This is a genomic window from Microbacterium sp. Clip185 (assembly GCF_028743715.1).
Taxonomy (GTDB): domain Bacteria; phylum Actinomycetota; class Actinomycetes; order Actinomycetales; family Microbacteriaceae; genus Microbacterium.
Genome location: NZ_CP117996.1, coordinates 166845 through 278201 on the forward strand (window position 1 = coordinate 166845; position 111357 = coordinate 278201).

At 70.1% G+C, this 111357-nt stretch carries 113 protein-coding genes (2 of these 113 running past the window's edge); 53 read left to right on the forward strand and 60 right to left on the reverse strand.

Features of this window, described 5'->3' with window-relative positions; genetic code table 11:
- On the forward strand, positions 1-276 hold the 3' end of the coding sequence (locus tag PQV94_RS00855) for an ATP-dependent Clp protease ATP-binding subunit (protein WP_243226415.1). Its footprint begins 1932 nt before the window's first position; the window shows 276 of its 2208 coding nt (coding positions 1933-2208); its start codon lies beyond the left edge, outside the window; its stop codon occupies positions 274-276.
- Between the two features lie 50 nt (positions 277-326).
- On the opposite strand, the gene PQV94_RS00860 is transcribed toward PQV94_RS00855, so the two are convergent.
- A complete protein-coding gene (locus PQV94_RS00860; protein ID WP_243226416.1) occupies positions 327-833 on the reverse strand; it encodes a small multidrug efflux protein in 507 nt (168 codons plus the stop codon).
- Between the two features lie 150 nt (positions 834-983).
- Between PQV94_RS00860 and PQV94_RS00865 the strand changes: the two genes are divergently transcribed.
- From PQV94_RS00865 to PQV94_RS00885, 5 genes are all read left to right on the forward strand, one after another.
- Positions 984-2156, forward strand: a complete 1173-nt coding sequence (locus PQV94_RS00865; protein WP_274286925.1) for a sensor histidine kinase — start codon at positions 984-986, stop codon at positions 2154-2156.
- The gene (locus tag PQV94_RS00870) at positions 2153-2755 is read left to right on the forward strand and encodes a response regulator transcription factor (protein ID WP_274286926.1); all 603 of its coding nucleotides are present in this window, start codon (positions 2153-2155) and stop codon (positions 2753-2755) included. The genes PQV94_RS00865 and PQV94_RS00870 overlap by 4 nt, the downstream gene beginning before the upstream one ends.
- A gap of 72 nt (positions 2756-2827) precedes the next feature.
- Positions 2828-3430: a class I SAM-dependent DNA methyltransferase gene (locus tag PQV94_RS00875; RefSeq protein ID WP_274286927.1), complete on the forward strand. Its 603-nt coding sequence runs from the start codon at positions 2828-2830 to the stop codon at positions 3428-3430.
- A gap of 9 nt (positions 3431-3439) precedes the next feature.
- Positions 3440-3973: a putative immunity protein gene (locus PQV94_RS00880; RefSeq protein WP_274286928.1), complete on the forward strand. Its 534-nt coding sequence runs from the start codon at positions 3440-3442 to the stop codon at positions 3971-3973.
- Between the two features lie 58 nt (positions 3974-4031).
- Positions 4032-4877: a UbiA family prenyltransferase gene (locus tag PQV94_RS00885; protein WP_274286929.1), complete on the forward strand. Its 846-nt coding sequence runs from the start codon at positions 4032-4034 to the stop codon at positions 4875-4877.
- Positions 4878-4883: 6 nt separating this feature from the next.
- Here PQV94_RS00885 and PQV94_RS00890 read toward each other — a convergent pair whose 3' ends face one another.
- The 5 genes from PQV94_RS00890 to PQV94_RS00910 form a co-directional block, all read right to left on the reverse strand.
- The gene (locus PQV94_RS00890; RefSeq protein ID WP_374208943.1) at positions 4884-5402 is read right to left on the reverse strand and encodes a hypothetical protein; all 519 of its coding nucleotides are present in this window, start codon (positions 5400-5402) and stop codon (positions 4884-4886) included.
- 57 nt (positions 5403-5459) lie between these two features.
- Positions 5460-6590, reverse strand: coding sequence for an FAD-dependent oxidoreductase (locus PQV94_RS00895; RefSeq protein ID WP_274286930.1), 1131 nt, complete (start codon positions 6588-6590; stop codon positions 5460-5462).
- Positions 6583-7275, reverse strand: coding sequence for a methyltransferase domain-containing protein (locus PQV94_RS00900; RefSeq protein WP_274286931.1), 693 nt, complete (start codon positions 7273-7275; stop codon positions 6583-6585). Before PQV94_RS00900 ends, PQV94_RS00895 begins: the two co-directional genes overlap by 8 nt.
- A complete protein-coding gene (locus PQV94_RS00905) occupies positions 7272-8354 on the reverse strand; it encodes a type III polyketide synthase (protein ID WP_274286932.1) in 1083 nt (360 codons plus the stop codon). The genes PQV94_RS00900 and PQV94_RS00905 overlap by 4 nt, the downstream gene beginning before the upstream one ends.
- A gap of 197 nt (positions 8355-8551) precedes the next feature.
- Positions 8552-9133, reverse strand: coding sequence for a nitroreductase family protein (locus tag PQV94_RS00910; RefSeq protein ID WP_243226427.1), 582 nt, complete (start codon positions 9131-9133; stop codon positions 8552-8554).
- Positions 9134-9298: 165 nt separating this feature from the next.
- Between PQV94_RS00910 and rraA the strand changes: the two genes are divergently transcribed.
- Both rraA and PQV94_RS00920 read left to right on the forward strand, forming a co-directional pair.
- On the forward strand, positions 9299-9766 hold the full coding sequence (gene rraA, locus PQV94_RS00915) for a ribonuclease E activity regulator RraA (RefSeq protein WP_274286933.1): 468 nt from the start codon (positions 9299-9301) through the stop codon (positions 9764-9766).
- A 69-nt stretch (positions 9767-9835) separates the two neighbouring features.
- Positions 9836-10219: a VOC family protein gene (locus PQV94_RS00920; RefSeq protein ID WP_274286934.1), complete on the forward strand. Its 384-nt coding sequence runs from the start codon at positions 9836-9838 to the stop codon at positions 10217-10219.
- Between the two features lie 6 nt (positions 10220-10225).
- Here the strand turns inward: PQV94_RS00920 and PQV94_RS00925 are convergent, their stop codons facing one another.
- Entirely contained in the window at positions 10226-11590 is a 1365-nt protein-coding gene (locus tag PQV94_RS00925; protein ID WP_274286935.1) for a glucose-6-phosphate dehydrogenase, read from the reverse strand.
- Positions 11591-11666: 76 nt separating this feature from the next.
- On the opposite strand from PQV94_RS00925, the gene PQV94_RS00930 reads away from it, so the two are divergent.
- Entirely contained in the window at positions 11667-13460 is a 1794-nt protein-coding gene (locus PQV94_RS00930) for a glycoside hydrolase family 15 protein (RefSeq protein ID WP_274286936.1), read from the forward strand.
- 104 nt (positions 13461-13564) lie between these two features.
- Here PQV94_RS00930 and PQV94_RS00935 read toward each other — a convergent pair whose 3' ends face one another.
- From PQV94_RS00935 to PQV94_RS00950, 4 genes are all read right to left on the reverse strand, one after another.
- Positions 13565-14686: an ABC transporter permease gene (locus PQV94_RS00935; protein ID WP_274286937.1), complete on the reverse strand. Its 1122-nt coding sequence runs from the start codon at positions 14684-14686 to the stop codon at positions 13565-13567.
- Complete coding sequence (locus PQV94_RS00940; RefSeq protein ID WP_274286938.1) at positions 14683-15564, reverse strand: ABC transporter ATP-binding protein; 882 nt, start codon at positions 15562-15564, stop codon at positions 14683-14685. The genes PQV94_RS00935 and PQV94_RS00940 overlap by 4 nt, the downstream gene beginning before the upstream one ends.
- A 480-nt stretch (positions 15565-16044) precedes the next feature.
- Entirely contained in the window at positions 16045-16707 is a 663-nt protein-coding gene (locus PQV94_RS00945; protein ID WP_274286939.1) for a response regulator, read from the reverse strand.
- Complete coding sequence (locus PQV94_RS00950) at positions 16704-17945, reverse strand: sensor histidine kinase (protein WP_274286940.1); 1242 nt, start codon at positions 17943-17945, stop codon at positions 16704-16706. The genes PQV94_RS00945 and PQV94_RS00950 overlap by 4 nt, the downstream gene beginning before the upstream one ends.
- 129 nt (positions 17946-18074) lie before the next feature.
- Between PQV94_RS00950 and PQV94_RS00955 the strand changes: the two genes are divergently transcribed.
- Positions 18075-18476: a VOC family protein gene (locus PQV94_RS00955; RefSeq protein ID WP_274286941.1), complete on the forward strand. Its 402-nt coding sequence runs from the start codon at positions 18075-18077 to the stop codon at positions 18474-18476.
- Between the two features lie 207 nt (positions 18477-18683).
- Here PQV94_RS00955 and PQV94_RS00960 read toward each other — a convergent pair whose 3' ends face one another.
- Positions 18684-19529, reverse strand: a complete 846-nt coding sequence (locus tag PQV94_RS00960) for an exodeoxyribonuclease III (protein ID WP_137418661.1) — start codon at positions 19527-19529, stop codon at positions 18684-18686.
- Positions 19530-19648: 119 nt separating this feature from the next.
- Here PQV94_RS00960 and PQV94_RS00965 point away from each other — a divergent pair, with 119 nt between their 5' ends.
- On the forward strand, positions 19649-20131 hold the full coding sequence (locus PQV94_RS00965) for a hypothetical protein (protein WP_274286942.1): 483 nt from the start codon (positions 19649-19651) through the stop codon (positions 20129-20131).
- Positions 20132-20188: 57 nt separating this feature from the next.
- Positions 20189-20533: a DUF4190 domain-containing protein gene (locus PQV94_RS00970; RefSeq protein ID WP_274286943.1), complete on the forward strand. Its 345-nt coding sequence runs from the start codon at positions 20189-20191 to the stop codon at positions 20531-20533.
- A 32-nt stretch (positions 20534-20565) separates the two neighbouring features.
- Here the strand turns inward: PQV94_RS00970 and PQV94_RS00975 are convergent, their stop codons facing one another.
- Complete coding sequence (locus PQV94_RS00975; RefSeq protein WP_274286944.1) at positions 20566-20946, reverse strand: GNAT family N-acetyltransferase; 381 nt, start codon at positions 20944-20946, stop codon at positions 20566-20568.
- Positions 20947-21036: 90 nt separating this feature from the next.
- Here PQV94_RS00975 and PQV94_RS00980 point away from each other — a divergent pair, with 90 nt between their 5' ends.
- From PQV94_RS00980 to PQV94_RS01000, 5 genes are all read left to right on the forward strand, one after another.
- Positions 21037-21462, forward strand: a complete 426-nt coding sequence (locus PQV94_RS00980; RefSeq protein ID WP_274286945.1) for a hypothetical protein — start codon at positions 21037-21039, stop codon at positions 21460-21462.
- 12 nt (positions 21463-21474) lie between these two features.
- Positions 21475-21963 (forward strand): hypothetical protein, encoded by a 489-nt coding sequence (locus PQV94_RS00985; protein WP_274286946.1) that lies wholly within the window; start codon positions 21475-21477, stop codon positions 21961-21963.
- Positions 21964-22013: 50 nt separating this feature from the next.
- Positions 22014-22592, forward strand: coding sequence for an orotate phosphoribosyltransferase (pyrE, locus tag PQV94_RS00990; protein WP_243226451.1), 579 nt, complete (start codon positions 22014-22016; stop codon positions 22590-22592).
- Between the two features lie 103 nt (positions 22593-22695).
- A complete protein-coding gene (locus tag PQV94_RS00995) occupies positions 22696-22836 on the forward strand; it encodes a hypothetical protein (RefSeq protein ID WP_274286947.1) in 141 nt (46 codons plus the stop codon).
- Positions 22837-22921: 85 nt separating this feature from the next.
- Positions 22922-23182 (forward strand): hypothetical protein, encoded by a 261-nt coding sequence (locus tag PQV94_RS01000; RefSeq protein ID WP_274286948.1) that lies wholly within the window; start codon positions 22922-22924, stop codon positions 23180-23182.
- Between the two features lie 59 nt (positions 23183-23241).
- Here PQV94_RS01000 and PQV94_RS01005 read toward each other — a convergent pair whose 3' ends face one another.
- The 5 genes from PQV94_RS01005 to PQV94_RS01025 all read right to left on the reverse strand — a co-directional run bounded on the left by PQV94_RS01005 (position 23242) and on the right by PQV94_RS01025 (position 28566).
- Positions 23242-24441 carry an SGNH/GDSL hydrolase family protein gene (locus PQV94_RS01005; RefSeq protein WP_274286949.1) on the reverse strand — a complete coding sequence of 400 codons (1200 nt, stop codon included), beginning with the start codon at positions 24439-24441 and terminating at the stop codon, positions 23242-23244.
- The gene (locus tag PQV94_RS01010) at positions 24438-25226 is read right to left on the reverse strand and encodes an alpha/beta hydrolase family protein (RefSeq protein ID WP_274288305.1); all 789 of its coding nucleotides are present in this window, start codon (positions 25224-25226) and stop codon (positions 24438-24440) included. Before PQV94_RS01010 ends, PQV94_RS01005 begins: the two co-directional genes overlap by 4 nt.
- A 24-nt stretch (positions 25227-25250) precedes the next feature.
- On the reverse strand, positions 25251-26561 hold the full coding sequence (locus PQV94_RS01015) for an MFS transporter (protein ID WP_274286950.1): 1311 nt from the start codon (positions 26559-26561) through the stop codon (positions 25251-25253).
- Between the two features lie 107 nt (positions 26562-26668).
- The gene (locus tag PQV94_RS01020) at positions 26669-27745 is read right to left on the reverse strand and encodes a LacI family DNA-binding transcriptional regulator (RefSeq protein WP_274286951.1); all 1077 of its coding nucleotides are present in this window, start codon (positions 27743-27745) and stop codon (positions 26669-26671) included.
- A gap of 11 nt (positions 27746-27756) precedes the next feature.
- Positions 27757-28566, reverse strand: coding sequence for an HAD-IIA family hydrolase (locus PQV94_RS01025; RefSeq protein WP_274286952.1), 810 nt, complete (start codon positions 28564-28566; stop codon positions 27757-27759).
- A 146-nt stretch (positions 28567-28712) separates the two neighbouring features.
- On the opposite strand from PQV94_RS01025, the gene PQV94_RS01030 reads away from it, so the two are divergent.
- Positions 28713-29666, forward strand: a complete 954-nt coding sequence (locus tag PQV94_RS01030; RefSeq protein WP_274286953.1) for an SDR family NAD(P)-dependent oxidoreductase — start codon at positions 28713-28715, stop codon at positions 29664-29666.
- Between the two features lie 27 nt (positions 29667-29693).
- Here the strand turns inward: PQV94_RS01030 and PQV94_RS01035 are convergent, their stop codons facing one another.
- Together PQV94_RS01035 and PQV94_RS01040 are read right to left on the reverse strand one after the other, a co-directional pair.
- Positions 29694-30341 carry a metal-dependent transcriptional regulator gene (locus tag PQV94_RS01035; protein ID WP_274286954.1) on the reverse strand — a complete coding sequence of 216 codons (648 nt, stop codon included), beginning with the start codon at positions 30339-30341 and terminating at the stop codon, positions 29694-29696.
- 9 nt (positions 30342-30350) lie between these two features.
- Complete coding sequence (locus tag PQV94_RS01040) at positions 30351-31604, reverse strand: Nramp family divalent metal transporter (protein ID WP_274286955.1); 1254 nt, start codon at positions 31602-31604, stop codon at positions 30351-30353.
- Positions 31605-31691: 87 nt separating this feature from the next.
- Between PQV94_RS01040 and PQV94_RS01045 the strand changes: the two genes are divergently transcribed.
- Positions 31692-32333: a TrmH family RNA methyltransferase gene (locus PQV94_RS01045; RefSeq protein ID WP_274286956.1), complete on the forward strand. Its 642-nt coding sequence runs from the start codon at positions 31692-31694 to the stop codon at positions 32331-32333.
- 62 nt (positions 32334-32395) lie between these two features.
- Positions 32396-32821 carry a VanZ family protein gene (locus PQV94_RS01050; protein WP_274286957.1) on the forward strand — a complete coding sequence of 142 codons (426 nt, stop codon included), beginning with the start codon at positions 32396-32398 and terminating at the stop codon, positions 32819-32821.
- Here the strand turns inward: PQV94_RS01050 and PQV94_RS01055 are convergent.
- Together PQV94_RS01055 and PQV94_RS01060 are read right to left on the reverse strand one after the other, a co-directional pair.
- The gene (locus PQV94_RS01055) at positions 32806-33879 is read right to left on the reverse strand and encodes a sensor histidine kinase (protein WP_274286958.1); all 1074 of its coding nucleotides are present in this window, start codon (positions 33877-33879) and stop codon (positions 32806-32808) included. The genes PQV94_RS01050 and PQV94_RS01055 overlap by 16 nt on opposite strands.
- Complete coding sequence (locus PQV94_RS01060; RefSeq protein ID WP_274286959.1) at positions 33876-34535, reverse strand: response regulator transcription factor; 660 nt, start codon at positions 34533-34535, stop codon at positions 33876-33878. Before PQV94_RS01060 ends, PQV94_RS01055 begins: the two co-directional genes overlap by 4 nt.
- An 86-nt stretch (positions 34536-34621) precedes the next feature.
- Between PQV94_RS01060 and PQV94_RS01065 the strand changes: the two genes are divergently transcribed.
- Together PQV94_RS01065 and PQV94_RS01070 are read left to right on the forward strand one after the other, a co-directional pair.
- Positions 34622-35215 carry a M15 family metallopeptidase gene (locus PQV94_RS01065; RefSeq protein ID WP_274286960.1) on the forward strand — a complete coding sequence of 198 codons (594 nt, stop codon included), beginning with the start codon at positions 34622-34624 and terminating at the stop codon, positions 35213-35215.
- Between the two features lie 213 nt (positions 35216-35428).
- Positions 35429-36358 (forward strand): G5 domain-containing protein, encoded by a 930-nt coding sequence (locus PQV94_RS01070; protein WP_274286961.1) that lies wholly within the window; start codon positions 35429-35431, stop codon positions 36356-36358.
- 338 nt (positions 36359-36696) lie between these two features.
- Here PQV94_RS01070 and PQV94_RS01075 read toward each other — a convergent pair whose 3' ends face one another.
- Entirely contained in the window at positions 36697-38013 is a 1317-nt protein-coding gene (locus PQV94_RS01075; RefSeq protein WP_274286962.1) for an MATE family efflux transporter, read from the reverse strand.
- A gap of 196 nt (positions 38014-38209) precedes the next feature.
- Between PQV94_RS01075 and PQV94_RS01080 the strand changes: the two genes are divergently transcribed.
- Both PQV94_RS01080 and PQV94_RS01085 read left to right on the forward strand, forming a co-directional pair.
- Positions 38210-40174 (forward strand): M13 family metallopeptidase, encoded by a 1965-nt coding sequence (locus PQV94_RS01080; RefSeq protein WP_274286963.1) that lies wholly within the window; start codon positions 38210-38212, stop codon positions 40172-40174.
- Between the two features lie 71 nt (positions 40175-40245).
- A complete protein-coding gene (locus tag PQV94_RS01085; RefSeq protein WP_274286964.1) occupies positions 40246-41166 on the forward strand; it encodes a serine hydrolase in 921 nt (306 codons plus the stop codon).
- A gap of 4 nt (positions 41167-41170) precedes the next feature.
- On the opposite strand, the gene PQV94_RS01090 is transcribed toward PQV94_RS01085, so the two are convergent.
- The 6 genes from PQV94_RS01090 to PQV94_RS01115 form a co-directional block, all read right to left on the reverse strand.
- Positions 41171-42250 carry a leucine-rich repeat protein gene (locus tag PQV94_RS01090; RefSeq protein ID WP_274286965.1) on the reverse strand — a complete coding sequence of 360 codons (1080 nt, stop codon included), beginning with the start codon at positions 42248-42250 and terminating at the stop codon, positions 41171-41173.
- Between the two features lie 66 nt (positions 42251-42316).
- Entirely contained in the window at positions 42317-43855 is a 1539-nt protein-coding gene (locus PQV94_RS01095; protein ID WP_274286966.1) for an inositol monophosphatase family protein, read from the reverse strand.
- Positions 43852-44874 carry an ABC transporter ATP-binding protein gene (locus PQV94_RS01100; protein ID WP_274286967.1) on the reverse strand — a complete coding sequence of 341 codons (1023 nt, stop codon included), beginning with the start codon at positions 44872-44874 and terminating at the stop codon, positions 43852-43854. The genes PQV94_RS01095 and PQV94_RS01100 overlap by 4 nt, the downstream gene beginning before the upstream one ends.
- Before the next feature lie 7 nt (positions 44875-44881).
- Positions 44882-45700 (reverse strand): ABC transporter permease, encoded by an 819-nt coding sequence (locus PQV94_RS01105; RefSeq protein ID WP_274286968.1) that lies wholly within the window; start codon positions 45698-45700, stop codon positions 44882-44884.
- Positions 45700-46641: an ABC transporter permease gene (locus tag PQV94_RS01110; protein WP_274286969.1), complete on the reverse strand. Its 942-nt coding sequence runs from the start codon at positions 46639-46641 to the stop codon at positions 45700-45702. Before PQV94_RS01110 ends, PQV94_RS01105 begins: the two co-directional genes overlap by 1 nt.
- The gene (locus PQV94_RS01115; RefSeq protein WP_274286970.1) at positions 46638-47789 is read right to left on the reverse strand and encodes an extracellular solute-binding protein; all 1152 of its coding nucleotides are present in this window, start codon (positions 47787-47789) and stop codon (positions 46638-46640) included. The genes PQV94_RS01110 and PQV94_RS01115 overlap by 4 nt, the downstream gene beginning before the upstream one ends.
- Before the next feature lie 164 nt (positions 47790-47953).
- On the opposite strand from PQV94_RS01115, the gene PQV94_RS01120 reads away from it, so the two are divergent.
- Positions 47954-49033 (forward strand): LacI family DNA-binding transcriptional regulator, encoded by a 1080-nt coding sequence (locus PQV94_RS01120; protein ID WP_274286971.1) that lies wholly within the window; start codon positions 47954-47956, stop codon positions 49031-49033.
- A 72-nt stretch (positions 49034-49105) separates the two neighbouring features.
- Positions 49106-50218, forward strand: a complete 1113-nt coding sequence (locus PQV94_RS01125; RefSeq protein ID WP_274286972.1) for a 5-methyltetrahydropteroyltriglutamate--homocysteine S-methyltransferase — start codon at positions 49106-49108, stop codon at positions 50216-50218.
- Between the two features lie 7 nt (positions 50219-50225).
- On the opposite strand, the gene PQV94_RS01130 is transcribed toward PQV94_RS01125, so the two are convergent.
- From PQV94_RS01130 to PQV94_RS01145, 4 genes are read right to left on the reverse strand one after another with little or no spacing between them, the layout of a single operon-like run.
- Positions 50226-51242 carry a VOC family protein gene (locus tag PQV94_RS01130; RefSeq protein WP_274286973.1) on the reverse strand — a complete coding sequence of 339 codons (1017 nt, stop codon included), beginning with the start codon at positions 51240-51242 and terminating at the stop codon, positions 50226-50228.
- Between the two features lie 19 nt (positions 51243-51261).
- Positions 51262-52335 (reverse strand): PrpF domain-containing protein, encoded by a 1074-nt coding sequence (locus tag PQV94_RS01135; protein ID WP_274286974.1) that lies wholly within the window; start codon positions 52333-52335, stop codon positions 51262-51264.
- The gene (locus PQV94_RS01140; protein ID WP_274286975.1) at positions 52322-53029 is read right to left on the reverse strand and encodes a 4-carboxy-4-hydroxy-2-oxoadipate aldolase/oxaloacetate decarboxylase; all 708 of its coding nucleotides are present in this window, start codon (positions 53027-53029) and stop codon (positions 52322-52324) included. The genes PQV94_RS01135 and PQV94_RS01140 overlap by 14 nt, the downstream gene beginning before the upstream one ends.
- Positions 53026-53781: a PIG-L deacetylase family protein gene (locus tag PQV94_RS01145; protein WP_274286976.1), complete on the reverse strand. Its 756-nt coding sequence runs from the start codon at positions 53779-53781 to the stop codon at positions 53026-53028. The genes PQV94_RS01140 and PQV94_RS01145 overlap by 4 nt, the downstream gene beginning before the upstream one ends.
- 210 nt (positions 53782-53991) lie before the next feature.
- Between PQV94_RS01145 and ligM (PQV94_RS01150) the strand changes: the two genes are divergently transcribed.
- Positions 53992-55395 (forward strand): vanillate/3-O-methylgallate O-demethylase, encoded by a 1404-nt coding sequence (ligM, locus tag PQV94_RS01150; RefSeq protein WP_243226474.1) that lies wholly within the window; start codon positions 53992-53994, stop codon positions 55393-55395.
- Between the two features lie 110 nt (positions 55396-55505).
- Here ligM (PQV94_RS01150) and PQV94_RS01155 read toward each other — a convergent pair whose 3' ends face one another.
- The gene (locus PQV94_RS01155) at positions 55506-56432 is read right to left on the reverse strand and encodes a LysR family transcriptional regulator (RefSeq protein WP_274286977.1); all 927 of its coding nucleotides are present in this window, start codon (positions 56430-56432) and stop codon (positions 55506-55508) included.
- A gap of 130 nt (positions 56433-56562) precedes the next feature.
- Here PQV94_RS01155 and PQV94_RS01160 point away from each other — a divergent pair, with 130 nt between their 5' ends.
- Positions 56563-57921: an aminomethyl transferase family protein gene (locus PQV94_RS01160; RefSeq protein ID WP_274286978.1), complete on the forward strand. Its 1359-nt coding sequence runs from the start codon at positions 56563-56565 to the stop codon at positions 57919-57921.
- A 242-nt stretch (positions 57922-58163) separates the two neighbouring features.
- Here PQV94_RS01160 and PQV94_RS01165 read toward each other — a convergent pair whose 3' ends face one another.
- The 4 genes from PQV94_RS01165 to PQV94_RS01180 all read right to left on the reverse strand — a co-directional run bounded on the left by PQV94_RS01165 (position 58164) and on the right by PQV94_RS01180 (position 61735).
- Positions 58164-58745: a hypothetical protein gene (locus PQV94_RS01165; RefSeq protein WP_274286979.1), complete on the reverse strand. Its 582-nt coding sequence runs from the start codon at positions 58743-58745 to the stop codon at positions 58164-58166.
- A gap of 319 nt (positions 58746-59064) precedes the next feature.
- Positions 59065-59376: a metal-sensitive transcriptional regulator gene (locus PQV94_RS01170; RefSeq protein ID WP_274286980.1), complete on the reverse strand. Its 312-nt coding sequence runs from the start codon at positions 59374-59376 to the stop codon at positions 59065-59067.
- 25 nt (positions 59377-59401) lie between these two features.
- A complete protein-coding gene (locus PQV94_RS01175) occupies positions 59402-61033 on the reverse strand; it encodes an FAD-dependent oxidoreductase (protein WP_274286981.1) in 1632 nt (543 codons plus the stop codon).
- Between the two features lie 258 nt (positions 61034-61291).
- Positions 61292-61735 carry a MarR family winged helix-turn-helix transcriptional regulator gene (locus PQV94_RS01180; RefSeq protein ID WP_274286982.1) on the reverse strand — a complete coding sequence of 148 codons (444 nt, stop codon included), beginning with the start codon at positions 61733-61735 and terminating at the stop codon, positions 61292-61294.
- A 133-nt stretch (positions 61736-61868) separates the two neighbouring features.
- Here PQV94_RS01180 and PQV94_RS01185 point away from each other — a divergent pair, with 133 nt between their 5' ends.
- From PQV94_RS01185 to PQV94_RS01205, 5 genes are all read left to right on the forward strand, one after another.
- A complete protein-coding gene (locus PQV94_RS01185) occupies positions 61869-62372 on the forward strand; it encodes a hypothetical protein (RefSeq protein WP_274286983.1) in 504 nt (167 codons plus the stop codon).
- Between the two features lie 148 nt (positions 62373-62520).
- Positions 62521-62985 (forward strand): MaoC family dehydratase, encoded by a 465-nt coding sequence (locus PQV94_RS01190; RefSeq protein ID WP_274286984.1) that lies wholly within the window; start codon positions 62521-62523, stop codon positions 62983-62985.
- Positions 62986-63059: 74 nt separating this feature from the next.
- Entirely contained in the window at positions 63060-64691 is a 1632-nt protein-coding gene (locus PQV94_RS01195) for an AMP-binding protein (RefSeq protein WP_274286985.1), read from the forward strand.
- 173 nt (positions 64692-64864) lie between these two features.
- Positions 64865-65389: a VOC family protein gene (locus tag PQV94_RS01200; RefSeq protein WP_274286986.1), complete on the forward strand. Its 525-nt coding sequence runs from the start codon at positions 64865-64867 to the stop codon at positions 65387-65389.
- The gene (locus tag PQV94_RS01205; protein WP_274286987.1) at positions 65382-66176 is read left to right on the forward strand and encodes a MerR family transcriptional regulator; all 795 of its coding nucleotides are present in this window, start codon (positions 65382-65384) and stop codon (positions 66174-66176) included. The genes PQV94_RS01200 and PQV94_RS01205 overlap by 8 nt, the downstream gene beginning before the upstream one ends.
- Before the next feature lie 160 nt (positions 66177-66336).
- On the opposite strand, the gene PQV94_RS01210 is transcribed toward PQV94_RS01205, so the two are convergent.
- The 4 genes from PQV94_RS01210 to PQV94_RS01225 form a co-directional block, all read right to left on the reverse strand.
- The gene (locus tag PQV94_RS01210; RefSeq protein WP_274286988.1) at positions 66337-66933 is read right to left on the reverse strand and encodes a YdcF family protein; all 597 of its coding nucleotides are present in this window, start codon (positions 66931-66933) and stop codon (positions 66337-66339) included.
- A gap of 134 nt (positions 66934-67067) precedes the next feature.
- The gene (locus PQV94_RS01215; RefSeq protein WP_274286989.1) at positions 67068-67841 is read right to left on the reverse strand and encodes an NAD(P)-dependent oxidoreductase; all 774 of its coding nucleotides are present in this window, start codon (positions 67839-67841) and stop codon (positions 67068-67070) included.
- Positions 67838-68719, reverse strand: a complete 882-nt coding sequence (locus tag PQV94_RS01220; RefSeq protein ID WP_274286990.1) for an IclR family transcriptional regulator — start codon at positions 68717-68719, stop codon at positions 67838-67840. Before PQV94_RS01220 ends, PQV94_RS01215 begins: the two co-directional genes overlap by 4 nt.
- A gap of 127 nt (positions 68720-68846) precedes the next feature.
- Entirely contained in the window at positions 68847-70211 is a 1365-nt protein-coding gene (locus PQV94_RS01225; RefSeq protein WP_274286991.1) for an aminomethyl transferase family protein, read from the reverse strand.
- 234 nt (positions 70212-70445) lie between these two features.
- On the opposite strand from PQV94_RS01225, the gene PQV94_RS01230 reads away from it, so the two are divergent.
- The 5 genes from PQV94_RS01230 to PQV94_RS01250 are packed head-to-tail and all read left to right on the forward strand — an operon-like array spanning position 70446 to position 75102.
- Complete coding sequence (locus PQV94_RS01230) at positions 70446-71228, forward strand: ABC transporter ATP-binding protein (protein WP_274286992.1); 783 nt, start codon at positions 70446-70448, stop codon at positions 71226-71228.
- Positions 71215-71925, forward strand: a complete 711-nt coding sequence (locus PQV94_RS01235; protein ID WP_274286993.1) for an ABC transporter ATP-binding protein — start codon at positions 71215-71217, stop codon at positions 71923-71925. Before PQV94_RS01230 ends, PQV94_RS01235 begins: the two co-directional genes overlap by 14 nt.
- A 2-nt stretch (positions 71926-71927) precedes the next feature.
- Positions 71928-72809, forward strand: a complete 882-nt coding sequence (locus PQV94_RS01240) for a branched-chain amino acid ABC transporter permease (RefSeq protein WP_274286994.1) — start codon at positions 71928-71930, stop codon at positions 72807-72809.
- Positions 72809-73849 carry a branched-chain amino acid ABC transporter permease gene (locus PQV94_RS01245; RefSeq protein ID WP_274286995.1) on the forward strand — a complete coding sequence of 347 codons (1041 nt, stop codon included), beginning with the start codon at positions 72809-72811 and terminating at the stop codon, positions 73847-73849. The genes PQV94_RS01240 and PQV94_RS01245 overlap by 1 nt, the downstream gene beginning before the upstream one ends.
- Positions 73846-75102, forward strand: a complete 1257-nt coding sequence (locus tag PQV94_RS01250; protein WP_274286996.1) for an ABC transporter substrate-binding protein — start codon at positions 73846-73848, stop codon at positions 75100-75102. The genes PQV94_RS01245 and PQV94_RS01250 overlap by 4 nt, the downstream gene beginning before the upstream one ends.
- A gap of 119 nt (positions 75103-75221) precedes the next feature.
- On the opposite strand, the gene PQV94_RS01255 is transcribed toward PQV94_RS01250, so the two are convergent.
- The 6 genes from PQV94_RS01255 to PQV94_RS01280 all read right to left on the reverse strand — a co-directional run bounded on the left by PQV94_RS01255 (position 75222) and on the right by PQV94_RS01280 (position 80431).
- A complete protein-coding gene (locus tag PQV94_RS01255) occupies positions 75222-75881 on the reverse strand; it encodes a GntR family transcriptional regulator (RefSeq protein WP_274286997.1) in 660 nt (219 codons plus the stop codon).
- Positions 75882-75949: 68 nt separating this feature from the next.
- Complete coding sequence (gene folE, locus PQV94_RS01260; protein WP_274286998.1) at positions 75950-76531, reverse strand: GTP cyclohydrolase I; 582 nt, start codon at positions 76529-76531, stop codon at positions 75950-75952.
- Positions 76528-77124: a PadR family transcriptional regulator gene (locus PQV94_RS01265; protein WP_274286999.1), complete on the reverse strand. Its 597-nt coding sequence runs from the start codon at positions 77122-77124 to the stop codon at positions 76528-76530. The genes folE and PQV94_RS01265 overlap by 4 nt, the downstream gene beginning before the upstream one ends.
- 92 nt (positions 77125-77216) lie before the next feature.
- Complete coding sequence (gene ligM, locus PQV94_RS01270; RefSeq protein ID WP_274287000.1) at positions 77217-78620, reverse strand: vanillate/3-O-methylgallate O-demethylase; 1404 nt, start codon at positions 78618-78620, stop codon at positions 77217-77219.
- 47 nt (positions 78621-78667) lie between these two features.
- Positions 78668-79543: a formyltetrahydrofolate deformylase gene (purU, locus tag PQV94_RS01275; RefSeq protein WP_137418715.1), complete on the reverse strand. Its 876-nt coding sequence runs from the start codon at positions 79541-79543 to the stop codon at positions 78668-78670.
- 12 nt (positions 79544-79555) lie between these two features.
- Entirely contained in the window at positions 79556-80431 is an 876-nt protein-coding gene (locus PQV94_RS01280; RefSeq protein WP_443192698.1) for a methylenetetrahydrofolate reductase, read from the reverse strand.
- Between the two features lie 255 nt (positions 80432-80686).
- Here PQV94_RS01280 and PQV94_RS01285 point away from each other — a divergent pair, with 255 nt between their 5' ends.
- Entirely contained in the window at positions 80687-81646 is a 960-nt protein-coding gene (locus tag PQV94_RS01285; protein ID WP_274287001.1) for a S41 family peptidase, read from the forward strand.
- 12 nt (positions 81647-81658) lie between these two features.
- Here PQV94_RS01285 and PQV94_RS01290 read toward each other — a convergent pair whose 3' ends face one another.
- A complete protein-coding gene (locus tag PQV94_RS01290; protein ID WP_274287002.1) occupies positions 81659-82180 on the reverse strand; it encodes a MarR family winged helix-turn-helix transcriptional regulator in 522 nt (173 codons plus the stop codon).
- Positions 82181-82296: 116 nt separating this feature from the next.
- Entirely contained in the window at positions 82297-83799 is a 1503-nt protein-coding gene (locus tag PQV94_RS01295; RefSeq protein ID WP_274287003.1) for an aldehyde dehydrogenase family protein, read from the reverse strand.
- Positions 83800-84014: 215 nt separating this feature from the next.
- Here PQV94_RS01295 and PQV94_RS01300 point away from each other — a divergent pair, with 215 nt between their 5' ends.
- The 9 genes from PQV94_RS01300 to PQV94_RS01340 all read left to right on the forward strand — a co-directional run bounded on the left by PQV94_RS01300 (position 84015) and on the right by PQV94_RS01340 (position 93844).
- A complete protein-coding gene (locus PQV94_RS01300) occupies positions 84015-84890 on the forward strand; it encodes a transketolase (RefSeq protein ID WP_274287004.1) in 876 nt (291 codons plus the stop codon).
- Positions 84890-85855, forward strand: a complete 966-nt coding sequence (locus PQV94_RS01305) for a transketolase family protein (protein ID WP_274287005.1) — start codon at positions 84890-84892, stop codon at positions 85853-85855. Before PQV94_RS01300 ends, PQV94_RS01305 begins: the two co-directional genes overlap by 1 nt.
- 8 nt (positions 85856-85863) lie before the next feature.
- Positions 85864-86934, forward strand: a complete 1071-nt coding sequence (locus PQV94_RS01310) for a zinc-dependent alcohol dehydrogenase (RefSeq protein WP_274287006.1) — start codon at positions 85864-85866, stop codon at positions 86932-86934.
- The gene (locus PQV94_RS01315; protein ID WP_274287007.1) at positions 86931-88460 is read left to right on the forward strand and encodes a sugar ABC transporter ATP-binding protein; all 1530 of its coding nucleotides are present in this window, start codon (positions 86931-86933) and stop codon (positions 88458-88460) included. Before PQV94_RS01310 ends, PQV94_RS01315 begins: the two co-directional genes overlap by 4 nt.
- 1 nt (position 88461) lies before the next feature.
- Positions 88462-89454 carry an ABC transporter permease gene (locus tag PQV94_RS01320; protein WP_274287008.1) on the forward strand — a complete coding sequence of 331 codons (993 nt, stop codon included), beginning with the start codon at positions 88462-88464 and terminating at the stop codon, positions 89452-89454.
- Positions 89455-89534: 80 nt separating this feature from the next.
- Entirely contained in the window at positions 89535-90515 is a 981-nt protein-coding gene (locus PQV94_RS01325) for a sugar ABC transporter substrate-binding protein (RefSeq protein ID WP_274287009.1), read from the forward strand.
- A gap of 61 nt (positions 90516-90576) precedes the next feature.
- Positions 90577-91359, forward strand: coding sequence for an SDR family NAD(P)-dependent oxidoreductase (locus tag PQV94_RS01330; RefSeq protein ID WP_274287010.1), 783 nt, complete (start codon positions 90577-90579; stop codon positions 91357-91359).
- Positions 91360-91367: 8 nt separating this feature from the next.
- On the forward strand, positions 91368-92264 hold the full coding sequence (locus PQV94_RS01335; protein WP_274287011.1) for a sugar phosphate isomerase/epimerase family protein: 897 nt from the start codon (positions 91368-91370) through the stop codon (positions 92262-92264).
- A gap of 92 nt (positions 92265-92356) precedes the next feature.
- Entirely contained in the window at positions 92357-93844 is a 1488-nt protein-coding gene (locus PQV94_RS01340) for a benzaldehyde dehydrogenase (RefSeq protein ID WP_274287012.1), read from the forward strand.
- A gap of 50 nt (positions 93845-93894) precedes the next feature.
- Here the strand turns inward: PQV94_RS01340 and PQV94_RS01345 are convergent, their stop codons facing one another.
- The 8 genes from PQV94_RS01345 to PQV94_RS01380 all read right to left on the reverse strand — a co-directional run bounded on the left by PQV94_RS01345 (position 93895) and on the right by PQV94_RS01380 (position 104467).
- Positions 93895-95082, reverse strand: a complete 1188-nt coding sequence (locus PQV94_RS01345) for a cytochrome P450 (RefSeq protein WP_274287013.1) — start codon at positions 95080-95082, stop codon at positions 93895-93897.
- The gene (locus tag PQV94_RS01350) at positions 95079-96218 is read right to left on the reverse strand and encodes an NAD(P)/FAD-dependent oxidoreductase (protein WP_274287014.1); all 1140 of its coding nucleotides are present in this window, start codon (positions 96216-96218) and stop codon (positions 95079-95081) included. Before PQV94_RS01350 ends, PQV94_RS01345 begins: the two co-directional genes overlap by 4 nt.
- On the reverse strand, positions 96215-96406 hold the full coding sequence (locus tag PQV94_RS01355; protein WP_274287015.1) for a ferredoxin: 192 nt from the start codon (positions 96404-96406) through the stop codon (positions 96215-96217). The genes PQV94_RS01350 and PQV94_RS01355 overlap by 4 nt, the downstream gene beginning before the upstream one ends.
- 73 nt (positions 96407-96479) lie before the next feature.
- On the reverse strand, positions 96480-98729 hold the full coding sequence (locus tag PQV94_RS01360) for a helix-turn-helix transcriptional regulator (RefSeq protein WP_274287016.1): 2250 nt from the start codon (positions 98727-98729) through the stop codon (positions 96480-96482).
- Between the two features lie 57 nt (positions 98730-98786).
- Complete coding sequence (locus tag PQV94_RS01365; protein WP_274287017.1) at positions 98787-99884, reverse strand: NAD(P)-dependent alcohol dehydrogenase; 1098 nt, start codon at positions 99882-99884, stop codon at positions 98787-98789.
- A complete protein-coding gene (locus PQV94_RS01370; protein WP_274287018.1) occupies positions 99881-101380 on the reverse strand; it encodes an aldehyde dehydrogenase family protein in 1500 nt (499 codons plus the stop codon). The genes PQV94_RS01365 and PQV94_RS01370 overlap by 4 nt, the downstream gene beginning before the upstream one ends.
- A gap of 24 nt (positions 101381-101404) precedes the next feature.
- On the reverse strand, positions 101405-102112 hold the full coding sequence (locus tag PQV94_RS01375) for an alpha/beta fold hydrolase (protein ID WP_274287019.1): 708 nt from the start codon (positions 102110-102112) through the stop codon (positions 101405-101407).
- A gap of 108 nt (positions 102113-102220) precedes the next feature.
- The gene (locus PQV94_RS01380) at positions 102221-104467 is read right to left on the reverse strand and encodes an ATP-binding protein (protein WP_274287020.1); all 2247 of its coding nucleotides are present in this window, start codon (positions 104465-104467) and stop codon (positions 102221-102223) included.
- Between the two features lie 183 nt (positions 104468-104650).
- Here PQV94_RS01380 and PQV94_RS01385 point away from each other — a divergent pair, with 183 nt between their 5' ends.
- From PQV94_RS01385 to PQV94_RS01405, 5 genes are read left to right on the forward strand one after another with little or no spacing between them, the layout of a single operon-like run.
- Positions 104651-105853: an ABC transporter substrate-binding protein gene (locus tag PQV94_RS01385; protein WP_274287021.1), complete on the forward strand. Its 1203-nt coding sequence runs from the start codon at positions 104651-104653 to the stop codon at positions 105851-105853.
- Between the two features lie 24 nt (positions 105854-105877).
- Entirely contained in the window at positions 105878-106639 is a 762-nt protein-coding gene (locus PQV94_RS01390) for an ABC transporter ATP-binding protein (protein ID WP_274287022.1), read from the forward strand.
- On the forward strand, positions 106636-107316 hold the full coding sequence (locus PQV94_RS01395) for an ABC transporter ATP-binding protein (RefSeq protein ID WP_274287023.1): 681 nt from the start codon (positions 106636-106638) through the stop codon (positions 107314-107316). The genes PQV94_RS01390 and PQV94_RS01395 overlap by 4 nt, the downstream gene beginning before the upstream one ends.
- Positions 107313-108164, forward strand: a complete 852-nt coding sequence (locus PQV94_RS01400; RefSeq protein WP_274287024.1) for a branched-chain amino acid ABC transporter permease — start codon at positions 107313-107315, stop codon at positions 108162-108164. The genes PQV94_RS01395 and PQV94_RS01400 overlap by 4 nt, the downstream gene beginning before the upstream one ends.
- Positions 108161-109189 carry a branched-chain amino acid ABC transporter permease gene (locus PQV94_RS01405; protein ID WP_274287025.1) on the forward strand — a complete coding sequence of 343 codons (1029 nt, stop codon included), beginning with the start codon at positions 108161-108163 and terminating at the stop codon, positions 109187-109189. The genes PQV94_RS01400 and PQV94_RS01405 overlap by 4 nt, the downstream gene beginning before the upstream one ends.
- Positions 109190-109204: 15 nt before the next feature.
- Here PQV94_RS01405 and PQV94_RS01410 read toward each other — a convergent pair whose 3' ends face one another.
- On the reverse strand, positions 109205-110785 hold the full coding sequence (locus PQV94_RS01410; protein ID WP_274287026.1) for an amidohydrolase: 1581 nt from the start codon (positions 110783-110785) through the stop codon (positions 109205-109207).
- Positions 110782-111357: the 3' end of an APC family permease gene (locus tag PQV94_RS01415; RefSeq protein WP_274287027.1), read on the reverse strand. It continues 885 nt past the right edge of the window; 576 of the gene's 1461 nt are visible here — the last part of the coding sequence; the start codon falls outside the window, past its right edge — the gene reads right to left on this strand; it ends in the stop codon at positions 110782-110784. The genes PQV94_RS01410 and PQV94_RS01415 overlap by 4 nt, the downstream gene beginning before the upstream one ends.

Consider the following 111357-nt stretch of genomic DNA (forward strand, 5'->3'; position numbering starts at 1 on the left):
ACGCTCGCGGTCACCCCGGATGCCCGCGCCTGGCTCGCCGAGCGCGGCTACGACCCGGTGTTCGGTGCCCGGCCGCTGCGCCGGCTCATCCAGTCCGAGATCCAGGACCGCCTCGCGATGGCGATCCTCTCGGGCGGCGTGCACGACGGCGACGTCGTGCGGGTGGATGTCGCCGCCGACGGCTCGCAGCTCGTGCTGACGAGCACCGGCGCGGCCGCATCCGAGTCCGCTTCCGACGATGACGATGTCATCGAGGCCGAGCTGCTGGACGACTGATCGACGAGAGGAGGCCCCGCATCCCGACGGATGCGGGGCCTCCTCCATGCTCAGAGGATGCCGGCAAAGGCCCACACGCCGGTGACGATGAGGGTCGCGATCGTGGTCCACATCGTGATGGCGATGGCCTGCCACACGAGGATGCGCCCCTTGGTGACCCCGGCGCCGGCGAGCATCGCGGACGTGAGCTGCGTCGGAAGCAGCAGCGGTCCGAGCAGGCTCACTCCCGGCACGCCGTAGCGCACGAAGGCCCGCTGGAACTTCTCGCGACGCGGCGAGGTCTCCGCCACCTGGCCGCTCGCGGCGGCCGTGCGACCGGAGGTCACGGCCGATCGGACGCCTGCGCCCACCAGCACCACGATCGCCACGCAGACGAAGTTGCCGACAGCGGCGGCCACGGCCGCGACGATCGGGTGGATGCCGCCGACGATGCCGATGACGGTCGCACCCTCGCCCTCGACGAACGGAACGGCGCCCGCGAGTGCGACGATGAGCGGCTGCACCAGCTCGGGGACCGTGGCGATGAGGTTCTGGAATCCTGCGATGAGATCGTGCATGTCGGCTCCGTCGTGGTGGGATGCGCGGTCGGGGGTACGTCTCCATCCCACCGGCGGTCGCCCTGCGTCGGCAGTGCCGCCGCGTCACCACCGGTGAGGAGGAAAGGGCGGGCCGGCCGTGACTTTTGTCATGCCCGTAGCCTGGTCGGCGTGAGTGCTTCATCACCCCTGGCCGCCGCCGAGCCCGCCGTCGGCCGTGGCGTGCGCGCGACGTGGTGGTATACGTTCTCGTCCGCCGTGTTCTTCGCCGTCGGCACGCTGACGGTGTGGGCCATCCCGACGTGGGTCACCGAGCCCGCCCCGGAGCTGGCCGTGTTCGCGGCCGCATCCCTCGCCTGGCTCGTGGCGTTCGTCATGACGGGCCTCGACTACTTCCGGGCGGATGCGGCCGGAAGTCGCCGATGGATGCGCCTCGCCGCTTTCGGCCTCGGCGCGTCAGCGGCTATCGCGATCGGGCTCGTGACCAGCAGCATCACGCTGCCGCTGGCGCTGGTGGGAGCGCTCGTGTGCACCCTGCCCTGGCCGCGCGGCGTCCGCGCCCGTGTCACGGGCCTGGTGACCGTCGTGCTCGCCGTCATCGCGGTGATCGAGTACCTGCGGGCGGTGGAGGGCGAGGCGACGCTGGTCTACGGCCCGATCTTCGTGCTGTTCATGTTCCCCGTCGCGTTGCCGATCACCGTCGTCAGCATGCTCTGGTGGTGGGACATCGTGCGCGAGCTCGACCGCGCCCGCCTCACCGAGGCGAACCTCGCGGCGACCCAGGAACGGCTGCGCCTCGCGAGCGATGTGCACGATCTGCAAGGCCACCATCTGCAGGTGGTCGCGCTGCAACTCGAGCTCGCCGAACGCCTGAGCGCGGACCCGCCCGCCGCTCTCGAGCACATCCGCGCCGCGCGCCGCGAGGTCGATGAGGCCCGTGTGGGCACGAGGGCGCTCGCCGCGCGCTTCCGCGGCGTTCCGCTGCCGGACGAGCTGGCCAACGCCGCCGACCTCCTGCGTGCGGCGGGGCTCAGTGTCGAGCTCGCCGTGAGCCCGGATGCCGCAGGCGCGCCAAGCGACGCGCTCGGGCCGGTCGTGCGGGAGAGCACCACCAACATCCTCAAGCACGGCGGCGGCCGCTTCGCCCGGCTCTCGCTGGAGCGCGACGGCGGCGGCTGGCGGTACCGCGCGGAGAACGACCGCGGCGGTGCGGCGGCAGGCGAGGGCGCGGGGATCGACGGCATGACAGCGCGTCTGGCCGAGGCAGGGGGATCGCTCGTGACCGAGCTCGACGACGATGTGTTCGTCCTGGACGCGCGCGTGCCGACGGGGGTGAGCGCATGATCCGGGTGCTCATCGCCGACGACGAGGACATGATCCGCACGGCGCTCGCCGCGCTGCTGCGGTTGGAGCCGGATATCGAGGTGGTCGGCGAGTGCGTCGACGGCGAACAGGCGGTGGCGGCAGCGCTGCGCCTGCATCCGGACGTCTGCCTCTTCGATGTCGAGATGCCGGGTCTGGACGGCATCGATGCGGCGGCGCGGGTGCGCAAGCAGACGCGTTCGCGCGTCGTCGCGGTGACGCGGCACGCGCGGCCGGGCGTGCTCCGGCGTGCACTGCAGGCGGGGGTCGACGGATTCCTGCCGAAGTCGCGGCCGGCGCAGGACGTCGCCGACGTCATCCGTCAGGTCGCCGCGGGACGCCGGTACGTCGATCCCGAGATCGCCGCCGACGCGCTCGCCGACGAGCGGAGCCCCCTCACCGACCGGGAGCTCGACGTGCTGCGTGCAGGTGCCGAGGGGCAGACCATCGCGACCATCGCCCGCACTCTGCATTTGTCGCCGGGCACGGTGCGCAACCATGTCTCGTCCATCCTCGGCAAGCTGCACCTCGAAACGCGGCAGCAGGCGCTGCTGCGCGCGGAGGAGCGCGGCTGGATCTGAGGCGATGGGGGACGGTGGGTCGAAACGCGGTGAGCTGGGGAGTGAGCGGCGGAGCCCGGATACGCTCGAAGCGTGACGGATGTGGCCGAGGCGTACGACCGGCGAGCCGCCGAGTACACGCAGGCACTGGGAACGATGTCCGCGGTGCACCCCTCCGACCGTCAGCTGATCGAGACGTGGGCCGACGGCATCCACGGCCGGGTCCTGGATGCCGGATGCGGGCCCGGGCACTGGAGCGCGCACCTCGCCGAGCGCGGCCTCGACGTGCGGGGGATCGACCTGACGGCGGAGTTCGTCGATACGGCCCGAGCGCGTCACCCCGGCATCCGGTTCGACGTCGGCACGATCGACGCGATCGACGAGCCGGACGCGGCGCTGGGTGGCATCCTGGCCTGGTTCTCGACGATCCACCACGCGCCGACGGCGATCGACGTGCCGTTCGCGGAGTTCGCGCGGGTGCTCTGCCCAGGCGGCTCGCTCGTGCTCGGATTCTTCGATGCGGACGCGCTCGAGCCGTTCGGTCACGCGGTCATCGGTGCGTGGCGCTGGCCCGCCGCGGAACTGGAACGACGCCTGGAGGGCGCGGGATTCGAGATCCTCGAGACGCACCGTCGCGCGGCCCGCGGCGAACGCCCCGTCGGTGCGATCGTGTGCCGTCGGACGGACGCGGTGTAGACAGGGGGGATGCCTTCTCCGCAGTCGCTCGACGACGCCGATCGCCGCCTGGTCGCGGCCTGGGCGGCGGAGTGCGCCGAGCGCGTGCTCGCCCTGTTCGAGGCGGAGGCCCCCGGCGACGACCGGCCTCGCGACGCCATCGCCCGAGCTCGTGCGTACGCGCGCGGAGAGCTGGATGCGGCAGGGGAGATCAAGCGGCGCTTCGTCGCGGGCCGGGCGGCGCACGCCGTGACGAGCGCTCCGGCGGTCGCCGCGGCCCGCTCCGCGGCACAGGCGGCCGGCGTCGCCCACATGGGCGCGCACGCGCTGGGTGCGGCGGCCTATGCGGCGGTCGCGGCGGATGCGGCGGCGCCCGGTGCGTTCGACGGCGAGATCGACGCGCAGCTCGCTCTTCTCACCCCAGACACGCGCGCGGCGCTGCGCCTGTTGCCGCCGGTCGGTCGCGACGCCTCGGGGCCGTTGGCCACAGGAGGCCTGCTCGCACGGGGTCGGCTGGGTGAGGCCATCACCCGCATCCAGACGCAGATCACCGCGACCGACTGAGCGGCGCGTCGCCGTCAACCCGCGAGGCAACACGGATGCTGCCGCTTACGGTCGGAGCATGACCCGAGCCCTGGCCACCGTGCGTGCGCTCTGGGCGTCGACGCATCCGGGGCCCGCCCTGGTCGTGACGGTGCTCACCCTGGCGCTCGGCGTCTCGGCCGGGCTCGCACCCTGGCGCATCGCGCTGCTGACGGCCGCCGTTTTCGCCGGGCAGGTGTCGATCGGTCTGTCGAACGATGCGATCGACGCCGGCCGGGATCGGGCAGTGGGCCGCACCGACAAGCCGCTCGCTCGCGGCGAGGTCGGCCTCCGTACCGCGTGGACGGTGGCCGCCGCATCCGTCGCCTGCGCGCTGCTGCTGTCGGCTCCGCTCGGGTGGGGATTGCTCGCCGCGCAGGCGGTGACGATCGCCTCCGCGTGGCTGTACAACGCACCGTTGAAGGCGACGCCGTTCTCGATCGTGCCGTTCCTCGTGAGCTTCGGTCTGCTGCCGTCGCTGGCCACGCTGTCGGCTGCGGCGCCTGCACTCGCGGCGCCGTGGGCGAGCGCTGCCGGCGCATCGCTGGGGGCGGCGGTGCACCTGGCCAACGTACTGCCGGATCTCGACGACGATCAGCGCACCGGCATCCGCGGTCTTCCGCATCGGATCGGAGCGCGCTGGTCGGGTGCGCTGGCGGGGGTCGGGATCATCGGCGGCGCGGCGGCGGTGCGGCTGGGTCCCGCGAGGGATGCGGCGCCGATCGTCTCGTGGCTCTTCTTCGCCGCTGTCGTCGGCGTGGCGGTCGTCGCCGTGGGATGCGCGTGGGCGCGCCGCCCCGGACGCATCGTGTTCCGTCTCGTGATGGGCGCGGCGCTCCTGCTCGCCGTCCAGCTCGTGGCGACGGGTGGATCGCTCAGCTCCTGAGCGGTTCTACCCGGCGCACTCGCGCGATTCGTCCGTGATGATCCACGACGACGCGTCGCGGTGCATGACGACGGTGCCGCAATCGCCCGATGCCCCATAGGTGACGAACAGTGTGGCGTCCGTGGCCGTCTCCGACTGCACCTGCACGTCGACGTCGGCGCTCTGCCCGGTGGCGCGGTAGAGCTCCGAGGTCGCCTGGATCATCTCCTCGCAGGTCGTGAGGGCGAGACCGTTCTGATTGAGCTCGGCGAGCATCCGCTCCGCCAGAGCGGGAGAGAGCGCCGCGCACGCCGCGGCGGGGTCGGGCGTCCGGGTGGCCTGGAACCAGGCGCGGAAACTCTCGACGGGGCCGCCGGCGGCATCATCGGATGCGGCGGGAGTGGGCGGGGTGGACGGTGCCGGCGTGGTGATCGCGCTCGGCGATTCCGCCGGCTCGGGCGGGTCGCTCGGTGCCGCGGTGCAGGCTGTCAACACCAGCGCCGCCGCGGCCAGGGTCAGCGTGCCGAGGATTCCGAACCGTCGCATACTCACGGATGAATGCTGTCAGATCGGCTGGCCCGCCGCCGGTGCCTGTGGGCAACCTCAGCCGGCGTCGGCGTCGAAACCCATCGCATAGGCGCGCGTGAGCACGGCCCCGACCGGACTGTGCAGCAGCATCCCGAGCGTCCCGCCGCGGATGCGGTGGGCCACCGCACCGGCCGGGCGTCCGAGCGCGGTGTTCACGCTCGCCATCGCGGCCGCGATCCGCGCGGAGCGCACGCGGCGCCGCTCCCAGCGAGCGAGATCTGCGGAGGCGGGAGTTCCGGTGCGGATCCCCTCGGCGACGATCGGGGCGAGTGTCGCCGCGTCCAGCAGGCCGAGGTTCATGCCCTGACCGCCGATCGGGCTCACCTCGTGCGCCGCGTCGCCGACGACGATCAGGCCGCCCCGCCGGAGGCGCGGTGCGACGAGACGTCGAACCCGGAAGGCCGTGACGACCTCCATCCGGTCGGCGGCCTCATCCTCGCCGCGCTCGCGCAGGGCGCGCCGCATCCGCTCATAACGAGCGTCGGGCTCGTCCGGGCCCCCTTCCGCGTCGTGCAGCACGAAACGGCGGCCGGAGCCGGGGAGCGGGAAGGACTCCATGACGCCGGCGGCGTCGAGTCGGATCACCGCCACCGGGTCGGAGGCGCTGAGCGTCGTGTCGGTCATGAGGTAGCGGTCGCGGTACTCGTGCACCCGCAGCGCGGCGGAGCGGTACGCGAGCGACCGGCCGCCCCAGCCGCTGGCGACGATGACGAGCCGCGCGGCGAGATCGCGTCCGTCGGCCGTACGCACCCGCATCCGGTCGCCGTCGTGGTGCACGGTGGTCACCGTGATCCCGCGCTCGACGGGCCCGGCGAGATCGGCCAGCACGCCTTCGGTCATGCGCTGGGGCAGGGTTGCGACGAAGGGGAAGCGCGCGGACAGGCGGCGAAAGTCCACTGCGCCCAGCAGCCGTCCGCCGGTGCGTGCCTCACCGCGTTCGACGCGCACGGCGTCCTCGAGCAGCCGCGCCGTCGCGCCGGAGGCCTCGAGTGCTGCGAGCGTCGGCGGATGAATGCCGATCGCCCGTGTGCCGTCGCCCTGGCCGGGACGCTTCTCGAGCGCGGTGACATCCACCCCGAGCCGGCGCAGCTCCGCCGTGAGTAGCAGCCCGACCGGACCCGCGCCGACGACGACGACGTCAGGCACGTGCGTCCCTGACGGCCAGCACCCGGAAGCGGGCGGGGCGCTCGACGCGCCATCCCTCGGGCAGGCGCGCCGCGAGCTCGGCGGCTCGATAGCTGCGCCGGATGGAGCGGAGCCCGTCGGTGCGCAGGAAGGTGCCGGGGGCCAGAGGCAGGATGCCGGCGTTGTAGAGCGCGTACGCCAAGCGCCCCCGCTCGATGTCGCCGTGCAGGACGAGGCCGGTCGACAGCGCGGCGGAGTCGTCGACGAACGCGGCGAGCTGCCTCGCATCCAGATGGTGCAGCACATGGTTCGAGAGCACCGCGTCGAAGCGCTCACCGTTCTCGCGCAGGGCGCCGGAGTCGGTGCAGACGAAGGACACATCGGATGCGGTACGTGCCGCCGCGGCCTCGATGGCGCGCGGGTCGGGATCCGCGCCGATCCACTGCACCCGCAGTCCGTCGGCGCGGGCGAGCGCGGCCAGGTGCGCCGCCACATCCCCGCCGCCGCATCCCAGATCCAGCACGCGCGCCGGGCGTTCGAGGCCGGCCAGATAGGGACGGAGCGTCCGCCGGTAGACACCGGCCCACCCCGCGACCAGCCGGTTCACGAGACCGAAGCGGCGATACGTGGCCGCGAGCAGTCGTGGGTCGCAGTCCGGGTCGTCCATCAGTTCGCCCAGCGACGTGTCGCGCTCCGCGAGGTTCACGCGTCGCCTCGCACGAGCAGACGCCCCGACTCGACCGTGAGGCCGGGGCCGAAGGCCAACAGCCCCAGAGTCGTGCCGTCGGCGAGGGCGGGATCGCGCCGCATCCGGTCGAGGATGAACAGCACGGTCGCGCTGGACATGTTGCCGAACGCGCGCAGCACCTCGCGCGAGGGGGCCATCTGCTCCTCGGTGAGTCCGAGTCCGGTGGCCACCCGGTCCAGCACGCTGCGCCCGCCCGGGTGGATCGCCCACGCGGTGGCGCCGTCGAGGTATGCGACCGCATCGGCGACCTCGCGGCCCACGATGCGGGGAACCTCGGGCGTCAGCGTCATCTCGAAGCCGTGGTCGCCGACGGTCCAGACCATGTCGTGCTCGCCGTCGTCGCTGAGCGCCGTGCGGAACTCGTCGAGCTCGAAGCGGCGCCCCGCGTACTCCCGCGAGGTCACCACGGCCGCCGCCGCGCCGTCGGCGAAGAGGGATGCGGCGACGATCTGCTCCGGGTCGTCGCTGACGCGCAGGTGCAGTGAGCACAGTTCCGCGCACGCGACGAGCACGACGGCGCCCGGCTGCGCGACGGCGATGCGGTGCGCCGCGCGCAGCGCCGGCACGGCCGCCGCGCAGCCGACGAATCCGTGGTGGTAGCGCTCGGTCTCCGGGCGCAGGCCCAGATCGCGCACGAGCAGCATGTCGGGGCCGGGGGCGAACAGCCCGGTGCAGCTGACGGTGATGACGTGCGTCACCTCGCCGGGCGCGACCCCGGCATCGGTCAGCGCCGCTCGGCCCGCCCGCGCGAACAGGTCGGGGACGAGTCGGCGGAACTCGGCGTTTCTTGCGGCGGTGCCGGGGTCCAGAATCCGGTCGCCCTCACGCACCGCGAGAGCCTCCGGCGGGGCGTCGCCGGTGAGCGATGCCAGCACCGTGTGGCGCGTGTCGATGGCCGCGGCGTCGAAGGCGGCGCCGAGGATCCGTTGCGCGCGGCGGTCGAGGCCCGGCTGCATGAGGAAGAGGTCGCGGATCTGCGACTGGGTGAGCCGGGTGTCGGGCACGGCCGTGCCCACCCCGACGATGCTCGGGACCATGCCTCACGATAGGCACGTCCGGTGTCGAGGTGTCGCAGGCTGGTGCCCGGATGTGGCGGCGTCTAGAGTGCCCCGCCCCTGCCCGTCGCGGGTGTCGCGCGCCGAAACCACAGCTCGCCTGTCACAGATCGAGCGCGGAGCGTCGATCTGTGACAGGCGAGCTGTAGGGGGTCCGTAACGGAAAGGCCCAGAGGGGGTCAGTCGTTGACGACGACCGACTCCTCGATCGGGCGGCGCACGCGAGGGGCGCGCTCGCCGTCACGGGCGAACTCGGGGGCGTCCTCGATGGTGCCGTGGTTGCCGACGGCCATGATCGAGAAGGGCGTGAACTCGGGCGCGAGGTCGAAGGCCTCGGAGACGGCAGCCGCGTCGAAGCCGGTGAGCTGGTGGGTGTACAGACCGTTGGCGTGGGCCTGCACGGTGAAGTGCGCGGCGGCCTGGCCGAGGTCGTAGAACGCGGAGGGGAACTGGTGCTCGCCGCGCGAGGTCTCGGCGATGAACACTACGAGTGCGCCGGCGGGGGCGGCCCACGCCTGGTTGAACTCGACCATGCTGGCGACGACCTTCGCGTGGGTCTCGGTGCCGCGGCGGGCCACGATGAAGCGCCAGGGCTGGTTGTTGTAGGCGGAGGGCGACCAGCGGGCGGCCTCGAGTGCGCCGCGCAGGGCGTCCTCGTCGATCGGGGTCACGCTGTCGTAGGCGCGGGTGCTCCAGCGCTGCGAGAGCACGTCGAGAATGGGCGCGTCGGTGGGGGCGGTGCGGTCGAGAGTGTCAGACATGAGGATCTCCTCGGGGTCGAATATGCGGGGGGACGTCATCGGCCCGATCCATGCAACGGTATACAGAGGCGGAATGTTCCCGGATCCGTGTCGGGTGTGAATGTGGAAAGAACTTCACGGCGCCGACCACGCGGCGCCGGCATCCGGGCGTCCTACCGTGGACGCATGGTGATCGCGACAGCCGATGTGTACGACGAGCGGGGTGAGCAGCTCGACTCGCTCGCGCTGCAGCTGCGCGACCTGGGCGGAAGGCGGGCGTTCGACGGTCCGGTACGCACGGTGCGCTGCCACCGTGACAACGCACTCGTGAAATCGGTGCTGCAGACGCCGGGAGACGGCGCCGTGCTCGTCATCGACGGCGCCGGTTCGCTCGAGTCCGCGCTCGTGGGCGACATCATTGCGGGCGCCGCGGTCGAGAACGGCTGGGCCGGCATCATCGTGTTCGGTGCCGTCAGGGATGCGGCCGTGCTCGCGACCCTCCCTCTCGGAGTGAAGGCCCTCGGCACCAACCCCCGCAAGAGCGCGAAGGACGGTGTGGGCGAGGTGGACGTCGCGGTCGAGATCGCAGGCGTCGTGTTCGCCCCCGGCCGCCGCGTCTGGGCCGACGAGGACGGCGTGCTCGTCGAGCGCTGATCCGCATCCGCCCTCGACAGTCGCGCGCCGCGGGAGCAAGCTGAGGCGTGACGATCGAGGGGGATCACGATGTTCACACCGGATGCCGCGTTCAGCGGTTTCAGCATCGACGACACGGATGCGGCCCGCACGTTCTACGGCGACGTGCTCGGCCTCACGGTCGTCGACAACCCCATGGGCTTCTTGGAGCTCGAGCTCTCGTCGGGGGCGCGCGTGCTGCTGTACACGAAACCGAACCACGAGCCCGCGAGCTACACCGTGCTCAACTTCCCCGTCGCCGACATCGATGATGCCGTCGACGACCTCCGCGCCCGAGGGGTGGAGACGAAGATCTACGCCGACGAGCAGTTCGCCACCGACGAGCGCGGCATCATGCGCGGCGGCGGGTACGGCCCCGACATCGCGTGGTTCACCGACCCCGCCGGCAACGTGCTGGCGGTGCTGCAGACCTGACGCGGCTCAGGGCAGCTGCGGCCAGGCGGCAGGGCCGGTCGATCCTGCCGGGTACTCGTCCAGCGGCGTCTCGCCGCGTCGCCACGCGTCCAGCACCGGCTGCACGATGCGCCAGCACTGCTCGGCCGCGTCGCCGCGGACGGCGAGAGCCGCATCCTGGTCGAGGATGCTGGAGAGCACCTCGCTGTAGGCGAGGAGTGCGCCGTCGCCGAGCGTCACCTCCACGTCCTCCCGCACGAGTGAGAAGGGCTCCTCGTTGCCGTTGACGTTCAGGCCGAGCGAGATCTTGTCGGGACCGAGCGAGAACCGCAGGGTGGACCCGGGAGCATGTCCGGTGAAGCCGGCCGGCAGATGGCGCACCGGCCGGAACGTCAGCACGATCTCGGTGTCCTTGCGTCCGAGTGCCTTGCCCGAGCGCAGGGTGAAGGGCACGCCCTCCCACCGTGCCGTGCGAACCTCGAGGGTGACCTCCGCGAGCGTCTCGGTCTGGCGCGCGGGGTCGACCCCCTGCTCATCGGCGTAGGCGGGAAGCTCTTCGTCGCCGACCGTGCCGGCCGTGTAGCGGGCGCGGCGGGCGGAGCGCACGGCGTTGTCCTCCCACAGCGATGTGGCCCGCAGCACCGCCGCGGTCGCATCCCGCAGGTCCGTCTCGTGCAGTGTCGCCGGGGGCTCCATCGCCACGATCGCCATCACCTGCAGCAGGTGGCTCTGGATCATGTCGATCAGGGCACCCGCCTGGTCGTAGTAGCCCGCGCGGTCCTCGAGCCCCAGCGTCTCGTCGAAGCGGATGACGACGGACTCGACGTCCTCGGCAGACCAGGCCGGCTCGAACAGCCGGTTGGCGAAGCGCAGGCCCAGTACGTTGAGCACGGTGGAGCGGCCGAGGAAGTGATCGACGCGGAAGATCTGGTTCTCCGGCACCACCCGGCGCAAGGTCTCGTTCAGCGACCGGGCGCTCGCCTCATCCGTGCCGAAGGGCTTCTCGAGTGCGAGCGTGAGCCCTTCGGGCACATCCATGCCCGCCAACTGCTCGCAGGCTGCCTCGGCGACCTGCGGCGGGACGGCGAAGTAGAACACCGGGCGACCCTCGACCGCATCCAGCACGCGCTTCAGGTCGTCGGCGTCGGTCGGGTCGGCCACGATGTAGCGCGCGTCCGCGACGAGACGATCCACCGCCTCGCCGTGCCCCTCGCCGACCCCCGCCTTCAGCAGGTCGCGCCACTGTGTGTCGCTGAGCTTGCGGCGGGCGGCGCCGAGCAGGTGCACGGTGCGTCCGGGTTCTCGATCCAGCAGCTGGGCGAGAGCGGGAAGCAGCAGCCGGGAGGTGAGGTCGCCGGTCGCGCCGAAGATGACGAGCGTGGTGTCGGTCACGCAGGCCACGTTAGTCCCCGCTATGAGTTGCCGCGCCGGACGCGGCGAAGGCTTGACGACGCGGCATGATCGGAGCATGAGCGTCCCGATCGAGGACTACGCCGTCCTCAGCGACTGCCGCACCGCCGCCCTGGTCTCGCGCGAGGGCAGTATCGACTGGTTCTGCGCGCCGCGGTTCGACTCCGCATCCGTCTTCGCCGCGATCCTCGGCGAGAACGAGCAGGGCGCGTGGCATCTGCGGCCGGAGGATACGGATGCGGTGGCCAGCCGGCGCTACGACGGCGACACCTTCGTGCTGGTGACCCGGTGGGAGAGCGCGACCGGCGTCGCCGAGGTGCACGACTTCCTGCCCATCGACGGGGGACGCGTCGACATCGTGCGCCGCATCGTCGGCATCAGCGGCACCGTCGAGTTCACGACGCATCTGCGCATCCGCTTCGACTACGCGCGCGCGATCCCCTGGGTGCGTCAGGTGGGGGATGCGGCGGCGCCCGCCCTCCACGCGATCGCCGGCCCCGACGCGCTCATCGTCCGCGGCGTCGCGCTCACCCCGCACGGACGCGCGCACCGCGGGCGCGTGAGCGTCGCCTCGGGCGAGACGGCCGACCTCGTCGCGACCTGGAACCCTTCCTACCTGCCCACGCCCGCACCGCTGGACGTGGATGCGGCGCTCGAGCGCACGCGAAGCTGGTGGACCGGCTTCGCCGCATCCATCGATCACGACGGACCGCATCGCGACGAGGTCGTGCGCTCCCTGCTCGTCCTGCGGGCACTCAGTCACCAGGACACCGGCGGGATCGTGGCGGCGGTCACCACCTCGCTTCCGGAACAGATCGGGGGAGAGCGCAACTGGGACTACCGGTACGTGTGGCTCAGGGATGCGGCCCTCACGCTCGAGGCGCTCGTCGCGCACGGGTTCCTCGAGGTCGCCGAGCAGTGGCGGTCCTGGCTCATCCGCGCGATCGCGGGAGACCCGCGCCAGATGCAGATCATGTACGGCGTCGCGGGGGAGCGCGACCTGCCGGAGCGCCAGCTCACGAGCCTGCCCGGCTACGAGGGATCGGCGCCGGTGCGGGTGGGAAACGGTGCGGTGAACCAGTACCAGGCCGACGTGGTGGGTGAGGTCATGGTCTCCCTCGAGGCGGCTCGCGTCGCCGGGGTGCCCGACGATCCGCTGGCATGGGCCCTGCAGCGCGCCCTTCTCGACGGTGTCGAGGCGCGCATCGACGAGCCCGACAACGGCATCTGGGAGGTGCGCGGCGATCCGCAGCGCTTCACCCAGTCGCGCGCGATGATGTGGGCCGCCTTCGACCGCGGCGTGCGGGCCGTGCGCACGTATGGGCAGCAGGGACCCGTCGAGAAGTGGGAGGCCCTGCGCGACCGGCTGCGCGACGAGATCGACACCCATGGGGTGGATGCGGCATCCGGAGCGTTCGTGCAGCATTACGGCTCGACGGAGGTCGACGCCTCCCTCCTGCTGCTGCCGCAGGTGGGCTTCTGCGAACCGGACGATCCGCGCATGCTCGCCACGGTCGCCCGCATCGAGGCGGAGCTGATGCCCGACGGGCTCGTCAACCGCTACCGCACGCAGACGGGCGTGGATGGGCTGGCCGGCGGGGAGCATCCGTTCATCGCCTGCACGTTCTGGCTCGTGGAGCAGTACGCCCGCATGGGCCGGGTCGACGACGCGCGGGCGCTCATGGACCGCGCCTGCGCCACGGCCAACGATCTTGGGCTCTTCTCCGAGGAGTACGACCCGACGGCTCGTCGCCAGATCGGCAACACGCCCCAGGCGCTGTCGCACCTCGCCCAGGTGCGAGCGGCCGATGCGATGGGCGGGCACGGCGGCCGCGCCGCCCACCGCACCTGAGGCCGCGTTTCTCAACCCGCGAGACTGCATTTCCGTCACGAGATCACGGGGTTTACCCGCACTCTCGTGACGGAAATGCAGTCTCGGTGCGACGAAACGCGGGGTCAGCTGCGCGCGAGCGCCTCCGACAGCTTCACGCGTGCCCCCATCCGCAGCAGCGAGCGGCTGTAGATGCGCGAGCCGACCCAGATCGCCAGGACGCACGTGATCGCCAGCACGACGAGCGACACCAGCGGCTCCCACCACATCGCGCCGCCCAGGTAGAGGCGCAGCGGCATCGCGACCGGAGCCGAGAACGGCACGTACGACATGATCGTCAGCACGAGCTGGTTGTCGTTGAAGAAGATGACCAGGAAGTACGGCAGCATCACGAGCATCGTCAGGGGCGCGGTGGTCGAACCGATGTCCTCCATGCGCGACACCATGGCGCCGGCCGCGGCGAACAACGCCGCCAGCAGGATGAAGCCGAGCAGGAAGAAGATCGCGAACCACACGATGGGTCCGCCGAGACCCGTGAGCACGAGGTCCTGCCCCGTCACCGAGAGCCCCACGATCGCGATCGCCGCGAGCACCACGATCTGACCCATCGCGAGGATCGTGTTGCCGATGATCTTGCCGGCCATGAGAGCCCGCACCGGGATGGCGGAGATCAGCAGCTCGACCACGCGGGTCTGCTTCTCCTCGACGACCGACTGCGCGATCGTGCCGCCGAAGGTGGACGCGGCGAGCAGGAACACGAGGCCGAATCCGAGGGCCACGAAGTACCGCAGCAGGAAGTCGGTGCTCGCCGGCTCCAGCAGGTGCACCGGCGGAGACTGGCTCAGGATCGGAAGCAGCCCGGAAGGCAGATCGTCCTTGCCCACGACGGTGTAGTCGAACGCGCTGGAAGCAGCCGCATCCGGAACGTCCGCGGTGGGAACGAGAGCCGCCTCGACGGTGCCGTCGGTGACCAGTGCCATCGCGGCGTCGGAGGAGTCCGCATCCGTCACGTCGAGCCCTGCGACACCCGAGACGACGGATGCGGTCGCCGGCGTCACGGCCACCTTGATGCCGCTCGTGTCGCTCGCCGTGAACCCGCCCCAGACGACCGCGCCGAGGGCGAGCACGAAGAGGATGACGGTGGAGATCACGAACGGCTTGCTGCGCAGCTTGGAGCCGATCTCGCGCTCGGCGACCAGCCAGACGCTCTGTGCGGTCGTCGGGGCTGCGGGGATTTTCGCGTTCATCGGATGACCTCCCGGAAGATCTGCGTGAGTGTGGGGCGCTGCGGCGAGAACGAGTCGACGTCTCCGGCCGCCGCCGCGCGGGAGAGGACGGCTCGGGCGACCTCGGGGGACGCCTCGAACACGGCCTCACCGCCGGCGAGCTCGACGACGGTGACCTCGGGCACGTCGCGCAGCCAGCCCAGGTCGCCGCCGGTGACGAGCTCGAAGCGCGGTGAGCTGAACTCGGCGCGGAGCTGCTCTCGGCCGCCCGCCGCGCGGATCGTGCCGCCCGCGATGATCACGAGGTCATCGCAGAGGCGCTCGACGACGTCGAGCTGGTGGGACGAGAACAGCACGGCGACGCCCGCCGCGGCGCGCTCGGCGAGCACTCCCGCGACGACCTCGACCGCGAGCGGGTCGAGACCCGAGAACGGCTCGTCGAGGATGAGCACCTCGGGGTCGTGCACGAGGGCCGCCGCGATCTGCGCGCGCTGCTGGTTTCCGAGTGAGAGAGTCTCGACCGTGTCGCCGAGGCGCTCGCCGAGCCCGAGGCGGTCCAGCAGCTTCTCGGCGTTCGCGGTGGCCGCGGCCTTGCTGTAGCCGTGGAGGCGGGCGAGATAGGCGATGTGCTCGCCGACCTTCATCTTGGGGTACAGGCCGCGCTCCTCGGGCATGTAGCCGAAGCGACGACGGTCTTCGCTCGTGATGGGCGTGCCGTCGATCTCGACCGTGCCCGCATCCGCCGCGAGCACACCCAGCGCGATGCGCATGGTCGTGGTCTTGCCGGCGCCGTTGCCGCCGACGAAACCGGTGAGTCGGCCGTTCTCGACGGTGAACCCGACATCGTCGAGCACCCGGCGTGTGCCGTAGTTCTTTGTCACTCCTGACAGGCGCAGCATGCGTCCTCCTTGGTCCGTGCTCCGACGTTACGTCCGCGGCGTCCCCGCTCGCCTCCCTCCCGGGGCGGGTTCGTGTGCTCCCCCTTCCGGTGGAGTGTCCGTGTGGCTCGTGGGACCCGGCGCGGGTCGACGCGGCGGAGTGGCGCGACATCTGCACGACCCGTGGGGCAGGAGTGACCTGTCGGGGCGAATGGGGCGGCGCCGGGGCGATCCGCCGTGCAGATGTCGCTCTACCCGGTCGGTGCGATCCCGCATCCGGCCGGTCGGATGCCGTACTTGCGATGGGAGCGATGCCGCACCCGGGGTCGGGAGGTGCCGTGTTCGAGGCGCGTAGAGCCGGGGGTCCCTGCGCGGCGGTCGCAACCGCGACAGAAATGCGCACCGGCGACAGAGATCAACAGGCGCATCTGCGCAGAAGTGGCGCATCTGCGCAGATGCGACGCAACTCGGGCAGAGAGAGGATGCGGGGGCGGGGCGGGGTCAGGCCAGGCCGTGGCGGTGGGCCAGGACGACCGCCTGCACACGATCGCGGGCGCCGAGCTTGGCCAGCACGTTCGAGACATGGGTCTTCACCGTCGCCTCGCCGATGTACAGCCGGTCGGCGATCTCGCCGTTGGACAGCGCATCCGCCATGAGGCGGAGCACCTCCTCCTCCCGCTCGGTCAGCGGACTCGACACCGGCAGTGGATCCGGAGCGGATGCGGACACCGTGGGGTTCGCGAAACGGGCGATGACGCGGCGGGTCACCTCAGGGGCGAGCAGCGCATCGCCGGCGGCGACCACCCGCACCGCGGCCGTGAGCTCCTCGGGCCCGGCATTCTTCAGCAGGAACCCGCTGGCACCCGCATCCAGGGCGGCGAACAGATAGTCGTCGCGGTCGAAGGTGGTCACCACGAGCACGGCCGAGGGGATGTCGGGATCGGCGATGATCCGCCTCGTCGCCTCCAGCCCGTCGAGGTCGGGCATCTGCACGTCCATGCACACGACGTCGGGTCGCAGTGCCCTGGCCTGCGCGATCGCCTCGGCGCCTGTGCCCGCCTCGCCCACGACCTCGATGCGATCGTCGAGGGTCAGGATGGTGCGAAAGCCCGCTCGCATCATGGCGTGGTCGTCGGCGAGGACGACCCGGATGCGGCCGCTCACCGGGCGTCCACCGCGACGAGAGGCGTGAGGGGAACGCGCACGCGCACCACGAATCCTCCGCTGGATCGGGGCGTCGCCTCGATCGTGCCCCCGGATGCGGCGGCGCGCTCCCGCATCCCGATCAGGCCCATTCCGGGAGTGACCTCGGCGACCGGACGCCCGGTGTTAGCAACCTCGAGCTCGACGCCCTCGGGGGCGTAGCGCAGGCGGACATCCGCCCGCGCGCCGGGTCCGGCGTGACGGCGTGCGTTGGTGAGCGCCTCCTGTGCGATCCGGTACAGGTTGACCTGCACCGTGTCCGGCACGTCGCGCTCCTCGCCGATGATGCGCAACTCGGAGGCGAGCCCGGCGTCGCTCGCCTCGGCGACGAGCTTCTCGAGGCCTTCGAGGCCGACGGATGTCTCCTCGGCCTGGTCGCCGGGGGTCCGCAGCGTCTCGAGCAGGTGGCGCAGCTCGCTCAGCGCCGAGCGCGCCGAGTCCTCCACACGGGCCAGCGTCTCGCCCGCGGCCTGCGGGTCCTTGCCCATCATCATGCGCGCCGCGCCCGCCTGCACGCCCATGAGGGAGACGTGGTGGGCGACGACGTCGTGGAGCTCGCGGGCGAGCCTCACCCGCTCCAGCGCCACCGCCTGCTCGGCGCTGCGCTCACGCTCACGCTCGAGCTCGGCGGTGCGCTGCTCGAGCAGAATGCGCTGTTGTCTGCTCGCCCAGGTGCGCTCGCCGAAGAGGTAGGCGCCGCCGAAATAGAGCGCGTTGATGAGCAGGGTCAGCAGCATCGAGGCGACGTAGGGCGAGAAGGCGCCCGCGCGCGAGAACCCGTCCTGGTCGATGTCGGCCGTGGAGTCGACGAACATCGTGACGAGCAGCCAGACGGCCATCCCGGCGATGATGCCGACGCGCGTCCACATCGCCCGCCGGCGGTTCGGCGACCAGGCGCCCACCGTGTAGATGGCGATGAACATGGCGATGTTGCCCGCGTAGATCTCGGGGATGCGCAGGGTCACGGCCGCGAAGTACGCCGCACAGACGATCACGGCCACGATCGCAGGCCAGCGCCGCCGTACCGCGAGCGGGACGGCGAGCACGAACGCGTAGGCGACGGCGGCGGCCATCGAGCCCTGGTGCTCGCCGTAGATGCCGGCGACGGAGGAGAGCGCAGCGCTGATCAGCGCGCCGATGCACAGGGCGGCGGCCAGCAGGAGATCACCGCGCTGTTGCGCGGGCGTGAGCGGCAGCATCCTTCCAACCTAGAGCGGACCATCGGATGCGGCATCCCCCGTCAGACGGAGACCATTGACGCTTCAGGGCGCCGGTGCGAGCATCCACCCAGAGCGTGGCGACCGGCCTCGCCGATCGAAGGGCACGGCATGGCCTCCACCAGCGTCTTCATCAACCTGGTCACCACCGATCTCGAGCGCAGCAAGGCCTTCTACCGGGCGCTCGGCTGCGACATCAACCCCGACTTCACCGACGAGAACGCGGCCTGCGTGGTGTGGGACGAGAACATCTTCTTCATGGTCCTGATGTGGGACTTCTTCGCGGCGTACACCGACAAGCCGATCGCCGACCCGCGCACGAGCGCGCAGGTGTCGGTCTCGTTCGCGCTCGACTCGCGTGAAGCGGTGGACGCGATCGTCGAACGCGGGATCGCCGCCGGGGGCACCGCGCCGAAGGGGCCGCAGGAGTACGGATCGATGTACTCGCGCGATCTGGACGACCCCGACGGCAACTCCCTCGGCTTCCTCCACCTCGCCGACGACGCCGTCTGACTGTTCCCCTGTCGCAGCTCTCCACCTGTTCGAGGGACGCGTGATGTCGTCTTCGGGCCCCGGACGCGACGTTTCGGGTCCCTTCAAGAGGGGAGGGTTCTGTTCGAGGGACGCGTGATGTCGTCTCCGGGCCCCGGACGCGACGTTTCGGGTCCCTTCAACAGGGGAGGGTTCTGTTCGAGGGACGCGTGATGTCGCCTCGGGCGGTCAGCCGAAGATCATGGGGCGGTCGTCGTCGTCCTCGTCGCCCGCGAAGTCCAGGTCGACCACGACGGGGACGTGATCGCTGGGGATCTCGCCCTTGCGCTCGTCGCGGTGGATGGCCGCGCCTGCGACGGCATCCGCGAAGGCGTGCGAGCCGAGGATGAAGTCGATGCGCAGGCCCTCGTTGCGGGGGAAGCGCAGCTGCTTGTAGTCCCAGTACGTGTAGCCGGTGGGCACGAGCGGGCGGACGGTGTCGCTGAGGCCCGCATCCAACAGGGCACGGAACGCCTCGCGCTCGGGCGGCGAGACGTGCGTGGTGACGCCCTCGACGACGGTCGGATCGCCGTTATCGGCATCGGTCGGTGCGATGTTGAAGTCGCCGACGAGGGCGAGGGGCAGATCGGGGTTCGCCGCGAGGGTCTCGCGGGTGTAGCCGGTCAGCGCCGCGAGCCAGTCGAGCTTGTAGAGGTAGTGCGGGTCGTCGAGTCCTCGGCCGTTGGGAACGTACAGGCTCCACACGCGCACGCCGTCGATGGTCGCGCCGATGGCGCGGGCCTCCTGCGGGAGGTCGGGCCCCTCGTGCCCCTTCAGGAATCCGGGCATACCGGGAAAGGCCGTCTCGACCTCGGTGATCGGCTCGCGGCTGGCGATCGCGACACCGTTCCACTGGTTCAGGCCGTGCGCGACCACGTGATAGCCGGCCTCCTCGAAGGCCGCGTACGGGAACTGCTCCGGCTTGCACTTGATCTCCTGCATGGCCAGCACGTCGATGTTCTCGCGGACGCAGAACTCCACGGTGCGAACGACGCGTGCGCGGATCGAGTTGACGTTCCAGGTGGCCAGGCGCATGCCTCCAGCCTAGAACCCGGGCCCGACGCCGCACGCCTGAGGCCGATGAACTGTACACCTTTGGACTGGTTGTCCACAGCGGTGGATCGCGCCTGACGCCGGCGGGGTATCTTCCTGGCATGCGCACGCCACTTGCCGAGCTGCTCACTCGCGTCGACGAGCTGAACTCACCCGATTCACCGTTTGTGTTCCGCGCCGTCGGCGACCGCATCCAGGGCTCATGGGACATCGCCCACGTGCAGTACGTCGCTCTCCTGGGCGCCGGACAGATCGACGATGCGTACTCCATTGAGGTGACGTTCGACGAAGACGCGGGCACGTTCGACACGGACGAGACCCAGACGAGGTCGAAGACGTCCGGCGGGTTCTCGACCGACGGGTCGTTCCACTTCGGGGGGAGCACCTCCACGTTCAAGGGCACGCAGTCACGGATGACGCGCAGCTTCGTCGCCGGCACCCGCGTCACGACGCCCGAAGGTGAAGGCACCTCCGCCAGCTGGTCCTTCGACACGGACCGCATCAAGCAGCCCCTCTTCGACTTTCTCGCGGCTAACGGCTGGGAGAAGAAGAAGGGGTTCTTCGGTCGCCTCTTCGGCGGCTGATCCCGCACTCCCCCCCCTCGAACCCCCGAAAAGTCGAACCCCGAATAGAGGATCATCATGACCCAGCCCATGCCCCCCATGTCCCAGCCGCCGCAGCAGCCCGTGGCTGCCCCGAACGGCTCGTACCCCGGCAAGACCCTCGGAATCGTGGGTCTGATCGTCTCGTTCTTCGCGAGCCTGATCGGCCTGATCCTCTCGATCGTCGCCTACTCGCAGTCGAAGAAGGCCGGCTACAAGAACACGCCGGCACTCATCGGCATCATCCTCGGTGCCGTGTTCCTGGTGATCGGCATCATCGTCGCGATCATCCTCGGCACCGTCTTCGCTGGCCTCATCGCGCAGTGCGCCGATCTCGGGCCGGGAACGCACTACGTCGACGGCGTCACCTACACCTGCTCCTGAGCGGCGCGACCTCGCCTGAGCGCCGCGGTGCCTCAGGCGAGGTCCATTCCGGGTGCGTCAGCGGGTCGCGGTGTGAAGCCGTTGCGCTCGTAGAAGGCGGTCCGGCCGCGGGCGGCGAACAGCTGCACGTCCTCGACTCCCCGCCGCCGTGACTCCTCGACGAGCGCATCGAGGATCAGGGCTCCCGCACCGTGCCCCCGCGCCTCGGCCGCCACGATGAGCTCGGTGACGAAGGCATGCAGCACGCCGTCGCTGATGAGGCGGCCCATGCCCACGAGCGCGCCCGCGTCGTCGCGCGCCGAGCACACGACCCAGCTGCCGGCCAGCGCCGTACCCAGCTCCTGCGTCGTGCGCTCGCCCCATCCGGTGCTCGCGTAGAGGGCGGCGAACTCGTCGGCAGTGGGCGGTGTCATGGTGAGGTGCACCATCGGACGCTATCGCGCCCGTGTTAGTCCCGGCGCGCACGGGGTCGGGTGCAGTGCGCTGCGGCGTAGGTTGCGCCCATGACGGTGCCTCGTGCCCTTCGCATCGCCCTGTTGGTCGTGGCGGGGTTCAACCTCGCCTCGGCGGTGGCGGGGATGATCGGGCTGACCGTGGGCGGCGGCATGGGCCTGCCGCTCGAGTGGCTCGACGGCACGCCCTTCGCCTCGTACGTCTGGCCCGGTGTCATCCTCGGCGTCGTCGTCGGCGGGATGCAGGCGCTCGCCGTCATCGCCCAGTACCGCCGGTACGCCCTGGTCTGGGGGCTGCACGTGGCGGCGGGGCTCGTGATGATGATCTGGATCTTCGTCGAGCTGGCGATGCTGCTGGTCTGGTCGCCGCTGCACGGCATCTACTTCGTCACCGGGCTGCTGCAGACCGTGCTCGCGGTGCTGGCGCTCGGTGCGTGGCCGCGTCCGTTCCTCTCGCGCACCGCCGTGAGGCCCTGAGACACTGGCAGCGTGCGAGCCGAACCGAGGGTGCTCTGGACGCTGCTGGAGGCGTTGGACGATCCCGCCCACATCGAGACGCCGGCTGGTTTCGACCGGGCGGCCGCGCGGCGCGCTTTCGTCGAGCTGACCGAGCGACTGTCCGACGCCTTCGAGGCGGAGTGCGCGGCCGATCTGCACGTGCAGGATGCCAGCTTCCATGCCCAGGTCGTCGTCCCTGCTGAGGCTACGGCGACCGGGCAGCGCTTCGTGGTGCGGGTCTCCAACTTCGGCATGCTCGCCGTCATGGCCCTCGAGAACCCGGGTGTGCACGGTGATGAGGAGTTCAGGGCGCGAGCCGATCCTCACGATGTCGAGCGGATCGCGGCGTGTCTGGATGCTGGCGGATACGTCCTCGTTCCCGAGGAGCCGCTCTGGACGCCGTATCGTGGCGCGATTGCGCGACGTGTTTTCGGCAGAGGCGAGCCGACGTGGTGGGACCGGTACTTCGACTACCTGTAACGGGTCCCCGTCCTCACGGCGCATCCGCGTGCGCCTCTAGACTCAATGGTGTGACCGCGGCATCCACTCCCGAGCTCGAATCCGACCGCCAGGCGCTCATCGCGCTCATTGGCGCAGAGGCCGTCTTCCACGGCGATTTCACCCTCTCGAGCGGCAAGAAGGCGTCGTACTACGTCGACATGCGCAAGCTGACGCTCGATCACCGGGCGGCTCCTGCGATCGGCCGGATCATGCTCGATCTGATCCGCGACGTGGACGGCGTGGTCGCCGTCGGCGGGCTCACCCTCGGCGCGGATCCCATCGCCAACGCGGTCATGCACGAGTCGGTGCACGCGGGCACGCCGCTCGACGCGTTCGTCGTGCGCAAGGAGCCCAAGGACCACGGCCGCGGTCGGCAGATCGAGGGCGCGGATGTGGCGGGCAAGCGCGTCGTGGTCGTCGAGGACACCTCCACGACCGGACAGTCCGCGCTCAAGGCCGTCGAGGCGTTGCGCCGCGAGGGCGCTGAGCCCGTCGCCGTCGCCGTCATCGTCGATCGCAAGACCGGAGCGCAGGCCGCCGTCGAGGCCGAGGGTCTGCAGTGGCTCGCCGCGATCGACCTCGACGATCTGGGTCTTCCGGCTCAGTGATGGCTGACGCCCGCATCCGCAATTCAGGAGATCTCCGTTCTGCAGGACGGATGCGGCGCAATCGTCCTGTTGACGGGATTTCTCCTGCAGGGCGGTGCTGACGGTGGATGATCGCACCCTCATGCTGCTGGTCGCGCTGGTGATCACGGCGGGTGCGCTGGTGACGTTCGTCCTGCAGCTCATCCGTTTCCTGCGCCGCGAGCGTGACGATCGAGACGACGACAGGGAGCCGCGCGACGGCTGACGCGCGGCTCAGCTGTGGATAATCTCTGCGCGGGCTGTGCGACGCGTGGCACCCTTCCGGGACACCCCCCGGAAAGGACACGCACATGAAGAAGAGCACCCGCCTGGCCGCAACGATCCTCGCCGCCGCGACCCTCACCGGAGCCGGTGCCGCCGCAGCCGCCCCCGCCTTCGCGGCCGACAACAGGGTCACCCTGTACGGCTTCCCCACGAAGGGCATCTGTCAGGTCGTCGAGCAGGCGACCGGCTGGGCCATCAACGCTTCCGGCCACCAGGTCTACGCCGGCGACGCCTGCGGCTATTGGGGCCCCGACAAGCTCTACGGCTTCAGCATGCTCTACAACTGATTCCCGACGTGAAGGAGACCCCCGGCGCCATACGTGCCGGGGGTCTCCTTCGTTCTGTCTCAGCCGAGACAGGCGCGGGGAGCGAGTCCGGCGGCGCCGAACACCGCGTCGGCGAAGCGGCGACCCATCTGCGCGTAGAGCTCGGTATCGGGATGCAGATTGTCGGGCAACGGATGCACGGCGTGGTCGTCGGGGCCGTAGAGCGATAGCCCATCGAGGTAGTGGATCGCCTCGCCGGCATTGGCGCGTGACGCCGCGACCGCCGCGATCTGACGCCGCGATTCCGTCATGGTGAGCGCGCCCCGACTCACATCCGCCGGGTCGCCCCCGGTGAAGCAGCGCACCCTCCCGTCGTCGAGGAAGTCCACGTCGGCAGGCCCGGGGACGTCCTCGCTGTCGGGCCAGAGGATGGAGGAGACCAGCACGATCGGAGTCCGCGGGTGCCCGATCCGGATGCGGTCGATGAATCCGTGCAGTGCGGGCGTGAAAGTGCGCTGGTCCATCGCTCTGGCGCCAACGATGTTCACTCCCACCTTGAGGGAGATCACGTCCGCGGGTGTCGCGGCGATCGCGTCGGCGACGAACGGGTCGAGCATGCACTGACCCCCGAAGCCGAGGTTCACCAGCTCGAGATCGGCTTGCCTCGCCGCGGTCACGGGCCAGGCGCCGGTCGGCAGCGCAGTCTCCACGCAGTGGCTGATGGAGCTGCCGTGATGAACCCACACCGGACGATCGGAGGGCTCAGCGGCGGCGACCGCAGCATCCGCCTCGATTTCGAGCAGTTCCACCGTCATCCCCTGCGGAAGCCAGACGACCACGGTCTTCGTGCCTTCGGGCAGTGAGAACTCGACCAGCGAAGACGGAGCGAGACTCTCCTCCGACGCTCCGTTATGGGCGAAGCTGACGGTGCGGATCGCGTCGACGGGGGCCATCACCTCTCCGACGATGTCGCCGTCGATCTCGGCGACGAAGGCGTTGTGTGGGCCGAGCAGGTCGTCGAACCGGAGGCGGGTGCAGCGCACGCGCAGACCGAGCTGCGTCGCCGCGGTGACAACGCTCACGCGCACTCCTGCCGCGTTGCTCGTGATGGCCTTGAGCACTTCGCCGTTCGGCGGGAAGTGTGGCCAGGCGCGCCGCGGCAGCCGGATCGGACGCACGCCGTTCTCGCGCACGGCTTCGAGGTGCCCCTGCAGGAGGACGCTGCCGCCGGGGAGCGACACGATCTCGCCGTGCGCGGCGGAAGGGGTCGAGGTGCTCATGCCGCGCCCCTTCCGCAGTGTTCGACGAGGAACGATCGGGTGCGTCCGATCACGGTGTCGCGTTGCGGAAGCTGCGCCCATCCGTGATCTGCTCCGGGGACGACGACCAGTTCTGCGCGGTCGCCGAAGACATCGCCTGCCGTGTACCGCTCGGCATAGGAGACGGGGATGAAGTCGTCGGTGCCGTGCAGGAGCAGCACGGGGCCACCGTAGCCGCGGGCGCTGCCGTAGACATCGAAGGTGCGCGCGTCGTCGCGCATCGCCGGGCCCATCCGCATCCCGAGGAAATCGAAGAAGCCCTCGGTGTCGAGCGCCTCCAAAGACCTGCCCTGGATGAATCCGGAGCGGATCTCATCGACGAACAGCGCGGCCGTCGACCACATCGTCAGCGACCGCACCCGCCGGCCCGCCCGCGCTGCCACCGCGGAGGCGATCACCGCGCCCATGCTCATGCCCACCAGGTGCACGTTCTCGGCGTCCACGAGATCGAGTTCGGCGATCGCTTCCAGCACGATGCCCGCCTGACGGATGTCCCCGGTGGCGGTCGTATCGAAGAAGTCGCCGTCGCTCTCGCCGTGGCCGGCGCGGTCGTAGGCGACCACGCCGATGCCCGCATCCGTCAGCGCCCGCGCGAGCGCGACGAACACTCCCGTGGTCTCGACGCGTGAGCCGCCGAATCCATGCAGGAGCACGGCGGTCGGATGGGGGCCGTCGCCGGCGGGCAGGTAGTGCGAGCCGCGCAGGAGGAGCCCCTCCACCCGGGTCTGAAAAGGTTCGACGGTCATGGATGTCACGGTCTGATCCTCTGCTCAGCGCGCGGATGACGGAACGGCGGGCACGACGGTGAGCAGCTCGTCTTCGACATCGAACTGGTTGCGGACGTTTCGGCGGAACCCGATCCAGCCGATCAGGAAGCCCGCTGCCGCCACGACGGCCACGCCGACGTATACGGCCTGCGGGTTGAGGGCTAGCAGGGCCGGCGTCACGACGTTCAGCCCGGCAGTCGCGAACCGTGCGACGGCATAGATGGTGCCCTGAGCGGTGGCGCGGAGCATGGTGGGGAAGGACTCCTGTGTCCAGACCTTCATGATCGTCTCGAAGCAGAAGGCGCCGGCGAAGGTGGAGACCACGACCGAGATGATGAGCGCGGGCAGTGTGAAACCGAAGAAGACGGGCACGAGGTTGGCCAGGACGACGGCGATCGAGCCGGCCACGAAGTAGCTCATCCGGAACTTCGTGTCGGCCACCGCCATGAACCACAGCGCGCCGAAGATGGCGGCGGGCATCGCGAGAAGCGTCCACTGCTGGTACTCGTTGACCGGGATTCCCGCCACATTGACCGCGACGAAGGTTCCGAAGCTTCCGGCGATGCTGATCGCGAGCGAGGCGAGGGTGTAGTACACCAGCAGCGTCACGAACGGGCGGCGGTAGGGCTGGGCGCCGAAGTCGCGAAGGCGCGCCCGCTCGGCACGAACTGTGTGGACGCCAGCGGCCTTCTCTGCGCGTGCTGTCGACCAGGCCGAGGACTCGGGGATGGTCAGGCGCAGTGCGAGGACGGCGAGCCCGACGATGCCGAACGCCCCGAACATGATGTGCCCGCCGGTGGGTCCCAACGCTCCGAAGAAGATGCCGATGAGCACGGACATCAGGATGCCGAAGCCGCCCAGCAGGTTGGAGAACACGATGATCTTGCCGCGGTTGCGGTCGTCGGCAGCCTCGGCGATGGTGGCGAGCGCCACGGGGAGGTCGGCGCCGACGCCGAGCCCGATGAGGGCGATGCCCGGCACCAGCACGGCCGTCGAGAGCCCGAGGAACGGGGTCAGTGCGCCCAGGACGATGAGCGCCATCGTGGCGAGAAAGACGCTGCGGCGCCCGAAGCGGTCACCCAGGCGCCCACCCAGCAGAGACCCGATGGCGACGCCGGCGGTGAGGACGCCGGTGAGCAGACCGACCTCGTCGGGGCTCAGCCCGGGCGTGCCGGGCCCGGTGGACTGGAAGAGCACGAGGGCGACGCTGATGCCGGTTGTTGCTGCGGCGTCGACGAACGTGGCCATCCCGCAGACGAAACCGACCCACCATGCGTGGGGGGTACGCCCGGGTGCGCTCGCGATAGCGGACATCTTCATACTCCTTCGTATGACGTTCGGCGGAGGGATGCGGGTCATCCCGCGATGATGCTATATCGATTTAGCTGAAATGTGAAGTGAGCGTTCGAAACGGCACGTCATCATCGGCCCGGGACGGCGACGGAGGCGCCGCTGCGCAGCGGCATCCGCACGAGAACCGGTGAGGGGTCACCGGACGGAGCATGCAGCAATCGTGCCGCGCGTCGGCCCAGCTCCTCCTGAGGGAGTGCGAGCGTGGTCAGCTCGGGCTCGACCATGAGGGCCAGCTGGCTGCCGTCGAAGCCGACGATCGAGACATCGCGCGGGACCTCGAGCCCCGCCGCACGCAGAGCCTGATACGCGCCCACCGCCACCGCGTCGTTCACGCAGATGAGGGCCGTAGGGCGTGCGCCGCTCGACAGCAGGTCCGCGACCGCGGCGCGACCGTCGACCGCGTCCCAGTCCTCAGCGATCGGTACCTCTCCGGCCAGGGCCAGCCCGTCCTGTGACAGACGCTCCGCGATGCCCCCCAGACGCTGGGTCAGAGCGAGCGGGTTCCAGTCATGCCACGCGTGACCGCCGGTTCGCCCGGGAGCGAGGGTGCCCACGAACCAGATGTGGCGGTCGTGGCCGGCCGCCCGCAGGAGCTCGGCGGCATCGAAACCTGCGCGTCGTTCGTCGGGGACCACGGCGGGAACCGTATCCGCCTCCTTGCTGACGCAGTTGAGCAGAACGAGCGGCACCGAGCGCAGGAGTGGTGACAGCGCGACTTCGCGCGTGAACATCGAGGCGTAGATGACGCCGTCGATGTGGCGACCGATGAGGCTATGCAGCAGCTGCTCCTCGAGTTCCGGTTCGCCCTGCGTGTCGACCGTGAACAGCAGCGTGTCCTGCCGTCGCAGTTCCTCGAGCGCGCCGCGCACCATCGAATTGGCGAACGACGTGCTGGCGACGAAGTCGGAGACGAGCGCGACGGTGCCCGAGCGCCCGGTGCGCAGGGTCTTGGCCGTCATGTTCGGCCGGTATCCCAACTCGTCCGCCGCTCGGCGGACACGCTCGAAGGTCTCCGCCGACAGCCGCTGGTCGGTGCGGCCGTTCATGACGAACGAGACTGCCGAGGGGGAGACTCCGGCATGCGCGGCGACCTGGGCGAGCGTCACGCGGCGCCCGCTGCCCTCGCGCGGGCGACCGCTCGTCACGAGATGACCTCTCAGATGCCCTCGGGCATCTCCGACTCGACGGGCTCGCGGGCGATGAGCTCCGCCACCGAGGTGAGCACCTCGTCGGGGCGGAACGGGTAGCGCTCGATCTCGGCCGGGTCGCTGATGCCGGTCATGACCAGCACGGTGTGCAGGCCCGCCTCGATGCCAGCGACGACGTCGGTGTCCATGCGGTCGCCGATCATGCCGGTGTTCTCGGAGTGCGCGCCGATGCGGTTGAGCGCGGAGCGGAACATCATCGGGTTCGGCTTGCCCACCACGTACGGCTCCTTGCCGGTGGCCTTCGTGATCATCGCGGCGAACGACCCCGTCGCCGGCACGATGCCGTTCGGAGTGGGGCCCGTCGCATCCGGGTTGGTCACGATGAACCGCGCACCCGCGTTGATGAAGCGGATGGCCTGCGTGATCGCCTCGAACGAGTACTGGCGCGTCTCGCCGACGACGACGTAGTCGGGCTGCGTCTCGGTCATGACGACGCCCGCCTCGTGCAGCGCGGTCGTGAGCCCCGCCTCGCCGATGACGAAGGCCGAGCTGCCGGGCATCTGCGACTTCAGGAACTCCGCTGTCGCAAGCGCCGAGGTCCAGATGCGCTCCTCGGGCACGTCGAGCCCAGAACGCTTCAGGCGCGCACTCAGATCGCGAGGGGTGAAGATCGGGTTGTTCGTGAGCACCAGGAAGGGGGTGCCGGTGTCGCGCCACTGCGCGAGCAGTTCGGCGGCGCCCGGGATCGCCTGGTTGTCGTGCACCAGCACGCCGTCCATGTCGGTCAGCCAGCATTCGATGTCATCGCGCGTGCGCATGGCCTCAGCCTAGGGCTCCCGCGGGCGGTATCCGAGCGCGCGGAGCCAGGTCATAGCGGCGTCCGAGGGCTGGCCAGGCTACCGGGCTGCGAAGGACCGCTCAAGAGTGCGCGGGGCGGCACGCGCGGCGCACTAGGGTCGTACGCGTGAGCGCTCGCGAGGCGGATTGGGATCCGCGCCGGCTGCCCGACCTGACGGGTCGGACCTACCTGGTGACGGGCTCGAACGCGGGCCTCGGGTACTTCGCCAGCGAGCAGCTCGTGAACGCCGGCGCGCGCGTCATCATGACCGGCCGCAACCCCAACCGGCTCGCCGCCGCCCGCGCCGCCGTGTCGGCACGCCTGCCCCATGCGACGGGCTCCGCCGAGACGCTGCTGCTGGACACGAGCAACCTCGGCTCGGTGCGCGCTGCGGCCGCCACGGTCCGGCAGCGCGGGCGCCTCGACGGCCTGCTGCTGAACGCGGGGATCGTGCATCCGCCGGCGCAACGCGAGACCACGCGGGACGGCAATGAGCTCGTGCTCGCCACCAACGCGCTCGGCCACTTCGCCCTGGCGGGCGCACTGCTGACGACGCTCGCCGCCCGCCGCGGCCGGATGGTGTGGCTCGGCAGCATGTCGACGTCGATCTCGAAGTACGACCCCGTCGATCCGCAGCTCGTCGAGCGCTACTCGCCGTGGCGCGCGTACGTGCAGTCGAAGGCCGTCACCACGGTCGTCGGGCTCGAGGCGGACCGCCGCCTGCGCGAGGCCCGCGTTCCCGTGACGAGCGTGATCGCCCACCCCGGCTACTCCACGAGCGGCCGCACGGTCGGCATCCGGGGTGTCAACGAGCCGTCGCGCTGGGGCCGGTTCCTCGACAATCTGCAGGCTCCCGTCACGCAGTCCAAGGAGGCCGGTGCCTGGGCGCTCGTTCGCGCGCTCGTCGACCCCGAGGTCGAGGGCGGGCAGATGTGGGGGCCCGGTCGCATCGTCACGGGTCAGCCCCGGGCCGCGAAGCCCACGCCGTTCCTGCGGGAGCGGGCGATCGGCGAGCGGCTGTGGCTCATGTGCGAGGCGGCCACGCGGATGCGGTGGCCCTTCGAGGCGGCGCGCCGCTGACCGCGGCGGGCGCCGCATCCGACCGCGTCAGGCGGAGAGCCAGATCGCGTCGTGCGCGGCCGGCGGGATGCTGATCTCGGTGCCGTCCACGCGGACGCGCAGGGCAGGAGCGGGCTCGAGCACCTCCACGCGGTGGTCCACGTCGAGCCCCCGGCGTTCGAGTTCGCGCAGCAGGTCGGGGTCGCGGTCGTTGACGCGCAGCACGCGACCCACGTGCCCCGCCTGCGCGTCTGCGAGCAGCACGAACGGCACGCGCTCGACCTGACCGAACACGTCCGGGATGGCATCGCCGTGGGGATCGAAACGAGGCCGACCGAGGCGTTCGTCGATGCGGTCGAGCAGTCGGTCGCTGAGGGCGTGCTCGAGGATCTCGGCCTCGTCGTGCACCTCGTCCCAGGTGTAGCCGTACTCGCGCACGAGCCACGTCTCGACGAGTCGGTGGCGACGGACGATCGCCGCGGCGCGCGCGAGGCCCTTCTCGGTCAGCGTGATCGGGCCGTACCGGCGGTGGCTCACGAGACCCGCAGCGGCGAGCTTCTGCACCATCTCGGTGACGCTCGACGGCGCGAGCCCCAGCTGTTGCGCGAGCTGCGAGGGCGTGATCCGCTCGTCCTGCCATTCCGTGTGCTGGTACACGACCTTCAGGTAGTCGTCGACGGCTGCGGATGTGGGCACCCCGTCAGGCTACCCGCCCGTGATGACGAGCCAGATGAGCAGCGCGTTGAGAGCCACCAGGAACACGGATGCGGCCGCTCCCGCGACCGTCGTGGCGATCCGGTTGCGGTACCGGCCGAGCAGACCGCGCTGCGCCGTCAACCAGACGAGGGGGATGAGGGCGAACGGGATTCCGAACGAGAGCACGACCTGGCTGAGCACCAGGGCGAGCGTCGGGTCGAGCCCGAGCCCCAGGATCACGAGGGCGGGGATGAGGGTCACGAGCCGCCGAGCCAGCAGCGGCACGCGCACGTGCAGCAGCCCCTTCATGATCTCGGAGCCGGCGTAGGCGCCGACCGAGGTCGAGGCCAGCCCGCTCGCGAGCAGGCCCACCGCGAAGAGCGTCGCGATGACGGGGCCGAGTCCCGCGGACAGCGCCGCGTACGCGCCCTCGAGCGAGTCGGTGCCGGGAACGCCTGCGAGGCTGGATGCGGCCAGCAGCAGCATGATGAGGTTCGTCGTGCCGGCGACGGCCATGGCGATCGTGACGTCCCACCGTGTGGCGCGCAGCAACCGGCGTTCGCGATCGGCGGGGGCGCCATCGGTCAGCGGGAAGCGGTCGCGCGCCAGCGAGGAGTGCGCGTAGATCGCGTGCGGCATGACGGTCGCGCCCAGGATGGATGCGGCCAGCAGCACCGAGTCGGTGCCCTCGAAGCGCGGCACGAGGCCCTGCACCAGGCCGCCCGCATCCGGCGGCGAGAAGATGATCCCGGTGCAGAAGCCGATCACGATGACGATGAGCATCGTGATGACGATGGTCTCGAAGGCGCGCGCGCCGCGGCGCGACTGCACCGTCAGCACGATCATCGACACGACACCAGTGATGACCCCGCCCCACAGGAGCGGGATGCCGAACAGCAGGTTGAGCGCGACCGCGCCGCCGATGACCTCGGCCACATCCGTCGCCATCGCCACGAGCTCGGCCTGCAGCCAGTAGAGCCGTCGGGCCCACGGACGGCGGATGCGGCGGCCGAGGAGGTCGGGCAGGCTCTGGCCGGTGACGATCCCGAGCTTCGCCGAGAGGTACTGGATCAGCCAGGCCATGAGGTTGCCGAGCACCACGACCCACACCAGCAGGTAACCGAACGTCGCGCCCGCGGTCATGTTCGCGGCGACGTTTCCCGGGTCGAGGTAAGCCACCCCGGCGACCAGCGCCGGCCCGAGCAGCCACGCCATCCGACGCGCGGGCGCCTGCGGCGGCGCGGCGGTCAGAGTTTTCGGCATGCCGAAACCGTACCTCATTTTTCGGCTGCCCGAAAAGTGTCCTTCCATCGAGTGAGAAGCAACGGCGGGCGCCGCTAGCCTGGATGGATGACGGATGCGGGTGAGCCCGAGGACACGACCGCGGACACCGCTCCCGAGCACGGCGTCGGGCCCTGGGAGGGGCCCTGGCCAGAGGATGCGCACTTCGATCCCGGCCTGCTCGCCGCGGGCGACCGCCGCAACGTGATCGATCGCTACCGCTACTGGCGCATGGAGGCGATCGTCGCCGATCTCGACGCCCACCGGCACGGCTTCCACGTGGCGATCGAGAACTGGCAGCACGACATGAACATCGGCTCGATCGTCCGCAGCGCCAACGCGTTCGCCGCCGCCGAAGTGCACATCATCGGTCGGCGTCGCTGGAACAAGCGCGGCGCCATGGTCACCGATCGCTATCAGCACCTGCGCCACCACGACGACGTCGCGGCGTTCGCGGCGTGGGCTGGCGCCGAGGAGATCCCCGTCATCGCCGTCGACAACGTGCCCGGCTCCGTCCCCGTGCAGGATGCGGAGCTTCCCGAACGCTGCGTGCTCGTGTTCGGCCAGGAGGGGCCCGGCCTCTCGCCCGAGGCCGTGGCGGCCGCATCCGGAGTCGTGGAGATCTCCCAGTACGGATCGACGCGGTCGATCAATGCGGCCGCCGCGGCCGCCGTCGTGATGTACGAGTGGTGTCGCCGCTGGGCGCGCTGAGACGCATACGCTCCCGCAACATGGCGTGACGTGGACTGTTCCTCCCGAACCTGGGAGGACCCATGCCTCACACCCGCATCTCACCCGCCCGTCTCGTCGCCGCCCTCGCGGCCGGCGCCGTCGTGGTGCTGCTGACCCTCGCGCCCTGGGCCTTCGTGCATCCGCTGCGGGGACGCGTCGTCTGGCTGCTGCAGGATCTTGCCGACCCCGTCATGACGTGGCTCCCGGGCGGGCCGGATCAGGTGCTCAACACCCTGCTGTTCATCCCGTTGGGCGCGACCATCGCGCTGCTTCTGCCGCGCCGCGCGTGGCTGCTCGCGATCGTCGCGGGCTTCGCGCTGTCGGCAGTGGTGGAGATCGCGCAGGAATCGATCCCCGGCCGCGTGCCGGATGCGGGCGACGTGCTCTGGAACACCTGCGGCGGGGCGATCGGTGTGATCGTGGTGAGCCTCATCCGCCTGCTCGGAGCGACTCAGCGCGGCAGATGAACCGTGACCTGCAGCCCGCCGGTGGGGCGCGCCGCGACGGCCAGTGTCGCCCCGTGGGCACGCACGATCGACGCGACGATCGCGAGTCCCAGACCGGCGCCGGAGCGACCCGGTGCGCCGCGGGTGCGGCCCGCGCCGCGCACGAAGGGCTCGGTCAGGGTCGCGGCGACCTCGGGCGTCAGCTGATCGCCGCCGTTCTCGACGATCAGCGCGCCCTCGCGCACGCGCACCAGCATCCATCCGTCGTCGACGTTGTGCACCACGGCGTTGCGCACGAGGTTGGCCGCGAGTCTCGCAAGGAGCGCCTCGTCGGCGGTGACGACGGAGGGACGCAGGTCGGTGTCGATGCGGATGCGGGCGGCCTCCGCATCCGCGCGGACGTCCGCCAGCGCCGTCTCGACGACCGCGGCCAGGTCCACGCGCTGGAGGGCGAGGGGTGCGCCGCGACCCACCCGCGCGAGCGTGAGCAGCGCCTCGGTCGCCTCGATCGCGCGGTCGTTCGTCTGGCCGATGCGGGACAGCGTCGTCTCGATGTCGCGTCCGGCGGGATCCGCCTGGGCCACCTCGACGAGCGTGCGGATGACGGCGTGCGGGGTGCGCAGCTCGTGCGAGGCGTTCGCAGCGAACCGGCGCTCTTCGTCGAGGGTGCGCTCGATGCGGTCGAGCATCGCGTCCAGGGTGTCGGCGAGTTCGGTCAGCTCGTCGCGGCGCCCGGGCAGCGCGACCCGGTGATCGAGGCGGCCGTCGCGCACCAGGGCGACCGCATCCGTCATCCGGCGCAGCGGACGCAGCACGATCCCCGCGAGGATCCAGCCGCCGACGAGGCCGAACAGCACGAGCGCGATGATCGCCCAGACCGCGTAGCGCGTGAACACTTCGAGGAGATTCGCGCGGTTGGGCGCCCAGTCGCCGTCGGTGCCGAACAGCGCGCCCTCGGGCACAAAACGCAGCACGAGGAGCCCGACGACCACCAGCGCGCCGCCGGCGACGATGAGGAAGCCGGCGTAGCTGAGCGCGAGCTTCAGACGGATCGAGACGCCCACGCGACGAGGCGTCACGGCAGCATCCGGTAGCCGACGCCCGGCACGGTCTCGATGACCCACGGTTCCCCGAGACGCTTGCGCAGCGTCGAGATCGTGATGCGCACGGCGTTCGTGAAGGGGTCGGCGTTCTCGTCCCACGCCCGTTCCAGGAGGTCCTCCGCGCTGACGACGCCGCCGTCGGCGCTCATCAGCACGTCGAGCACCGCGAACTGCTTGCGCGTGAGGGCGACGTAGCGCCCGTCGCGGAACACCTCGCGCCGAAAGCGGTCGAGGGTCACACCCGCGCGCTCGGACGTAGGAGGTGCAGCCGCGGCAGGGCGGCGCCCGAGCGCGCGCAACCGAAGCACGAGCTCGCGCAGGGCGAACGGCTTGGTGAGGTAGTCGTCGGCGCCGCTCGCGAAGCCGGTCTCCTTGTCGTCGAGACGGTCGGCGGCGGTGAGCATGAGGATGCGGGGAGCGGTTGCCGCGGCCGTGAGACGGCGTGCGATCTCGTCGCCGTTCGGGCCGGGGATGTCTCGGTCGAGCACGACGACGTCGTAGGAGTTGACGGCGAGCTGCTCAAGGGCCGTGTCGCCGTCACCGGCGATGTCGGCGGCGATCGCCTCGAGACGCAGCCCGTCGCGGATCGCCTCGGCGAGGAACAACTCGTCCTCGACGATCAGCACCCGCATGCGGCGAGTCTAGGTGGGGGCGCATATCGGGGGCATATCCGATTGTGCTGACACTGTGGCAACACGCATCCGCGTGGGATGTGGGCATGCACAGTTCCGTCGCACCCGCATCCGTTGTCGCTCCGGCCCGGCCGCACCGGCTCGTGTTCGCCGCGCTCGGTCTCGTCGCCGCGATCCTCGTGGTCGCCCTGGCCGGCGTGCTGCTGCGCGGGGCGCTGATCCCGGCCTCGCCGTTCGAGCCGAATGAGGCGAACGGCCTCATCCGGGGCGATCAGGCCGTCACCGTCGCCGACGAGAATCTGCCCGCCATCGCCGGGCTCGACGCGGGGCTGCGCAATGCGATGCGCGCCGCGACGGCCGACGCGGCGGGTGACGGAGTGGCGCTGCTGATCTCCAGCGGATGGCGCAGTGAGGCCTACCAGCGGTGGCTGCTGGGCGATGCCATTCGTTATTACGGCGACGAGGCGACCGCGCGTCGGTTCGTGGCGACCCCGGAGGCCTCGCAACATGTGACGGGTGACGCCGTCGACATCGGGCCCCTCGACGCGCAGCTCTGGCTCGGGGAGCACGGTGCGGCGCACGGCCTGTGCCAGACCTACGCCAACGAACGCTGGCACTTCGAGTTGGCGACGACTCCCGGCGGCATCTGCCCCGACATGCGCGCGGATGCCACATCCTGACGTGGGGGGGCATGACGGTGCGGTGCCGCCGGGTGCGACGCGCCGCCGAGCGAGCACCCGATTATCGAGCGAGCACTCGATCGCATGCTCGCTCGATGATCGGATGCTCACTGGGTGAGAACTCGCCGTTGCGAGAGAGGCGCGCATCTGCTTCAGTGAGCCTGGATCTCGCTGACTGGGGGTGAGGTCGGTTCTCACTTCTGGGGGAGTGTGATGGCGAACGAAGCCGGGTGGTTTCCCGACCCGAAGAACGGGAATCAGTGGCGCTGGTGGGACGGCCGGCAGTGGACGGATCGTGTGGCGCCCACGGGGAGTCCGGCAGCGCCGAAGCGGGATGCGAGCCGGTCCTGGCTCGGGGTGCCGGTGTGGGGCTGGGTGCTCGTCGCCGCCGCCCTCGTGACGCTGACGGTCGTCGTGCCGTGGCTGGTCGCGCTGGGCGCGCTGAGCGTCCTCGTGACGGGAATCGTCGCGATCGCAGCCGGAACGCCCACGTGGTTGCGGCTGCGCACACGCCGCATGGCCGTCGCCGTGGCGGGCGGCGCAGCCGTACTCGTTCTCGTGACGGGGACGGTAGCGGCCGCCACCAGCGTGGGCCGTTCTGTGGAGGTCAGCACGGTCGGAGCCGCCTCGTCGGCCAGCCCGACGCCTGAGCACACGACGACCCGTGCTCCGAGCCCGACCCCCACCCCGGTCACCACGACGCGCGACGAGAGCGTGACGGAGGCCATCCCCTTCGAGAGGACGACGGGAGAGGACCCATCGCTGACCCGTGGCGAGACGAGGGTGTCGGTGGCAGGAGCCGATGGCGAACTCACCCGCACGTTCCGCGTGACCCTCGTCGACGGCGTCGAGGTGAAGCGCGAGCAGATCGCAGAGACGGTGACGCGCGCCCCGGTCACCGAGGTGACGGTGGTCGGCACGTACGATCCGCCGGCTGCAGCACCGGCCCCGGCGGCCCCTGCCCCGGCACAGGGCGGTTGCGATCCGAACTACGCGGACGGATGCGTCCCGATCGCCTCCGACGTGGACTGCGCGGGTGGAAGCGGCAACGGGCCGGCGTACTTCTCCGGAACGGCGCGGGTCGTCGGATCGGACATCTACGACCTCGACCGTGACGGTGACGGGATCGCCTGCGACTCCTGAGCCCGCATCCCGAGTCCTCTGACGGGGCCGGTTGCCCGCATCCGGTCTCGTCGTCTGCGTGTCTCCCGTGCCCGTGTGTGTCTCTGGCCGCGTCTGTGTCCCAGTTGTGCACGTCTGGCGCGCCCCACCCGTGCATAAGTGAGACACGAAGGGGGTGCCCGGGCATGCGTGTCTCACTTGTGCACGGAACAGCCCGCGTGGGGGTGAAGGTGTGAGACACGCAGGACGGGTGAATCGCGCCTGCGCCGGAGCGCCTGCGCCGGAGCGCCCGCACCGGAGCGCCTGCACCGGAGCGCCCGCGCGCGGCGTTGGCGCGCGGTGTCGGATGCGGCGCGCGCTCAGGCGGGGATGCGCATCCAGGCGCCGGTGCGCACGCGCCACCCGAGGGTGACGGCGCGGGCCAGCATGTAGACGCCGAAGAAGGCGACCGCGAGCCAGGCCAGGCCCGCTGCCCCCGCCGCGCCCGCCCAGATCAGCACGAGCAACGCCGGAACGAACGGCACCAGGTTGGCGAGTCCCGCGAGGGCGAGGTACTTGCCGTCCCCGGCGCCGATGAGCACGCCGTCGAGCACGAACACGACGGCGCACAGCGGCTGAGCGACGGCGAGCACGATCAGGGCGGGCTGCACGAGCGCGGCGATGGCCGCATCCGAGGTGAAGACGAGACCGATCACGCCCGAGAAGCCGCCGATCAACGCCCCCACGATCACGCCGAACCACACGCCCCAGGCCACCGTGCGGCCGAGCACGCGACGCACGAAGGCGGGGTCGTCCTCGCCGAGCCCGCGGCCCACCAGAGCCTGCGCCGCGATCGCCAGCGCATCGAGGGCGAACGCGGCGGTCGAGAAGATCGTGAACGCCACCTGCCAGCCGGCGAGCTCAGGGGTGCCGAGAGCTGTGGCCACGGCGACCGTGGCCAGCAGCGCCGCGCGCAACGAGACGGTGCGCAGGAACATCCAGCCGCCGCTGCGCGCGGCGCCCGACACGCTGTCGCGACGCGGACGAACGGATGCGGCATGCCGCCGCGCCAGCCGCCCCACCACCAGCGCATACACGGCGACCATGCCCCACTGCGCCACGACGGTTCCGACCGCGGAGCCGGCGATGCCCCATCCGAATCCGTAGATGAACAGCCAGTTCAGCCCCGCGTTCGCCGTGAACCCGGCGCCGGCGATCCACAGCGGGGTGACCGTGTCCTGCATGCCGCGCAGCAGACCCGTCGCCGCGAACACGATCAGCATGGCAGGCAGTCCCCACATCGAGATGCCGAGGTACGCCTCCGCCTCCGCCGCGACGTCGGCGGCGGGTGCGAACAGGCCGACGAGCGTGGGCGTCGTGAGGTACCCGACCACGGCGAGGATGAACCCGAGTCCGAGTGCCAGCCACATCCCGTCGATACCGGCGGTCACCGCCGAGCCGTGCTGACCCGCGCCGAAACGACGCGCCACCGCGGGGGTCGTCGAGTAGGCCAGGAACACCATCAGCCCGACGATCGTCTGCAGCACGGCGGATGCGATACCGAGTCCTGCGAGCGGCACGACGCCGAGATGTCCGATCATCGCGGCATCGATGATGAGGAACAGCGGCTCCGCGATGAGCGCGCCGAGCGCGGGCACCGCGAGGGTCAGAATCTGCCGATTGAGTGTCGCCGCCACCCCTCGACCCTATTGACCCGCACCGACGCGCCGCATCCGCCCGCTCTTTCGCGCGAGACTGCATCTTTCGCACGAGATCACTGTCATTACCCGTGATCTCGTGCTCGAAATGCAGTCTCGCGGGTTCTAGGAGGGATGCGGCGGCTCTCGCGGCGGGCTGGAGCCCCCACTCAGCGGCGCGGCATATCCTGTGCGCATGACCGACTCCCCCCGTTCCGGTCTCGCGCTCGACGAGCTGAGCAACGAGATCCGCCCGCAGGACGACCTGTTCCGCTACGTCAACGGCGAATGGATCGCCCGGACCGAGATTCCCGAGGACAAGGCGCGCTGGGGCTCCTTCCACCTCCTCGCCGAGCAGGCCGAGAAGGACGTGCGCGCCATCATCCTCGAGTCGCAGGATGCCGAGCCGGGCACCGAGGCGCGCAAGATCGGCGACCTGTACGCGAGCTTCATGGACACCGAGCGCATCGCCGAGCGCGGCACCGAGCCGCTCGCCGACCAGCTGGCGCGCGTGGATGCGGTGAGCGACGTCGCCTCCCTGCTCCGACTCGTGGGCGAGCTGGAGCGCGACGGGATCGGCGGCATCGTCGAGCTCTACGTCGAGCCCGATCCCGGCAACCCGCAGCGCTACCTGCCCTTCTTCATCCAGGGCGGCCTGTCGATGCCGGACGAGAGCTACTACCGCCTCGACTCGTTCGAGGAGACCCGACAGGCGCTGCGCCGGCACATCGAGCGCATCCTGACGCTCGCCGACGTCGCGGATGCCGCGGATGCCGCGGAGCGCGTCGTGTCGCTGGAGACCGAGCTGGCGGCGCACCACTGGGACAACGTCCGCAGCCGCGATGCCGTGGCGACCTACAACCTGAAGACGTGGGACGAGGTCGTGGCGATGGCGGGCGTGGACCTCGCGCCCTGGCTCGAGGGCGTCGCCCCGCACCATCCGGATGCGTTCGCCGAGATCGTCGTCTCGCAGCCGAGCTTCATCGAGGCGCTGGGAACGGTGCTCACCGAGCAGCGCCTCGAGGACTGGAAGGCGTGGCTGCGCTTCAAGATCGTGCACGCCGCCGCGGCCTTCCTCCCCGACTCGTTCGTCGACGAGAACTTCTCGTTCTACGGCACGCAGCTCACCGGCGTTCCGGTCAACCGCGAGCGCTGGAAGCGCGCCGTCAGCCTCGTCGAGGCGGCGCTCGGAGAGGCCGTCGGCAAGGTCTACGTCGAGCGGCACTTCCCGCCGACCGCCAAGGCCGCCATGGACGAACTGGTCGCGAACCTCATCGAGGCCTACCGCCAGTCGATCTCGCAGCTCGAGTGGATGAGCCCCGAGACGCGCGAGCGGGCGCTCGCCAAGCTCGACGCGTTCACGCCGAAGATCGGTTACCCGGTGAAGTGGAAGGACTACTCGGGTCTCGAGCTGGATCCGGCCGATCTCGTCGGCAACGTCCGTCGCGCGCACGTGCACGAGCACGACCGTCAGCTGGGCAAGGTCGGGCAGCCGATCGACCGCGACGAGTGGTACATGACGCCGCAGACGGTCAACGCGTACTACAACCCGCTGATGAACGAGATCGTGTTCCCCGCCGCGATCCTGCAGTATCCGTTCTTCGACGAGACCCGGGATGCGGCCGCGAACTACGGCGGCATCGGCGCGGTCATCGGTCACGAGATCGGGCACGGGTTCGACGACCAGGGCAGCCGCTTCGACGGCGACGGGTCGCTGCGCGACTGGTGGACGGATGCGGACCGCGAAGCGTTCGAGCAGCTGACGAAGAACCTCATCGCCCAGTACGACGCGCTCGTGCCTCAGGGGCTGCCGGAGGAGAACCACGTCAACGGCGCGCTCACGATCGGTGAGAACATCGGCGATCTCGGCGGGCTCGGCATCGCGATCCGCGCCTACCGGCTGTCGCTGGGGGATGCGGAGGATCCGGTCATCGATGGAATGACCGGCATTCAGCGTCTTCTGCTCAGCTGGGCGCAGATCTGGCAGCAGAAGAGCCGCGACGCAGAGGCGATCCGTCTGCTGACGATTGATCCGCACTCGCCGAACGAGTTCCGCTGCAACCAGATCGTGCGCAACATCGACGCGTTCTACGAGGCGTTCGACGTCACCGAGGGGGATGCGCTGTGGCTCGACGCCGACCAGCGCGTCACCATCTGGTAACTGCGTCGTGACCCGTCGGGCGTAGTCTCGCCCGCATCCCCGCACCCGAACCGGTAGGAAGGACCCGCGCCGTGCCCAGCTCTCCCGAGGCCTCTCGCGGAACGGAATCGGCGCCGCCCTCGCGGCGGGGGGCGAAGCGGCTGCCACGCCGCGCCGCCGCGGGACGGCGTTCGTTCACCTCGACCCTGAAAGCCCTCGACGCGCTCGCCGCGTCGGGGGCGCAGGTGTCGGTGCGGATCGACGACCTGGACCTCGGTTCGGCGGTGCTCGCCGGCGACGACTTCCGCAGCCTGCCGATCGCGGGGCTCGGGGTCGTGCCGTTGCTCGTGGAGACGGCCGCGCAGTTCGAGGCGGGCACCCTGGATCCGTTGGAGATCATCGATCGCGCAGGCATCGAACCCGTCGCCGTATCGGGTCTCTGGCAGCACCTGAAGGCGCCCGCGCTGCCGCTCATCGATGTGGCGCTGCTGGCCGCGTCGTCGGGAGACGCCCTCGCGGCCAACGCGCTCATGTCGCGGGTGGGGCTCCCCGCGGTGCGCGCCCGCGTCGAGCAGCTCGGACTCACGCGCTCCGCCCTGATGGACAGCTTCCGCGATACCCGCGGGCCCGACGATGCGCCGCATGTGGCGCTCGGCGCGGCCCGCGAGTACGCCCACCTGTTCGCGGAGCTGGTCAACAGCACCGCCGTCAGCGCCGGGGTGAGCGCGCAGGTCGCCGAGTGGCTGAGTCACGGCCATGACCTGTCGCTCGTGGCCGCCGCCACCGGGCTCGATCCGTTCGCGCACGACAACGACGAGCACGGACTGCTGTTCGTGAACAAGACCGGGCGGGCATCCGGCATCCGCACCGAGGCCGGCGTGCTCGCCGGCCCCCGCGCCGGCGTGGCCTATGCGCTGTTCGTGTGCTTCGACGACCTCTCCATCGCGCACCGGCTGCGGGTGCACGACGCGTTCCGCGTGCTCGGGGTCGAGCTCATGGAGTACGTGTACTGAGCTCTCAGCCGCGTCGGCGGACTCCTCGCGCGACGAGCATCGCGACGGTGCCCGCGGCGAGCAGCCCGAGGCTCGCGAACCCGAAGGGCAGCGGGTCGACCCCGCTGTGAGCAAGCTCCGTGACGCCCGGAGCGGACACCGGGCCGGGCGCTGAGGTGGGGCCGGGCGCGAGGTCCCACGCGGCGATGAGGGTGAGGTCGCCCGCGAGAGGCGTCGCGAAGTCGTAGGCGGCGCCTGCGGCGCGCCATCCGTTGAAGGTGTAGCCGTCGCGGACGGGATCGACCGGGCGCGTGACGGCGGCGCCCGCATCCAGCACGACCGACTGGGCGTCGACAGCACTGCCGCCGGCCGTGTCGAAGACGACGGTCGCCACCGCGGTGGTGGGCAGGTCGTTCCACGTCGGCTCGGTGTAGCCGCCCGCGAAGCGGGCCTCGCCGAATCGCCACGGGTACAGTGCGGTGGCCGGCGGTGTGGTCGCGATCGTGCCGAAGGTGGCGGGCGGCGCACCCCGCAGCTCGATGACGGCGAGCGGGTTGTCGCCGAAGGGCGCGAAGCCCAGGCTCGTGACGGTGGAGGGCAGTGTCACGCGCTCCAGCTGGTTCTGCGTGAAGGCGAGGGTGCCGATGCCGGTGAGTCCTTCGGCGAACGTCACGGTGCTCAGGGCGTTGAGCGCGAACGCCTGATCGCCGATCGCGCGCACGGACGCGGGCAGCGTCAACGAGGTGAGCGCGTTGCTCTGGAAGGCCGCGGCGCCGATGTCGATGAGCGAATCCGGAAGGCTGAGCGAGGTCAGCCCGACGCCGCCCGTGCGGTCGAAGGCACTGTCGCCGATCGCCGTGACGGTGTAAGCGACGCCTCCGACGGTGATCTGGCGGGGGATGACGACGGCGGAGGTCGGTACGACCTGTCCGGTGACCGTGGCGGTGTCGGCGGCGAGTGCGTACGTCAGCCCGTCGACCTCGGTGTCGGCGGCGGATGCGGTGGGCGCCGCGGCGAGCAGCAGCACGCCGGCGAGGGCGCCGGCACCCAGTGCCTGGAGGGCCAGGCGGAGGCGTCGGGGAGCGGGACGATGTGTGTCGGGCATGGCCGGACGCTATCGACGCCGCCGCCGGGCGGCGGTGATCGCTGAGGAGCCGTCACTTCCGCGCGGTCAGCGGGTGACGCTGCGCCACACCTCCCAGAGCGCGTGGGCGGAGGCGGCATCCGCACCGACGATCGCAGGCCCTCCGAGCGGATGCGGGTTCTCCCGGCCCTCTCCGTCGAGCACCGTCCCGCCGGCCTCCGCGACGATGAGCAGCGCCGCCGCGTGGTCGATCGGACTGTAGCGGTGCACCATGGCTGCGTGGCCGCGTCCGAGGGCGACACCGGCGAGCGTCGCCGTGCCCGAGCCCTGTACGCGCACCGTGCAGTAGCGGCGGCCGAGGGCGTCGAGGAGTTCGTGGAAGCCGTCCCAGGCGACAGCGCCCGCCAGCTCTGTCGCCACAATCCGGCCGGCGAGCGGATCGGTGCGCGCGGCGCCGGGGATGCGCAGCAGACGGTGGCCTGCGCGCCACGCCCCGTGACCGGCCCGAGCCAGCACGGTCACGCCGGTCGGGATCCCGTGCGTCGCCGGCCCGACCGGGTCGTGGACCGCACCGACGACGGGTCGGCCGTTCTCGACGAGAGCGAGCGAGAAGCTCGTCCAGGGCACCCCGTTGGCGAGATTCGCCGTGCCGTCGACGGGATCGAGATACCAGCAGGGCCGTGCAGCATCCGGTTCGCCGCCGTACTCCTCGCCCACGAACGCGTGGTCGGGAAACTGCGCACCGATCACCTCGCGCACGTATCGCTCGACGCTGCGATCGACCTGCGTGACGTGATCGGCCGGGTCCGTTTTGGTCTCCACGGCACCGATCCCGCGGCGCCTGGCCGCGGCGATGAACTCGGCCGCGCCGCGCGCGAGCTCGTCCACGACCGCCGCGCGCCGCGCGCCGTGGTCGACCGCGCCGGCGCGCACCGCGTCGCGCACGAGCGCGAACGCGTTCGTCGTGATCGAGTCGACGCCGATCCGGGCGAGGTGGGCGGCCTGGGCGCCGTCGTCGACCGTCCACACGGCCACGTGCAGGCCCAGGCCGTGTACCGCGGCGACGAAGTCTTTACCGACCCGCAGGTGCTGCGCGTTGATCACGGTCGGTCGCAGCGTGCGGATGTCGGCCGCCGTGGGCGGCGTGACGTCGCGCCACGGCATCCAGATCACCGCGTCCGGGAGAGCCTGGCGCACGCGGGCCATCGCGTGCGCGTCTCCGCACCAGGCGGTGCGCGTGTCGGTGTCGCTGTGCCGAACGACGGATGCGGCAGCATCCGCCGGCTCCGTCGCGTCCATGTCGATGAGCAGGGTGACGCCCGTGCCGTGCAGGGTCTCGAGCACGGAGGCGAGGGTGGGGATGCGGCGCGCTCCGCCGCCGAGCTCGCGCAGCTCGTCGAGCGCGACCTCGGCCACGGGTCGCGGGTCGTGCCAGAGCCGCTCGAGGGTCTCGTCGTGCAACAGCACGACCTCGCCGTCCGCGGTGAGGCGCACATCGACCTCGACCCACGTCGCCCCGGCGTCGACGGCGGCTCGGACCGCGGCCAGGGTGTTCTCGCGGGCGCCGCCCGCCGTCTCGTCGTGCAGCCCGCGATGGGCGACCAGCCGCACCTCGTGGTGGCTCATGCGACGGCCGCGACGGTGTCGGCGCTCGTCGCATCCAATACGCCGTCTCGATAGCGGAGGGCTCGCGCCCACCGCACCCGCACCTCGTCGCCGGGTCGCCAGCTGCGGTCGCCCACGAGCGCGCGCACGGTCGCTCCGCGCACGGAGAGCACGACCTCGTCGAGGTGGCCGCGCGGCACGGTGCGCACAACGTGAGCGGGAATCCCGTCGCCTCCGATGACCACATGTTCCGGACGCACGAGCCAGCGGACGCCGTCCTCGCCGGCATCCAGATCGAGGGAGGACAGCAGGTTGGCCGCTCCCACGAAACCGGCGACGAACTCGGTCGCGGGGCGCCGATACAGTTCGCTCGGTGTGGCGATCTGCTCGATCCGGCCGCCGTTCATCACCGCGATCCGATCCGACACGGCCATCGCCTCGTCCTGGTCATGGGTGACGAGCACGGTCGTGATGCCGAGCCGTTGCTGGATGTCGCGGATCTCCTCGCGTACGCGCACGCGCAGCTTGGCGTCGAGGTTGGAGAGCGGCTCGTCGAGCAGGAGCAGCGCGGGGCGGCGCACGAGGGCGCGGGCGAGTGAGGCGCGCTGCTGTTCGCCGCCGGAGATGCGCGCGGGGCGCGAGCGCGCGTGGTGGGAGAGCCCCACGAGTTCGAGCGCCTCGTCCACGCGCCGTGTGATCTCGGCGCGCGGGACCCGCGCGATCCGCAAGGGGAAGCCGACGTTCTTCGCGACCGTCATGTGCGGCCACAGCGCGTAGTTCTGGAACACCATGGCGCTCGGGCGTCGCTCGGGTCCGAGCGATGTCACGTCTTCGCCGGCCACCTCGACCCGCCCGGCGTCGGGGCTGAGGAAGCCGGCGATCATGCGCAGCGTGGTCGTCTTGCCGCATCCGGAAGGCCCGAGCAGAGAGACGAGCTCGCCCTGCGCGATGTCCAGGTGCAGGTCGTCGACGACGGTGCGACCGCCGAGGCGCTTGCTGAGCCCGTTCAGGCGCAGACCGGGGGTGGGGGAGAAGGTCATGGCGTTCCTATCGGATCTGGAAGCCTTCGGCGAGCTGACCGCCGAAGACGTACTTGCGGGTGAGCAGCAGGAGCAGCACCGAGGGGATGGAGAGCAGGATCGCGAAGACGGCGGCGACCTGGTTCGGGTAGTTGAGAACGAGCGAGTACATCTCGGTCGGCATGGTCATGTACGACGGGGCGCCCACGAGGTAGGTGCCCTGCGACTCGTCGAACGAGGCGAGGAACGACATCACCGCCGCGACGACGATGCCGGGAACGGCGAGCGGCAGTGTCACGCTCAGGAACACCCGGATGCGGCCGGCGCCGGCATCCCGCGCCGCCTCCTCGAGCGAGCGCGGCACCGCGGAGAACGCCGCGGCGGGGATCCACGTCATGAAGACGATCGTGCCGATGACGTGCACGATGACGATCCCGAGCGCCGTCTCCATCAGGTGCAGCCCGTAGAAGACGGTCGCCATCGCCGCGAACAGTCCCATCTTGGGGAAGGCGTTGGTCGCGAACAGCCCGATGAGGAAGAGCCGCCGCCCCGGGAAGGTGAAGCGCGAGAACGCGTAGGCGGCGGGCAGGCAGATCGCGGCCGAGACGAGCACGGTCACCGGCGCGAAGAACAGCGTGTTTTGCATCGCGGCGAACAGGTCGGGGTCGCTGAACACCACTCCCCACCAGCGCAGCGTGAGCCCGTCGGGCCAGAGATCGGGGTAGCTCCAGTCCGCGGCGAAGGCGTGCAGGCCGAGCCAGAAGAGCGGACCGAGGATGAAGACGGCCAGCAGCGCCGCGAAGGCGATGAGCAGGATGCGGCCGGTGATCAGGCGGATGGTGGGCATCAGACGCGTCCCTCGTCCTTCGCGCTGCGGAAGTTCGCCCAGACGTACAGCACCGCGACGCCGGAGGCGATGAGGAAGACGACGACCGCGATGGCGGCGGCCTGCTGCGGCTGGTTGAACGACTGGAAGTACTTGCTGATGTCAACGCCGAGCTGCTGGGGCGCGTTCGGCCCCATGAAGTAGGGGACGGTGAACTGTCCCAGCACGCCGATCGTCGTGAACGTCGCCGCGATGATCAGCGGGATGCCGGCCATGGGCATGAGAACTCGGGTGACCACCGCCACCGAGCCCGCTCCGGCATCCCGTGCGGCGTCGATGAGGGCGTCGGGCACACTCTGCATGCCGGAGGCCGTCATGAGCAGCGCGAACGGCAGGTTCACCCAGACGGAGGCGATCACGACGCCCGTCGTGGTGAAGCCGAGAACCGGCGCGTCGAGGCCGACCTGGGCGAAGACGCTGCGCAGGAACCCCTCTCCGGAGGAGAAGGTGAGAATCGCCCACGAGGCGATCACGACGGGGATGAACAGAGGGACGACCCCGAGCCCCGACAGCACCGCGCCCAGCCATCCGCCGCGCAGCCGCAGGATCGCGCCGATGATGACGGCGAGGGTCATGGTGACCAGGGTCGTGCTGACGGTGACGAGCACGGTCGCGAGCAGGTCGCGGCCGAACCGAGGGTCGGCGAACAGCTTCGCGTAGGCGTCGAACGTGACGAGCCCCTGGGCGTGGAACACGTCTTGACCGATCGCGGCGACCGTCGCGTTCAGGCCGCCGGTCATGCCGAGGCTGAATCCGATCGACAGCACGACCGGCACGCCCACGAATAGGACGATGACCAGGACGGGCGGCAGTGCCAGCGCGAAGCCGACTCCGGCCCGCCGCCGCGAGGAGCGGCGGGCCGGAGCGGCCGCGGCGGGTGCCGCAGCGATCGAGACGGTCACGGAACGCGCTGGTCCCACTCGTTGGACATGTCGCTCGCGACCTCGCTGAAGTAGCCGGGTCGCAGCGCCGAGGGATCGGCGCCCGCGAACTGGTCCTGCACGTCCTGCGAGAGCGTGTCGAGGGCGACCACCGGGTAACCGGAGATCTGCTGCGCGATGATCTGCTGACCCTCAGGGCTCAGCACGAAGTCCGCGAGGTCGATGGCGCCCTGCGTGTTCTTGCTCGTGCGGGGGATGCCGAGGTACGACGCGCTGCCGGTGAAGCTCGGGTCGGTGATCTGGGTGAACTTGACCGTGTCGGGAATCTGCCCGTTCTTGACCGCCGTGACGAACTGGTCGCTCCACACCGGAGCCATCGAGATCTCCCCGCTGCCGAGCAGGGAGAGCACCTGCGAGTTGCCGTTGGGGTAGACGCCGCCCTGGTACATCGAGGGGCCGAGCTCCTTGAGGGTCGTGAAGCCGGCATCCCACTTCGCCTCGACGTCCTTCGCAGCACCGGTACGCAGCGCCTTCTGGTCATCGGGCGACAGCGAGCTGTCGAGCACCGTCGTCACGAACGCGCCGCCCGAGCCGCCCGTCGAGGGGGAGTTGTAGGCGAAGCGGCCCGGGTTCTGACGGATCCAGTCGAGGAGGTCGGCCAGCGTCTTGGGCGGGGTGGCGACCTTCGTGCTGTCGTACGCGAGCAGCACGGAGGAGGCGCGATAGGGGATTCCGACGCCCTTGCCCGCCGTGACGGTGTCGGCGGGGACCGCGCCCAGACCCGGAACGGTCTGGGGGTCCACGTTCATGAGCAGGCCGGCGTTCGCCGCGCTGCCGGTCACGAAGCCGGCGTCGATGAGATCGAAGCCGGGATCGTCGCCCGCGCTGGTCGCCGCGGTCAGCTTCGCGACCGTCTGCTGGTCGTGCTCGCCGTGCAGGTCGATCGTGGTCTTGACGGTGACGCCGGGGTGCTCCTTCTCGTACGCGGGGATGAGCCCCTTCTCCCACAGGTCCTGCACGTTCGTGTCTCCGGAGATGAAGACGGTCACGGTGCCGGATGCGTCACCGGAGGCGGTGGTCGCGCCGGCCGCCACGGGTGCACAGGCGGTGAGCGCACCCAGCGCCGCGAGGGCGGACAGGGCGAAAGCGAGGGATCGCTTCGTGGTCACGGATGAGTCCTTCGTTCGGGTGGGTGCGACGGTCATCGCACCGTTTCGATGGAAAGCGCGCTCGGTAGCGTCCGGGTGAAGAGAAGGTGGCGCTTTCGCGAGGAGTGGCGGAACTCGTCGAAACGTTGCGATCTGCGTCGCTAACGTGTCAGCGGGAGGGCGCGATGACCACGATGACGGGCCGAGGGCGGCGGGGCAGGATCACGATCGCTGACGTCGCCGCGCAGGCGGGAGTGTCCACGTCGACCGCCTCGCTGGCGTTCCGCGCACCCGATCGGGTCGTCGACGCCACGCGCGATCGCATCCTCGCCGTCGCGGCATCCCTCGGGTATGACGGTCCGCATCCGGTGGCGAGCTCGTTGCGCAGCGGGCGCAGCGGCATCGTCGGCGTCGTGATCGCCGAGCACGTGCGTCACGCCTTCCTCAACCCCGTCGCGTTGGCCACGATGGACGGCCTTTCCGAAGTGCTGGACGAGGAGGGCTACGGCCAGCTGCTCCTTCCGGGGCGTGCCCACGCCAGGACACGTCCCGAGCCGCTGCGCACCCTCCCCGTCGACGCCGTCGTGTTCGCGACCCGCGGTGAGGAGTTCGATGACCTCCTCCCGCTCGTGCGCGCACGCGGCGTGCCATTGGTCGGGATCGAGGGGCCGCACGCGTCCGACATCACCGTCGTCGAGGTCGATGATCGCGGCGGGATGCGGCGCATCGCCGATCACGTCGCGGCGCTCGGGCACCGGCGGGTCGGGGTCGTCATGCGCACGACGACCCTGGGTGCCGCGCATCCGCCGGGCGCGGTCGTCCCGATCGCCGAGAACCTCGAGCGCATCGAGAACCGCACGATCCGAGCGCGGCTCGAAGCGGTGGCGGAGGTGTTCCCCGGTGCCGTCCGCGTCGAGGCCGGCGGGCGCACCGTCGCCGACGGCGAGGCTGCGGCGCGCGTGCTGCTGGGGGGCGCCCATCCCCCCACGGCGGTGCTCGCGCAGAACGACATCCTCGCCGCCGGTGCGCTCGCCGCCGCATCCGGTTTCGGTCTCCGGGTGCCCGAGGACCTCACGGTCACCGGGTTCGACGGGGTCGAGCTGCCGTGGCTGGGAAGGGCTCTGACGACTGTTCGCCAGCCGCTGCGGGAGCGCGGGCGGAGGGCGGGCGAGATCGCGCTCGCCCTCATCCGCGGCGAGCAGCCGAGCAGCGTCGTGCTGCCGGTCGAATTCGTCGCCGGAACCACAGCGGGACCGCCGCGGTGAGCGAGTGTCACGGGGGTTAACTCAGGCCCCGCCCGTTGCCGGCTCGCGGCGCCGGGTCGGTAGCATCGCGACGTGAGCACTTCAGCGCCGTTCCGTGCCGACATCGTCGGAAGCTTCCTCCGCCCGCCGGGTCTGGCCGCCGCCCGCCGCCGCCACGCATCGGGCGAGCTGACGGATGCGGCGCTGGCTGCCGTCGAGGACGCGGAGATCATCGACCTCGTCGCACGGCAGCGCGCCGCGGGTCTGAAGGTCGCGAGCGACGGTGAGTTCCGTCGCTCCTGGTGGCACTTCGACTTCTTCGGGATGCTAGACGGCGTCGACATCGTGGAGCTCGATCACGGCATCCAGTTCCAGGGTGTGCAGACCAAGCCGCGGGGCATCGAGATCACGGGGCCCATCCGGTTCGACGACGCGCACCCCTTCCTCGCCCATTACCGCTCGCTGGCCGCGATCACCGAGGGCACCGCTCTGCTGCCGAAGTTCACGATCCCCGCCCCGACGGTGCTCGACTTCCGGCTCGAGCCCGGCCACATCGACGCCGCCGTCTACGACGGACGCGAGGCGATCGTGGACGACCTCGTCGCCGCGTACCGCGACGCGCTGGACGCGTTCTATGCGGCGGGCGCACGGTACCTGCAGTTCGACGACACCGCGTGGGCATACCTGTGCTCCGACGCCGAGCTCGAGAAGGCCCGCGCCCGCGGGATCGACACCGAGGGCATCGCCGAGCGCTACGCCGACCTGCTCAACCGCATCCTGGACGGCAAGCCCGCCGACCTCACCGTGACCACCCACGTCTGTCGCGGCAACTTCCGCTCGACCTGGATCTCCTCCGGTGGCTACGAACCGGTCGCCGAGCAGCTGCTGGGCAACACCGCGTACGACGGGTACTTCCTCGAGTACGACTCCGAGCGCGCCGGCGGTTTCGAGCCGCTGCGATTCTTGCCCGAGGGTGACAAGCGCGTCGTGTTGGGGCTCGTGACCACGAAGACCGGAGAGCTCGAGAGCGCCGACGACATCCGCCGCCGCATCGACGAGGCCGCATCCTTCGCGCCGCTCGATCAGCTCGCCCTGAGCCCGCAGTGCGGGTTCGCCTCCACGGAGGAGGGCAACGAGCTCACCGAGGATCAGCAGTGGGCGAAGGTGCGGGCCGTCGTCGACATCGCCGCATCCGTCTGGGGCTGAGCCCGGCTCAGCGCTTCTGCGGCGCCGGGATCGGCTCGCCCTTCATCGCCGCCTCGTCGATCTCGGCCTGATTCGCGAGGAACGGCGTGCCGTGCGTGTGGAAGGTCGGCACGGTCTTCGCACCCCACGCCTGACCCCTTGCGCGCTCGGCCTGCGACCACTCCACGACCGGCCAGTCCGGATCGAGGATGAGGCGGGCGCCGGCATTGGCGAGTTCGATGCGGTTGCCGCCCGGCTCCCACACGTAGATGAAGAACGTCTGGTTGATGGCGTGCTTGTAGGGGCCGAACTCGATGTGCACGCCGTTCTCGAGGAAGATGTCGGCGGCCTTGAGGATGTCCTCACGGGTGTCGGGAGCGAGCGCGAAGTGGTGGAATCGGCCGTGCTCGCCGGTCCAGTCCTCGCTGTAGACCACGTCGTACGACTTCTGCTGGAACCGGAACCACCAGGCCGCATACCCGCCGCCGTCCAGCCGCACCCGCTCGGACTCGCGCGCGCCCATGACGTCGCGCCAGAACTCCCCGGCCTTCGTCACGTCGCTGGCGAGGTAGTTGATGTGGTCCATCCGGCGCGCGTTGACGCCTCGCCCGGGGAATGCGGACGCCTGGTTCTTCAGGGCCGGGCGATCCTCGTCGTCGGGCACGTAGTGCTCGGTGTCGTAGTAGATGCCCATGAGGTGGCCGTCCGGGTCCTCGAACTCGTACGAGCGGCCGACGCCGACCTCGGGCTCGCGCCAGCCGTGACCGAGACCGGCCGCCTCGATGGCTGCGACGCGACGCTCCAGGGCCTCGGGGCTCGTGACGCGGAAGAGCGTGCGGCCGACGCCGTTGGTGTCGGATGCGGTGAGCTTGAGCGTGTAGAGCTGGTACTCGTCCCAGCAGCGGAGGTAGGCGGAGTCGCCGATGCGGGCGACCTCCCGCATCGCGAGCAGGTCGCGGAAGAAGTGCAGGCTCTCCTCGAAGACCGGGGTGAACAGCTCGACGCCGCCCAGGTGTGCGAGGTCGAAGTTGTCGCGCGTTGCCATGGTGTGTCCTCTCTGACAGTCAGCGGCGGGGTCTCGGGAAGACGAGCCCGTCGAAGATCTTTCGTGCGGTGCGGACCGACGACGAGCTCGCGCGCCAGCCGGATGCGGCGTCGCCGGTGACGGCGACGGTGGCGGCGAACGTGCCGCCGGGGTGTTCGAGCAGCGTCTGCTCCCCGTCGCCGAGCACGGCGAAGTCGGAGCCGACGGCACCAGGGATGCGGATGCCGGCGGCGACGGATGCGGCCATCAGCACTCCGATCGTGGGGTGCACGCGGGCGGGGATGAAGGCCCGGGTGCCGACCGCTCCGCCGTGGCGCGGCGGAGACAGCAGGAACATCTTGGGCACGGTCTGCGCCGCGACATCGCCCAGTCCGAACAGCGGGCCCGCCGCCCGGCGAATCGTCTCGATCGGCTCGCGGAGGTCCGCGCGCGACTCGAGCTCTTCCGGGCTCTCGTCGCCCGTGACGTCGAACTCCGCCGCATCCATCAGCACGACCGGCATCCCGTTGTCGACGAGGGTCACGCGGTGGCCCGCGATCTCGTCCGTCGCCGACCCGGTGGGAAGCAGCGGCTTCTGCCCGCGGGTGGTCAGTGCGATCCGGCCTGCGGTACCGGGCACCCCCGCGATCGCCTCGTCGCCGTCGTAATCGACCCGCCCATCCGGAGTTGCGAAGCGCGCCTCGGCGATGTCGCCCGTGTTGAGCAGGCGGATGCGCACGACGGTCTCGCCCGCATCCGCTGTGACGAGGCCGCGCTCGATCGCGAACGGCCCGACCGCGGCCAGCAGGTTGCCGCACGTCTGCGCATCGGCGACGACGGGCTCGTCCACGCCTACCTGGAGGAAGAGGTAGTCGATGTCGCATCCGGGAGCGTTCGAGCGCTCGACGACGGCCACCTTGGACGTCAGCGGATGCGCGCCGCCCAGTCCGTCGATCTGCGCCGGATCGGGGCTGCCCATGATCCGCAGCAGCAGGTCGTCGCGCTCGGCCGGGTCCGCGGGCAGGTCGGAGGTGAGGAAGAAGGCGCCCTTGGAGGTGCCGCCGCGCATGAGCAGGCAGCGGATGCCGTCGCGCGCCGGATCAGGCGTCGGCATCGCGTCGCTCCGCCTGAGACACGTAGGCGATGCCGAGCTCGGCGACGACCGAACGCAAACCGTTGATGTCCATGGAGCTGGCCCCGGCCTCGTACTTCGCGCGATTGGTCGCCTCGCGCGCCGCCCGGGAGCGCGCCGCATCGAGAACGGCGGCCGCCCGCATCCGCGGAACGACCGTGACGCCGTCGTCGTCGGCGACCACGATGTCGCCGGGCTCGACGACGACCCCGTCGAGGACCACCGGGACGTTGACCGAGCCCGGGCTGTCGCGCAGGCACCCCTGCGCCGAGACGTAGCGGCTCCACGCCGGAAAGCCCATCGCGCGCAGCTCGGCCGTGTCGCGCACCCCGGCGGAGGTGACGTACCCGCGGACGCCCTTGACCTGCATCTGCGTGGCCATGAGCTCGCCGATGTGTCCGAACGGGGAGGGGCCGGTGGCGACCACAACGATCACGTCGCCGGCGCGGGCCTGCTCGATCGCGACATGAACCATGAGGTTGTCGCCGGGCGCGGTGAGAACGGTGACGGCGCTGCCGGCGATCGCCGATCCCTGCTGGATGGGGCGGATCGCGCTCCCGGCGTAGCCGGTGCGCCCGAGCGCCTCGTGCACGGTAGCGGAACCCAGTGCGGCGAAGGCGTCGACGAGGTCGGCCGCCTCGCGCGCGACGTCGGTGACGACGACGTGCGTGCTCATTCGAGCACTCCGGTGACCTGCGGGAAGTAGCGCATGTACGCCTCGCCCATCGTGTCGTGGGCGAGACCGAGGTTCGGCCCCGCGTTGCGCTTGACCTGCACGCCGCGGCGCACCGCCAGGTCGCTGTAGTACGACCACATGTGCTTCTGCGCGGGCAGACACTCCATCGCGGCGCGCTTCTTGTCGAACGCCTCGGTGATGTCGAGCAGCACGTCGGGGACGAAGCCGCACTGCTCGGGCTGGTGCGGTTCGAAGAAGAACACCGGCGGGGCGCCGATGATGGTGTCCTTGGTCGGGAACGACCCGTCGGAGTTCGCGACACCGATCGCCTGCGCCAGCACCCGCGCCTCGAGCGCCATGCGCGCGGCGGCGGGGTGGTCGCCGTTGTGCGGGTCGTGCAGCGGATGCGTGAGCACGACGGTGGGCTGCACCCGGCGGTAGACGTCGACCAGCCTGGCGACGGCCTCGGGCGACTCTCGCAGCGGGTAGTCGCCCAGATCGAGGAACTCGATGTCGGCGCCGAGGGCGGATGCGGCGGCCTCCGCCTCTGCTCGACGGATCTCCTTGATCTCCTCCAGCGACTTTCCCGCCAGCCACTGACTCGCGGACTCGCCGCGCTCGCCGAAGCTCAGGCAGACCACCGTGGCGCGCTCGCCGCGCATGGTGGCGGCGGCGATCGCGCCGCCCGCCCGCCAGACGAAGTCGCCCGCGTGGGCGCTGACCACGAGTAGCGCCGGGGTGACTGCAGTCATATCCGCTCCTTGGTTCGGCGGCGTCGAGCCGACGCGTGACGGCAGGCGTCCGGAGTCGACGCCGGTGCCGATTCGTGGGCTCAGCGAATCACACTGGCTGCAAAATGGTCAAGATTTTGTTGACAATCCAGATCGGCGAAACCACTATGGGCAGAGGTAAAAGCCGCCTATCATCGCGGCAGGCCCACAGACGAGGAAGTCGAGGCAATCATGGCGCGGACGCTGCAGGAGCTGCTGGACGAGCGAGGAAACACCGTCGAGATGCTGCGCGACTCGCAGCTCGGCACCTATATCTACCCGGTCGTGCCGGCCGAGTTCACCAACTGGCGCCGGGAGCAGAAGGCGTGGCGCGAGACGGCCGTGCTCTACGACCAGACCCACCACATGGTCAACTTCTTCGTCTCGGGCCCCGACGCGCTCAAGCTCCTGAGCGACACCGGCATCAACTCCTTCGCGAACTTCCCGGTCAACACCGCCAAGCAGTTCGTGCCGACCGCATCCAACGGCGGCGTCATCGGCGACGGCATCCTCTTCCACGAGGCCGAGAACGAGTACGTCTACGTCGGCCGTGCGCCGGGCGCCAACTGGCTGCAGTTCCACGCCGAGACCGGCGGCTACGACGTCGAGTTCCGCTACGACGACCGCTCGCCCTCCCGCCCCTACGGCGCCGCGGTCCACCGTGACTACTACCGCTTCCAGATCCAGGGCCCGAACGCCTGGGACATCATCGAGAAGCTCAACGGCGGACCGCTCGAGAAGGTGCGCTTCTTCCACATGGGTGAGATGACGATCGCCGGTGAGAAGGTGCGCACCCTCCGTCACGGGATGGCGGGTGCTCCCGGTCTCGAGATCTGGGGACCGTACGCGCAGCACCAGAAGATCCGCGACGCCGTGCTCGAGGCGGGGCGGGAGTTCGGCATCGAGCCCTGCGGCTCCCGCGCCTACTCCTCGAACACCCTCGAGTCCGGATGGATCCCCTCGCCGCTGCCGGCGATCTACACGGGTGAGGGCGAGCGGGCGTACCGCGAGTGGCTGCCCGCCAATAGCTACGAGGCGATCAACGCGCTCGCGGGATCGTTCGTCTCGGAGAACATCGAGGACTACTACCTGAACCCGTGGGAGCTCGGCTACGGCTCGTTCGTGAAGTTCGACCACGACTTCATCGGCCGCGACGCGCTCGAGAAGATCGATCCGGAGACCCAGCGCAAGAAGGTCACCCTCGCCTGGAACGATGAGGACCTGGCCAAGATCCTCACGAGCGTCATCGACCGCGAGGGCGTCGGCTACCAGTTCTTCGACCTCCCGAACGCCAACTACGGCTCGTCGAACTACGACGCGGTCATCGACGCCGACGGCAACAACGTCGGTCTCTCGCTGTTCACGGGTGTCACGGCGAACGAGAAGCGCGGACTGTCGCTCGCGACCGTCGACCGCGACGTGCCGGTGGGTGCCGAGGTGCGCGTCGTCTGGGGCGAGCCCGACGGCGGGTCGAAGAAAACCACGGTCGAGCCGCACGACCAGATCGCGGTGCGCGCCGTCGTCAGCCCGGTGCCCTACGCGGTCACCGCGCGCGCTGAGTACCAGGGCGGGTGGCGCACCACCGGAAGCCTCTGAGCGAGCGCCCCGCGCGACGAAGGGGTCGTGCGGGCCGCTCCGGAAACCCAGGCGCCTCGGCGCCGGCGTGACGCCCCCACATCTCTCTAGAGTTGGGGGCGTCACGCATGTCAGGGGGCTTGCTCGCCGTGGATGGCCTCGAACCGACCGGAGGAGCCGCGGATCGCGCGGGCGACGGTTTCGAAGAGCCAGTCGAGCGCGGCGGGATGCTGGGAGCTCGACCGTCGATAGAGCGCGATTTCCACGGGCGGCATGTCGAACGGCAGCGGCCGCACCACGAGAGGCCAGGTCTGCGTCCACCCGAGCGCGATCGTGTCCGGCAGTGTCGCGATGAGGTCTCGATCGCGCGCGAGAAGCGGGGGAAGCGACGCGAGGTGGTTCACGGCGATGCGGGCGTCGATCTCGATTCCGTGCGCGCGGCGAGCCTCGGCGAGGGCGGGTGCGCCGGAGTCGCTGGCGACGACGACATGAGATGCGGCGGCGTACGCGTCGAGCGTCAGCGGCTCGTCGGCGAGCGGATGCGCGGCTGACATCGCGACGCCGTAGCCCTGCGACTTCAGAACAGTGCGCCCGAAGGGGCCCGGCACGTGGGAGGGTGTCACCGCGAGATCGACGACGCCGCGGCCCAGCCAATCGGGCAGGGCCGCCACATCCATCGGCACGACCTCGATCCGCATCCGCGGGGCCTCGGCGCGCACAGCGCGGACGATCGCGGGAAGCCAGCCGATCTCGCCGAGCTCGGACAGCGCGATGCGGAAGGTGCGGTCGGAGTCGGCGGGGGCGAATCGGTGCACGCCGTCGAGAGTGCGGTCGACGGCGGCAAGGGCATCGCGGAACCCCGGGTAGACGCTGTCCGCCAACGGGGTCGGTTCCATCACGCGGCCGACGCGTCGGAACAGCGGGTCATCGAGCTCGCGCCGCAGGCGCCCGAGCGCCTGACTCACCGCCGGTTGGGTGACGTAGAGGCGACGCGCGGCGCTCGTGAGACTCCGGGTCTCGGCGATCGCCACGAACACGCGGATGAGGTTCAGGTCCACCGTCTGCTCCTGACTGAGGCATCCTTGCCTCCGCATAAGTATGGGTAATCGAGATGGCTCCCGTCGATGCCTTCGGGTTTCTTAACCTGGGGATGCGGGCACGGCCGCCCGTCCGAACGAGGGAGTTCACATGTCCGCATCCGCTTTCGACGCCATCGCCCGCGCGGGCAGCCCGGTGGATCTGCTGCGCAACGCGCAGAGCAAGCCGACGATCTTCCCGGTGACGCCGGAGTTCAGCAACTGGCGCAGTGAGCAGCGGTCGTGGCGCGAGAGTGTGGCGCTGCTGGATCAGTCGCACCACATGACCGACCTGTTCATCTCAGGGCCCGATGCGCTGCGGCTGCTGAGCGACACCGGCGTCAACTCGTTCGCCCGGTTCCCGGTGGATGCGGCGAAGCAGTTCATCGCCGTCAACCACGAGGGCTACCTCATCGGCGACGCCATCCTGTTCCACCTCCACGAGCAGCTGTTCGACCTTGTGGGCTGGTACATGGTGCTCGACTGGGTGCAGTTCATCGGAGAGACCGGCGACTACGACGTCACCTTCGAGCGCGACGCGAACACGCTCATGCGCGAGCCCGGCGTCGACCCCGTGTTCTACCGCTACGAGCTGCAGGGCCCGCACGCGCTCGCCCTCATGGAGAAGCTGACCGGCGCTCCCGTGCCGCCCACGAAGTTCTTCGGCATGGCCACGTTCGAGATCGCCGGCGTCACGGTGCGCTCGCTGCGGCACGGCATGGCCGGTCAGCCCGGATTCGAGCTGTTCGGGCCGTGGGCGGACGGCGCCCGCATCCGCGAAGCGATCATCACGGCGGGGGAGGAGTTCGACCTGGTGCTTGTGGGGGCGAAGGCCTACTCGTCCGCGAACCTCGAGTCGGCGTGGGTGCCGTCTCCGCTGCCCGCGATCTTCTCGGGTGAGCAGATGGACGACTACCTCGCGTGGCTGCCGGCCGCCCGCCTGGGCTCTCTCGCCGGGAGCTTCGTGTCGGACCGCATCGAGGACTACTACCTCACGCCGTACGACCTCGGCTACGGCCGCAGCGTCGCGTTCGATCACGACTTCATCGGCCGTGCCGCGCTCGAAGCGCACGCCGCCGCCGAGCAGCGCGTGAAGGTGACGCTGGTGTGGAACCCCGACGACCTCGCGGCCGCGCAGCGCTCCCTCGTCGAGGAGGGGCTACCGGCGAAGTACATCGACTTCCCGAAGGCGCGGTACGGCCTGTATCAGGTCGATCGCGTGCGTGCCGACGGCGTGGATGTGGGCATCTCGCACGACTGTGGCTACATCACGAACGAGCAGGCCTTCGTGTCGCTCGCGAGCATCGCCGCCTCGCACGCCGAACCCGGAACCGAGGTGGTGCTCACGTGGGGCGAGGAGCCCAACTCGGCGAAGCCCGCCGTCGAGCGGCACCGGCAGGTTGAGATCCGCGCGACCGTGGCCCCCGCGCCCTACTCCCGCTTCGCCCGGGAGAACTACCGCGCCGGGTGAGGGGGCGGGCGGGGCGGGTCGCACCCTCGCGCGGCCCGCTCCGCATCCGTGTCTCACTTGTGCACGAATAGCGCCCGACACGTGTGAACACATGAGACACGCAGGACCCGGCACCCCATCCGTGTCTCAGTTGTGTACGCGGAGAGCCCCGTTGACCTGCACAAGTGAGACATGGTGGCTACTGCCAAGTGAGACAGGGGGGCTACTGCGCTGGGCGACCCTGCGAGCGACGGCCCGGTGTCTCACCCCTGTCCGGGTGCGCCGTACATGCTGCCGTCGGGCAGGGGCGGGCAGGTGGCGGTGTCGGTCTGGGCGGCGACCACAGCCCGGATGGCCACGTCGGCATCCATCTTCTTGACGGTGTAGACGACGCCCTCTTGTGCACCGACTGTAGGGATGTAGCCAACTGTGGCTGAATCGACCGGCCCCCACTCGTCCGACACCGGTGCCGGCAGGGTCGTGATGAGATCGGCGGTCGGGTTCTGGGCCAGCCAGTTGGCCGCATCGACGACCGTCATGCCGGGGACCATCCAGAACCCGACCACATCCTTGTAGGGGCCGCAAGGCCATGCGGTTCCTGCGCCGAATCGGATCGGCGACTTCTCCAAACGAACGGCCCGCGGAGGTAGCTTCGCTGCATCCAGCCACGCCTGGGCTTGCGCAAGAGCGGCGGCCTCGCCCGCTGAGGGTGTCGGGGACTCGCTCGTGGCGATGGGGGCCGGGTCTGCGTCCGTACCCGCGGGATCCGCGTCGGTGGCGCACCCCGTCAACGCGACGAAGGCCAGGAGAAGCGCACCGGGAACGGCGAGGAGGCGAGGCTGCATAGGCCAAACATAGTGTGCGGCCTGCGTCGCATGTGGCGCGGAAGCAGCGGGCGGCCGGTACGCGGCCCCGGCCGTCCTCGGAGCGCCCCCGCATTCCCCTCGCGTTCGCATCCGTGTCTCACTTGTGCACGTGGTTCGCCCGATATGCGTGAATCGGTGAGCCACGCAACGCATCTCACCGCATCCGTGTCTCACTTGTGCACGTGGTTCGCCCGATATGCGTGAACCGGTGAGACACGGAGAGTCGGGCCTGCGAGAGCGGGAGTGCGTGCGAGCGGGAGTCCGCGAGCGTGCAGCAGCCTGAGGTGACGGAGGCGCCCTAAGCGAGGGTGAGGAACAGCTTCTCGAGCTCCTCCACCGTGAGCCGGTCGTCGTCGGTGGTCTCGCCTGTCGCGTCCTCGCCGGCCGGAGCGTCGGTGAGGCACTCGCGCATGGCGGTCGAGATGATCGCGAACCCGGCGCGGTCGATCGCACTGCTGACCGCGGCGAGCTGGGTGATGACGTCGCGGCAGTCGCCGCCGTTCTCGACGGCGGCGATCACGGCGGCCAACTGGCCCTGCGCGCGCTTGAGTCTGTTGGCGGCCTTCTTCACGGCCTGGGCATCGTGTAGGGAGCGGTTGGAAGTGTCCATGGTGTCTCCTCGGTGACGGATTGGATCAGGCGGCGGTTCCGGCGGCCCAGGTGCGGTACCCGCCGTCGAGGTTACGGACATCATGGCCGAGCTGGGCGAGCAGCCGTGCCGCGGTGTGCCCGCGCTGGCCCACCTGGCAATGCACGACGATCGGCCGGTCGCCGAGCTCGCGGTGCCGGGCGCGGATCTCGTCGAGCGGCAGGTTGATCGCGCCGGGGATCGAGCCCGCGGCGTGTTCCGTCGGCGTGCGTACGTCGACCAGGATCGCGCCTTGGTCGAGCGCAGCGTCGAGTTCGTGCCACTGCAGCGAGCGCGTGGCGCCGGAAGCAGTGTTCTCCGCCACGTAGCCGAGCATGTTGATCGGATCCTTCGCGGAACCGTACTGCGGCGCGTAGGCGAGTTCCAGCTGCGACAGTGCGGTCGCTGTCAGCCCCGCCGCCATCGCGACGGCGATGATGTCGATGCGCTTGTCGACCCCCTCGCCGCCGACGATCTGTGCCCCGAGGATGTGGTCGGTCTCCGGGTCGACGAGCAGCTTCATCGCCATCGGCTGCGCACCCGGGTAGTACGTCGCGTGCGACGAAGGATGCGTGTGGACGATGCGGTGCGGGCGCCCCGCATCCCGAAGCCGCCGTTCGTTCCAGCCGATCAACGCGACCGTGGTGCCCAGCAGTCCGAGGATGGCGGTGCCGAGAGCCGGCGCCGCGTCGCCCGGTTCGATCCCGGCGATGTCGTCCGCTGCGGCCCGGCCGTGCCGGTTCGCGAGGCCCGCCATGGTCACGAGCGTGGGTGCGCCGTCCAGGCTGTCGCGCTTCTCGACGCCGTCGCCCACGGCCCACACCTTCGGTGCCGAAGTGCGATGGCGCGCGTCGACCGCGATTCCGCCGGTCGGCCCGAGGCGGATGCCGGCAGCATCCGCAAGGCGTCGGTCGGGGCGCACGCCGCTCGCCTCGACCACCAGGACCGCCTCGACCGCGCTGCCGTCGCTCAGGTGGACGCGCCCGGGCTCCGCCTCTGTGACGGTCACCCCGAGCCGCACATCGACACCCGCGTCCCGAAGGAGAGAAAGGACAGGCGCGGCCATCTCGACGTCGAGCGGAGAGAGCACCTGCGCGCCACGGGTCACGAGCGTCACGTGTGCGCCGCGGGCGAGGAGGTTCTCGACCGCTTCGAGCCCGATGAACCCGGCGCCCACGACAACGACGCGAGGCGACGGTCCGGCGGCGTCGAGCACCTCGAGAACCCGGTCGACGTCTTCGACGCTGCGCAGCGTGTGCGTGGGCACCTGCTCGGCGGACGGCCCCGGCGTGGCCGTGGCCCCGGTGGCGATGACGAGTTCGTCGTAGTGCTCGATCCGCTCCGCATCCGACTCGAGGTCACGCACCGTCACCGTCTGTGACGCCGTATCGATTCCGACGACCTCGTGGCGCACGTGCACGTCGAGGGCGAACCTGCTCGCCAGCGACTGGGGCGTCTGCAGCAACAGCGACGCGCGATCCGGGATCACGCCGCCGACGTGATACGGCAGCCCGCAGTTGGCGAACGACACGTGCGCGCCGCGTTCGTACACGGTGATCTGCCGCGCCTCGTCGAGCCGGCGAAGTCTCGTCGCCGCACTCATGCCCGCGGCGACGCCACCGATGATGATCGTCCTCACGTGTGCAAATATACCCCTGGGGGTATTGTGCAAGCAAGCCACCGCGCAAGCCGGTGTTCCCGAGAAGAAACGGAGCAGGACAGATGTGTCGACAGGTGACGTGCCGCACGTGCGGCAAGACGACGTGGGCAGGATGCGGACAGCACGTCGACGAGGTGATGCGTGGAGTGCCCAAGCGCGACCGTTGCGAAGGCCACGAGTCGCAGCCCTCCGAGAGCGGACTCTTCGGGCGCCTCTTCCGCCGTTAGTCCCCGCGAGTCACGCGGGGCGGTGGCCGTGCTCGTCGAGCGCCCGGCGGGCGCGCCGCAGGAGTTCGGCCAGCGTCTCGCGTTCGGCATCGTCGAAGTCCGAGAGCATGAGGTCCTCGACCACCGCGATCTGCGGGTCGAGGGATGCGAGCGCGGCGGCGCCCGCATCCGTCAGGTGCAGCAGGATCCGCCTGCCGTGCGCCGGGTCGCTCTCGCGGCGCACGAAGCCCTCGGACACGAGCGGGTCGATGATGCCGGCCATCGTCTGCGCGCGCACGAAGGATCGGCGGGCGAGCTCGGAACTGCTGATGCCGGGGCGCCGGTGGAGAACCGTGAGCGCCGTGTATTGCGCGCCCGTCATCCCTGCCGCCGCGCACGCGGCGAGGAACCGGGGGCGCAGGGCGAGCTCGAGCTGCTTCACCATGTAGACGAGACTGCCTCGCTGTGCCGACATCCGGGCCTCCTCCGCGGCGATCACGCTAGCGCACCCGCGGCGGGAATCTCGCAGCGCACGCATAGCCGTCGCCGGGTGTACGCCTCGGTGGACGCTCCTAGCATCGGCCCTGGCCTAATCGAAGGGGAGGCGTATGTCACTCGCGCGAAATCTCGGCATCGTGGCCGCGGCGTCTCTGGGCGCGGCTGCCGTGCGTATGAGCGGCGCCGGCTCGGATGGTCTGTCGCCGCGATCGGCGGGCACGATCGCTGTGCCCATCGGAGACCCGGTGCAGGTGCTCGACCTGTTCTACACGCGGATGAATCCCGACAAGCCCTTTCCGGATGCGGTGCTGATGCTGTTGGACAACGGCTCGTACCGCATCGTCTCCGACGGGGAGGACCATTGGGGCTCCTACCTCGCCGACCGGGCCAGTGCGCCGCGCACCGTGCTGTTCGTGTCCTGGCCGTCGACGGACTGGGGCGGCGACGTCGCGCAGCACGTGCTCGACTTCGCCGCCGACGGATCCTTCGCGCAGCACCTGACCCTGCCCGGCGGGCGCACGAGTGAACAGGCCGGCACCTGGGGCGAGCGCCCCGATCCCCAGGCCTACGGCACGCATACCCCATGGAGCGCGTTGCGGCTGCCGGAGCGCTGATACGCGCTCGGTTCGCCTCCGGATGCGGTGATCCGAGTGCCGCGAGGTTCGACGGGGAGCGGTCGTGGCGGGTGTTGACGGATATCCGTGCACCCTCTACTGTTTCAGGCATCCTGAAATACGCGCGACGATGCGCAAGGAGGACACCGTGGCCGAATCCACCCGACTCATGCTCACCATGGCCGACCTGGCCGGCTCCACCGGCCGGACGTTCGGACCGTCATCATGGCGGCAGATCACGCAGGACGAGGTCGATCTCTTCGCGCGCGTGACCGGCGACGACAACCCCATCCATCTCGACGCCGACGTCGCTGCGGCGACACCGTTCGGCACGCGCATCGCGCACGGCCTGCTCACGCTGAGCCTCGTCGTGCCGCTGATGGCAGAGGTCTTCGAGGTCGAGGACGCGGGCATGGGCATCAACTACGGCCTCAACCGCGTGCGCTTCCCCGCCCCCGTGCCGGTCGGCAGCCGCATCCGCGTGTCGGGAGAGGTGCGCACCGCGAGCGAGGTCGCCGGGGGTGTGCAGATCGAAGTGCCGGTGACCTTCGAGGTCGAGGATGCGGCCAAGCCCGCGTGTGTGGCGGAGCTGGTGCTGCGCTACTACCACTGACGCGCCGAGCGGACGCTGCCGTCCGCGCTCGGCTCCGCGCCGCCGCGCGGGCGACATCGGACGAAGGGGTTCGGATGAGAGGCCACTACAGCGACGTGTGGCAGGAGGTCGCGCGCGCGTTCGGCGACCGCCCCGCGGTCATCACGCCCACGGGGACGATGACCTACGAGCGGTTCGCCCGCGACGCCGGCGCCCTGTCGGGGTATCTCGCACGGGCGGGGCTTCGCTCCGGGGACTCGGTCGCAATCCTCCTCTACAACCGTCCCGAGTACCTCGTGACGCTCTTCGCCTGCTTCGCCAGCGCGATCGCGCCCGTCCCGCTGAACTACCGGTACCGCGCGGTCGAGGTGCGCGCGCTGCTGGAGGACTCCGGTGCGAGGGTGCTCGTGTATCCCACGTCGCTCGCGGACGTGGTGCGAGATGCGCTGGAAGGCTGGGAACAGGCGCCGCAGCTCATCGTGATCGACGACGGACCGGGTCCCGTGCCCGCCGCCGGGACGACGTGGACGGATGCGGTCGCCACGCCGCACGAGCTTCCCGCGACCCCGCCGGAGGGGGCGGAACTGCGCCTGTACACCGGCGGCACGACGGGCAAGCCGAAAGCGGTGGTCTGGGCCGCCGAGGACATCCTCGCGGTGCAGCTCTACTCCATCTACGGCACGGCGGGGCTTGCCACACCGACCTCGATGGCCGAGGTTCTCGCCGTCGCCGCGGACCCGCCGCCCACCCGCACGCTTCCGCTCGCGCCGTTCCTGCACGGTACGGCTCTGTTCACGTCGATGAACACTCTCGTGCTGGGCGGTACCGTGCTGATCCTGCCGTCGGCGCGATTCGACGCCGACGCCGCGGTGCGCTTCGCCCTCGACGAGCGGGCCACGCGCCTCATCATCGCCGGCGACGCCATCGGGCTGCCGCTCGTCGACGCGCTCGAACGTGCCGGCGTTTCGGGCTTCGGCGACGTCCGTTCCATCATCAGCTCCGGAATGCGCTTCAGCACCCAGGTGAAACGCCGGTTCCACGAGAGCGGCGACATCGTCATCACCGACCTGCTCGCCTCGACGGAGGGCGGACCCTACGCCGTCAACGTCACCGCATCCGCCGCCGATCTGCCGGGCGAGCTGCGCCTGCTGCCCGGTGCGGTCGTGCTGAACGAGGACCTGCAGCAGGTGCAGCACCTCGACGGGGGCCGCGGCATCCTGGCGTTCCGCGGCACGCTTCCGAAGGGCTACTTTCGCGACGAGGAGAAGACCCGGGCCACTTTCCCCGTCATCGACGGTGTGCGCCACGTCATGCCCGGCGACTGGGCGCTCTCCCACGGTGACGGGACGGTCGAGCTGCTCGGCCGGGGAAGCTCCGTCGTGAACACGGGCGGCGAGAAGGTCTACCCCGCGGAGGTGGAGGAGGCGCTGTTCGCCTTTCCTGCCATCGACGACGCTGTCGTGTTCGGCATGCCCGACCAGCGCTACGGGGAGGTGGTCACCGCGGTCGTGGTGCCCGCCGAAGGTGCGGCGATCGACGGCGATGCCCTGCGCGCGCACCTCGACGCCCGCCTGGCGGGGTACAAGAAGCCGCGCCACCTCGTGATCCGTGACAGCCTCGAGCGCAGCCCGCACGGCAAGGTCGACCTTCCGCGGCTCAAGGCCGGGTTGCAGGCGCTGGTCGGTGGCGTCGATGCGCCGACGGGCACCGTGCGCATCGTGCACTGACGTCGGTCTCGCTGGGCCCCCGATTCCCGCCCGCGAGACTGCACTTTCGCGACGAGATCACTGTGTTTACCCGTGATCTCGTGGTGGAAATGCGGTTTCGCGGAATCAGACGGGTCAAGGGTCGAGGTATCCGGGCTTGACCCTCACGCGGCGTGAGGGCGCACGGTGGTCCCATGAGCGACTTCTCCAACGCCTTCGACATCAGCCCCGTGCCCCCACCCGGGCCGGATGCCGTCGCCCCCGAGCTGTTCCGCGGCATCTACGGCATGCCCATGTTCGTCACGATCCCGTCGGCGGATCTTGCCGCATCCGTCGACTTCTGGACCCGCGGGCTCGGCTTCTTCGAGCTGTTCGCGATTCCGGGGCAGCTCGTGCACCTGCGCCGCTGGGCGTTCCAGGACGTCTTGCTGGTGCCGGCCGCATCCGCGCAGCAGACTCCTCGGATGACGGTGAGCTTCGCCTGCGTGCTGGGACAGATCGAGGGCATCGCGGATGCGGTCCGCGCCGTGGATGCGGGCGCTGCGGCCGACCCGCACGACACGGCGTGGAACACACGCGACCTCGAGGTGCTGACGCCCGAGAACGTGCGGGTCGTGCTCACCGCAGCCAAGCCGTTCGATCCCGAGAGCGCCGAAGGGATCGCGCTACGGGCCGTGGGCATCGGCGTCGAGGGCGGTGAGAATGGTGAGCATGTCTGACGGGAGCGACCTCAGCGTCGGGCAGGCGGCTCGCCGGCTCGGCGTCACGGTGCGCACGCTGCACCACTGGGACGAGATCGGGCTCGCCAGACCGTCGGTGCGCGAGGACAGTGGGTACCGCCGGTACGCGGGCGCCGACATGGAGCGGCTGCAGCGCATCGTCGTCTACCGGGAGCTCGGGATCGGACTCGACGACATCCGCATCATCCTGGACGGGTCCGCGCTCGAGGCGGCCGACGTGCTGCGCGCGCAACGCGCGCGGTTGGGGGAGCGCATCGAGGAACTGCGGCGCCGCGGCGACGACGTCGAGCGACTGATCGACGCGTACGAGAACGGCCTCACCCTCACCGTGCGTGAGCAGGTGGAGACGTTCGGCCCCGAGTGGGACCCGCGGTGGCCGCTGCAGGCGCGCGAGCGATACGGCGACACCGCCCAGTGGCAGCAGTACGCGGAACGCTCGGCGAAACGGGATGCGGCGGATTGGGCGCGCATCGCGTACACCGTCACGGCGCTGGATGCGGAGTTGGCGGCCGCAGTGGATGCGGGCGTCGAGCCGGGCAGCGAAGGTGCCGACGCGCTCGTCGACCGCCACCGCGAGGTGTTCTCGCAGTACTTCCCGCTCACGCGCAGCATGCAGGTCTGCCTCGGCCGCATGTATGAAGCGGATCCCCCCTTCACCGCGCACTACGACGCTGTGCGCCCAGGGCTCGCCGCGTGGCTGCGCCGTGCGATCGATGCCCGTGCCCTCGGTGAGGGCCTCGACCCCGACGCCGCCACCTGGGAGTGACTCGCGCTCGCGGTCGTCTGCGTTTCGGAGTCGCCTCCGGCTCGCTCAACGACCGCCACGCATCCCGGTCGTCGTCGCGAGACTGCATTCTCGCGACGAGATCACTGTGTTTACCCGTGATCTCGTGCCGAAGATGCAGTCTCGCGGGAGCAAACGGCGCTCAGTCGAGCGAGCGGAGGCGGCGCAGCTTCTTGCGGCCGAGAACGGCGGCGACGGGCTTCACCCACACGATCTCGCCGAAGCGGTAGTCCGCCCCGCGGGCGAGCCGCACGGCGAGGTCGGGTCGCAGCATCCACAGGTATCCGCGGGCCAGCTCCGCGTGCACCGAGTTCGACACGATCTTGATCACGTCGGCGGTCTCGATCAACGGGATCGCGTTCTCGATGTTCTGCCACGTCGACCTGCTGGTCGGCTCCAGCACGGAGAGGCCGCGGTAGCCGAGCTCGTCGCGGGCGTACGCATCCATGATCTCCGCCTCGGGGACGGGGCCTTCCACTGTCCCGCCGCAGAACACCAGGATGCTGCGGGTCGCCGTCGGGTCGATCGAGCGCAGCCCTGCCCGCACGCGATAGCGGTTCTCGCGGTTCGCCCGCGGTCCGCGGTTGCCGTAGCCCAGAACCACGACGGCTTCCGTGTCGCGCGCGGATGGTGAGCCGAGGCGTCGCCGGCTGGCGCGCCAGTGCGTCACCTCGCCGAAGGCGAGCACCGCAACCGCCGCGGCCGTCGCGATGGCCAGGGCGAAGCGGAGCGGACGCACGCGTTCAGGATAGGAGCCGGATCACGGTGCCCGATGCCCAGCCTCCTTCCTGCGAGACTGCATTTCCGTCACGAGATCACTGTGTTTACCCGTGATCTCGTGCCGAAGATGCAGTCTCGCGGGAAAATGGGGGCTCAGGTGTTGTCGCGACCGAGCCGCTCGAACCACGACAGGGTGCCGCGGGTCATGTCGTCGGGGGTGCCGAGCTCTGCCAGTAGGTCGAGCGCATCGCGTACCTCCTGCTCGCGGCGCGTGCGGTGCGCGTGGGTTCCCGAGATCAGTCGCTCGACGAGCGCGGGGGCGTCGGGCCCCAACTCCGCGGTGAGCTGCCCGCGCATCCAGTCCGCCGCATCCGCCGCCTCCGCGGCCGTGAGCGTCTCGATGAGCAGGGTCGCGAGGCCCTTCATGAAGATGCTCCGCACGATCTTCAGACGCGCGGCCGCGCCCACGGGTGCATCGATCGTGTCGATCGGAACCCCGAACGGGCGCAGGAGTCCGGCGAGGACGTCGGCGCCCGGTCCGCTCGCGAGCAACGGCGTGCGGATGCCGGCTCGGGTCACCGGAGCGAGCACGGCGACATCCGCGACGAGCAGACCTGCACGTCCGGCGACCCGCTCGACCGCGGACTTCACCTCGGGCGCGGCGGTGTTGAGATCGGCGTAGAGGCGCCCCGCCTCCAGCAGCGGCGCGACCTGCTCGGCCACCGACACCGCGGCGTGCGCGCCCACGAGGCTGATGGCCACGTCGGCGGAGGTCACCGCCTCGGCGAGGGTGTCCACGCGGGGGACAGCGGGGTCGGCCTCGCGCGGGTCCGGATCGTAACCGCGCACCTCCGCGCCCGCGCGTGAGAGCCCGACGGCGTAGCGGCGCCCCGCCTCGCCGAGTCCGATGACGGCGATGCGCGTCACGCGCGCACCTTCGGTGCCGCATCCGCGCGCTCGGCGAGGTCGGCGATGTACGCCCATGACTTCGCCGAGACGCCCGCATCCGGGCGCGGCCCGTGCACGACGGCCGCTTCATCGAGCCCGGAACCGTACAGGGACCGCAGCGCGCGGGTGATCCCGGCCGACGCCACGCGCAGGGTCTCGAGAACAGCCGCCGCGGACGAGCCGTCGTTGGGCACGACGGCACCGAGAGCGGCGTACACCTCACCCTCGGGCCCGCGCACCGGAACCGCCATGCCCCGCGACTCGAGGTGGATGTGGCCGGATGCGACCGCGAACCCGTCGGCTCGGATGCGGGCGAGCTCGGCGCCGAGCACCTGCGGATCCGTGATCGTGAGCGGTGTGTACGCGCGCATCGGACTGCCCAGCACCTCGTTCACCACGCCTGCGGGTGCATGCGCGAGCAGCACCAGTCCGTTCGACGAGGCGTGGAGCGGGATCCGCCCGCCGATGAGCGTCGCGTTGACGACCGCATCCGGCGCCGACATCCGCTCGATGAACAGCACGTCCAGCTCGGCGCGCACCCCGAGCTGCACGTGCTGACGGATGCGGGCGTGCGCTGCGGCGAGCCAGGGTCGCGCGACCTCGCGCAGCCCGAGCGCACCGGGGGTGCGCGAGGCGTACTCCCACAGCCGCACGCCCAGACGGTAAGTGCGATCCGGCAGCCGGTCGAGCAGGCCCTCCTGCGTCAGTTCGGCCACGAGCCGGTGCGCGGTGGACACGGGGATGCGGGCGGTGCGAGCGATCTCGCCGAGCGTGAGGAACGGATGCAGGGCGTCGAAGGCGTCGAGCACGCGCAGGTGACGATGCAGTGCCGACTCGCCGGCCGATCCACGCGCCATCGCGACTCCTCCCGCTACCGGGACCCTACCCCGCGTAGGGCACACAACTCAGCCAGAACTCGGCGGAGCGGGACTCCATTGAGTCCGCAGTGTGGTTCTGGCTGAGTTGTGCCGGCGCGGTCGGCGTTCAGGCGCGATAGACCGTGCGCGCCCACTCGTGGTACGGGGCGGGGGCGACCGTCGCACGTACCATCACCTGGCGATGGTTCTGATCGACCGAGTGCTTGGAGGAGATCGGATCCTCGCCCCAGACGATCTCGACCTCCTCGCCGTCGGAGATGTCGACGTCGAGCGTCGCGAGCGACATGTACAGCTGGTCGTAGGCGATGTAGCCCGCATCCGTCGAGATGCCGACGCGCTCGCCGCCCCGGCGTACCTCGTCCATCTGGTACAGCCCGTAGCGCGCCTTCGGGAAGTCGAGGAACTTCGCGGGAGTGCCGGGCTCGAGCTGCGAGCGCACGACGGCGGCGACGTCGTCGGCATTCCACAGCAGCGTCACCTTGCGCCGGCGCGGATTCTCCGCATGCCGCTCCAGCGCCTCGCGGCCGTGGAAATCGTGGTCGAAGCGCACGGAACGTCCGAGACCGATGTCGTAGGGCGTCAGGTAGAAGTCGCGCACGTCGTCGGAGGTGAGCGATCCCGCCACCGAGCCGATTCGCTCCGCGGGCAGCCACGATCGATACTCGGCCATGCCGTCGTCGAACACCGCGGGGAACGGTGTCGGCACCCAGCCCGACTCGAGCGGCGTCGCCGAGTAGGCCTTCGCGCCGACGCGGCGGATGCCGAACTCCTCGCCCGCATCCAGGATGGTCTGCAGCACGTGCTCGTTGTCGGCCCATGGGCCGAAGAACTCGAAGCCCGGCTGCCCGGCCATGCCGTGGCGCAGCGCCTTGACCGCCCGGCCGCCGATCGTGACGTCGCCGATGTGGAAGAACTTGATGTCGGGCGCCGGCCCGCCGAAGAGCTTCTCCATGACGCGATCGGCCTCGGGGCCTTGCAGCTCGTAGCGGTAGAAGGTGGGCGGGCCCTGCCGCATATGCGAGTTGGGCTCGAGGCGCTGATGCACGTCCTTGCCCTCGGCCGCGGCCTTCTCGAGCGTGAAACGTACCCAGTCGATGAGGATGTGGTGTCCGATGAGCACGAGGCCCTCGGGTGCGTCCTCGTTGTAGAACAGGATGCCGTCGCCCACGAGGTAGCCGGATTCGTTCACGCTGATGAGCTGTTTGGCGACGCCGGGCCGGAACGTGGCGAAGGTGTTGGGCGAGATCGAGGAGAGTACTTCGATGAGGTCGCTGCCTCCGAGGAACAGCTGCGTCATGTGGTGCGACTGGTCCATCAGGGCGACCGTGGTGTTCCACGCGCGCTGTTCGTCGCGCCAGTTCGTGAACTCGGGGGCGACCGGGAACGTGAACGCCGGCCAGTTCTGGTTGCGCAGCAGCTCGAGCGGGCTTCCGGTGCGTGCGATCGCCGCGGCGAGGGATTCGGATGTCATCGTCGACCTTCCTTTCGTCGAGCCGAGCATGCGCCGGGCGTGATCGACGATGTGGCCGATTTCCATTCATGCGAAATCTGTGGGGCGTCGGGTGTCGTTCACGCGAAAGTGTGATCAGAACGTGCCCCGGAATCGACGCCAAAATCGTTGACAATCGTGGGGCGACTCCGTACCGTCCCAGGAACGGGGCGAACCCCCGGTCTCGCAATGACGCGACGACACGGAAAGGCGGCCATGGCGGCTCGACTCACCCTCAAGGATGTGAACCTGCGGTTCGGCGGGATCACGGTGCTGCACGATGTCGGATTCGACGTGGAGCCCGGCCAGATCTTCGGCCTCGTCGGGCCCAACGGCGCGGGCAAGACCTCGTTGTTCAACTGCATCAGCGGTCACTACCGGCCGAGTTCGGGCTCCATCACGATCGACGGCGACGAGGCCTCCGGGCAGACCCCCGCGCACCTCGCGCGGCGCGGACTCGCCCGCACGTTCCAGCATCCGGCGCTGCAACTGCACGCATCCGTGCTCGAGAACGTGATGCTGGGTGCCCACACGCGCCTTCCCGGAGGTCCCGGCGAGTGGGCGATCCGCACGCCGCGCACGTGGCGGTCGGAACGCGAGATGCGCGCCGAAGCGCTGCGACTGCTGGAGCGCTCAGGGCTCGGTTGGGCGGCGAACCGTCACGCCGACGAGCTCTCGCACGGACTCCACAAGGCGATCGAGCTGTGCCGGGCGCTCATGTCGCACCCGAAGCTGCTCCTGCTGGATGAGCCGGCGGCAGGGCTTCCGCACTCCGAGGTCGAGCAGCTCATCTCGACCGTTCGCGCCATCCGTGACGAAGACGACATCACCGTCGTCATCGTCGAGCACCACATGGGCCTCATCGCCGCCCTGACCGACCGTGTGGTGGTGCTCGACCACGGCCGCAAGCTCATGGAGGGCTCGGCCGCCGAGGCGCAGAGCGATCCTCGTGTGATCGAGGCCTACATCGGCAAGGAGGCGGCCGATGACGCTGCTTGAACTCGTCGACGTGACCGCGTCGTACGGCCCCGTGCAGGTGCTCGACGGCGTGTCGCTGAGCGTGCCCGAGCAAGGTGCCGTCGGCATCCTCGGGGCGAACGGCGCGGGAAAGACGACCACTCTCCGCGCGATCAGCGGCATGGTGCGCACGACCGGCACCATCCGATTCGACGGGCGCGACATCCGCGGGATGCGGCCCGAGAAGGTCGCGTCCATCGGTATCGCCCACGTGCCCGAGGGGCGCGGCACCCTCGGCGCCCTGACGGTGCGCGAGAACCTGCGGGTCGGTGCGTACCAGCGGCGCGATCACAAGGCCATCCAGGGTGACATCGACTACTGCCTCGACCTGTTCCCGAACCTCAAAGAGCGCTACCGCTCCCACGCCTCGGCGCTGTCCGGCGGCGAGCAGCAGATGCTCGCCGTCGCCCGCGCCTTCATGGCCAGGCCGCGGCTGCTCCTGCTCGACGAGGCGTCTCTGGGCCTCGCCCCGAGCACCGCGCGCACGGTCTACGACGCCATCGCGAGGCTGCGCCGCGAGTCCGGCATCGCGATGCTCGTGGTCGAGCAGAACGCGACGCTCGCCTTCCGACTCGTCGACACCGCGACCGTGCTCGAGACCGGCCGGAACGTGCTCACCGGCACGTCGGCCGAACTCAAGGGCATGGACGAGATCCGCCGCGCCTACCTGGGAGGTTGAGAGTGGGAACCTTCATCCAACTCGTCGTCGACGGGCTGTCCATCGGCTCGGTCTACGCCGCGCTCGCCCTGGCGATCGTGCTCGTCAACCAGGCGACCGGCCTGATCAACTTCGCCCAGGGCGGGATGGCGGTGCTCTCCGCCTACCTCGCCTGGTGGTTCACGGGGGTGGGAATCCCGCTGATCCTCGCGATCCTGCTCTCGGTGGGCGTCTCGTTCCTGTTCGGCGCCGTCGTCGAGCGCTACCTGATGCGCCGCTTCGAGGGTGGCGACCCCGACACCGCCGTCGTGGTCACGATCGGTCTGCTGACCCTCATCACCGGTGTGTGCGGCTGGCTCTTCACCTACAACAACCAGCAGTTCCCCTCACTCTTCCCCCTCGACACGATCTCGGTGCTGGGCGCCTCGGTGAGCGTGCGATCGATCGGGACGACGGTGGTCATCCTCGCGATCATGATCCTGCTGCAGGCGCTGTTCGCCGGCACGAAGCTCGGCCTCGCACTGCGGGCGGTCGCGGTCAACCCGCAGTCCGCGGCCTTCTCCGGCCTGCCCGTGAGTCGCCTGCTCATGGTCGGATGGGGGCTCGCCGCGGGTCTCGGCGCCGTCGCCGGCGCGCTCGTCGCCCCGCAGCTCACGCTCACCCCCGGGATGATGGACAACGCCCTCGTCTACGCGCTGGCCGCCGTCATCCTCGGCGGACTCTCGAGTCCCGTCGGAGTGGTCGCGGCGGCATGGATCATCGGCGTGCTGGAGAACCTCGCCGCCGTGTACGTGCCCTTCATCGGCTACGACCTGAAGGTCGCGGTGCCGTTCGTGCTCATCTTCATCGTGCTGCTCGTGCGACCACAGGGCCTGTTCGGCCGCAGAACGGTGGTGCGTGTCTGATGGCTTCCACCACATCCGTCTTCTCGCGTCGGTGGGTACGCATCGTCGCCGTGCTTGCGGTCGTCGCGCTGCTCGTGCTGCTCCCGCTCATGCTGCCCGAGTTCGCCAACCAGACGATCGCGCGCATCGGCGTCTTCGCCGTCGCGGTGCTCGGTCTGAACGTCGTCATGGGTTACACCGGCCAGGTCTCACTCGGGCAGATCTTCTTCGTCGGGCTCGGCGCGTACGTCACCGCGTACGGCGTGCAGAACGACTGGAACATCGCCCTCGTGTTCGTTCTCAGCATCCTCATCCCCGGCGTCGTGGGGCTGATCATCGCGCTCGCCGCTGCGCGGCTGGGCGGGCTCGCCATCGCGATGGTGACGATCGCGCTCCCGATCGTCGGCGTGCCGCTGGCCAAGCGGCTGTCGGATCTGACCGGGGGATCGCAGGGCGTGTCGGCGCGCTTCACGGACGCGCCGGAGTGGAGCGGGCTGTACGACGATCAATGGCAGCTGTACCTCGTCATCATCATCGGCGGCATCGCGTTCCTGCTCACCCGCAACCTCGTGCGGGGCAAGTACGGCCGCGCCTTCGCGATCGTGAAGGACAACGAGGCGGTCGCCGCGGCGATGGGCGTCTCGCCCTATCGGTACAAGGTGCTCGCCTTCACGGTGGCCTCCCTCATCGGCGGCGTCAGCGGCTTCCTCTACATGGTCGTGGTGCAGTACACCTCGCCCGAGACGATGAGCTTCGGGCACTCCATCCAGTTGCTCGCGGCGATGGTCATCGGCGGCGCGGGCAGCATCATCGGGTCGCTCCTGGGCGGTGCGTACTACGTGCTCGCGCCGCAGCTGACGAACCTCGTCGACCCCAACCTGACGGCCGTGCTCCAGGGGGCGCTGCTGCTGCTTGTGCTCTTCGTCCTCCCGGGCGGACTCGCATCCCTTCCCGCACGACTGAGACGGATGCGGCGTCGCTCCGATCGAGCACCGGCCAACCCATCGTCCGGCGACCTTCCCGCGTCGCCGAGCACCACAGAGAGGCAGAATCACCCATGAATCTGAGGAAGAGGAGCGTGCTGGGCATCGTCGCCCTGACGTCCGCTCTCGCACTGACCGTCGTCGGCTGTTCGCGCGGCGGGGGAGGCTCCGACGCTACCGGCGGCGCCGCGGCCGCGAGCCCCGGCATCACCGACACGTCGATCAGCCTGGGCATCACCACGCCGCTCAGCGGCGGTACGGCGGGCCCCGGCACCTGCACGGTCGCCGGCATCACGGCGTACTTCGGTGCGAAGAACGCCGAGGGCGGCGTGAAGTTCGGCGACGGCAAGACCCGCACGGTCGACATCAAGGCGCTCGACGACGCCTACGACCCGCAGAAGGCCAAGGCCAACTACGACCAGCTGAAGGACAGCGTCTTCGCGATGACGGCGGGCCTCGGCACGCCGACCAACCGCGCCTATCGCGAGGCGGCGATCGCCGACGAGGTGCCGCAGGTTCTCGTGATGACCGGCGACCCGATCTTCAGCGAGACCAACGAGAGCCCGTGGCAGCTCGGCTTCGTGCCGATCTACCAGAACGAGGGCGAGGCCTTCGGAAAGCTCCTGGCCGCATCCGGTGAGAACCACAAGGTGGCCGTGCTCTACCAGAACGACGACTACGGCGAGGGCTACCTCGAGGGCTTCAAGAACGCCGTCGAGGGCGCGAGCAACATCGAGATCGTGAAGGAGCTCACCTACGAGGCGACCGATACGGCCGTCGATGCGCAGCTCACCGAGCTTGCGAGCTCGGGCGCCGATGTGTTCTTCAACGCGATGTCGATCACGCCGCTCGTGATCTCGTCGCTGCAGAAGGCGCAGCAGCTCGGATGGAGTCCCAGCTGGTTCCTGCCCTCGAACACGTCGAGCCCGACCGCCATCCTGCAGCCCGGAGGCGCGGACGCCTTCCCCGGTGTGTACTCGGTGTCGTTCTCTAAGGCGCCTGCGAGCCCTGCGTTCGCCGACGACGAGGACGTGCAGACGTTCCTGACCGACCTGAAGCAGTACGCGGACTACCAGGACATGCCCGCCTTCCCGCACTGCATGTGGAGCTTCATGGTCGGAGCCACCCTCGAGCAGGCCTTCGAGAAGATGACCGAGCCGACGCGCGAGAACTTCATGGAAGCGCTGCGCTCGATCAGCGACTTCCAGGCGCCGCTCATGCTCGACGGCACCGCCGTCGACACCACGGTGGACGGTCAGCCGGCCGTGTCCTCGGTGGTCGTGCAGAAGTACAACGGACAGGGGTACACCACGGTCGAGTCCTTCGGCTGATCCGCATCCCCCGTTCCCCCTCTAGATCCCGCGAGACTGCATCTTTCGCACGAGATCACGGTCAATACCCGTGATCTCGTGGCGAAAGTGCAGTCTCGCGGGCTTTGGGACGGATGCGGTCAGTCGAGCGAGCGGAGGATGTCGACGATGCCGGCGAGATGCTGGCGGGTGGCGGCCTCGGCCGCATCCGGATCGCGGGCGACGACCGCGTCGATGATCGCGATGTGCTCGGGTGCGGACTGCGCGGCGCGGCCGGGGTGGAAGGCAAGCCGGAACTGGTGCCGCGCGGACTGCGCGCGCAGACGCTCCAGGAGCTGGGATGCGGTCGCGTGCCCGCTGAGCTCGCGCAGGCGCCGATCGAGCTCCTGGTTCAGGCGGGAGTATCCAATCAGGTCGCCCACGGCGATCGCACGCTCGATGTCCGATCGGAGCGTACGGAGGGCTTCGATGTCATCGTCGTCGACCCGCTCGGCCGCCTTGCGGGCGCAGAGCGACTCGAGTCCCATGCGCACCTCGACGATCTCGACCGCCTCGTCGACCGTGATGGCTCGCACGCGCGCGCCGCGGTTGGGCAGGCGCTCGACGAGGCCCTCTCCCGCGAGCGTCAGCAGCGCGGTGCGCACGGCTGCCCGCGGAGCATCGAAGCGTTCGCTGAGATCGGCCTCGATGAGCCGTTGGTGAGGCGCGAACTCGCCGCCGAGGATCGCGTCGCGAATCTGCGCGGCCAGCTCGGGTCGCGCCGCCTGGTCGGCCTCGTCCGTCACGGAGGGAAACGCCATCGTCATCCCCTTCTCGGGCGGCAGCACCGCACCGGATCGTTGACACTATTGTGTCCGATCGGTGAACGTCAGGGGGCGGATGGTGCGGCGAGGCGCCAGGTCGCGTCGGGGATGTCGCCGAGGGTTGCCACCGTGACCACGCGAGCGGATGCGGCGCTCGGCTCCAGATGGGCGACGCACCCGTGGCGGGCCTCCACCCGCACGGCGACCCCGTGTGGGCGCAGCACCGTCATGAGCGCGTCGGCGATCTGGTGTCCGAGACGTTCCTGCAGCTGAGGGCGACGCGAGGCGAGCTCGACGAGCGTCGCGATGCGGCTGAGTCCCGCGATGTGACGCACCGGCGCGTAGAAGACATCCACCGTTCCCTCGAAGGGCAGCAGGTGGTGCTCGCACACCGAGCGGAATGGGATGGCGGTCATGCCGACGAGCTCACCGGGGTGCTCGTTGTCGGTGAGGGCGACAGGTGCTCCGAGTGCGGATGCGGGATCGATGCCGAGCCCGGAGAACAGGTCGAGGAAGAGATCCGCCACCCGCTCGGGGGTGCGGGTCAGCCCGAGGCGATCGGCGTCTTCGCCGACGGCCTCGAGCAGCTCGCGAACGGCCGCGACCGCGCGGGCTCGGTCGGTGCGCGCTGCCGTGTCGATGCTCATGTTGCTCCTTCTGCGCCTTCGAGGCGTTCGACGAGGGCGAGGCCTCGCTGCGCCCAGGAGATCTCGCCCCGCGCGCGCTCCACGAGACCCTCGTAGGCGAAGCGCTTGTAGGCGATCGTGCGTTCCTTGTCGGCCTCGGGCGTGACGGCGAGACGGCGCAGCAGCATCGGGTTGTCGACGGCGTCGATGCGCGCCAGCTCGCCCTCCCACTGCTCCAGCTCGCTCTCCCACTGCGCGATGTGCGCGCGCAGGAACGCGCGGGAGTCGGCGGGCGTGCCGGCTTCGAGGTAGGCGGCCCGGAGGTGAGCAGGGTCGCGCACGCGCTGGTAGTCGAGCGGAGCTGCCATCCACGCGAGGAAGGCCGCATCCCCTTCGGGGGTGATGTGGTACATCCGCCGGGTGCCGCGCTCGCCGCGTGCCTGCTCCTCGCCGCGCACGAGACCCTCGGCCTCCATCTTGCGCAGCTCGGGGTAGATCTGAGAGTCCGGGGCGTGCCAGACGTGCCCGACCGAGACTGCGAACTGCTTCTGCAGGTCGTAGCCGGACTGCGGTCCCACCCGCACGAGGGCGAGGAGCGCGTAACGCAGGCTCATCCGCCGTTCTCCTTCCGAGGTGTGGCTCTGAGGCTATCCATAAACGCCGACGCGGGGCCCGGCCGGACCGGGCCCCGCGTCGCGTCGAATGCTCAGCCCTTGTAGCCGGTGCGCCAGCCGCCCTGGTAGGTCTGACGGGCGACCGTGGAGTAGGGCACGGGGCTGACGACCACGCGCACCTCGGTCTGCTCGTGCGGCTCGACGGACGCCTTGGAGGTGCCGCCGTTCGGCTCTCCCCACACGACCTTCAGCTCGGTGCCCTCGGGCACGTCGGGGTCGACCGTGCCGAGCGAGAGGCCGCGACGCTCGTTGGCGCTGTAGCCGGTGAACATCGAGAAGCCGACGACCGTGCCGTCCGCATCCACGACGGAGTCGTAGTTGGCCGAGCCGTAGTTGGCCAGCGGGAGGTCGAAGAACTTGTAGTTGGGGCCGTCGACGTTCAGCAGCGAGCCCCAGACCTTCGCGAGGTCCTCGGCGTTCCACGCGAGGGTGACCTTCTTGCGCTGCGTCGAGGGGTCGATCTTCTCGAGCGCGTCGCGGCCGATGAAGTCGTGGTCGAACTTCACGAACGAGCCGTAGCCGAGCTCCCAGGGGGTGAGGTAATAGTCCTCGATGTTGTCCGAGACGAAGGAGCCCGCGAGGGTTCCGGTGGCCTCGTAGCTGTCGACGCCGAGCCACTCGCGGTAGCCGCGCTCGGCCTCACCCGAGTAGATCGCGGGAAGCGGCGAGGGGATCCAGCCCGACTCGAGCGTGTTCGACGGGTAGGCGCGCGATCCGACGGGCACGAGACCGAACTCGACGCCGGCTTCGACGATCGCGTCGCGGATGGCGTCGTGGTCTTCGTAGGGGCCCCAGATCTCGAGACCGGGAGCGCCGGCCATGCCGTGACGGAGGGTGCGCACGGTCTTGCCGGCGATCGTCATGGTCGACATGTTGAAGAAGCCGAGCTTCTCCAGCGGGCCGCCGTTGAGCTTCTCGATGACGTCCCACGCCTTGGGGCCCTGGATCTGGAAGCGGTAGTAGCGGCGCGTGACGGCGTGGCCGTACGGACGCGAGGGCGAACGGCGGTCGACCTGCACGTCGAGGTTCTGGTAGCCGCCGGTCTCACCGTGGTACATCAGCCAGTTGGATGCGGGCGCGCGGCCGACGTACACGTACTCGTCCTCGGCCTCGCGGAACAGGATGCCGTCGCCGATCACGTGGCCGCTCGCGGTGGTGGGCACGTACTGCTTCGCCTTGTTGACCGCGAAGTTCGCGACCGAGTTGATCGCGGTGTCGCTGATGAGCTTGATCGCGTCGGAGCCCTTCAGGAACACGTTGTCCATGTGGTGGGACTGGTCGTAGAGCACGGCCGTGTTGCGCCAGGCCTGCTGCTCCTTGATCCAGTTCTGGAAGTCGGCGGGGACGACCGGGTAGATGTAGGAGCCGATCTGCGAGTTGCGCAGCATCTCGACCGGGTTGGTCTGGTCGATGAGTTCCTGCAGGTTGCTGGCCACGATGAACCTCTCTGTTCGGGACCGGCGCCTCGGGTGAGGCGTCGGAGTCAGGTGAAGACGATGGTGTGGTTGCCGTGCCGGATGACACGGTCTTCGGCGTGCCACTGCACGGCGCGCGAGAGTACGGCCCGCTCGACGTAGGCACCGCGGGCCTGGAGGTCGGCGGCGGTCATCGAGTGGTCGACGCGGGCGACGTCCTGCTCGATGATCGGGCCCTCGTCGAGGTCCTTGGTGACGTAGTGGCTGGTGGCGCCGATGAGTTTGACGCCGCGTTCCTTGGCCTTCTTGTAGGGGCCTGCGCCGATGAAGGCGGGAAGGAAGGAGTGGTGGATGTTGATCACCGGCACGCCGACGCCCTCGAGGAAGTCGTCGGTGAGGATCTGCATGTAGCGCGCCAGCACGACGAAGTCGACGTTGCCCGCGAGCAGCTTCACGATCTCTCGCTCGGCCTCCGACTTGTCCGGGCCCTGCGAGGGCACGTGGAAGAAGGGGATGCCGAACGAACGCACGTCTTCCGCCGTGTTCGTGTGGTTGGAGATCACCATGGGGATCGTGACGTTGAGCTCGCCCCGGCGGTGGCGCCACAGCAGCTCGAGCAGGCAGTGGTCGCTCGTGGAGGCGAGGATCGCCATCCGCTTCGGAACCGACTGGTCGGTCAGGCGCCACTGCATCCCGTAGGGCTCCAGCGTCTGCGCGAGGTCTGCCTCGATGTCGCCGATCGCCGCCGCGAGGTCGGGGCGGTGGAAGACGACGCGCTGGAAGAATGCGCCGCCCTCGGGGTTGTCCGAGTACTGGTCGAGCGTGACGATGTTCGCCTTGTTGCGCGTGATGAGCGCGGTGACGGCGGCGACGAGCCCGGGCTGGTCGGGGCCGTGCACGATCAGGCAGGCGTGGTCGCGCAGGGCGTCTTTGTGCAGGGACATGCGGGGATCTCCTCAGGACTGCGCGGCGATGTATTCGCGGGCCCAGTCGGATGTCGCCCGCAGACCGCCGAACGTGTAGAAGTGAATTTTGACAGGTCCGCGGGAGTCCTTCTGCGCGACGAGCGCGCCGAGGTCGCCGATGAACCGGTCGGGACCCGCCGTTCCCATGAGGTTGGTGAGCGAGAACCCGTACTTCTTCACGATCATCGCGTTCGCGCCGACGCCGAAGCGGCGGGCGAAGGTGATCAGGCGCTTGATGCCGGCGGGGCCGGGGGTGCCGATGCGGATCTCCGAGGTGATCCCGCGGCCGCGCACGCCGTCGATCCAGTCGATGACGGGGTCGGTGTCGAACGCGAACTGCGTGAGGATGACCTGGCCGAGACCCGCATCGGTGAGCGCCGCCGACTTGTCCTCGAGGTGGCGCCACAGGACGTCGGTGGGGATGTCGGGGTGTCCCTCGGGGTAGCCGGCGATCGAGACCTCGCGCACGCCGTACTTCTGCAGGATGCCGGAGCGGATGACGCTCAGCGAGTCGGGGTACGGGCCCTCGGGTTCGGCCGGGTCGCCGCCGACGGCGAAGACGTGCTCGGTGGCACCCACCTGCTGCAGGCGGTCGAGGAACTCCTCGAGCTGTGCGGCGGAGGCGAGCCGACGGGCGGAGACGTGCGGGACGGGGACGAATCCCGCATCCTTCACGGCCTTGGCGGCGGCGACGCGCATGTCGAGGTCTTCGTTGCCGAGGAAGGTGACGTTGATCTTGGTGCCGGCGGGGATGACGTCGCGGGCTTCCTCGAGTCCGGGGACGTCCTTGCCGGTCATCTCGAGCGAGAAGCCGTCGAGGAGCGCGAGGGATGCGGCCGGGTCGGGTGCGGGGGTGTTACGTGCCACGAGTCGTGGTCCTTCCGCTGTCGGGAGGGCTTCGTTGCGCCTCGTCAGCGAGAGTACCTATGTCGATAGGTAATGACAAGAGGTATTTCACGGCTCATCGTCCATCTTCAGGATGATGCCCGTCGGGCCGGGTACATCGCCGCGACGATGTGCTCGAGGATCGCGGGCGACGACGATGGGAATGTGTCGACGTCACGTGTGCCCGTAACCGCCCGTTCCGCCCGCCCGAGGCGCCGTCGCCGACGAATCGTGGTGATGACCGTCGTTCTGGGCGCCCTCGCCGGCGTCGCCGCGGTGGGGGTCTTCGCCGCCGACGTCTACGGACCGCGCTTCGGGTTCTACCTCGTGCCTCCGTCTGTCGAGAAGTACGCGCAGCTCGCCGTCGAACGTCTCGACGGCGGCTACCACGCGAATGACCCGGAGTGGCCGGCGAAGCGGGCCGCCATCCTGGATGCGGCGAGGTCGGCTACCGAATACGCCGAGCTGTATCCGCTCCTGCAGGAGGGCACGCAGATCGCCGGCGGTCGGCACTCGAGCTTCGTCCCGGCGGGGACGGGGTCCGCCGCTGCTGAGTCGTCGGCCCAGCCGACGGTCGACACCGACGCGGGAATCACGACGATCGTGCTGCCCGAGATGGTCTCCTCGCGGGCGGAGGATCTCCAGAGTTACGCCACGACCGTCGCAGACGGCATTGATCGGGCCGCGGCGGACACCTGCGGCTGGGTGATCGATCTGCGCGGCAACCGTGGGGGCAACATGTACCCGATGCTCTCGGGGATCGCCGCGCTGCTTCCCGATGGCGTGGCGCTGTCCTTCGTCGATCGGGGCGGCAATGCGACGGCCGTCACGATCGAATCGCGCGGTGCCGCGATCGCCGGCAACGTCATGGTCGACGTCGGGGCGCACGAGAAGCTCGCCGGTAAGCCCATCGCCGTTCTCCAGGACGAGTGGACCGCGTCCAGCGGGGAGGCCGTGCTCGCATCCTTCCGCGGCGTGGAGGGCGCCCGTACGTTCGGGGCCGACAGCGCGGGCTACACCTCCGCGAACGTGAGCCACACGCTGTTCGACGGTGCGACGATCGTGCTCACCGAGAGCCTGTATGTCGACCGCACCGGCCGGAACTACGAAGAGGGCCCCATCGCGCCGGATCAGAGCTCTGCCCGGGCCGACGCGGATGCGCGCGCGTGGCTCGGCGAGCAGGGTTGCTCCAGCTGAACGCGCAGCGGCTCACGCTTTGCGGGAGCCGCCCGCATCCGCCAGCCAGGACTCGTTGTCGAGGCTCTGCAGCACCCGCATCTCCTCGAGCATCTTGCGCAGCAGGGCATTGAGTCGGGTGACCTCGCCCGGCGTCATGTGGGCCAGGATGATCTCCTGCCCGCGGAGGGAGATCGGCAGCATGTCGTCGTGCATGGCGGCTCCTGCCGCCGTCAGGTACATCGGCCGCGACCCGCGGGCGCCCTCCGCGAGCACGACGAGACCTCGCTCGACGAGGGTCGTCACGCTCTTGGAGACGATCGCCTTGTTGACCACCAGGAACTCCGAGATCTCCGAGGCGGAGAAGCCCGGGTTCATGGCCAGTGCGGAGATGACGCGCCACTCATTGGTGCCCAGATCGAACTGGCGGCGCAGCTCGTGGGACTCGCGCCAGACCAGCGCGTTGGAGAGCAGGGCCAGCAGCCTCGGCGTGAAGGCGTCCGGATCGATGTGGTCGGCCAGCGGCTCGACGACCGCCTCGGCGGGGGGCTTCACGCCGTGTGCGTGTCGAGTGCGATCTGTCGCCATGGAATTCCTCTCCGGGAGTCGGATGCGGCGTCCGCCGCTGCACGACGCGGGCCGGGAGACGGCCCCGGCCCGCGTCGTGGTGATCAGTGCGCCATCGCCGCCAGGGCTTCCGGGTCGATCGTGGCGATCGACCGGGTGTCCTGGAAGGCGCGCACGCCCTCGATGCCCTGCTCGCGACCGAATCCGGACTGCTTCATGCCGCCGAAGGGCGCGCGCAGGTCGAGGCGTGTGGCGCCGTGGTCGTTGACCCACACGTAGCCGCAGACCAGCTGCGATCCCACGCGCTGCGCGGACTCGGGCGACGCGGTCCACACCGAGCCGCACAGGCCGCCCCAGGTGTCGTTCGCGAGGGCGACCGCTTCCTCCTCGGAGTCGAACGGGATGATCGGGATGACGGGGCCGAACTGCTCCTGCGTCACCACGCGCAGCGACGGGTCGGGGTCGACGACGATCGCCGGACGCAGGAAGTTGCCGCCTGCCAGTTCGCCCCCCGGCAAGGTGCCGTATTCGCGCACGTCGGCGCCGGCATCCTTCGCCTCCTGGATGATCTCCTGGACGAACGCTTTCTGCGCCGGCTGATGCAGCGGCCCCATGGTCGTGCCTTCGTCGAGCCCGTACCCGATAACGACCTTCTCGAGGCGTGCTTCGAGTCCCGCCACCACCTCATCGAGACGCGACCGGTGCACGAAGACGCGCTTGGCGTTCATGCAGATCTGCCCCGTGGTGTCGTAGATCGCGGCGTAGAGACGGTCGAGGTGCGTGTCGTCGAGAATTGCGTCCTCGAGGAACACGGCCGCGTCGTTGCCACCGAGCTCGAGCGTGACGCGGGTGAGGGTCTGCGCGGCCATCTGCATGATGCGCTTGCCGCCGTTGACGCTGCCCGTGAAGCAGACCTTCGCGACGTCGGGGCTCTGGATGAGCTCAGCCATGTTCTCGTCGCGGCCCGTGACCACGTTGAGCACGCCCGGCGGCAGCTTCTCGGCGATGCGCTGCACCACGCGGGTCGTCGCCAACGGCGCGGAGGGCGGCGGCTTCACGATCGCGGTGTTGCCCGCGAGCAGCGCGTGAGGCAGGGCTGCGCCGAGGATGGCGATCGGCCAGTTGAAGGGCACGATGATCGTCACGACACCGAGCGGCTGGTACGCCACCTCGGTCGTGACCGGGATCGCGCCGGGGATCACGGGGAGGGTGTGTCCCTTCTCGACCTCGTCCTTGAGCATGAGGGCGAGGTTCCATCGGATCTCGAAGACGAGAGCATCCACCCATCCCTCGAAGCGGATCTTGCCGTTCTCCTGCGACAGGACGGCGGCGTCCGTGTCGCGCTCGTCGGCGATGCCGGCGATGGCGGCGGCCATCGCCTCTGCGCGCTCGGCCGCCGACAGTGCGCTCCACGACCCGAAGGCAGCGGATGCGGCGGCGACCGCATCCGCGACATCTGCGGGCGAGGCTGCCGCAGCCTCGCCGACGATGACTCCGGGCTTGCCCGGATCGGCGATCTGTAGAACGTCATCGGTGAAGCGCTCCGCGCCTCCGATGTAGAGCCCTGTCCGCACTCCGGCGGACGTCTGGGCGATCGAACTCGACATCCCTGCACCTCTCTGTGTCTCGGATATGTGCGGGATCGCGACCGTCGCCACCCCCGCGGCACGAGTTTACGTCCATTCCTGTTTACATGTAAATGAGATCGTGCTACGTTCACCGGGTCGCCCTCCAGAGTCGGATGGCGGCACCCGAAACGACGTCGATGAAGACGCGATTTCCCGCACATTCGACGTCTCTCTGCCATCGACGAGGAGGCATGATGAGCAGTTCCCCCCTGCAGACGGACGAGCGTCCGAACGTGGCCGAACTGGAGGATCTGGCGTTCGAACTGCGGCGCAAGCTCCTGCACCTGTGCGGCACCTACGAGGGCGCCGTCCACATCGGCGGAGACCTGTCCTCGGCGGACATCTTCACCGCTCTCTTCCACTACGGCATGAATGTCGACCCGACCGACATCGCCAACCCCGAGCGCGATCGCTTCGTGCTCAGCAAGGGCCACGCCGCCGTGTGCATGTACATCGCGATGGCGATGCGCGGCTTCTTCTCCTACGAGGGCATCGTCGACACCTACGGTCAGCTCGACAGCGCCTACGGCATGCACCCGTGCAAGGTGCAGCTGCCCGGCGTCGAGGCGTCGACCGGCTCGCTCGGACACGGCCTTCCCCTCGCCGTGGGCATGGCGCTCAGTGCCCGCCACCGCGGCGACGCCCACCGCGTGTTCACCCTCCTCGGCGACGGCGAGACCGGCGAAGGGTCGGTCTGGGAGGCGGTCATGGCCGCTCGCAGCAACCGCCTCGGCAACCTCGTCGCCTTCGTCGACCGCAACCGCCAGCTCATGACGAGCTTCGCCGAGGAGCGCGTCGCCTTCGAGCCCTACCCGGACAAGTGGCGCGCCTTCGGCTGGAATGTCGTGCACATCGACGGTCACGACATGGCGCAGCTGGTGGAGGCGCTCGACGCGCTGCCCGAGCCCGACACCGAGACGCCCACCGTCATCATCGCCGAGACCATCAAGGGCAAGGGCGTCGACTTCATGGAGCACAACCTCGCCTGGCACGCCGGATCGCTCGGCGCCGCCGACCTCGAACGCGCCCTCGCGGCGCTCACCGCCTCGCGTGAGAAGGAGTCCGTCTGATGCCCGTGACCTTCACTTTCGGAGAGTTCCTCGGAGCGCGATCGGTCATCGGCTCGACGCTCGCAGAGCTCGGCGCCGAGTACGAGAACCTGTGGGTGCTGACCCCGGACATCGGGGCGACCCTCGTCGAGTTCCGCGACACCTTCCCCGATCGGTTCATCGACGTCGGTCTCGCCGAGCAGGCGTGCGTCGGCATCGCCGCCGGCCTGGCCTACGACGGCAACATTCCCGTCGTCTCGGGCATGCTGCCCTTCCTCAGCATGCGCGCGCTCGAGCAGGTGCGCACCGACGTCTGCTACCCCAACCTCCCGGTCAAGATCATCGGCACGCACGGCGGACTCGTCGGCAACGGCGGATCGACGCACTACGCGGTCGAGGACCTCGCGCTCATGTGCGCCCTGACGAACATGACGGTCACCTCGATCGGCGACCCGCTCATGGTCGGCGAGATCATCCGGCAGTCCATGACGATGCAGGGACCCATCTACATCCGTCTCGCCGTCGGCAAGAAGGACAAGGTTCTCTACGAGCCCGGCCAGCACGAGGTGCGCATCGGTAAGGGCATCGTGGCACGCGAGGGCACCGACGCGACGATCTTCACGCACGGCACGACCGTCGCCCAGGCGCTGGATGCGGCGGACGAGCTGGCTGCAGACGGTCGCTCCGTACGCGTGGTCGACATGTTCACGCTGAAGCCGATCGATGAGGAGCTCATCGTGCGCTGCGCGGCCGAGACCGGCGGGCGCTTCGTGGTGCTCGAGGATCACCTGGCCTACGGCGGCCTCGCCACCCGTGTCGCTGACGTCGTGGCCGACCGCGGCATCCGTCTGACGGCGTTCGAGCGACTCGGGATCCCGCAGGTCTACGCCGGCTTCGGTGAGGACGAGCAGTTGCGCGACAAGCACGGCTACGGGCTGTCGGCGACGACCGCGGCGCTGCGTCGCGTGATCGCGGCCGAGGGGTGAGCCGGACCATGCGTACCGTCGCCGTCACGCGCATCGGCAACCTGCGCGATCCTGACGAGGCCGCCCGCGGTCGCATCGGCGTCGTCGACATGCCGCAGCCCGAGCTGGGCCCCGAGGATGTCCGCATCCGTGTCGCCTACGCCGCCATCTGCGGGTCCGACCCGCACCTGGCCGAGGGTTTCTTCGGCACGGATGTGCCGATCGGACTCGGGCACGAGGTCTCCGGCGTCATCGAGGCGCTGGGCGAGCGCGCCGGGCGGGGCGGCCTGCGCGTCGGCGACCGGGTCGCCGGCAACTTCCTCCGCTTCTGCGGATCGTGCCGCCCGTGTCAGGACGGACGCCAGCAGTTCTGCGAGCACATCCAGGACTACAACCGCCCCGGCATGGCCGAGACGGTCACCTGGCATGAGTCCCAGGTCTACCGCCTGCCCGACAGCGTGAGCCTGCTCGAGGGATGCCTGCTGGAGCCGACCTCCGTGGCCGTGCGCATCGCCGACAAGACCCGCATCCGCGTCGGTGACCGTGTGGCCGTCTGCGGAGGAGGGCCGATCGGGCAGCTCACGGTGCAGGTCATGGCACGCTACGGCGCGACCGCGCTCACGATGATCGAGCCCATCGCCGACCGGCGGGGGATGGCCAGACGTCACGGCGCGCAGTACACGATCGACCCCACGAGCGAGAATCAGGCCGCGATCGCCGACGAATTGACCGAGGGTCGCGGCTATGACGTCGTCATCGACGCCTCGGGATCGACACGGGCGACCCGTGGACTGCTCGACCTGGCCGCCAAGGGCGGCACGGTGATCTACGGCGCGATGTACCCGAGCGACTACGAGCTGCCGCTGAACATCTCGGATTACCTGTATCTGAAGGAGCTCACGCTCACGGGCGTCTTCGTCTCGCCGTATGCGTTCCCCCGTGCGCTCAATCTGTTGCCGCACCTCGACCTGGCCGAGTTCACCCAGGCCGTCTTCCCCCTCGAGCAGGCCGCGGAGGCCTTCGAGACGCACCTCACCGGGCGCTATCCGAAGGTGATCATCGCCTGCAACGACGAGGCCCGGCTCGGAGGATTGTCATGACCACCGCATTGGAACGGGAGGCGGCGCCGGTGGAGACCGCCCCCGCGCTCGAGGCCCGCGACATCGTCAAGCGCTTCGATGGGGTGCACGCCCTGAAGGGTGCCCGGCTGTCCGTGCTCCCCGGCGAGATCCACGCCCTGCTCGGCGAGAACGGTGCGGGCAAGTCCACGCTGATCAAGGTGGTGACGGGGCTGTACGCCCCCGACGGCGGCACCATCCTGCGCTCGGGCCAGGAGGTCGAGTTCCAGAGCGTGCGCACCGCCCGCGGCGAGGGGATCGTCGCGCTCTACCAGGAGCTGTCGATCATTCCGTCGCTGACGGTGGCCGAGAACATCCTGTTGGGCGAGCAGACGCCGCGCCGCGGGGGCGTCGTCAACTGGCGCGAGCTGCGGCGGCGGGCGAAGGAGCAGCTGGACAGCATCAATCAGCGCATCCCGCTGAGTAAGCTCGCCGGCGACCTCTCTCCCGTGCAGCAGACCATGGTGGCGTTCGCCCGCGCCCTCGCGACCGACGCGCGGGTGCTCATCCTGGACGAACCGACCGCGTCGCTCACGGACACCGAGATCACCGACCTCTTCGCGGTGCTGCGATCCCTGCGCGAGCGGGGTGTCGCCATCGTCTACGTCTCGCACCGCCTCGAGGAGGTCTTCGAGCTCTGCGACCGGCTGACGATCATGCGCAACGGCGAGACCATCATCACGAAGGATGTGGCCGACTCGCACATCGACGAGGTCATCTCCCTCATGGTCGGCCGTGAGGCGGGTCAGCTCTATCCCGAACGGGGCTCGGGCGGCGGAGACGTCGTGCTGCGCGTCGAGGGTCTGACCGGTCGTCGCGTGCAGGACGTGTCGTTCGAGGTGCGTGCCGGCGAGGTCCTCGGCATCGGCGGGCTCGCCGGCGCCGGGCGCAGCGAGCTGCTGCGCATCCTCGCCGGGGCGCAGAAGCACCAGGCCGGCACGATCACGGTGGGGGGCAAGACCCTGCCGCGCTCGCCGGGAGTGGGGCGTGCGCTCGCCGCGGGCATCGCGCTCGTCCCGGAGGAGCGTCGCAGCCAGGGCGTGATCCTGGGCGCGTCGATCCAGGACAACATCACGATCGCGAACCTCTCCTCGGTGAGCTCGGTCGGCGTCGTCTCGCAGGCGCGCATCGCCGACATCGCCCGGCGCGGGATGTCGGACCTGCAGATCAAGGCCCGCAGCCCCCGCCAGAGCGTCGGCGAGCTGTCGGGCGGAAATCAGCAGAAGGTCGTGCTCGCCAAGATGCTCGAGCGTCAGCCCGCCGTCCTGCTCATGGACGAGCCCACCCGCGGCATCGATGTCGGCACCAAGGCCGAGATCTACCGCCTCATCCGCCGCCTGGCGGCGACCGGCACCGCCGTGATCGCCGTCAGCTCCGAACTCCCCGAGCTCATCGGCATGAGCGACCGCGTCGTCATCATGCACGAGGGGCGCATCTCCGGACAGGTCGCCGCGGCGGAGGCCGACGACGAACTGCTCCTCTCCTACTGCTACGGAAAGTCAGAGTGACATGGCCACCACCACGGATCCCACGCTCACCACGCGCAGCATCGTGACCGCGCGCGCCGAGTCGTTCGGGCGCATCTTCCTCCACGGCGGCACCGTCGTCGCCCTCATCGTGCTCGTCATCTTCTTCTTCGCGATGCGTCCCGATGTGTTCCTGACCTTCACCAACGTGAAGAACATCCTGTACCAGGTCTCGATCCTCGCGATCATCGCCGGGGCACAGACGATCGTCATGGTCGTCGGCGACTTCGATCTGTCGGTGGGTGCCACCTCGGCGCTCGCCGGTGCGGTTGCGGCATCCATGATGATCAACGGCGTCCCCGTGACCGTCGCGGTCGCCGTCGCCATCCTGGTCGGTCTGCTCGTCGGACTCGTCAACGGGTTGCTGATCGCCTACGTGAACCTCTCCGCCTTCGTGGCGACGCTCGCGACGATGACATCCGTGGTGGGTCTGGCTTACCTCGTCACAGCGGGGACGACGCTGTTCAACCTGCCGCCGGAGTTCAACGCCATGGGGCAGGGGAAGCTGTTCGAGATCCCGATCCCGGTGTACATCGCCATCGTCATCTCGCTGCTGCTGTGGTTCGTGCTGCGCTTCACCACGATGGGTCGGCGCTGGTACGCGACCGGCGGCAATGTCGAGGTCTCGCGCCTGTCCGGCATCAACGTCCGTCGGGCCCGGCTCATCGCGTTCACGGCCGCCGGGGCGATCTCGGCGCTCGGCGGAGTGCTGCTGGCGGCGCGCCTCGGCAGTGCGAGCGCGGTGCAGGGCAGCGACAACATGATGTTCTCCGTCGCCGCCGTCTTCCTCGGCATGACGGTCGTCCGCTCGGGAGCCGCGAACCTCGGCGGCACCATGGTCGGCGTCGCGATCATCGGCGTCATGAGCAACGGTCTGAACATCCTGGGCGTCAACGCCTACGTGCAGCAGGTCGTCACGGGCCTCATCATCATCGCCGCGGTGACGCTGTCGTCGCTGCGGCACCGCGAGCGCTGACGCTCCGCATCCGCTTTCCCGAAGCGGTCGACCCAACGACCGTGCACCACCACTACGCCACGAACACAAAGGAGTAACACGTGCGCACTTCATTCAAGGCCCTCGCGGCCGTGGCCGTCGCAGCGGCCCTCGTCCTGACCGGATGCTCGTCGGGCGGCTCAGGGGGCGGCGGTGACGACACCTTCAAGGTCATCGCCTTCACCTCCGGCAACCAGACGCCGGTGGGTGCCTGGTGGGTCAAGGCAGTGCAGGACAAGGCCGACGAACTCGGCTGGGACCTCACGGTGATCCAGGGCGACTTCGACTTCCAGAAGATGAACCCCGCGGTCGAGAGCGCCATCGGGCAGGGCGCCGACGCGATCTTCGACGGCTACACCGACGTCGCTTCGATCGGCTCGATCGTCACCGCCGCCAAGGACGCGAACATCCCGATCTTCGCGATCGACTCCGCGACCGAGGAGAACGATGCGTTCGCGATCAACGTCACCGCAGATCAGCAGGGCATCGTCGATCAGACCGTCGGGGCGTTGGATGAGGCGCTCGGGGGCCTGAAGGGCAAGAACATCATGGTGATCGGGCACGACCCGCACCCCGGCATCCGGCTGCGCGCCAGCCTCGCCGAGAAGGCGCTGACCGCGGCGGGCGCGAACATCGCCGGCGGCGACATCCAGAAGGTCGCCTCTCCCGCGACGGGACGCACTGAGGCGTTGTCGCTCGTTGCGGACTACCTGTCCGCCAACCCCGGAGGCCTCGACGGCGTCTGGGTCGGTTGGGACGACGCGGCGCTCGGCGCCGCCCAGGCCGTCAGCGAGGCGGGCTCGAAGGCAAAGGTCACCGGCGTCGACGCCACGAGCGAGGCGATCGCCGCGATCAAGGCCGGCGGACCCTTCCTCGCGACCATCGAGCAGCCCTGGCCCAGCATCCTCGACACGGTCGTGGGCGATATCGAGGCCTACCGCAAGGACGGCACGCTGCCCTCCTCCCGCTTCGACGCGGTAGCGACGACCCTCGTCACCGTCGACAACGCGGACAGCATCACCCCCTCCGACAAGCTCGGTTGACCCTTCGGGGCGGGGTGCTGCGTGCACCCCGCCCCACCCCAGACATGGATGGAGGTCGCACATGCGACTGCAATCGAAGACCGCTCTGATCACCGGCGGCAGCAGCGGCATCGGCCGCGCGACCGTCGAGAAGTTCCTCCGCGAGGGCGCGAAGGTCATGATCGCCGACGTCGACCTGGCCCGCGCCGACCAGGTGGTGACGGAGCTCGAGGGCCTCGGCTTCACGGACTCGGTCGCGGCCGTGCGCACCAATGTGTCCCGCTTCGAGGATGTGGAGGCCGCCGTCGCCCGCACCGTCGAGGTGTTCGGCTCGCTCGACGTGATCTTCAACAACGCGGGCATCGCGGGCGGCAAGCCGCTGCTCGAGCACGACCCCGAGGTGGACTACGCGCCCATGATCCGGGTCGACCAGGACGGCGTCTACTACGGCATCCTCGCGGCCGGCCGGCAGTTCCGGAAGCAGGGGACGGGCGGCGTCATCATCAGCACCTCGTCGATCTACGGCCAGCAGGCGGCGGAGCTCTCGTTCTCCTACAGCGCCGCGAAGGCCGCCGTTATCTCTTTCACCCGTTCCGCGGCCTACGAACTCGCCGAGTACGGCATCCGGGCCGTCGCGATCACCCCGGGGCGGGTGGGCACGCCCATCATCAATCAGTTCAGCGACGAGCTGCGGGCGACCTTCGCCGCCGAGCAGCTGCGCAACACCCTCACGGCCCCGGAGGAGATCGCGGACGTGGTTGCGTTCCTCGCCTCGGATGAGGCGAACGCGATCAACGGCACCGTGGTGAGCGTCGACGACGGCTACTCGGTGTTCAAGCAGCGGCTCGATCTGCCGGTGTTCTGAGGCACGTCATGGACCTGGATCTCGCGTGCCACCTCTCGGCGATCACGCCCGAGCTGGCGCCGGCGCAGCTGGTGCCGGTGCTGCACGACCTGCGGGAGATGGGCTACCGTCGCGCCGTGCTTCCGCCGTTGGATGCCGCCTCGACCGATGCCGACGCTCTCGCGGATGCGTTCGTGCGCACCGGGATGCTACCGATCGCCATGTGCGGCCAGGCCCCGGACGCGGACGTCTCCTCGCCCGACGCCGACGTGCGTCGGGCGGGGGTCGAGCTGCTGCGCGAGAGTGTGCGGTTCGCAGAGCGGCTGGGCGCAGACCAGCTGAACGGGGTGCCGTACGGGCTCTTCGGGCGGCCGTCCGAACGGGTCGACCCGGCACTTCTCCTCGAGAGCGCCCGTGCGGTGGGGCAGGTCGCCGACGAGGCGGCCGAACGCGGCATCCAGATGACCTTCGAGGTGCTGAATCGCTACGAGGAGGCCGCGATCAACACGGCCGCCCAGGCGATGGACTACGTCGCCGCGAGCGGATCCGCCCACCTCGGCGTGCACCTGGACAGCTTCCACATGGCGATCGAGGAAGCGGATGCCGTGCAGGCCATCCGCACCGCGATGCCGCGCCTGCGCTACCTTGAGCTCGGCCAGTCCGGTCGAGGTCCGCTGGAGAGCGGCGCGGTGGATGTTCCCACGCTCGTGCGGGAAGCGCTGGATGCGGGCTATCGCGGCCGGTGGGGGGTGGAGGCGTTCTCGCGACCGCTCGCCGGCGGCGCCGCCGACGCGCTCTCGATCTGGCGCACGCCCTACGCCGACGGCCTTGCTCTCGCCCGAGACGCGATCGGCGTCATCCGCCGTGGGTGGGCGGAGAGCATCCCCGGCCGCAGGTCCCATCGTCTGGCCCGCGCGACAGGCTGAATCGCGCATCCGACTCCCATTGCGCGCGGGCCCCGCGTCGCTCAGGATGTATTCATACGTATAGGGCAGAGAAGCCCGGAAAGGTGACGACGATGTCGACCGCAACGCAGGACACCGCCACCCTGATCGATCCCCACGTTTTCGAGGGACGCATCTACATCGACGGTGAGTGGGTCGAAGGCGGGGGAGGATCCATCGCCTCCATCGAGCCGGCCACCGGCGAGACGCTCGTACAGGTCGGGATGGCGGATGCCGCGGATGTCGCGCGCGCCGCCGCATCCGCCGCACGCGCGCAGCAGGAGTGGGCGGCCACGCCGCATCCGGCTCGCGCGGCCGTGCTGCGCAAGGCCGCGCAGCTATGGGAGCAGCACGCGGAAGAGATCATGGGGTGGAACATCCGCGAGGTCGGAGCCATCCCGCCGCTCGCAGGTTTCGCCCTGCACGTCACCGCGGCCGAGTGCTACGAGGCGTCGTCTCTGCCCTCGGCGCCGCTGGGCACCATCCTCTCCAGCGAGGAGCCGCGCCTCTCGCTCGCCCAGCAGATCCCCGTGGGCGTCGTGGGCGTCATCTCGCCCTTCAACGTGCCGCTCATCCTCGGCATCCGCGCCGTTGCGCCGGCCCTGGCGCTCGGCAACGCCGTGCTGCTCAAGCCCGATCCCCGCACGGTCGTGACCGGCGGTGTCTCAATGGTGCGCATCTTCGAAGAGGCGGGCCTGCCCAGGGGCATCCTGCAGCTGGTCCCCGGCGGTGCCGATGTCGGCGAGGCGATGGTCGCGGATCCGCACGTGCGGGTCGTGGCCTTCACGGGGTCGACCCGCGCGGGCCGCGCCGTGGGCGAGCTCGCCGGGCGCCACCTCACCCGCGCGCATCTCGAGCTCGGCGGCAACTCCGCCTTCCTCGTGCGCGAGGACGCCGACGTCGACCAGGCGGTCAACCTGGCCACATGGGGCGCCTTCCTGCACCAGGGGCAGATCTGCATGACGGTCGGCCGCCACATCGTGCACGAGTCGCTCTTCGACGAGTACGTCGCCAAGCTCGCCGCGAAGGCCGACTCGATGGTCGTCGGCGACCCGGCCGCCGGACAGGTGCATCTGGGTCCGCTCATCGACGAGACGCAACGCGACCGCGTGCACGCGCTCGTGCAGGACGCCGTCGCCTCCGGCGCCCGGCTCGCGGCCGGCGGCACGTACGACCGGCTGTTCTACCGCCCGACCGTGTTGGCGAACCCCCCGAAGGATGCGGCCGCGTACTGCGACGAGGTCTTCGGCCCCGTCGCCTCGGTGGTCTCGTTCGCGACCGACGACGAGGCCGTCGAGCTCGCCGCTGCGACCGAGTACGGGCTGTCGCTGGGCATCGTGAGCCGCGACGCGATGAAGGCGTACGACCTGGCGAAGCGCATCCCGACCGGCATCGTGCACATCAACGACCAGACGGTCAACGACGAGGCCAACGCGCCCTTCGGCGGCGTCGGCGCCTCCGGTACCGGCTCCCGCCACGGCGGTGCACAGGCGAACATCGACGCCTTCACCGAAACCCGCTGGATCACGATGCGCCGCGAACCGGGACAGTACCCGCTCTGACGCACACGGATGCGGGCGGCCCCTTCGCGGGGGCCGCCCGCATCCGTTTGTCAAGCGGGGGTGACGCGAACCGGGAGGTGCGCGAACCCGCGTCCGGCGTTGTTGAGCGCGCGTTCGGGTGTGCCGTCGAACTCGAAGCGGGCCACGCGGGGGATCAGAGCGCGCAGCACGGCATGACCCTCGAGCCTGGCCAGGTTCTGACCCGCGCACGCGTGGTTGCCGAAGCTGAAGGCCAGATGGTCGACCGCGTTGCGTGCGATGTCGAAGCGCGCCGGCTCGGCGAAGTGTCGCGCGTCGCGGTTTGCTCCGCCGTAGCTGATCAGAACACGCGCACCCTCGGGGATGGTGACGCCGTCCACATCCACTTCCCGGGTCGCGACCCGGGTGAAGTACTGGATCGGGCTTTCGACACGGATGACCTCGTTGAAGGCGCTGGCGACGAGCGACGGTGCGGCCCGCAGTGCATCCCACTGCTCCGGCTCGCGGGCGAACAGCCAGACGGCGCTGGCGATCGCATTGATCGTGGTGTCGAAAGCGGCGACGACGTATCCCGCCAGCAGTCCCACGGCGGCTTCGCGGGGGAGGTGCCCGGCCCGATGCACATCGAGGAGGTGGCGTCCGAAGCTCCCGGGCGTGAGATCGTCCTGATCGATCGCCTGATTGAGGTATTCGAAGAGTTCGCCCACCACCGGCCACGACGAGCGGTTGCGTTCGTTGTCGGGTCCGATGGTTTCGAACCATGCCGTCGCCATCGGAATGAGGCGTTCGCGGCGCGAGGGGGGCCAGCCGATCAGATCCATGATCACGTTGATCGGGAGGTCATGAGCGAGGTCGGCCACCGCGTCGAAGCGGCCCCGCGAGACGAGCTCGTCGACGAGTTCTTCGGCGCGCACGTCGATCGTCGCCTGCAGAGGTCGAAGCGCGCGCGTCGAGAGGTTCTCGGTGAAGATCGCGCGCTGCTCCGTCTGCGTCGGTGGGTCCTGGCAGATCAGCGCGGCGGACCACGCGTGATTGAACTGCTCCGTCATGCCCACGCCCTGCGCGGAGGAGAAGCTCTCCCAGTCGCCGAGCACCCGGCGCGCCGGCTCGTAGCGGCAGATGAGCCACATATCGAGCCGGGAGAGGTAGACCGCCGGCGCCTGTTCGCGCAGGCGGTCGAGCGTCGAGTACGGATCGCTGAGCACCTCGTCGGTGAACAGGTCGACGTCGCTCTCGGGTCGGGTGGTGGTCGTGGTCATGGCATCTCCTTCGATGCGTCGGTGGTGGGTGATTCGGTGCGGGCGAGCGCGCGAAGGCGGGGGACGGGCATCCGGTGGTTCACCGAGACGGCACTGCCGGCCTCTCGTCCTCTCCAATGGAGCACTGCGGAGCGTTCATTCCAATCGCCGGCGACGACGGACGGAGACTCGTCGCCCGGTGACGCACCGGCGATCTTGAGCTTCAGTCCGAAGGCCTCCGTCCACAGGTAACGCTCGGGGACATGGACCTCGTCGGGTTCGAGCCCCAGAAGCCAGCGGCCCGCGTTCCGTCCGGCGGTGCGTCCCTGCTCGATCGCTGCCTGCCAGTGGGGCGTGCGCGGTCCCCCGCCGACCACCACGGCGTCTCCGGCTCCCCACATCCGCTCGCTCGCGCGCAGAGAGGCATCGACGTTGAGCGGAGCACCGTCCTGGACGCACCAACGCGTGTTCGGCTCGTCTCCGATCGCAGAGACGAGCAGTGACGGGCGGAACGTGTCGCCGCCCGCCGTCACCACAGCCGCGCCTTCGTGCTCGAACACCCCCAGACCCGGGTGGACGACCAGCCGAGCCCCGTGTTCCTCGGCGGCGCGACAGATCGCGTCCGAGAGGAAGAGGCCGAGCGCCTCTCGCAGTGGCGGGCGCCGCGCGGCGAGCAGGACCGCGTGACCGAGCATCGCGATCGACGAGGCCACCTCTGCGGCCAGCAGCCCTCCCCCGACGACGGCCACCTGTTCAGCTGTTCTCAATGCCGAGGAAAGGCGATGAACGTCTTCGCGGTCGCGCACGGTGTGCTCGCCGGAAACGCCGAACGCGCGGGCGCGTGCACCGGTCGCCACCACGAGCGCGTCGAACGGGACACATTCGCCGTCGTCGAGCTCCACCCTTCGCGCGTCGCTGTGCAGCGCGGCGACGCGTCGTCCGCGCCGCATCCGAACATCCGGAGGGTCGGGCACTCCGATGTCGTCCAGGGACTCGGCCCCCGTCAGCACGCCCTTCGACAGCGGTGGGCGCAAGTAGGCGCTCGGCTCGGGATCGACGAGGGTTATGGCACCTTCCCACCCGACGTCGCGCGCCGCCTGAGCCGCCGTCGCGCCGGCGATCGATGCGCCGAGGACGACAAGGCCCGCCGCGCTCATGCCTGCAGGCGGAGGGCCGCGACGGGACAGCTGCGGACCGCGGCATCCGCTACGGCGCGCCGAGGCTCGTCGACCGTGTCAACGAGTACCTGGACGACGCCATCGTCGTCGAGTCGGAGCAGCTCGGGTGCTGCCTGCTCGCAGAACCCGAAGCCGTCGCACCGGTCGTAATCCACTGTGATCCTCATGAGAGCTCTCCCTCCGACGCCACCGTCGTCGGGCCAGTCTCGGATCAGCGAGCCTGAGCGCACATCCGGGTGATCACGGATTCCGCCCCGCGGATCCGCGTTCGACCCACGCGGCGATCCGTGTGCGCGAGGAGACGGAGAGCTTCGTGAAGATGTGTTGCACGTGCGTCTCGACCGTGCGCACGGAGATGACGAGTTCGGCGGCGATCTCCCGGTTGCTGAGACCTCGATGGATGCCGTCGGCGACCTCGCGCTCGCGGATGCTCAGCGGGGAGGCTGCATCGGCGGTGTCGAGTGCGAAAACGACGGCCTCGACGAGATCGAGTCGTCGGCCGCGCTCCCAGGCGGCTGCGAAGCGGGTGCGGTCCAGTGCGGTGCGCGTCCGGTCGATCGCCGCGTCGTGCTGCGCGGCGAGGTGGGGGCCGAAGGCGGCGATATCGGAACCCACGCGGCGCCAGCCGTCGGCGAGAGCCGCCCACACGACGGCGGCACTCTCGTGGTGTGCCTGCCGACATGCGATCGCCGCCCACGTCTCCAGCATCAAACAGGTGCCCAGGTCGTCGTGGAAGCTCCGCTCGATAGCGAGTGCTTCGCGCACGAGAGCGGCGGCGTCGTCGGGGCGCTCGGAACTCAGCGCCGCGACGGACAAGGACCACAGGGCGTGCGAGCGCATCCACGACTCGTCGAGGGCCTCGGCGAGTCGCCGTGCTTCGTCGGCAGGCAGGGCGGCATCGCGGGCGTGCGCATGGGCTTCGGCGACCGTGAGCTGGAAGGCGGACATGAGTGTCGCCGCCTCGTCGCCCAAGGCGCGGGCATCGCCGATCGACCGGGTGAACAATTCGCGGGCCTGGTCGAGATCGCCGCGGAACAGCGCGTGCGAGCCGAGCCATCGACTCACCTCCATGGCGACAACCGCCGCTTCCCGGTCCGCGCTCCCCGCCAGCAGCGACTGAGCCGCATCCAGGTGCGCCGCCGCTGTGTCCAGATCGCCTTGCACGAGTGCCAGCCACCCGCCCAGGGTGTGAAGCTCCGCCCGCAGGAGCGGCGAGGGGCCTCGCGCCAGGGCACTGCCGACCCATTTGCGTCCCTCGCGAAGGAAGCCGCCGACAGCCCAGTGGTACCGGAGGTCGGAAACGAGACGGGCGCCCTCTTCCACCGCCGAGTCGTCTGCCACCGCGAACGTCAACCCTGCCTGCAGCTCCCCCCACTCCTGGCGCAGTCGTGCGAGCGCTGCGGCTTGCCCGGGGCCGTGGAACGTCGTGCGATGAGTCCGGACGAGCTCGCAGAAGTGCGCGAGGTGACGCCGCCGCGTGTCGTCCCACGTGCCGCTCTCGCGAGCGCGGTCCCGACCGTATTCCCGTATCGTCTCGAGAAGTCGATGGCGCCCGGGCTCTCGCTGTTCCACGAGTGACTGTGCGACGAGTCCCTCGAAGGCGGACCACGCGGCCACCTCATCCAGATCCGCGTCGACGCTGACGGCGATCGCCGCCGCCGTGCTGAACGTGCCGGAGAAGACCGAGAGGGCCGCCCACACCCGACGCTCGTCCGGGGTGCACAGGTCGTAACTCCAGTCGACGACAGCGCGCAGTGTGCGCTGTCGCAGGTCGACCCTCCGATCGCCCGGTGGGAGCGTGAAGCGCGACTCGATACGATCCGCGAGCTCGGCGATACTCAGAGACCGAAGTCGTGCCGCCGCCAGTTCGATCGCCAACGGTAGCCCGTCGAGCGTGCGGCACAATGCCAGCGCAGCCGACAGATCCTGCCGCTGCGCATCGAAGCGCGCGTCGGAGTCCTTGGCACGTTCGATCAGCAGCGTGACGGCGTCGGAAACGCCGCCGTCCGCCGTCATTGTGCCCAGCGGGGCGAGCGGATAGACGCCCTCGCCGTCGAGAGACAGCGCACGCCGCGAGGTGGTGAGGATCGAGACGTTCGGCAGAGAGTCGAGCAGGTCGTCGACGAGATCGCAGACCGTGTCGAGGAGGTGCTCGCAGTTGTCGAGCAGGACGAGCGATTCTTGCTGTGCGAGGGCGGTGACGACGATGTCGCGCGGCGAGGCGTCTGGACGGTCTGCGAGGCCGAGTGTACGCATGAGCGCCAGAGCCACCTGCTCAGGTTCACGGACCTCCGCCAGGCTCACCGCCCACGCCTTGCGGGAGCGCGCATGCGCGAAGACGTTTGCGACATGCATCGCCAGGCGGGTCTTGCCCACTCCGCCCACGCCGGTCACGGTGACGAGGCGTCGGCTCTCGAGCAGACCGAGGACGGCGCGCACGTCGGCGTCCCTGCCGATGAACGCGTTGCGTCGCTCCCGAATGCTCGTCATGGTGGTCGGATGCGGGCGGACCTCGTCGCCGGGGCCGCCCGCATCCGCTCGTCGCGCTCAGTAGACGATGACCGGCTTGACGGTCACGCCGTGGTGCATGTCGGCCACCGCCTGCTCGATCTCGTCGAGCGTGTACGTCTTCTCCAACAGCTCCAGCGGCAACCGACCCTCGGCGTGCAGCCGGGCGAGCTCCGGGATGAGCTGCTGCGGCAGCGTGTCCCCCATCGTCACGCCGCGCAGCACCTTGCCGGTCAGGATGCCCTGGATGTCCACCGGGATCTCCGTGCCGGGAGGGGGTGCGCCGCACACGAGCACCGTGCCGCGGATGGCGGCCGCATCCAGGGCGCCGCGTGCCACGCGGGGGCTCGCGGTCGTGTCGAAGCTCAGGTCGACACCGTGCCCGCCGGTGATCTCGGCGAGGCGGGCCGCGACGTCCTCTGTGCCCGCGTTGATCGTGTGGGTCGCGCCGAGCCGTCGTGCGAGCGTCAGCCGTTCGTCGACGAGATCGATCGCGACGAGCGCGGCGGGGTCGCGGTGCGCGGCGGCCATGATCGCCGACAGCCCGACCGCGCCGGAGCCGTAGACCGCCACTGTGTCGGCGGGGCTCGGATCCAGCACGTTCCACATCGAGCCGAAGCCGGTCAGGATGCCGCACCCGAGCGGTGCGAGCGCCGTGAGGTCGGCGTCCGCATCCACCGCGACGAGGGAGCGCTCGTCGGCGATCGCATAGGTGCCGAACGAGGACTGCCCGAAGAAGTGGCCGGCCACGGGGAGGCCTTCGTGCGTGATGGTGCCCGAGTCGTCGTCGCGCATCATGCCGAAGAGGTTGCGCACCTGCCAGGTCTCGCAGTAGGCGGGATGGCCGCCCGCGCATCCGCTGCACGCACCGCACGAGGTGAAGCTCAACAGCACCTTGTCGCCGGGTGCCACGGAGTCGACGCCCGCCCCGACCTGTTCGACGATGCCCGCGCCCTCGTGCCCGATGATGCCGGGGGTCGGGAACGGGATGCCGCCGGCGATCACGCCGAGATCCGTGTGACACAGTCCCGTCGCGACGAGCCGTACGAGCACCTCGCCGTGGCCCGGAGCCCCGTACTCCACATCCTCGACGCGCAAGGCGCCGTCCTGCAGGACGGCCGCGCGGCCCGCGGTCACGCCGACGCTCCCGTCTCGAGGTTGAAGACGATGGAATGGGTGCGCTGGTACGAGGTCATCGCCTCGGGTCCGTTCTCGCGCCCCCATCCGGAGGCCTTGACGCCGCCGAACGGCACCGAGGGATCGAGCAGCGCCCAGCCGTTGACCCAGGTGATACCCGCATCCAGGCGCGCGGCCACGCGGTGCGCCTTGGCGAGGTCTGCGGTCTGGATGCCGGATGCCAGGCCGTACGGCGTCGAGTTCGCGAGGGCGATCGCCTCCTCCTCCGTGTCGAAGGGCTGCACGGTGAGGACGGGACCGAAGACCTCCTCGGCCACGACCTCGGCGTCGTTCGGCACGTCGGCGATCACGGTCGGGCGGTAGTAGAAGCCGCCGCCGAGATCGGCGCGCTCGCCGCCCGTGACGATGCGCGCTCCGGCCGCGCGGGCGCGGTCCACCATCGCAGCGACCTTCTCGAGCTGGTTCGCGCTGGCGAGCGGGCCGATGACGGTCCCCTCGTCCGTGGGGTCGCCGAAGGGCACGTGGGGGAGAGCCTCGGCGAGAATGCCCAGCACCGTGTCGTAGAGCGGGCGCTCCACGAGCAGCCTCGGGCCCGCCATGCAGAACTGGCCGGAGTTGAACACGAAAGCCGAGATCACCGTGTTGATCGCGGTGTTGAGATCCGCGTCGGCGAACAGGATGTTGGCGGCGTTGCCGCCGAGCTCGGCGGTGAACGGCTTCAGCGTGCGCCCGGCGATCGCCGCGGCGTGGGCGCCGATCTCGGTCGACCCGGTGAAGGCGACCTTGTCGACGTCCGGGTGGCCGACCAGCTGATCGCCCAGAGCTGCGCCGGGGCCCGTGATGACGTTGAAGACGCCGTCGGGCACGCCCGCCTCCTGCAGGATGTCGGCGATGATGAGGGCCGAGAGCGGGGTGTCGCTCGCCGGCTTGTGGACGATCGTGTTGCCGGCGATGAGCGCGGGGGCGATCTTGGAGCTCGAGAGGATGAGGGGGAAGTTGAACGGCGTGATGGCCGCGACCACTCCGATCGGCTCGCGCTTCACGTAGGCGTGCGTGTTGCCGGTCGTCTCGCGGACGTCGCCGTCCAGATGGTGGCCGAGGCTCGCGTAGAACTCGTAGAGCTCCGCGGCGTTGTTGACGTCGATGATCCGCGCGAACGTGATGGGCTTGCCGACATCCAGGCTCTCCGCCTGGGCGAGCTCCTCCGTCCGCTCACGCATGAGCGTGTACGCGCGCTGCAGGATGCGTGCGCGCTCCCGACTCGACAGGCGAGACCAGACGCCGGAGTCGAAAGCGTCGCGGGCTGCGGCGACCGCGGCGTCGACGTCGGAGGTGGTCGCTCGCGCGACCTCGCCCACCTTGCGGCCGGTGGCGGGGGAGACGACGTCCATGACGGCGCCGTCGGAGGCGTCGCGCCAGACGCCGCCGATGAACAGCTGCCCGCGCGAGCGCGGTTGCGCATCCGTCGTGGTAGATGCGGGATCGGTGAGGGTCATGAGGTGCTCCTTCGGTGGGTGGGGTCAGACCAGTGCGCGTGCGGCGACGCGTGACAGCGCGTCGACGAAGCCCTGTGGGTCTTCCTGGAACGGTGCGTGCCCGGTGGCGAGGCGGATGATCTCTGAGCCGGCGCGCTCGGCCAGCGCCTGCTGGAACGCCGGCGGCACGAGCACGTCCTTCTCCGTGAGCAGGTACCAGCTCGGCTTGGTACGCCAGGCGACCGCGGCCACGGTGTCGGTCAACGAGGCGAGCGACTGCGGACGGAACATGTCGGCGAGCTGCTCGCCCGCTTCCGGAGGTGTTCCCGGCGGGAAGTCGGCGGAGACCATCGCGATGCGCTCCTCGCGGGTGGCGCCGAGGGTCACCTGCCCGCCCGCGACGTGCCATCCGGATGGGAACTCACCGCCGACGGATCCTCGAACGCTCTCTCCCGCATCCAGCGCGAACGCGGCGACATAGACGAGCCCCGCGACGGCCGGATGATCGCCGGCTTCCGTCACCGGGACGCCGCCGTACGAGTGGCCGACCAGCAGGACGGGCGTCTCGGCGTGATCGAGGCGGTCGCGCAGCGCCGCGGCATCGGCGGCGAGGGACCCGGTCGACCCTGTGGAGGGCAGCTCGAGGGTCTCGACCGTCCAGCCGAGTGCCTGCAGCGAGGGCACGACGGGGGCGAACTCCCACCCTCCGACCCACGCGCCGTGGACGAGGAGCACATGCGGGTTGTGGCTCATGATTCCGGTCTTCCTTGATCCGGGGAACCGGCGTCGGGTGACGGCTCCGTGACGACGATGTCTGACGCTCAGTCTCGATCGGCGCCCGGAGCCGCGGTATCCGTAGGACTACGTAACCTCGCCGCTCACCGCCGCGCGAGTCGACTCGAACCACGCCGCGATCTGCGCGCGGGAGCCGAAGCCGAGCTTGCCGAGGATGCGCTGCACGTGGGTGTCGACGGTGCGCACCGACAGCACGAGCCGGTCGGCGATCTCGCGATTGCTCAGTCCTTCGTGGATGCCTGCGGCGACCTCCCGCTCGCGCTCGCTGAGCCCGCCGGCAGCGCCGCGGGCGGATGCCGCGAACGACACCGCCTCGGCGGGGGTCAGGCGCTCGCCGACGGCGGCGGCGCGCTCGAACGCGCGGTCGCCGAGGCGGGCGCGCACCTGCGCCACGCATCGCTCGTGGTGGGCCGCCATCTGCGGGCCGTGCACCGCGATGTCGGAACCGACGCGGCGCCAGCGACTGCGGGCCGCCCCGAGCAGGACGGCGGAGCGCTCGGTGGGTGAGCGTGCCGCGTCGATCCAGCTCAACAACTCGAGCACGAGGCAGTCCCCGACCGGATCATCGATGCCGTCCTCCGCCCGCAACGACTGACGCGCCTGCGCCTCCGCGAGATCGAGCTCGCCGTCGCAGAAGGCCGCCAGCGCCAGAGACCACAGTGCGAGCGAGCGCATCCACATCTCGCCGGTGGCCTCGCTGTGTCGCACGGCGGCCTGGGCCGATGCCCCCGCTCCGCGCTCGCCGAGGTGGCTTCGGGCGGTCGTGAGCTGGAACTCGGCCAGCAGTGCCTCGTCGGGCAGGCCCGCGGCGAGGGCGCCGTCGATCGAGCGTTCGAAGCCGATCACGGCCGCCGCAGGATCGCCCGAGAACAGGGCGTGCGTGCCCCGCCACCGCTGCACCTCCACCGTGAACACGGCGCGCTCGGGCGCGGGAACGGACGCGAGCAGCGTCTCGGCGTCCCGGAGGTGGACGTCGGCCTCGTCCAGATCGCCCTGCAGCAGACACAGCCACGCCGCCGTGATCGAGCCCCGCATCCGTGGCACCGCGCCGGCACCGGGCAGCGCCAGCACACGCGTCGCCCACGCGCGCCCCTCGGGCAGGAAACCGCCCACGCCCCAGTGATAGCGGAGGGAGGCGAACAGAGACAGTGCCGTGTCGGCGTCGACCGTCGTCGCGGTGCTGAGCGCCGCGTGCAGCTCCGCCCGATCGGCGCGCTGGGTCGCGATGATGTGCGATTGATCGGGTCCGTACCAGCGCGCGTCGGCGGCCTCGGCGAGGCGGCGGTAGTGCGCGAGGTGGCGGTGCAGCAGCAGCGGCCACGTCCCGTCTTCCTCCGCCCGTTGGCGACCGTAGGCGCGGATGGTCTCGAGCATGCGGAAACGGCTGCTGTCGCGGTCGGCTTCGACGACCGACTGCGTGACGAGATCGTCGACGACGTCGACGATCTCCGCCTCGGTGAGCTGGGCCGCCGACGCTGCGGCCGCGAGGTCGAAAGGCCCCCGGAACACGCTCAGGGCCTCCCACACCCGACGCTGCTCGGGGGTGCACAGCTCGTAGCTCCAGTCGACGACCGCGCCGAGGGTTCGCTGGCGCGCGACGGCCGAGCGGGATGCGGCCCGCAGCAGCGTGAAGCGCGACGACAGACGGCCGTTGAGCTCGGACAGCGGCAACGACCGCAGCCGGGTCGCCGCCAGCTCGATCGCGAGCGGGAGGCCGTCCAGTGAGCGGCACAACTCCTCGGCGACGGACCGCTCCTGCTCCGACAGCGTGAAGGACGCGTCGGCGGCACGTGCGCGCGCCAGCAGCAGGGCGAGGGCGTCGGAGGGGCGGGACGCGTCGTCGGTGAGTGACAGCGGGGGAACGGCGAAGACCTGCTCGCCGTCGACGTCCAGCCGGCGCCGGCTCGTGGCGAGGATGGTCAGGTTCGGGACCGCATCCAGGAGCTCGTCGGCGAACGCCGCCACCGCGTCGATGAGGTGCTCGCAGTTGTCGAGCACGACCAGCGACGGTGTCTCGGCGAGGACGTCGGCCAGGAAGTCGAGCGGATCTCGGGCCGAGTGTTCACCGAGCGGCAGGGCGCGAGCGACAGCGAGGGGCACGCGGCGCGCATCCTGCAGGCTGTCGAATCCGACGAACCAGGTGGTCACCCCGGCAGCGGCGGCGAACTCGTTGGCGGCGCGCGAGGCCAGCCTCGTCTTGCCGACCCCGCCCACGCCGGTGAGCGTCACCAGGCGGCTGGTGCGCAGCAGCGTGCCGATCGTGTCGAGCTCGGCCCTGCGGCCCACGAACTCGCTGCGCGGTTCGGCGATCATCCAGACCCCTTCGTCTGCACCGATTATGCATCCCCCTGAATGGAGCGGGCTCGGCGGGCCTGCTCCCCACCGTGGATTACGTGATCTCACGGATAGACGGGACACGCAGCGACGGCGACAGACTTGCCGCGCCCGCCGCCGTCGGTGGGCGACGCACCGTTCAATGACGAACCGGGAGTTCCCATGCGCAAGACCCTGCTGCGCGCCGCCGCCCTCGCCGCGGCCGCACTCACACTCACCGCCTGCTCCGCCACATCCGCACCCGCCGGATCCGCCGGCACAGAGGGACCCATCAAGATCGGGATGGTCGTGCCCCTGACCGGCCCGTACTCCGCCCTGGGGCTCGGGGACAAGGAAGCAGCTGAGCGCCTCGTCGAGGACATCAACGGCAAAGGCGGGGTGAACGGGCGTGAGCTGCAGCTGACGGTCGTCGACGACAAGACCGACGTGACCGAGTCGGTCAAGCAGTTCAGTCAGCTCGCCGCGGATTCCAGCTACTCCGCGATGCTCGCGAGCTCGTTCGTCTCCGCGGCCACCGCCGTGGGCGATGTGGCACGCACTCAGAAGATCCCGACCATCGCGCTGAGTCCGGTCGACGCCTTCGCCGACGGCAGCAACCCCTACGCGTTCACCTCGCCGCCTACCCCGTCGGTGTATGCAGGGGCGCTCGTCGACTATTGGAAGTCGGAGGGCGTCAAGACCCTCGCCATCACGTATGTCGGCGCCGACGTCTTCGGGCAGACGGGTGAGAAGGCGACCGTGGCGCTCGCGAAGGATGCTGGTATCGACGTCGTGCTCGACGAGCCGTACGACGCGGCCGCGACCGATTTCAGTCCGCTCGTGAACAAGGTCGTGCAGGCGAAGCCGGACGCATTCGTCGTGTGGGGCGCGGGCCCGGCGCCGGTGATCATAACGAAGCAGATCGCCGGCAAGGGCGTGCAGACCTACTTCACGGGCGCCCAGGCATCGAACCTCTACCTCGACCCCGCAGGAGAAGCCGCGGAGGGCGTCATCGCCGCGACGACGGCCGCGATGGCGGGGACCTCGCTGCCGGACAGCGACTACAAGACGCTCGTCATGGCAGTCGCGGATCCCTGGCTCGCGGCGAACAAAGGCGTCTACCCGCCCGAGTTTGCCTTCGGCGGGTCATCCGCGATCGAGCTTCTGGCCGACGCCGTGAAACGGGCGGGATCCAGCGACCGGCAGGCCATTCGCGACGCCCTCGAGAAAACCGATCTGCTGACCTCGAACTGTCACTACCGCTACAGCGCCGACGACCACATGGGCCTGACCTCCGATGCGCTGGCGATCATGACGGCGAAGGCGGGCGCGTGGGTACCGACGGCGTACGCGACGAAGCGTTTCGCCACCGATCTGCCCCACTGACGGCTGCCGTCGAGGAGGATGCACATGCTCGAACTGCATGATCTGTCCCGATCCTTCGGCGGGGTCTTCGCGACCGACGGGGTGTCGATGAGCGTTGCCGATGGGGAGTTGCGTGGCGTGATCGGGCCGAACGGGGCCGGCAAGTCCACTCTGTTCTCGCTCGTGAGCGGACACCTGCGACCGCAGCGCGGCCGCATCCTCCTCGACGGTCAGAGGATCGACCGGCTCGCCCCGCATCAGCGCGCGCGACTCGGCATCGCCATCGTCTTCCAAGGGGCCCGGCTCTTCCCGGAGATGACGGTTTGGGAGAACGTCGCCGTCGGCGCCCATGCGCGCACCCGTGCCGGTGCGGCCGCCGCCGTCCTGCGGCTGCCGCGCCACCGGCGAGAGGAGAGCGAGATCTTCCGCAGCGCGCTCACGAACCTCGAGCGCGTGGGCCTGGCGGACTGGGCCGACCGTGCAGCGGACCAGCTCCCGCTGGGGCAGCAGCGGCGCATGCAGGTGGCGCGCGCGCTCACCGCCCAGCCGCGGCTGCTGCTGCTGGACGAACCCGCATCCGGGCTGCGCGCCGGCGAGCGTCGCGAACTCGCCGCTCTCATCCGAAGCCTGCATGACGAGGGGATCACCGTTCTGCTCGTCGAGCACGACGTGGCGATGGTCACCTCTCTCGCCGAGCGCATCACGGTCCTGGAGCTGGGCCGCGTGATCGCGGAGGGGACACCCGACGAGATCCGCCGGGACCCTGCGGTCATCGCCGCGTACCTGGGGACGGAGGCGGCGGCATGATGCTCGATGTCGAGGATCTCGTGGTCCGCTACGGCGGCGCGACCGCCGTCGACGGCGTCTCGCTACACGTGGACGACGGCGAGATGGTTGCTCTCGTCGGACCGAACGGCGCCGGCAAGACGTCGATCGTGAACGCGGTCTCCGGGCTCGTTCGCCCCGCATCCGGGAAGGTGCGCACGAGCGGATCCGTCGCCCAGGTTCCCGAAGGGCGTCAGATGTTCGGCGACATGAGCGTCGAGGACAACCTGCGCCTCGGCGCATGGCGCCGCCGCGACAAGGACCCCGCGCACGTCTACGAGCTCCTGCCCGATCTGCAGCGGATGCGACGCCAGCGCGCATCGACGCTGTCCGGGGGGCAGCAGCAGATGGTCGCCATGGGTCGTGCGCTCATGGCTCAGCCGGACCTCCTGGTCATCGACGAGCTGTCCCTGGGGCTGGCCCCGATCATCGTCGGACAGCTCATGACACACCTGACCGAACTCAATCGCACACGGGGGACCGCCGTGCTGCTCATCGAGCAGGAGATCGGCCACGCGTTCGATCTGTGCTCACGGGCCTACGTGATCGAGACCGGACGAGTCGCGCTCGAAGGTCCGAGTGCCCGGCTCCGAGAGGCTCCCGCGGTGCGGGAGGCATACTTCGGCGGGTTCGAGACCCCGGGAAAGGAGACGCCGTGAACGATCTGCTCGTCTACATCGTGTCGGGACTCGCGCTGGCCGGGGCCTTCGCGCTCATCGGCAGCGGCATCGTGGTGGTGTACCGCGTGACCCATGTCCTCAACTTCGCGCAGGGTACCTTCGCGGTGTTCGGCGCCCTTCTCTCCTGGTCGCTGTCGAGCGTGCTCCCGCCCTACCTTTCGGTCCCGATCGTGATCGTCGTGTGCGCGGCGATCGGGCTGATCGTCGGGGTCGCGGCGGTCGGTCGCCGCCGCACCCCGCCGATGATCTCGCTGCTCATCACGCTCGGGATGTCGATGGTCGGCGCCGCGGTGATCATCCTGCTGTGGGGGCAGGATCCGGTGTCGCCGCCGGGCCTGCCGGGTACCGTCGATCTGCTGGGTGTCGCCGTCGAGTCGCAGCGGGTGCTGGTGCTGGTCGTCGCGGTGCTGACGTTCGTCGCGCTGGGACTCTTCTTCGCGCGCACCGATCTCGGTCGCGGGCTCACTGCGGCCGCATCCAATCCCCGCGCGGCGCGCCTGGTGGGAATCGACACTCGCGCGATGGGGCTGGTCGCCTTCGCGATCGCCGGCGCGCTCGGCGGTCTCGCGGGCGCGCTCATCGCGCCGACGACCGCAGTGTCGGTCTCGTCGGATCTCCCGCTCGTGCTCAGCGGGTTAGCGGCCGCGATCTTCGGCGGCCTCCGCAGCCCGTGGCTGACGTTCCTGGGGGCGGCGATCCTCGGGATCGTCGGCCAGCTCGTCGCCGGATACGCGAATGGGTCGTACCAGACCCAGATCGCGCTGGTCATGATGCTCCTGATCATGATCGTGCGCGCCCGCAGCCTGAACGCCGAGGAGGCGAAATGACCGACACCCGAGGGCGCCTCGCCCGCATCCTGCCTCCCGTCGTCGTCCTGGCCGTCGCCTGCGCGATTCCGCCGCTTCTCGGCGATCTCACGTTCTTCGTGCAGACCGCGCTCGCGGCACTCGTCGTGGTGGGCCTTTCGCTGTTCATGGGATACGCCGGCCAGACCTCGCTCGGCCAGGGCGCGTTCGTCGCGGCGGGCGGGCTCACGGTCGCCGTCCTCACGACTCAGTTCGGCGTGCCCTCGATCGTGGCGCTGCTGCTGGCGCCGGTCGTGGCCGGTGTGCTGGCGGCGGTGGTCGGCTGGCCGCTGCTGCGTCTGCGTGGCCACTACCTCGCGTTCGGGACCCTCGCCGTCCTGCTGATCCTGCAGACGGTCATGGCGACGGTTCCCCTGTTCGGCGGCGGTATCGGGATCTTCGGCATCCCGGCGCTCGCCATCGGTCCGATCCAGGTGCAGGGCCAGCTCGCGTACGCCTACCTCGCCATCGCCGCGGTCACGGTGGCCATGATCGTGGCGCACAACCTTGTACGGTCGCGCTTCGGACGCGGGATGCGCGCTCTCGCCGGCAGCGAGAGCGCGGCCTCGGCGAGCGGCGTCGCGGTCGCCCGCACCAAGGTGGCGGTCTTCGTCGTCGCGGGGTCGTTCGCTGGGTTCGCCGGCGCCGTCGGGGCCTTCTTCACCCCGTACGTGAGCCAGGACACCTACCCGCCACTGCTCTCGTTCGGGTACGTCATCATGGCGGTCGTCGGCGGACTCGGGTCATTGTGGGGTGGCGTGGTCGGCGCCGTCGCCGTGAGCGTCTGGCTGCAACTGCTCAGCGCGGTCAGCGCGACACCGGGACTTCCTCCGGTGGTGGGTCCCGTTCTGCAGTACGCCGGCTACGGTCTCATCCTCGTGGTCTTCCTTCTGCTGGTGCCGCGGGGGATCGTCCCGACGATCGCCGCCCGGGCTCGCACGCGCGCGGCCGCCCGCGGGGGTTCCGCGCCGATCCCCGTCTCCGTGGGGAGCGCCGGCCGGGGGTGAGGTGCACCGGCGGCGTCAGATCCCGCGGTGGCGTACGAGGCCGTCGACGATCGTCGCGTGCACGGCGAGCGACGACACCTCCGCCGCGGAGCAGGTGGACGGATCTGCGGACAGCACGCTCAGATCCGCGCGCATACCCACCGAGATCCTGCCTTCCTCGCTCGAGACGCCCGCTGCCGCGGCGGCGCCGGCGGTGTACCCGGCCAGGGCCTGAGTCGCCGTCAGCGCCTCGGCGGGCTGCACCGGTGGACGCCCGCCGTGGCTGCGGGTCTGCGCCTCCGCCAGGATCTCGCGGGGATCGAAGGGCGCGATGGGCCAGTCCGAACCGAGCGCCAGCGTCACCCCGAGCTCCACGAGCGATCGCGTGCGCCACCCCTGCTGCGCCCGGCGCACTCCGAGGCGTTCGCTCCAGTTGTCGCTGCCGTCGGCGTGCACGAAGCGGGTGACGTGTGTCGGCTGCATACTGGCGACCGCGCCGCTGGCGGCGACCTCCGCAACGATGTCGTCGCCGGTCAGCTCGAGGTGTTCGATCCGATGGACGGAGCCGGGGTACGCGGCGCGCGCTGCGGCGATGGATGCGGCGGCGTGCCGCACCGCGGCGTCGCCGATGGCGTGCGTGGCGGTCGGGACACCGTGCCCGGCGAAGTGCGCGATCGCCGCCGCGTAGTGCGCGGGAGACGACCAGGTGCTGCGCAGCGACTCCCCGTGGCAGTCCGGTGCGCACAGCCATGCAGTGCCGTTGTCCACCGTGCCGTCGAGGAAGAACTTGACCCCGTGGCGACGCCAGAGCCGGCCCCCCGTGCCGGTCTCGGACACGAGCCTCTCCCAGTCGCCGGGGGCCATCTCGGGATCGACCCACGGATGGATCCGAAGGCGCAGGGACATCCGGCCCGCATCCTCGACCGCGTCGTACAGCGCTGTGGGATCGCCCTCGAAGTCCATGACGTGCGCGCCGGTGAGACCCGACGCGGCCATGTCCGCCAGCTGGTCGGCGAGTCGTGCGGCGACGACCGCATCCGGCTCCGACGGCACGATCCGCTCGATGAGACCGATCGCCTCGTGTTCGCGCAGGAAGCCGGTTGGCCTGCCGGTCGCATCCGCTTCGACGCACGAACCGGATGCGAACGTGCGCTCCTCTCGCACGCCGGCGAGCTCGAGCGCGGCGCGGCTGGCCAGGGCCGAGTGCGCGTCGAACATACGCAGCAGCATCGGGGCGTCTCCCGCGGCATCGGCGACCGCGTCGACATTCGGGGTCCGGCCCTCCCACACCGCGTGCTCGAGCCCCCAGCCGAGAACCCATCCGCCCGCGGCCCGGAGCCGTTCGTGGGCGATGGTTTCCCGCAGCTGGTCCAGCGTGCGCACACCGCGTAGATCCCGCCCCCGTGACACCCGCGCCGCGAGGATCGGATGCGCATGCGCGTCGACCAGTCCGGGCAGTACCGTTCCGGGCACCCGCAGCGTCTCGGTCCCGACGCCTGTCCACGCGCGCGCATCCGCCCGGTCGCCGATAGCGACGATGCGGCCGTCTGCAACGGCGAGGGCCTGCGCGTCGTGCCCGTGCAGAGCGTCGGCGATGACCACGAGTGGCGCGGTCACTGCTGCGTTCCTCCGATCCCGGCATACGCCGCGGGCCGGGCGCGCCGGAGAATCGCCGCCAGGACGATGCCGAACACGAGGGCGAGGCCGGTCACAGAGATGATGACCGCGTTCGTGGCCGCGTCGGCGCCGGTCAGCACGCCGATGTTGACGACGATGAGTACGAGGAACACGAGCATCAGCACTCCGCCGAGCACCCCCGCCGGCAGCACGTACCAGGCTCTGGCGATGTCGCGCCGGCGCAGGAAGAACACCACCACCGACGCGGCGGCGAGAATCTGCAGCACCACGATCCCGATCACGCCCGGCGTGTTCACCCAGATGAGCAGCTGACGGTACGGGTCCGCGCCGGCGATCGCGAACCCGCCGACCACCACCACGGCCAGCGCGGTCTGAGCCACTCCCGCCACCCACGGCGTCCCCGCGACGGCGCGCGTGCGGCCCAGCACCGGAGGCAGGACGCCGTCGCGCGCGAGGGCGTACGTGTAGCGGTTGATGGAGTTGTGGAAGGCCAGCAGCGCGGCGTACACGCTCGTCACGATCAGCAGCAGGAACACCACGGTCGCTGCGTC

What these genes read in the sequence shown, in the direction of transcription:
- PQV94_RS01245 (WP_274286995.1), top strand. Translation starts at nt 72,809, where the DNA reads ATGGCTTCCACCACATCCGTCTTCTCGCGTCGGTGGGTACGCATCGTC.
- PQV94_RS01025 (WP_274286952.1), bottom strand. Translation starts at nt 28,566, where the DNA reads ATGCGCACGCGCGATGACATCGAATGCTGGCTGACCGACATGGACGGC.
- PQV94_RS01200 (WP_274286986.1), top strand. Translation starts at nt 64,865, where the DNA reads ATGAGCGACTTCTCCAACGCCTTCGACATCAGCCCCGTGCCCCCACCC.
- PQV94_RS01375 (WP_274287019.1), bottom strand. Translation starts at nt 102,112, where the DNA reads ATGAGCCACAACCCGCATGTGCTCCTCGTCCACGGCGCGTGGGTCGGA.
- PQV94_RS01015 (WP_274286950.1), bottom strand. Translation starts at nt 26,561, where the DNA reads ATGTCCGCTATCGCGAGCGCACCCGGGCGTACCCCCCACGCATGGTGG.
- PQV94_RS01070 (WP_274286961.1), top strand. Translation starts at nt 35,429, where the DNA reads ATGGCGAACGAAGCCGGGTGGTTTCCCGACCCGAAGAACGGGAATCAG.
- PQV94_RS01180 (WP_274286982.1), bottom strand. Translation starts at nt 61,735, where the DNA reads ATGTCGGCACAGCGAGGCAGTCTCGTCTACATGGTGAAGCAGCTCGAG.
- PQV94_RS01330 (WP_274287010.1), top strand. Translation starts at nt 90,577, where the DNA reads ATGCGACTGCAATCGAAGACCGCTCTGATCACCGGCGGCAGCAGCGGC.
- PQV94_RS00955 (WP_274286941.1), top strand. Translation starts at nt 18,075, where the DNA reads ATGGCCTCCACCAGCGTCTTCATCAACCTGGTCACCACCGATCTCGAG.
- PQV94_RS01005 (WP_274286949.1), bottom strand. Translation starts at nt 24,441, where the DNA reads ATGAGCACCTCGACCCCTTCCGCCGCGCACGGCGAGATCGTGTCGCTC.
- PQV94_RS01355 (WP_274287015.1), bottom strand. Translation starts at nt 96,406, where the DNA reads ATGAGGATCACAGTGGATTACGACCGGTGCGACGGCTTCGGGTTCTGC.
- rraA (WP_274286933.1), top strand. Translation starts at nt 9,299, where the DNA reads ATGGTGATCGCGACAGCCGATGTGTACGACGAGCGGGGTGAGCAGCTC.
- PQV94_RS01310 (WP_274287006.1), top strand. Translation starts at nt 85,864, where the DNA reads ATGCGTACCGTCGCCGTCACGCGCATCGGCAACCTGCGCGATCCTGAC.
- PQV94_RS00905 (WP_274286932.1), bottom strand. Translation starts at nt 8,354, where the DNA reads ATGGTCCCGAGCATCGTCGGGGTGGGCACGGCCGTGCCCGACACCCGG.
- PQV94_RS01130 (WP_274286973.1), bottom strand. Translation starts at nt 51,242, where the DNA reads ATGGCAACGCGCGACAACTTCGACCTCGCACACCTGGGCGGCGTCGAG.
- PQV94_RS01340 (WP_274287012.1), top strand. Translation starts at nt 92,357, where the DNA reads ATGTCGACCGCAACGCAGGACACCGCCACCCTGATCGATCCCCACGTT.
- PQV94_RS01230 (WP_274286992.1), top strand. Translation starts at nt 70,446, where the DNA reads ATGGCGGCTCGACTCACCCTCAAGGATGTGAACCTGCGGTTCGGCGGG.
- PQV94_RS01010 (WP_274288305.1), bottom strand. Translation starts at nt 25,226, where the DNA reads ATGACCGTCGAACCTTTTCAGACCCGGGTGGAGGGGCTCCTCCTGCGC.
- PQV94_RS00950 (WP_274286940.1), bottom strand. Translation starts at nt 17,945, where the DNA reads ATGCTGCCGCTCACGCCCGCGCAACAGCGCGGTGATCTCCTGCTGGCC.
- PQV94_RS01090 (WP_274286965.1), bottom strand. Translation starts at nt 42,250, where the DNA reads ATGCCCGACACACATCGTCCCGCTCCCCGACGCCTCCGCCTGGCCCTC.
- PQV94_RS01080 (WP_274286963.1), top strand. Translation starts at nt 38,210, where the DNA reads ATGACCGACTCCCCCCGTTCCGGTCTCGCGCTCGACGAGCTGAGCAAC.
- PQV94_RS00860 (WP_243226416.1), bottom strand. Translation starts at nt 833, where the DNA reads ATGCACGATCTCATCGCAGGATTCCAGAACCTCATCGCCACGGTCCCC.
- PQV94_RS00960 (WP_137418661.1), bottom strand. Translation starts at nt 19,529, where the DNA reads ATGCGCCTGGCCACCTGGAACGTCAACTCGATCCGCGCACGCGTCGTT.
- PQV94_RS01040 (WP_274286955.1), bottom strand. Translation starts at nt 31,604, where the DNA reads ATGCCGAAAACTCTGACCGCCGCGCCGCCGCAGGCGCCCGCGCGTCGG.
- PQV94_RS00970 (WP_274286943.1), top strand. Translation starts at nt 20,189, where the DNA reads ATGACCCAGCCCATGCCCCCCATGTCCCAGCCGCCGCAGCAGCCCGTG.
- PQV94_RS01265 (WP_274286999.1), bottom strand. Translation starts at nt 77,124, where the DNA reads ATGAGCCTGCGTTACGCGCTCCTCGCCCTCGTGCGGGTGGGACCGCAG.
- PQV94_RS01370 (WP_274287018.1), bottom strand. Translation starts at nt 101,380, where the DNA reads ATGACCCTCACCGATCCCGCATCTACCACGACGGATGCGCAACCGCGC.
- PQV94_RS01350 (WP_274287014.1), bottom strand. Translation starts at nt 96,218, where the DNA reads ATGAGCGCGGCGGGCCTTGTCGTCCTCGGCGCATCGATCGCCGGCGCG.
- PQV94_RS01360 (WP_274287016.1), bottom strand. Translation starts at nt 98,729, where the DNA reads ATGACGAGCATTCGGGAGCGACGCAACGCGTTCATCGGCAGGGACGCC.
- PQV94_RS01225 (WP_274286991.1), bottom strand. Translation starts at nt 70,211, where the DNA reads ATGACATCCGAATCCCTCGCCGCGGCGATCGCACGCACCGGAAGCCCG.
- PQV94_RS01220 (WP_274286990.1), bottom strand. Translation starts at nt 68,719, where the DNA reads ATGGCGCGTGGATCGGCCGGCGAGTCGGCACTGCATCGTCACCTGCGC.
- PQV94_RS01105 (WP_274286968.1), bottom strand. Translation starts at nt 45,700, where the DNA reads ATGCCCACCATCCGCCTGATCACCGGCCGCATCCTGCTCATCGCCTTC.
- PQV94_RS00965 (WP_274286942.1), top strand. Translation starts at nt 19,649, where the DNA reads ATGCGCACGCCACTTGCCGAGCTGCTCACTCGCGTCGACGAGCTGAAC.
- PQV94_RS01135 (WP_274286974.1), bottom strand. Translation starts at nt 52,335, where the DNA reads ATGCCGACGCCTGATCCGGCGCGCGACGGCATCCGCTGCCTGCTCATG.
- PQV94_RS01100 (WP_274286967.1), bottom strand. Translation starts at nt 44,874, where the DNA reads ATGACCTTCTCCCCCACCCCCGGTCTGCGCCTGAACGGGCTCAGCAAG.
- PQV94_RS01195 (WP_274286985.1), top strand. Translation starts at nt 63,060, where the DNA reads ATGAGAGGCCACTACAGCGACGTGTGGCAGGAGGTCGCGCGCGCGTTC.
- purU (WP_137418715.1), bottom strand. Translation starts at nt 79,543, where the DNA reads ATGTCCCTGCACAAAGACGCCCTGCGCGACCACGCCTGCCTGATCGTG.
- PQV94_RS01045 (WP_274286956.1), top strand. Translation starts at nt 31,692, where the DNA reads ATGACGGATGCGGGTGAGCCCGAGGACACGACCGCGGACACCGCTCCC.
- PQV94_RS00885 (WP_274286929.1), top strand. Translation starts at nt 4,032, where the DNA reads ATGACCCGAGCCCTGGCCACCGTGCGTGCGCTCTGGGCGTCGACGCAT.
- PQV94_RS01395 (WP_274287023.1), top strand. Translation starts at nt 106,636, where the DNA reads ATGATGCTCGATGTCGAGGATCTCGTGGTCCGCTACGGCGGCGCGACC.
- PQV94_RS01140 (WP_274286975.1), bottom strand. Translation starts at nt 53,029, where the DNA reads ATGAGCACGCACGTCGTCGTCACCGACGTCGCGCGCGAGGCGGCCGAC.
- ligM (WP_243226474.1), top strand. Translation starts at nt 53,992, where the DNA reads ATGGCGCGGACGCTGCAGGAGCTGCTGGACGAGCGAGGAAACACCGTC.
- PQV94_RS00975 (WP_274286944.1), bottom strand. Translation starts at nt 20,946, where the DNA reads ATGACACCGCCCACTGCCGACGAGTTCGCCGCCCTCTACGCGAGCACC.
- PQV94_RS01315 (WP_274287007.1), top strand. Translation starts at nt 86,931, where the DNA reads ATGACCACCGCATTGGAACGGGAGGCGGCGCCGGTGGAGACCGCCCCC.
- PQV94_RS01160 (WP_274286978.1), top strand. Translation starts at nt 56,563, where the DNA reads ATGTCCGCATCCGCTTTCGACGCCATCGCCCGCGCGGGCAGCCCGGTG.
- PQV94_RS01170 (WP_274286980.1), bottom strand. Translation starts at nt 59,376, where the DNA reads ATGGACACTTCCAACCGCTCCCTACACGATGCCCAGGCCGTGAAGAAG.
- PQV94_RS01335 (WP_274287011.1), top strand. Translation starts at nt 91,368, where the DNA reads ATGGACCTGGATCTCGCGTGCCACCTCTCGGCGATCACGCCCGAGCTG.
- PQV94_RS01300 (WP_274287004.1), top strand. Translation starts at nt 84,015, where the DNA reads ATGAGCAGTTCCCCCCTGCAGACGGACGAGCGTCCGAACGTGGCCGAA.
- PQV94_RS00940 (WP_274286938.1), bottom strand. Translation starts at nt 15,564, where the DNA reads ATGCTGCGCCTGTCAGGAGTGACAAAGAACTACGGCACACGCCGGGTG.
- PQV94_RS01305 (WP_274287005.1), top strand. Translation starts at nt 84,890, where the DNA reads ATGCCCGTGACCTTCACTTTCGGAGAGTTCCTCGGAGCGCGATCGGTC.
- PQV94_RS01390 (WP_274287022.1), top strand. Translation starts at nt 105,878, where the DNA reads ATGCTCGAACTGCATGATCTGTCCCGATCCTTCGGCGGGGTCTTCGCG.
- PQV94_RS01380 (WP_274287020.1), bottom strand. Translation starts at nt 104,467, where the DNA reads ATGATCGCCGAACCGCGCAGCGAGTTCGTGGGCCGCAGGGCCGAGCTC.
- PQV94_RS00980 (WP_274286945.1), top strand. Translation starts at nt 21,037, where the DNA reads ATGACGGTGCCTCGTGCCCTTCGCATCGCCCTGTTGGTCGTGGCGGGG.
- folE (WP_274286998.1), bottom strand. Translation starts at nt 76,531, where the DNA reads ATGAGCATCGACACGGCAGCGCGCACCGACCGAGCCCGCGCGGTCGCG.
- PQV94_RS01235 (WP_274286993.1), top strand. Translation starts at nt 71,215, where the DNA reads ATGACGCTGCTTGAACTCGTCGACGTGACCGCGTCGTACGGCCCCGTG.
- PQV94_RS00930 (WP_274286936.1), top strand. Translation starts at nt 11,667, where the DNA reads ATGAGCGTCCCGATCGAGGACTACGCCGTCCTCAGCGACTGCCGCACC.
- PQV94_RS01165 (WP_274286979.1), bottom strand. Translation starts at nt 58,745, where the DNA reads ATGCAGCCTCGCCTCCTCGCCGTTCCCGGTGCGCTTCTCCTGGCCTTC.
- PQV94_RS01185 (WP_274286983.1), top strand. Translation starts at nt 61,869, where the DNA reads ATGTCACTCGCGCGAAATCTCGGCATCGTGGCCGCGGCGTCTCTGGGC.
- PQV94_RS00890 (WP_374208943.1), bottom strand. Translation starts at nt 5,402, where the DNA reads ATGCGACGGTTCGGAATCCTCGGCACGCTGACCCTGGCCGCGGCGGCG.
- PQV94_RS01385 (WP_274287021.1), top strand. Translation starts at nt 104,651, where the DNA reads ATGCGCAAGACCCTGCTGCGCGCCGCCGCCCTCGCCGCGGCCGCACTC.
- PQV94_RS01145 (WP_274286976.1), bottom strand. Translation starts at nt 53,781, where the DNA reads ATGACTGCAGTCACCCCGGCGCTACTCGTGGTCAGCGCCCACGCGGGC.
- PQV94_RS00910 (WP_243226427.1), bottom strand. Translation starts at nt 9,133, where the DNA reads ATGTCTGACACTCTCGACCGCACCGCCCCCACCGACGCGCCCATTCTC.
- PQV94_RS01095 (WP_274286966.1), bottom strand. Translation starts at nt 43,855, where the DNA reads ATGAGCCACCACGAGGTGCGGCTGGTCGCCCATCGCGGGCTGCACGAC.
- PQV94_RS00935 (WP_274286937.1), bottom strand. Translation starts at nt 14,686, where the DNA reads ATGAACGCGAAAATCCCCGCAGCCCCGACGACCGCACAGAGCGTCTGG.
- PQV94_RS01405 (WP_274287025.1), top strand. Translation starts at nt 108,161, where the DNA reads ATGACCGACACCCGAGGGCGCCTCGCCCGCATCCTGCCTCCCGTCGTC.
- PQV94_RS01320 (WP_274287008.1), top strand. Translation starts at nt 88,462, where the DNA reads ATGGCCACCACCACGGATCCCACGCTCACCACGCGCAGCATCGTGACC.
- PQV94_RS01065 (WP_274286960.1), top strand. Translation starts at nt 34,622, where the DNA reads ATGCACAGTTCCGTCGCACCCGCATCCGTTGTCGCTCCGGCCCGGCCG.
- PQV94_RS01345 (WP_274287013.1), bottom strand. Translation starts at nt 95,082, where the DNA reads ATGACCACGACCACCACCCGACCCGAGAGCGACGTCGACCTGTTCACC.
- PQV94_RS00880 (WP_274286928.1), top strand. Translation starts at nt 3,440, where the DNA reads ATGCCTTCTCCGCAGTCGCTCGACGACGCCGATCGCCGCCTGGTCGCG.
- PQV94_RS01050 (WP_274286957.1), top strand. Translation starts at nt 32,396, where the DNA reads ATGCCTCACACCCGCATCTCACCCGCCCGTCTCGTCGCCGCCCTCGCG.
- PQV94_RS00920 (WP_274286934.1), top strand. Translation starts at nt 9,836, where the DNA reads ATGTTCACACCGGATGCCGCGTTCAGCGGTTTCAGCATCGACGACACG.
- PQV94_RS01205 (WP_274286987.1), top strand. Translation starts at nt 65,382, where the DNA reads ATGTCTGACGGGAGCGACCTCAGCGTCGGGCAGGCGGCTCGCCGGCTC.
- PQV94_RS01060 (WP_274286959.1), bottom strand. Translation starts at nt 34,535, where the DNA reads ATGCGGGTGCTGATCGTCGAGGACGAGTTGTTCCTCGCCGAGGCGATC.
- PQV94_RS01255 (WP_274286997.1), bottom strand. Translation starts at nt 75,881, where the DNA reads ATGGCGTTTCCCTCCGTGACGGACGAGGCCGACCAGGCGGCGCGACCC.
- PQV94_RS01295 (WP_274287003.1), bottom strand. Translation starts at nt 83,799, where the DNA reads ATGTCGAGTTCGATCGCCCAGACGTCCGCCGGAGTGCGGACAGGGCTC.
- PQV94_RS01250 (WP_274286996.1), top strand. Translation starts at nt 73,846, where the DNA reads ATGAATCTGAGGAAGAGGAGCGTGCTGGGCATCGTCGCCCTGACGTCC.
- PQV94_RS00870 (WP_274286926.1), top strand. Translation starts at nt 2,153, where the DNA reads ATGATCCGGGTGCTCATCGCCGACGACGAGGACATGATCCGCACGGCG.
- PQV94_RS01000 (WP_274286948.1), top strand. Translation starts at nt 22,922, where the DNA reads ATGAAGAAGAGCACCCGCCTGGCCGCAACGATCCTCGCCGCCGCGACC.
- PQV94_RS01285 (WP_274287001.1), top strand. Translation starts at nt 80,687, where the DNA reads ATGACCGTCGTTCTGGGCGCCCTCGCCGGCGTCGCCGCGGTGGGGGTC.
- PQV94_RS01120 (WP_274286971.1), top strand. Translation starts at nt 47,954, where the DNA reads ATGACCACGATGACGGGCCGAGGGCGGCGGGGCAGGATCACGATCGCT.